Origin of the sequence: Kluyvera sp. NPDC087067 (genome assembly GCF_044745165.1) — a bacterium.
In the GTDB taxonomy this organism is placed as follows: domain Bacteria; phylum Pseudomonadota; class Gammaproteobacteria; order Enterobacterales; family Enterobacteriaceae; genus Kluyvera.
In genome coordinates, this window is record NZ_JBIUZS010000009.1 from 1 (window position 1) to 109,589 (window position 109,589).

92 protein-coding genes are annotated in these 109,589 nt (G+C 53.2%); 53 read left to right on the forward strand and 39 right to left on the reverse strand.

Annotated elements, in window-relative coordinates; all coding sequences use genetic code 11:
* Positions 1-196: 196 nt before the first annotated feature.
* The gene (gene aroP, locus ACIPDS_RS19320) at positions 197-1,567 is read right to left on the reverse strand and encodes an aromatic amino acid transporter AroP (protein WP_400739303.1); all 1,371 of its coding nucleotides are present in this window, start codon (positions 1,565-1,567) and stop codon (positions 197-199) included.
* A 538-nt stretch (positions 1,568-2,105) separates the two neighbouring features.
* Here aroP and pdhR point away from each other — a divergent pair.
* The 4 genes from pdhR (at position 2,106) to lpdA (ending at position 9,355) form a co-directional block, all read left to right on the forward strand.
* On the forward strand, positions 2,106-2,870 hold the full coding sequence (gene pdhR, locus ACIPDS_RS19325; protein WP_062772005.1) for a pyruvate dehydrogenase complex transcriptional repressor PdhR: 765 nt from the start codon (positions 2,106-2,108) through the stop codon (positions 2,868-2,870).
* 284 nt (positions 2,871-3,154) lie between these two features.
* A complete protein-coding gene (gene aceE / locus ACIPDS_RS19330; RefSeq protein WP_166516311.1) occupies positions 3,155-5,818 on the forward strand; it encodes a pyruvate dehydrogenase (acetyl-transferring), homodimeric type in 2,664 nt (887 codons plus the stop codon).
* 14 nt (positions 5,819-5,832) lie between these two features.
* Positions 5,833-7,725, forward strand: coding sequence for a pyruvate dehydrogenase complex dihydrolipoyllysine-residue acetyltransferase (gene aceF / locus ACIPDS_RS19335; RefSeq protein ID WP_400739308.1), 1,893 nt, complete (start codon positions 5,833-5,835; stop codon positions 7,723-7,725).
* Positions 7,726-7,930: 205 nt separating this feature from the next.
* Positions 7,931-9,355 (forward strand): dihydrolipoyl dehydrogenase, encoded by a 1,425-nt coding sequence (gene lpdA, locus ACIPDS_RS19340; protein ID WP_166516499.1) that lies wholly within the window; start codon positions 7,931-7,933, stop codon positions 9,353-9,355.
* A gap of 213 nt (positions 9,356-9,568) precedes the next feature.
* Here lpdA and ACIPDS_RS19345 read toward each other — a convergent pair whose 3' ends face one another.
* Together ACIPDS_RS19345 and ACIPDS_RS19350 are read right to left on the reverse strand one after the other, a co-directional pair.
* Positions 9,569-10,390 carry a DUF2950 family protein gene (locus tag ACIPDS_RS19345; protein WP_400739311.1) on the reverse strand — a complete coding sequence of 274 codons (822 nt, stop codon included), beginning with the start codon at positions 10,388-10,390 and terminating at the stop codon, positions 9,569-9,571.
* Between the two features lie 11 nt (positions 10,391-10,401).
* A complete protein-coding gene (locus ACIPDS_RS19350; protein ID WP_400739314.1) occupies positions 10,402-12,171 on the reverse strand; it encodes a DUF3300 domain-containing protein in 1,770 nt (589 codons plus the stop codon).
* Between the two features lie 459 nt (positions 12,172-12,630).
* On the opposite strand from ACIPDS_RS19350, the gene acnB reads away from it, so the two are divergent.
* On the forward strand, positions 12,631-15,228 hold the full coding sequence (gene acnB, locus ACIPDS_RS19355) for a bifunctional aconitate hydratase 2/2-methylisocitrate dehydratase (RefSeq protein ID WP_400739317.1): 2,598 nt from the start codon (positions 12,631-12,633) through the stop codon (positions 15,226-15,228).
* Positions 15,229-15,799: 571 nt separating this feature from the next.
* Entirely contained in the window at positions 15,800-16,162 is a 363-nt protein-coding gene (yacL, locus tag ACIPDS_RS19360; RefSeq protein ID WP_400739320.1) for a protein YacL, read from the forward strand.
* A 33-nt stretch (positions 16,163-16,195) separates the two neighbouring features.
* On the opposite strand, the gene ACIPDS_RS19365 is transcribed toward yacL, so the two are convergent.
* Positions 16,196-16,543, reverse strand: a complete 348-nt coding sequence (locus ACIPDS_RS19365; protein WP_166516305.1) for a YacC family pilotin-like protein — start codon at positions 16,541-16,543, stop codon at positions 16,196-16,198.
* A gap of 144 nt (positions 16,544-16,687) precedes the next feature.
* Between ACIPDS_RS19365 and cueO the strand changes: the two genes are divergently transcribed.
* Positions 16,688-18,253 carry a multicopper oxidase CueO gene (gene cueO / locus ACIPDS_RS19370; RefSeq protein WP_400739324.1) on the forward strand — a complete coding sequence of 522 codons (1,566 nt, stop codon included), beginning with the start codon at positions 16,688-16,690 and terminating at the stop codon, positions 18,251-18,253.
* A gap of 196 nt (positions 18,254-18,449) precedes the next feature.
* The gene (locus ACIPDS_RS19375; RefSeq protein WP_400739327.1) at positions 18,450-18,899 is read left to right on the forward strand and encodes a hypothetical protein; all 450 of its coding nucleotides are present in this window, start codon (positions 18,450-18,452) and stop codon (positions 18,897-18,899) included.
* Between the two features lie 125 nt (positions 18,900-19,024).
* Here ACIPDS_RS19375 and ACIPDS_RS19380 read toward each other — a convergent pair whose 3' ends face one another.
* On the reverse strand, positions 19,025-21,409 hold the full coding sequence (locus tag ACIPDS_RS19380) for a glucose/quinate/shikimate family membrane-bound PQQ-dependent dehydrogenase (protein ID WP_400739330.1): 2,385 nt from the start codon (positions 21,407-21,409) through the stop codon (positions 19,025-19,027).
* A gap of 206 nt (positions 21,410-21,615) precedes the next feature.
* Here ACIPDS_RS19380 and hpt point away from each other — a divergent pair, with 206 nt between their 5' ends.
* Positions 21,616-22,152, forward strand: coding sequence for a hypoxanthine phosphoribosyltransferase (gene hpt / locus ACIPDS_RS19385; RefSeq protein WP_400739333.1), 537 nt, complete (start codon positions 21,616-21,618; stop codon positions 22,150-22,152).
* Positions 22,153-22,279: 127 nt separating this feature from the next.
* On the opposite strand, the gene can is transcribed toward hpt, so the two are convergent.
* Positions 22,280-22,942: a carbonate dehydratase gene (gene can / locus ACIPDS_RS19390; protein ID WP_166516300.1), complete on the reverse strand. Its 663-nt coding sequence runs from the start codon at positions 22,940-22,942 to the stop codon at positions 22,280-22,282.
* A 226-nt stretch (positions 22,943-23,168) separates the two neighbouring features.
* On the opposite strand from can, the gene ACIPDS_RS19395 reads away from it, so the two are divergent.
* The 4 genes from ACIPDS_RS19395 to ACIPDS_RS19410 all read left to right on the forward strand — a co-directional run bounded on the left by ACIPDS_RS19395 (position 23,169) and on the right by ACIPDS_RS19410 (position 26,704).
* Positions 23,169-24,095 carry an ABC transporter ATP-binding protein gene (locus ACIPDS_RS19395; RefSeq protein ID WP_400739337.1) on the forward strand — a complete coding sequence of 309 codons (927 nt, stop codon included), beginning with the start codon at positions 23,169-23,171 and terminating at the stop codon, positions 24,093-24,095.
* Entirely contained in the window at positions 24,092-24,862 is a 771-nt protein-coding gene (locus ACIPDS_RS19400) for an ABC transporter permease (protein WP_400739340.1), read from the forward strand. Before ACIPDS_RS19395 ends, ACIPDS_RS19400 begins: the two co-directional genes overlap by 4 nt.
* Positions 24,863-24,973: 111 nt before the next feature.
* Positions 24,974-25,414: a PTS sugar transporter subunit IIA gene (locus ACIPDS_RS19405; RefSeq protein WP_166516296.1), complete on the forward strand. Its 441-nt coding sequence runs from the start codon at positions 24,974-24,976 to the stop codon at positions 25,412-25,414.
* Positions 25,415-25,477: 63 nt separating this feature from the next.
* On the forward strand, positions 25,478-26,704 hold the full coding sequence (locus ACIPDS_RS19410; RefSeq protein ID WP_400739344.1) for a polysaccharide deacetylase family protein: 1,227 nt from the start codon (positions 25,478-25,480) through the stop codon (positions 26,702-26,704).
* Between the two features lie 36 nt (positions 26,705-26,740).
* Here ACIPDS_RS19410 and panD read toward each other — a convergent pair whose 3' ends face one another.
* The 16 genes from panD to thpR all read right to left on the reverse strand — a co-directional run bounded on the left by panD (position 26,741) and on the right by thpR (position 41,839).
* Positions 26,741-27,121, reverse strand: a complete 381-nt coding sequence (panD, locus tag ACIPDS_RS19415; protein WP_052282994.1) for an aspartate 1-decarboxylase — start codon at positions 27,119-27,121, stop codon at positions 26,741-26,743.
* A gap of 263 nt (positions 27,122-27,384) precedes the next feature.
* Entirely contained in the window at positions 27,385-28,233 is an 849-nt protein-coding gene (panC, locus tag ACIPDS_RS19420; RefSeq protein WP_400739347.1) for a pantoate--beta-alanine ligase, read from the reverse strand.
* A 139-nt stretch (positions 28,234-28,372) separates the two neighbouring features.
* Positions 28,373-29,164, reverse strand: coding sequence for a 3-methyl-2-oxobutanoate hydroxymethyltransferase (gene panB / locus ACIPDS_RS19425; RefSeq protein ID WP_400739350.1), 792 nt, complete (start codon positions 29,162-29,164; stop codon positions 28,373-28,375).
* A 112-nt stretch (positions 29,165-29,276) separates the two neighbouring features.
* Positions 29,277-30,548, reverse strand: coding sequence for a fimbrial protein (locus tag ACIPDS_RS19430; RefSeq protein ID WP_400739353.1), 1,272 nt, complete (start codon positions 30,546-30,548; stop codon positions 29,277-29,279).
* A 74-nt stretch (positions 30,549-30,622) separates the two neighbouring features.
* Complete coding sequence (locus ACIPDS_RS19435) at positions 30,623-31,201, reverse strand: fimbrial-like protein (RefSeq protein WP_400739356.1); 579 nt, start codon at positions 31,199-31,201, stop codon at positions 30,623-30,625.
* A 4-nt stretch (positions 31,202-31,205) separates the two neighbouring features.
* Positions 31,206-31,805: a fimbrial protein gene (locus ACIPDS_RS19440; protein ID WP_400739359.1), complete on the reverse strand. Its 600-nt coding sequence runs from the start codon at positions 31,803-31,805 to the stop codon at positions 31,206-31,208.
* A 14-nt stretch (positions 31,806-31,819) separates the two neighbouring features.
* Positions 31,820-32,380 (reverse strand): fimbrial protein, encoded by a 561-nt coding sequence (locus ACIPDS_RS19445; protein ID WP_400739362.1) that lies wholly within the window; start codon positions 32,378-32,380, stop codon positions 31,820-31,822.
* Between the two features lie 13 nt (positions 32,381-32,393).
* The gene (locus ACIPDS_RS19450) at positions 32,394-34,997 is read right to left on the reverse strand and encodes an outer membrane usher protein (protein WP_400739365.1); all 2,604 of its coding nucleotides are present in this window, start codon (positions 34,995-34,997) and stop codon (positions 32,394-32,396) included.
* Positions 34,998-35,024: 27 nt separating this feature from the next.
* Positions 35,025-35,768 carry a fimbrial chaperone gene (locus ACIPDS_RS19455; protein ID WP_400739368.1) on the reverse strand — a complete coding sequence of 248 codons (744 nt, stop codon included), beginning with the start codon at positions 35,766-35,768 and terminating at the stop codon, positions 35,025-35,027.
* Positions 35,769-35,895: 127 nt separating this feature from the next.
* The gene (locus ACIPDS_RS19460; protein ID WP_400739371.1) at positions 35,896-36,480 is read right to left on the reverse strand and encodes a fimbrial protein; all 585 of its coding nucleotides are present in this window, start codon (positions 36,478-36,480) and stop codon (positions 35,896-35,898) included.
* A gap of 585 nt (positions 36,481-37,065) precedes the next feature.
* Positions 37,066-37,545, reverse strand: coding sequence for a 2-amino-4-hydroxy-6-hydroxymethyldihydropteridine diphosphokinase (gene folK / locus ACIPDS_RS19465; protein WP_400739373.1), 480 nt, complete (start codon positions 37,543-37,545; stop codon positions 37,066-37,068).
* The gene (gene pcnB / locus ACIPDS_RS19470) at positions 37,542-38,939 is read right to left on the reverse strand and encodes a polynucleotide adenylyltransferase PcnB (RefSeq protein ID WP_400739491.1); all 1,398 of its coding nucleotides are present in this window, start codon (positions 38,937-38,939) and stop codon (positions 37,542-37,544) included. The genes folK and pcnB overlap by 4 nt, the downstream gene beginning before the upstream one ends.
* Before the next feature lie 55 nt (positions 38,940-38,994).
* Positions 38,995-39,891: a tRNA glutamyl-Q(34) synthetase GluQRS gene (gluQRS, locus tag ACIPDS_RS19475; RefSeq protein ID WP_400739376.1), complete on the reverse strand. Its 897-nt coding sequence runs from the start codon at positions 39,889-39,891 to the stop codon at positions 38,995-38,997.
* A gap of 69 nt (positions 39,892-39,960) precedes the next feature.
* Positions 39,961-40,416: an RNA polymerase-binding protein DksA gene (gene dksA, locus ACIPDS_RS19480; RefSeq protein WP_035891939.1), complete on the reverse strand. Its 456-nt coding sequence runs from the start codon at positions 40,414-40,416 to the stop codon at positions 39,961-39,963.
* A gap of 156 nt (positions 40,417-40,572) precedes the next feature.
* Positions 40,573-41,295 carry a DNA/RNA nuclease SfsA gene (gene sfsA / locus ACIPDS_RS19485; protein WP_400739380.1) on the reverse strand — a complete coding sequence of 241 codons (723 nt, stop codon included), beginning with the start codon at positions 41,293-41,295 and terminating at the stop codon, positions 40,573-40,575.
* Positions 41,296-41,308: 13 nt separating this feature from the next.
* A complete protein-coding gene (thpR, locus tag ACIPDS_RS19490) occupies positions 41,309-41,839 on the reverse strand; it encodes an RNA 2',3'-cyclic phosphodiesterase (protein ID WP_400739383.1) in 531 nt (176 codons plus the stop codon).
* A 72-nt stretch (positions 41,840-41,911) separates the two neighbouring features.
* On the opposite strand from thpR, the gene hrpB reads away from it, so the two are divergent.
* The 6 genes from hrpB to fhuB all read left to right on the forward strand — a co-directional run bounded on the left by hrpB (position 41,912) and on the right by fhuB (position 53,547).
* Positions 41,912-44,341, forward strand: a complete 2,430-nt coding sequence (gene hrpB / locus ACIPDS_RS19495) for an ATP-dependent helicase HrpB (RefSeq protein WP_400739386.1) — start codon at positions 41,912-41,914, stop codon at positions 44,339-44,341.
* Between the two features lie 395 nt (positions 44,342-44,736).
* Positions 44,737-47,268, forward strand: a complete 2,532-nt coding sequence (mrcB, locus tag ACIPDS_RS19500; protein WP_400739389.1) for a bifunctional glycosyl transferase/transpeptidase — start codon at positions 44,737-44,739, stop codon at positions 47,266-47,268.
* 359 nt (positions 47,269-47,627) lie between these two features.
* On the forward strand, positions 47,628-49,832 hold the full coding sequence (gene fhuA / locus ACIPDS_RS19505) for a ferrichrome porin FhuA (protein ID WP_400739392.1): 2,205 nt from the start codon (positions 47,628-47,630) through the stop codon (positions 49,830-49,832).
* Positions 49,833-49,880: 48 nt separating this feature from the next.
* On the forward strand, positions 49,881-50,678 hold the full coding sequence (gene fhuC / locus ACIPDS_RS19510; protein WP_400739395.1) for a Fe3+-hydroxamate ABC transporter ATP-binding protein FhuC: 798 nt from the start codon (positions 49,881-49,883) through the stop codon (positions 50,676-50,678).
* On the forward strand, positions 50,678-51,568 hold the full coding sequence (fhuD, locus tag ACIPDS_RS19515) for a Fe(3+)-hydroxamate ABC transporter substrate-binding protein FhuD (RefSeq protein WP_400739398.1): 891 nt from the start codon (positions 50,678-50,680) through the stop codon (positions 51,566-51,568). Before fhuC ends, fhuD begins: the two co-directional genes overlap by 1 nt.
* Positions 51,565-53,547, forward strand: a complete 1,983-nt coding sequence (gene fhuB / locus ACIPDS_RS19520; protein WP_400739401.1) for a Fe(3+)-hydroxamate ABC transporter permease FhuB — start codon at positions 51,565-51,567, stop codon at positions 53,545-53,547. Before fhuD ends, fhuB begins: the two co-directional genes overlap by 4 nt.
* 91 nt (positions 53,548-53,638) lie before the next feature.
* Here fhuB and hemL read toward each other — a convergent pair whose 3' ends face one another.
* Together hemL and ACIPDS_RS19530 are read right to left on the reverse strand one after the other, a co-directional pair.
* On the reverse strand, positions 53,639-54,919 hold the full coding sequence (hemL, locus tag ACIPDS_RS19525; RefSeq protein ID WP_166516274.1) for a glutamate-1-semialdehyde 2,1-aminomutase: 1,281 nt from the start codon (positions 54,917-54,919) through the stop codon (positions 53,639-53,641).
* Positions 54,920-55,084: 165 nt separating this feature from the next.
* A complete protein-coding gene (locus ACIPDS_RS19530) occupies positions 55,085-55,819 on the reverse strand; it encodes a GntR family transcriptional regulator (RefSeq protein WP_166516273.1) in 735 nt (244 codons plus the stop codon).
* A 432-nt stretch (positions 55,820-56,251) separates the two neighbouring features.
* On the opposite strand from ACIPDS_RS19530, the gene tkt reads away from it, so the two are divergent.
* The 6 genes from tkt (at position 56,252) to erpA (ending at position 62,902) form a co-directional block, all read left to right on the forward strand.
* Positions 56,252-58,243 carry a transketolase gene (gene tkt / locus ACIPDS_RS19535; RefSeq protein ID WP_400739406.1) on the forward strand — a complete coding sequence of 664 codons (1,992 nt, stop codon included), beginning with the start codon at positions 56,252-56,254 and terminating at the stop codon, positions 58,241-58,243.
* A gap of 38 nt (positions 58,244-58,281) precedes the next feature.
* Positions 58,282-58,746 (forward strand): PTS sugar transporter subunit IIA, encoded by a 465-nt coding sequence (locus ACIPDS_RS19540; protein WP_400739409.1) that lies wholly within the window; start codon positions 58,282-58,284, stop codon positions 58,744-58,746.
* A gap of 33 nt (positions 58,747-58,779) precedes the next feature.
* Entirely contained in the window at positions 58,780-59,052 is a 273-nt protein-coding gene (locus ACIPDS_RS19545) for a PTS sugar transporter subunit IIB (protein WP_400739412.1), read from the forward strand.
* Between the two features lie 40 nt (positions 59,053-59,092).
* On the forward strand, positions 59,093-60,457 hold the full coding sequence (locus tag ACIPDS_RS19550; protein ID WP_400739415.1) for a PTS ascorbate transporter subunit IIC: 1,365 nt from the start codon (positions 59,093-59,095) through the stop codon (positions 60,455-60,457).
* Positions 60,458-61,056: 599 nt separating this feature from the next.
* Entirely contained in the window at positions 61,057-62,475 is a 1,419-nt protein-coding gene (gene clcA, locus ACIPDS_RS19555; RefSeq protein ID WP_400739418.1) for a H(+)/Cl(-) exchange transporter ClcA, read from the forward strand.
* 82 nt (positions 62,476-62,557) lie between these two features.
* Entirely contained in the window at positions 62,558-62,902 is a 345-nt protein-coding gene (gene erpA, locus ACIPDS_RS19560) for an iron-sulfur cluster insertion protein ErpA (RefSeq protein WP_166516267.1), read from the forward strand.
* A 196-nt stretch (positions 62,903-63,098) separates the two neighbouring features.
* Here the strand turns inward: erpA and ACIPDS_RS19565 are convergent, their stop codons facing one another.
* From ACIPDS_RS19565 to mtnN, 3 genes are read right to left on the reverse strand one after another with little or no spacing between them, the layout of a single operon-like run.
* The gene (locus tag ACIPDS_RS19565; RefSeq protein WP_166516266.1) at positions 63,099-63,722 is read right to left on the reverse strand and encodes a TRIC cation channel family protein; all 624 of its coding nucleotides are present in this window, start codon (positions 63,720-63,722) and stop codon (positions 63,099-63,101) included.
* A 14-nt stretch (positions 63,723-63,736) separates the two neighbouring features.
* Positions 63,737-64,537 (reverse strand): vitamin B12 ABC transporter substrate-binding protein BtuF, encoded by an 801-nt coding sequence (gene btuF / locus ACIPDS_RS19570; RefSeq protein WP_400739423.1) that lies wholly within the window; start codon positions 64,535-64,537, stop codon positions 63,737-63,739.
* Positions 64,530-65,228 (reverse strand): 5'-methylthioadenosine/S-adenosylhomocysteine nucleosidase, encoded by a 699-nt coding sequence (gene mtnN, locus ACIPDS_RS19575; protein WP_400739426.1) that lies wholly within the window; start codon positions 65,226-65,228, stop codon positions 64,530-64,532. Before mtnN ends, btuF begins: the two co-directional genes overlap by 8 nt.
* A gap of 83 nt (positions 65,229-65,311) precedes the next feature.
* Between mtnN and dgt the strand changes: the two genes are divergently transcribed.
* The 3 genes from dgt (at position 65,312) to cdaR (ending at position 69,722) form a co-directional block, all read left to right on the forward strand.
* Entirely contained in the window at positions 65,312-66,826 is a 1,515-nt protein-coding gene (gene dgt / locus ACIPDS_RS19580) for a dGTPase (RefSeq protein WP_166516263.1), read from the forward strand.
* A 136-nt stretch (positions 66,827-66,962) separates the two neighbouring features.
* Complete coding sequence (gene degP, locus ACIPDS_RS19585) at positions 66,963-68,405, forward strand: serine endoprotease DegP (RefSeq protein ID WP_166516262.1); 1,443 nt, start codon at positions 66,963-66,965, stop codon at positions 68,403-68,405.
* Positions 68,406-68,564: 159 nt separating this feature from the next.
* On the forward strand, positions 68,565-69,722 hold the full coding sequence (gene cdaR, locus ACIPDS_RS19590) for a DNA-binding transcriptional regulator CdaR (protein WP_166516261.1): 1,158 nt from the start codon (positions 68,565-68,567) through the stop codon (positions 69,720-69,722).
* A gap of 96 nt (positions 69,723-69,818) precedes the next feature.
* Here the strand turns inward: cdaR and ACIPDS_RS19595 are convergent, their stop codons facing one another.
* From ACIPDS_RS19595 to map, 4 genes are all read right to left on the reverse strand, one after another.
* Complete coding sequence (locus ACIPDS_RS19595; RefSeq protein ID WP_062772148.1) at positions 69,819-70,208, reverse strand: DUF3461 family protein; 390 nt, start codon at positions 70,206-70,208, stop codon at positions 69,819-69,821.
* A 107-nt stretch (positions 70,209-70,315) separates the two neighbouring features.
* A complete protein-coding gene (gene dapD / locus ACIPDS_RS19600; RefSeq protein WP_400739433.1) occupies positions 70,316-71,140 on the reverse strand; it encodes a 2,3,4,5-tetrahydropyridine-2,6-dicarboxylate N-succinyltransferase in 825 nt (274 codons plus the stop codon).
* A gap of 33 nt (positions 71,141-71,173) precedes the next feature.
* On the reverse strand, positions 71,174-73,846 hold the full coding sequence (gene glnD, locus ACIPDS_RS19605; RefSeq protein ID WP_400739436.1) for a bifunctional uridylyltransferase/uridylyl-removing protein GlnD: 2,673 nt from the start codon (positions 73,844-73,846) through the stop codon (positions 71,174-71,176).
* A gap of 58 nt (positions 73,847-73,904) precedes the next feature.
* On the reverse strand, positions 73,905-74,699 hold the full coding sequence (gene map / locus ACIPDS_RS19610; protein WP_062772157.1) for a type I methionyl aminopeptidase: 795 nt from the start codon (positions 74,697-74,699) through the stop codon (positions 73,905-73,907).
* 330 nt (positions 74,700-75,029) lie between these two features.
* Between map and rpsB the strand changes: the two genes are divergently transcribed.
* From rpsB to tilS, 21 genes are all read left to right on the forward strand, one after another.
* Positions 75,030-75,755 carry a 30S ribosomal protein S2 gene (gene rpsB / locus ACIPDS_RS19615; protein ID WP_166516258.1) on the forward strand — a complete coding sequence of 242 codons (726 nt, stop codon included), beginning with the start codon at positions 75,030-75,032 and terminating at the stop codon, positions 75,753-75,755.
* A 134-nt stretch (positions 75,756-75,889) separates the two neighbouring features.
* Positions 75,890-76,741, forward strand: coding sequence for a translation elongation factor Ts (tsf, locus tag ACIPDS_RS19620; protein ID WP_166516257.1), 852 nt, complete (start codon positions 75,890-75,892; stop codon positions 76,739-76,741).
* Positions 76,742-76,903: 162 nt separating this feature from the next.
* Entirely contained in the window at positions 76,904-77,629 is a 726-nt protein-coding gene (gene pyrH, locus ACIPDS_RS19625) for a UMP kinase (protein ID WP_062772166.1), read from the forward strand.
* A gap of 211 nt (positions 77,630-77,840) precedes the next feature.
* On the forward strand, positions 77,841-78,398 hold the full coding sequence (frr, locus tag ACIPDS_RS19630; protein ID WP_062772169.1) for a ribosome recycling factor: 558 nt from the start codon (positions 77,841-77,843) through the stop codon (positions 78,396-78,398).
* A gap of 162 nt (positions 78,399-78,560) precedes the next feature.
* Positions 78,561-79,757: a 1-deoxy-D-xylulose-5-phosphate reductoisomerase gene (ispC, locus tag ACIPDS_RS19635; protein WP_400739442.1), complete on the forward strand. Its 1,197-nt coding sequence runs from the start codon at positions 78,561-78,563 to the stop codon at positions 79,755-79,757.
* A 236-nt stretch (positions 79,758-79,993) separates the two neighbouring features.
* A complete protein-coding gene (gene ispU, locus ACIPDS_RS19640) occupies positions 79,994-80,752 on the forward strand; it encodes a (2E,6E)-farnesyl-diphosphate-specific ditrans,polycis-undecaprenyl-diphosphate synthase (protein ID WP_166516255.1) in 759 nt (252 codons plus the stop codon).
* Between the two features lie 12 nt (positions 80,753-80,764).
* Positions 80,765-81,622, forward strand: a complete 858-nt coding sequence (gene cdsA / locus ACIPDS_RS19645; RefSeq protein ID WP_166516254.1) for a phosphatidate cytidylyltransferase — start codon at positions 80,765-80,767, stop codon at positions 81,620-81,622.
* An 11-nt stretch (positions 81,623-81,633) separates the two neighbouring features.
* Positions 81,634-82,986 carry a sigma E protease regulator RseP gene (gene rseP / locus ACIPDS_RS19650; RefSeq protein ID WP_166516253.1) on the forward strand — a complete coding sequence of 451 codons (1,353 nt, stop codon included), beginning with the start codon at positions 81,634-81,636 and terminating at the stop codon, positions 82,984-82,986.
* A 29-nt stretch (positions 82,987-83,015) separates the two neighbouring features.
* The gene (bamA, locus tag ACIPDS_RS19655; RefSeq protein WP_166516252.1) at positions 83,016-85,427 is read left to right on the forward strand and encodes an outer membrane protein assembly factor BamA; all 2,412 of its coding nucleotides are present in this window, start codon (positions 83,016-83,018) and stop codon (positions 85,425-85,427) included.
* Positions 85,428-85,553: 126 nt separating this feature from the next.
* Positions 85,554-86,039, forward strand: a complete 486-nt coding sequence (skp, locus tag ACIPDS_RS19660; RefSeq protein ID WP_166516251.1) for a molecular chaperone Skp — start codon at positions 85,554-85,556, stop codon at positions 86,037-86,039.
* Between the two features lie 3 nt (positions 86,040-86,042).
* Positions 86,043-87,068 carry a UDP-3-O-(3-hydroxymyristoyl)glucosamine N-acyltransferase gene (gene lpxD / locus ACIPDS_RS19665; RefSeq protein WP_166516250.1) on the forward strand — a complete coding sequence of 342 codons (1,026 nt, stop codon included), beginning with the start codon at positions 86,043-86,045 and terminating at the stop codon, positions 87,066-87,068.
* A 101-nt stretch (positions 87,069-87,169) separates the two neighbouring features.
* Positions 87,170-87,625, forward strand: coding sequence for a 3-hydroxyacyl-ACP dehydratase FabZ (gene fabZ / locus ACIPDS_RS19670; protein ID WP_062772193.1), 456 nt, complete (start codon positions 87,170-87,172; stop codon positions 87,623-87,625).
* A 3-nt stretch (positions 87,626-87,628) separates the two neighbouring features.
* Positions 87,629-88,417 carry an acyl-ACP--UDP-N-acetylglucosamine O-acyltransferase gene (gene lpxA, locus ACIPDS_RS19675; RefSeq protein ID WP_166516249.1) on the forward strand — a complete coding sequence of 263 codons (789 nt, stop codon included), beginning with the start codon at positions 87,629-87,631 and terminating at the stop codon, positions 88,415-88,417.
* Positions 88,417-89,565 (forward strand): lipid-A-disaccharide synthase, encoded by a 1,149-nt coding sequence (lpxB, locus tag ACIPDS_RS19680; protein ID WP_400739451.1) that lies wholly within the window; start codon positions 88,417-88,419, stop codon positions 89,563-89,565. The genes lpxA and lpxB overlap by 1 nt, the downstream gene beginning before the upstream one ends.
* Entirely contained in the window at positions 89,562-90,158 is a 597-nt protein-coding gene (gene rnhB / locus ACIPDS_RS19685) for a ribonuclease HII (protein ID WP_400739454.1), read from the forward strand. The genes lpxB and rnhB overlap by 4 nt, the downstream gene beginning before the upstream one ends.
* Before the next feature lie 35 nt (positions 90,159-90,193).
* On the forward strand, positions 90,194-93,676 hold the full coding sequence (gene dnaE / locus ACIPDS_RS19690; RefSeq protein ID WP_400739457.1) for a DNA polymerase III subunit alpha: 3,483 nt from the start codon (positions 90,194-90,196) through the stop codon (positions 93,674-93,676).
* Between the two features lie 12 nt (positions 93,677-93,688).
* On the forward strand, positions 93,689-94,648 hold the full coding sequence (gene accA / locus ACIPDS_RS19695) for an acetyl-CoA carboxylase carboxyl transferase subunit alpha (RefSeq protein ID WP_166516245.1): 960 nt from the start codon (positions 93,689-93,691) through the stop codon (positions 94,646-94,648).
* 177 nt (positions 94,649-94,825) lie between these two features.
* Positions 94,826-96,613, forward strand: coding sequence for a glycoside hydrolase family 19 protein (locus ACIPDS_RS19700; protein ID WP_400739461.1), 1,788 nt, complete (start codon positions 94,826-94,828; stop codon positions 96,611-96,613).
* A 76-nt stretch (positions 96,614-96,689) separates the two neighbouring features.
* Positions 96,690-98,840 carry a lysine decarboxylase LdcC gene (locus ACIPDS_RS19705; RefSeq protein WP_400739464.1) on the forward strand — a complete coding sequence of 717 codons (2,151 nt, stop codon included), beginning with the start codon at positions 96,690-96,692 and terminating at the stop codon, positions 98,838-98,840.
* A gap of 50 nt (positions 98,841-98,890) precedes the next feature.
* Entirely contained in the window at positions 98,891-99,280 is a 390-nt protein-coding gene (locus tag ACIPDS_RS19710; RefSeq protein ID WP_166516242.1) for a VOC family protein, read from the forward strand.
* Between the two features lie 62 nt (positions 99,281-99,342).
* Positions 99,343-100,644: a tRNA lysidine(34) synthetase TilS gene (tilS, locus tag ACIPDS_RS19715; RefSeq protein ID WP_400739468.1), complete on the forward strand. Its 1,302-nt coding sequence runs from the start codon at positions 99,343-99,345 to the stop codon at positions 100,642-100,644.
* A 16-nt stretch (positions 100,645-100,660) separates the two neighbouring features.
* On the opposite strand, the gene rof is transcribed toward tilS, so the two are convergent.
* Both rof and ACIPDS_RS19725 read right to left on the reverse strand, forming a co-directional pair.
* Positions 100,661-100,921, reverse strand: a complete 261-nt coding sequence (rof, locus tag ACIPDS_RS19720) for a Rho-binding antiterminator (protein WP_166516240.1) — start codon at positions 100,919-100,921, stop codon at positions 100,661-100,663.
* Complete coding sequence (locus tag ACIPDS_RS19725) at positions 100,908-101,108, reverse strand: YaeP family protein (RefSeq protein ID WP_166516239.1); 201 nt, start codon at positions 101,106-101,108, stop codon at positions 100,908-100,910. Before ACIPDS_RS19725 ends, rof begins: the two co-directional genes overlap by 14 nt.
* Positions 101,109-101,284: 176 nt before the next feature.
* Between ACIPDS_RS19725 and ACIPDS_RS19730 the strand changes: the two genes are divergently transcribed.
* The 3 genes from ACIPDS_RS19730 to nlpE are packed head-to-tail and all read left to right on the forward strand — an operon-like array spanning position 101,285 to position 102,978.
* Positions 101,285-101,830, forward strand: a complete 546-nt coding sequence (locus ACIPDS_RS19730) for a YaeQ family protein (RefSeq protein ID WP_166516238.1) — start codon at positions 101,285-101,287, stop codon at positions 101,828-101,830.
* Positions 101,827-102,240 (forward strand): alternative ribosome rescue aminoacyl-tRNA hydrolase ArfB, encoded by a 414-nt coding sequence (arfB, locus tag ACIPDS_RS19735; protein WP_400739473.1) that lies wholly within the window; start codon positions 101,827-101,829, stop codon positions 102,238-102,240. Before ACIPDS_RS19730 ends, arfB begins: the two co-directional genes overlap by 4 nt.
* A 36-nt stretch (positions 102,241-102,276) precedes the next feature.
* A complete protein-coding gene (gene nlpE / locus ACIPDS_RS19740) occupies positions 102,277-102,978 on the forward strand; it encodes an envelope stress response activation lipoprotein NlpE (RefSeq protein ID WP_400739476.1) in 702 nt (233 codons plus the stop codon).
* Between the two features lie 109 nt (positions 102,979-103,087).
* On the opposite strand, the gene proS is transcribed toward nlpE, so the two are convergent.
* The 6 genes from proS to metN form a co-directional block, all read right to left on the reverse strand.
* Positions 103,088-104,806 (reverse strand): proline--tRNA ligase, encoded by a 1,719-nt coding sequence (gene proS / locus ACIPDS_RS19745; RefSeq protein WP_400739479.1) that lies wholly within the window; start codon positions 104,804-104,806, stop codon positions 103,088-103,090.
* Between the two features lie 112 nt (positions 104,807-104,918).
* Positions 104,919-105,626, reverse strand: a complete 708-nt coding sequence (gene tsaA / locus ACIPDS_RS19750; protein WP_400739482.1) for a tRNA (N6-threonylcarbamoyladenosine(37)-N6)-methyltransferase TrmO — start codon at positions 105,624-105,626, stop codon at positions 104,919-104,921.
* Positions 105,623-106,027, reverse strand: a complete 405-nt coding sequence (gene rcsF, locus ACIPDS_RS19755) for an Rcs stress response system protein RcsF (protein WP_166516233.1) — start codon at positions 106,025-106,027, stop codon at positions 105,623-105,625. The genes tsaA and rcsF overlap by 4 nt, the downstream gene beginning before the upstream one ends.
* A gap of 112 nt (positions 106,028-106,139) precedes the next feature.
* The gene (gene metQ / locus ACIPDS_RS19760; protein ID WP_166516232.1) at positions 106,140-106,955 is read right to left on the reverse strand and encodes a methionine ABC transporter substrate-binding lipoprotein MetQ; all 816 of its coding nucleotides are present in this window, start codon (positions 106,953-106,955) and stop codon (positions 106,140-106,142) included.
* Positions 106,956-106,995: 40 nt separating this feature from the next.
* Positions 106,996-107,649, reverse strand: a complete 654-nt coding sequence (locus ACIPDS_RS19765) for a methionine ABC transporter permease MetI (protein ID WP_166516231.1) — start codon at positions 107,647-107,649, stop codon at positions 106,996-106,998.
* Positions 107,642-108,673 carry a methionine ABC transporter ATP-binding protein MetN gene (gene metN / locus ACIPDS_RS19770; protein WP_400739486.1) on the reverse strand — a complete coding sequence of 344 codons (1,032 nt, stop codon included), beginning with the start codon at positions 108,671-108,673 and terminating at the stop codon, positions 107,642-107,644. The genes ACIPDS_RS19765 and metN overlap by 8 nt, the downstream gene beginning before the upstream one ends.
* A 188-nt stretch (positions 108,674-108,861) precedes the next feature.
* On the opposite strand from metN, the gene gmhB reads away from it, so the two are divergent.
* Entirely contained in the window at positions 108,862-109,425 is a 564-nt protein-coding gene (gene gmhB, locus ACIPDS_RS19775) for a D-glycero-beta-D-manno-heptose 1,7-bisphosphate 7-phosphatase (protein WP_166516229.1), read from the forward strand.
* Positions 109,426-109,589: the final 164 nt, after the last annotated feature.

Consider the following 109,589-nt stretch of genomic DNA (forward strand, 5'->3'; position numbering starts at 1 on the left):
AAGAAAAACAGCGCCAGACGGCGCTGTGGGTGGTCGTGCCTGCAATCCGTGACTGCGGGAAATAAAAATGCTTGCAGGCGATAACAGTATCTACAACTCAAAGCTAGTAGGCCGGATAAGGCAAAGCCGCCATCCGGCATTGTGCGCGGTTGTGCCTGATGGCGCATAGCTCACAATAACCACCCGCTAAGCCGTATTAATGTGCTTTTGCGGTTTTGGCCGTTTTCTGTTTAAACATAAAGCCGATGCCCAGAATGACGATCCACACCGGAATCAGCCACACCGAGATCGCCATACCCGGTGTCATCACCATGATGACCAGTACCGCCGCCATAAATAACAGGCAGATCCAGTTACCCAGCGGGTAGAGCAGTGCAGGGAAGCGTGTAGTTACCCCTTGCTGCTGCTTGGCTTTGCGGAACTTCAGGTGCGCGAGGCTTATCATCGCCCAGTTGATCACCAGTGCGGAGACCACCAGCGCCATCAGCAGACCGAAAGCAGACTCCGGTGCCAGGTAGTTAATCAGTACGCACAGCGCGGTGACCACGGCAGAAACCAGAATGGTCGTTACCGGTACGCCACGTTTGTCGACGTTGAGCAGCGCTTTCGGCGCATTGCCTTGCTGCGCTAGGCCGAACAGCATACGGCTATTACAGTATACGCAGCTGTTGTAAACGGACAGCGCCGCGGTCAGTACCACGATGTTCAGGGCGTTAGCCACAAACGAGTCGCCCAGTTCATGGAAGATCAGGACGAACGGGCTGGTGTCGGCGGTGACGCGCGTCCACGGCATTAAGGAGAGCAGAATTGACAGTGAGCCAACATAGAAAATCAGGATACGGTAGATAACCTGGTTGGTGGCTTTAGGAATGCTCTGCTCAGGGTTATCGGCTTCCGCCGCCGTGATCCCAACCAGCTCCAGGCCGCCGAAGGAGAACATAATGATTGCCATCATCATCACCAGACCAGTCCAGCCATGAGGCAGGAAGCCGCCCTGTTCCCACAGGTTGCGTACGGTCGCCTGTGGGCCTGCGGTGTCGCTGAACAGCAACCACGCACCGAACAGGATCATGGCGATAACGGCAATGACTTTGATTATCGCAAACCAGAACTCCATCTCACCGAACACTTTCACGTTGGTCAGGTTGATGGCGTTAATGGCAATAAAGAAGACAGCCGCTGAAACCCAGGTTGGAATCTCAGGCCACCAGAATTGAATGTACTTTCCGACCGCCGTGAGCTCAGCCATGGCAACTAAAACATACAGTACCCAGTAGTTCCAGCCGGAGGCGAAGCCTGCAAAATTGCCCCAGTATTTATAGGCGAAGTGGCTAAAGGAGCCAGCAACCGGCTCCTCTACGACCATTTCACCCAGCTGGCGCATGATCAAAAAGGCGATAAAACCGGCGATGGCGTAGCCGAGAATAATTCCCGGGCCTGCCGATTGAATGACGGAGGCGCTGCCGAGAAACAGACCTGTGCCGATAGCGCCGCCCAGAGCGATAAGCTGTATATGGCGGTTCTTAAGGCCGCGCTTAAGCTGGGAGCCTTGCTGTTGACCTTCCATTGTGAAACCTCGTGTGTGGTTATTATCGTGACGCTGTTGTGCGTATGTACTTAAGAAATTCCGTTTTCTGTATTGTTTTGTTTACAAAATGCATTTCTTAAAAAGAGGTAAGGCTCTTTCGTCATGAGCAGAATAGTGGTAAGCGCGGCGGAATGCACCTGCTTTATGCAGGGATGAAGCGGGGTTGGATAAAAAGCGGACAATTGTCACGCGCTGGAACAAATTTAACATCGCTATAAAAATGAATATTTAGGCAAATAAATGAAAATATATTCATCTATGGCGATATTGAAACGGTTCAGTTTGCTTAAATTTGTTTTTATTACGTTAATTGTACTTCTTTATAGGTAAATCTATTTTTTGTGCAAGGTTACAATTCTGAAACATCATTTCTGTAATGTTGTTAAAAAGTGCCCGGTTTACTGATTTCAATCAAAACCTGTATGGACAGAAGGTGAATACTTTGTTACTTTAGCGTCAAGAACATGAAATTGGTAAGACCAATTGACTCCGGGCAAATGGCTTAAGACAGGAAATCATGGCCTACAGCAAAATTCGCCAACCAAAACTCTCCGATGTGATTGAGCAGCAGCTGGAGTTTTTAATCCTTGAGGGCACATTACGCCCTGGAGAAAAACTTCCCCCGGAACGCGAACTGGCAAAACAGTTTGACGTCTCCCGCCCCTCCTTACGCGAGGCGATTCAACGTCTTGAAGCGAAGGGGTTACTGCTGCGTCGTCAGGGTGGTGGCACTTTTGTTCAGAGCAGCCTGTGGCAGAGTTTTAGCGATCCACTGGTAGAACTGCTCTCCGACCATCCTGAATCCCAGTTTGACCTGCTTGAAACGCGCCATGCGTTGGAAGGTATTGCCGCTTATTACGCGGCATTACGTAGCACGGATGAAGACAAAACGCGTATCCGTGAACTCCACCATGCCATCGAGCTTGCTCAACAGTCCGGCGACCTTGACGGCGAGTCTGATGCGGTTCTCCAGTATCAAATCGCGGTCACTGAAGCGGCGCATAACGTGGTGTTGCTCCATTTACTACGCTGTATGGAGCCGATGCTGGCGCAAAACGTCCGTCAGAACTTTGAATTGTTGTACGCGCGTCGCGAGATGCTGCCGTTAGTCAGCAGTCACCGAAGCCGTATTTTTGAAGCGATTGTCGCCGGCAAGCCGGAGGAGGCGCGTGAAGCGTCCCATCGTCACCTGGCGTTTATCGAAGAAATTCTCCTGGACCGAAGCCGTGAGGAAAGCCGTCGTGAACGCGCCTTACGCCGCCTGGAGCAACGCAAGAATTAATGATTTTTCTGGCAGCAAGTTAACCAGAAGATGTTGTAAATAAAGCGCTATTTAACGCGCGGCAACTAAACGCAGAACCTGTCTTATTGTGCTCTTAGTTGTTCAAAATAATTTGGGTTGTATCGCGGCGGCAAGCGCGCGAGTCGCCAGGAGCATAGTGAACTATGTGACTGGTGCGAGTAGTGCGCAGCCAACAAAGAGACAGCCCGAATTATGAAGAACAAAGAACACAATGGGACAGGTTCCAGATAACTCAACGTATTAGATAGATAAGGAATACCCCCATGTCAGAACGTTTACAAAATGACGTGGATCCGATCGAAACTCGCGACTGGCTACAGGCGATCGAATCGGTCATCCGTGAAGAAGGTGTTGAGCGTGCTCAGTATCTGGTCGACCAACTGCTTTCTGAAGCACGCAAAGGCGGCGTTCAGGTAGCTGCTGGTGCAGGGGCGAGCGGTTACGTCAACACTATTGCCGTTGAAGATGAACCGGAATACCCGGGCAATCTGGAGCTGGAGCGTCGTATTCGTTCTGCTATCCGCTGGAATGCCATCATGACCGTGCTGCGTGCGTCTAAAAAAGACCTCGAGCTGGGCGGCCACATGGCTTCATTCCAGTCTTCAGCGACTTTCTATGAAGTGTGTTTCAACCACTTCTTCCGCGCTCGCAACGAACAAGATGGCGGCGATCTGGTGTACTTCCAGGGTCACATCTCCCCGGGCGTATACGCACGTGCATTCCTGGAAGGCCGTCTGACCGAAGAGCAGATGAACAACTTCCGTCAGGAAGTTCACGGTAAAGGTCTGTCTTCTTACCCGCACCCGAAACTGATGCCAACCTTCTGGCAGTTCCCGACCGTTTCTATGGGTCTGGGCCCAATCGGTGCAATCTACCAGGCTAAATTCCTGAAATATCTGGAACACCGTGGCCTGAAAGATACCTCTAAGCAAACCGTTTACGCCTTCCTGGGCGACGGCGAGATGGATGAGCCAGAATCTAAAGGTGCGATTACCATCGCTACCCGTGAAAAACTGGACAACCTGGTCTTCGTCATCAACTGTAACCTGCAGCGCCTTGATGGCCCGGTTACCGGTAATGGCAAAATCATTAACGAACTGGAAGGTATCTTTAGCGGTGCTGGCTGGAACGTTATCAAGGTTATCTGGGGCGGTCGTTGGGATGAGCTGCTGCGTAAAGACACCAGCGGTAAACTGATCCAGCTGATGGAAGAAACCGTTGACGGTGACTACCAGACCTTCAAATCCAAAGATGGCGCTTACGTACGTGAGCACTTCTTCGGTAAATATCCAGAAACCGCAGCGCTGGTTGCTGACTGGACTGACGAGCAGATCTGGGCCCTGAACCGTGGTGGTCACGATCCGAAGAAAGTCTATGCTGCACTGAAAAAAGCACAGGAAACCAAAGGCAAAGCCACCGTAATCCTCGCCCATACCATCAAAGGTTACGGCATGGGTGACACCGCTGAAGGTAAAAACATCGCTCACCAGGTTAAGAAAATGAACATGGACGGCGTGCGCTACATTCGCGACCGTTTCAACGTTCCAGTGACCGATGAGCAGGTTGAAAACCTGTCTTACCTGACCTTCCCGGAAGGTTCGGAAGAACATACCTATCTGCACGCCCAGCGTGAAAAACTGCACGGCTACCTGCCGAGCCGTCAGCCTAACTTCGATGAGAAGCTTGAGCTGCCGACTCTGGAAGATTTCGGCCCGCTGCTGGAAGAGCAGAACAAAGAAATTTCTACCACTATCGCGTTCGTTCGTGCTCTGAACGTGATGCTGAAGAACAAATCCATCAAAGACCGCCTCGTGCCGATCATCGCCGATGAAGCGCGTACCTTTGGTATGGAAGGTCTGTTCCGTCAGATTGGTATCTACAGCCCGAACGGTCAGCAGTACACCCCGCAGGACCGCGAGCAGGTTGCCTACTACAAAGAAGACGAGAAAGGCCAGATTCTGCAGGAAGGTATCAACGAACTGGGTGCTGGCGCATCCTGGCTGGCGGCTGCGACTTCTTACAGCACCAACAACCTGCCGATGATTCCGTTCTACATTTATTACTCAATGTTCGGTTTCCAGCGTATCGGTGACCTGTGCTGGCAGGCTGGCGACCAACAGGCTCGTGGCTTCCTGGTCGGTGGTACTTCCGGTCGTACAACGCTTAACGGCGAAGGTCTGCAGCACGAAGATGGCCACAGCCATATTCAGTCTCTGACTATCCCGAACTGTATCTCTTACGATCCGTCTTACGCGTACGAAGTTGCGGTCATCATGCATGATGGTCTGGAACGTATGTACGGTGAGAAACAAGAGAACGTTTACTACTACATCACCACCCTGAACGAAAACTATCACATGCCGGCAATGCCAGCAGGTGCCGAGGAAGGTATCCGTAAAGGTATCTACAAACTCGAAACCCTCGAAGGTAGCAAAGGTAAAGTTCAGCTGCTGGGTTCAGGCTCTATCCTGCGTCACGTCCGTGAAGCAGCGCAGATCCTGGCGAAAGACTACGGCGTAGGTTCTGACGTTTATAGCGTGACTTCCTTCACCGAACTGGCGCGTGATGGCCAGGATTGTGAGCGCTGGAACATGCTGCACCCAATGGATACTCCGCGCGTTCCGTACATTGCTCAGGTGATGAACGACGCTCCAGCGGTAGCTTCCACTGACTATATGAAACTGTTTGCTGAGCAGGTTCGTACTTATGTACCGGCTGATGACTACCGCGTACTGGGTACCGACGGCTTTGGCCGCTCTGACAGCCGTGAAAATCTGCGTCACCACTTCGAAGTTGATGCTTCTTACGTGGTTGTAGCGGCACTGGGCGAACTGGCTAAACGTGGCGAAATCGATAAGAAAGTGGTTGCTGATGCCATCACTAAATTCAACATCGATGCAGAAAAAGTTAACCCGCGTCTGGCGTAAGAGGTAAAAGAAACATGGCTATCGAAATCAATGTACCGGACATCGGGGCTGATGAAGTTGAAATCACCGAGATCCTGGTCAAAGTAGGCGACAAGGTTGAAGCTGAACAGTCGCTGATCACCGTAGAAGGCGATAAAGCCTCTATGGAAGTCCCGTCTCCACAGGCTGGCGTCGTTAAAGAGATCAAAGTCTCTGTTGGCGACAAAACCGAGACCGGTGCACTTATCATGATTTTCGATTCCGCCGACGGTGCAGCTGATGCTGCACCTGCCAAGGCAGAAGAGAAGAAAGAAGCCGCTCCGGCAGCTGCACCAGCAGCAGCCGCGGCAGCGAAAGAAGTTAACGTGCCTGATATCGGCGGTGACGAAGTTGAAGTCACTGAGATTCTGGTCAAGGTTGGCGACACCGTTACCGCTGAGCAGTCGCTTATCACCGTAGAAGGCGACAAAGCCTCTATGGAAGTTCCGGCTCCGTTCGCGGGTACCGTGAAAGAGATCAAAATCAACACCGGCGACAAAGTGTCTACCGGCTCGCTGATTATGATCTTTGAAGTCGCAGCTAGCGCGCCAGCGGCGGCACCAGCTCAGGCTGCTGCACCGGCAGCCGCAGCGGCTCCGGCAGCATCTGGTTCCAAAGAAGTGAACGTACCGGATATCGGCGGTGACGAAGTTGAAGTTACTGAAGTGATGGTGAAAGTGGGCGATAAAATTGCCGCTGAGCAGTCACTTATCACCGTAGAAGGCGACAAAGCCTCTATGGAAGTTCCGGCACCGTTCGCGGGCACCGTGAAAGAGATCAAAATCAACACCGGCGACAAAGTGTCAACCGGCTCCCTGATTATGATCTTCGAAGTTGAAGGCGCAGCACCTGCGGCCGCTCCGGCTAAACAGGAAGCGGCGGCACCGGCTCCTGCGGCGAAAGCTGAGAAGCCAGCAGCGCCAGCTGCAAAAGCGGAAGGTAAATCTGACTTCGCAGAAAACGACGCTTATGTTCACGCGACTCCGCTGATTCGTCGCCTGGCGCGCGAATTCGGTGTGAACCTGGCGAAAGTGAAAGGGACTGGCCGTAAAGGTCGTATCCTGCGCGAAGACGTTCAGGCTTACGTGAAAGAAGCGGTTAAGCGCGCGGAATCTGCACCGACAGCTGCGGCTGGCGGCGGTATTCCGGGCATGCTGCCTTGGCCGAAAGTTGACTTCAGCAAGTTTGGTGAAATCGAAGAAGTGGAACTGGGTCGTATCCAGAAAATCTCCGGTGCGAACCTGAGCCGTAACTGGGTGATGATCCCGCACGTTACGCACTTCGACAAAACCGATATCACCGATCTGGAAGCGTTCCGTAAACAGCAGAACGCCGAAGCTGAGAAGCGTAAACTGGACGTGAAATTCACCCCAGTGGTCTTCATCATGAAAGCCGTTGCTGCCGCTCTGGAACAGATGCCACGCTTCAACAGTTCTCTGTCCGAAGACGGTCAGCGCCTGACGCTGAAGAAATACATCAACATCGGTGTGGCGGTTGATACCCCGAATGGTCTGGTTGTTCCGGTCTTTAAAGACGTGAACAAGAAGAGCATCACCGAGCTGTCTCGTGAACTGACGACGATCTCTAAGAAAGCGCGTGATGGTAAGCTGACGGCTGGCGAAATGCAGGGCGGTTGCTTCACTATCTCCAGCATCGGCGGCCTGGGTACTACCCACTTCGCTCCGATTGTTAACGCGCCTGAAGTGGCTATCCTCGGCGTTTCTAAATCCGCCATTGAGCCGGTGTGGAATGGTAAAGAGTTTACTCCGCGTCTGATGATGCCGATTTCTCTGTCCTTCGACCACCGCGTGATTGACGGTGCTGATGGTGCTCGTTTCATTACCATCATCAACAACACGCTGTCTGACATTCGCCGTCTGGTGATGTAAGTGAAAAAGCCGGCCCGACGGCCGGCTTTTTTCTGGTAATCTCATGAAGTTAATGAGGTTATCGTGCTAAAGACAAATCGGTTGCCGTTTGTTGTTTCAAAATTGTTAACAATTTTGTAAAATACTTGCGGATAGAACGACCCGGTGGAAGATGGGCGTCATAACAATAACGTCAGACCGCCGGATACAAATGATAGAGGTCATGATGAGCACTGAAATTAAAACTCAGGTCGTGGTACTTGGGGCGGGCCCGGCAGGCTATTCTGCTGCCTTCCGTTGCGCGGATTTAGGTCTGGAGACCGTCATTGTAGAACGTTACAGCACCCTGGGCGGTGTTTGTCTGAACGTTGGCTGTATCCCTTCTAAAGCACTGCTGCACGTAGCAAAAGTTATCGAAGAAGCCAAATCACTGGCTGACCACGGTATCGTCTTCGGCGAGCCGAAAACCGATATCGACAAAATTCGTACCTGGAAAGAGAAAGTTATCACTCAACTGACCGGCGGTCTGGCTGGTATGGCGAAAGGCCGTAAAGTGAAAGTGGTAAACGGTCTGGGTAAATTCACCGGGGCAAACACCCTGGAAGTGGAAGGTGAGAACGGTAAAACCGTGATCAACTTCGACAACGCGATCATCGCGGCGGGTTCCCGTCCGATCGAACTGCCATTTATTCCACACGAAGATCCACGCGTATGGGACTCCACTGACGCGCTGGAACTGAAAGAAGTACCAAAACGCCTGCTGGTTATGGGCGGCGGTATTATCGGTCTGGAAATGGGTACCGTGTACCATGCGCTGGGTTCAGAGATTGACGTGGTTGAAATGTTCGACCAGGTTATCCCGGCTGCTGACAAAGATATCGTTAAAGTCTTCACCAAACGCATCAGCAAGAAATTCAACCTGATGCTGGAAACCAAAGTGACCGCCGTTGAAGCAAAAGAAGACGGTATCTACGTTTCCATGGAAGGCAAAAAAGCACCTGCAGAAGCACAGCGTTATGACGCCGTACTGGTGGCTATCGGTCGCGTACCGAACGGTAAAAACCTCGACGCAGGCAAAGCTGGCGTAGAAGTTGACGACCGTGGCTTCATTCGCGTCGACAAACAGCTGCGTACCAACGTACCGCACATCTTTGCCATCGGCGATATCGTCGGTCAGCCAATGCTGGCGCACAAAGGTGTTCACGAAGGCCACGTTGCTGCTGAAGTTATCGCAGGTCAGAAACACTACTTCGATCCGAAAGTGATTCCTTCGATTGCGTATACCGATCCGGAAGTTGCCTGGGTTGGTCTGACTGAGAAAGAAGCGAAAGAGAAAGGTATCAGCTATGAAACCGCCACCTTCCCGTGGGCTGCTTCTGGCCGTGCTATCGCTTCCGACTGCGCAGACGGCGTGACCAAACTGATCTTCGACAAAGAATCTCACCGTGTTATCGGTGGTGCGATTGTCGGTACCAACGGCGGCGAGCTGCTGGGTGAAATCGGTCTGGCTATCGAAATGGGTTGTGATGCTGAAGATATCGCGCTGACTATCCACGCGCACCCGACTCTGCATGAGTCCGTGGGCCTGGCAGCAGAAATCTTTGAAGGTAGCATTACCGACCTGCCAAACGCGAAAGCGAAGAAGAAGTAATCTTCTGACTCGTCGCCCGGCCGAGCATAGCGACGCCGGGTAACGCACGGTCATCCCGGCGTCGGCTAGCGCCTCGTCTGGGTTTCCATAAAAAAGCGGCTTAATGGCCGCTTTTTTTATGCTGATATTTCATGGGTTTGCCTATCTGTAGCGAAGATTGTCGCGAGATTGGCAGGCTAAAAGGGTACCGGCGTACCCGTAAGCGTAATCATATTATGGATGATGAGAGGGCTCTGCTGACACTTTCCAGCCCGCGCTGGAATCAGGTGAGAGTGAATCTATCGCTAAGGCTTTTTGCTCAGTCTCCGCCCCCAAATCCGCTTCATAAACCCGATCGTCCTGACTCACCGTAAAGCTCATTATGCCGGTCTCACCCCATTTAACCGGCCAGGCCAGCAGGGCCACATCCCCTTTATCGCCGGTGCTAATAATGCGGAAACGGTATCCGTGGTAGCCTTCGCCCGGCACTGAGGGACTAAAGTTCGGCCCGAGAGGGCTCGGTACTTCTCCCGGCGTGATAGGCCAGTAAAGCCCATCTTTCTTGCCTTCGGTGCTGATGATTTTTTTCGCCCAGGTGTGGTTTAACCGGTAATAATCCTGCTGCGCATCGACATAGGCGTGCATAGCCTGAATGGCCGAAAGCTCATTACGGCCAATGGCACGGGTCTGAATCTCGTCTTCTCCGGCGGCGATATTAAACATCCAGCCTTGATCGTTTTTTTCCATTGGGATAGGAAGGCGCCAGCCGTCGTTGCCGACGTCCAGCCAGGCGGTATTGGCGCTGATAACAACGTGGTGGTTAAGTTTCCAGTCACGCAGGAAACGGTCTACCGCCTCCGGGTCAACGCCATCCGGCGGTAAAAACTGCTGCCAGTCATCGCCGAGCAGTTGACCTAATGCCGCATGATCTTTGTTCTTCACCGCATTCACCAACGCGCTGGCTGCCAGGTCGGGGCTGCTAAAACTCTGTTGAGCAAAGCTCATCAGGGGGGACATGGCAAGCGCCAGCAAGGCTATTTTAATCTGCTTTTTCATCACATTATCCTCTAGCGTCGGTGGAACTCTCGGTGCCCGGAAAGCCCGCCGCCATTTCGTTCGCTGCCTACGCTGGATGCACGATTACCCTGAAATTCTCGAGTCTGGCGTTCTCGACTGAGACCGGAAGCCTGACGGCTTTGTAGGCCGCGGGACTGCTGTGCTTGCCAGTTTGGCGCCCGGCTTTCGTTGCCGCTAAGGGCGCTGCTGCGTCGTCCTTCACTGCGTAGCGGCGTTGTGTTGCGCTGTTCCGTTCTAAAACGGGACGCGTCATTGTTAGCGCGGCGCTGGGGAGCATTCAGATTCGACTGCTGCATGCGCTGCGCCGCAGCACGAGGCGGTGTGTTATGCGCCTGTGATGGACGATTTTGTGGCGTCAGGCGCTGAGCGCGGTTAACCGGCGCGTCATAGCCACGGAAATTATCCCGCTGTACCTTCTGGCTTAACTGCTGGGATGCGGCGCGGCGCTGGGCATCACGTGTAGGCGACACTGGGGCAAAATTATCGTTCCGGGTGCGCTGCTGCAATTGTGACATTGCTGCCTGTCGCTGGTTGTCCCGGTTAGGGTAACTCAGGCCGCCGGACGCATTCGTTGCACGAGGGAGTACTGCACCCGTGGAGCTTAACCCACCCGGTACGTTAGTCTGATGAAAGCGCTGCGCGACGTTATTGTTTGGGTAAGGCACATTGCCGCGATAAGCGGAATTGTGCTGCCAGGCGAAATTCTGCCCTCTGTGGTTTTCCCCTGAGATCCGGTTGAAATTATTGACGTTAATATTGATGTTATCGCCATTGTGCTGATAGCCCCGGCCATCGCCATGGTAGCCATCATCGTGATGGTGATCGTCATGGTGATGATGATCGTCATCGTCCCAATCGATACTGCTGAAAATAGCGTAGGTAGTGGCGACGCCGAGGCTATAACCAAAACCGCGAACAAAGCTGTCGGCAAACTGCTGCCCTGGAGGGGGCGGCAGATAAACCGGCGGCGCGGAAGAATAAGGCCAGTTGCTACCGTAAACCACCGTTGGATTGTAGTTCGGCACGTAAACCACTTCGGGGTTCGCGGACTCAATGCGGATCACCGTGGGCTCGCTGCTGACTGAGGTGGTCGGCGCAGCTACCGAGCTGGTGCTTGAGCTGACGGTGGCGGCCGGCGCTGGTGCACGACTGGTTGTGACCGTTTGCTGATAGCTGGATTTGAGCGACCCGGTTTGCTGGGCCAGCTTGCGTAAACTCTGCACGGCATCCATGACGTCCTGCGGTTGCGCGAGGAAGGCGTTACCCAGATTTTCGACCCATTCAGGGTTTTCGCCCATCATGCCGGTGAGCTGCGGGAAGGCGACCAGGGATTTCACGCTGGCATCCCAGGGTTGCCCGGCAACCGCCTGGATGGCGGCATCACCCTGCATCGTAGGATTATCCTTCGACCACTGAACTGCCTGGACAACGCTTGCCGGATAGGTTGACGCCATCAGCACCTGTGACAACAGCGAGTCAGGGTAGAGCGCGATGGGGGCCACCCATTGGGTGATCTGCGCTTTGGTATAAGGTTGGGCGTTAGTGGACGTCGCCGCAACCGTCGGCGGCGCAACCGGCGTGGGTAACGGTGCGGCAGGCGCTGCAACCGGTGGCGCAACCGGTGCTTCCACGGTAACGGCAGGGGGTGCATCAGGCGTCACGTTCTCGCGGCTTTTAAGGTAAAGCGTGGCGGCGACGGCGAGTATCCCGCCGCAGCATATCAGCGCGATACTTGAGTAGGACTTAGTGGGCAAATTCATGGTGGTTCTCCAGAGAACTACGCTGTCCGTATCAGAGTCGGATATGCCGCGAGTATAATGAGGCTATTGTTTATTTTTTGATTAAAGCAGGGATTTTTACCATTGGTAGGAATCCAGACTGTGTAAAAATAAATCCAGGATGCGGGCCTTGGGTCAAAAGCGACGACAACGCGGCACATTTATTCCTGCTTATCTGTAATAACGTCGTAACAAAACGATGAATCTCCCGGGAAGAATGGGTTTTTTTCATCGTAAAAAGGCTTTTTATAATCTGTTATATCAACATTAACGATTCAGCAAATATTTAATGTTGCTTTTTTGTAAACGGATTAACACCCTTCAGAATTCCTGCTATGCTGGCCCTCGCGGTATCGGGCTTTTACCCTACAAACTGCTGTCTCACAGGAGCGTGAAGAGATCGCCGACCGCATATGACAATGAGAGCGAGGAGATACCGTCGTGCTAAAAGAATACCGTGAGCACGTAGCTGAACGTGCCGCCCAAGGGATTGTTGCCAAACCCTTAGATGCAACCCAAATGGCCGGCCTGGTTGAGCTACTGAAGAATCCGCCTGCTGGCGAAGAAGAATTCCTGCTAGACCTGTTAATCAATCGTGTACCGCCGGGCGTGGATGAAGCCGCCTATGTTAAAGCGGGCTTCCTCGCAGCCATCGCGAAAGGCGAAGCCACCTCCCCATTAGTGACTCCTGAAAAAGCCGTCGAACTGCTGGGCACCATGCAGGGTGGTTACAACATTCATCCGCTGATTGACGCGCTCGACGATGCCAAGCTGGCACCGATTGCTGCGAAAGCGCTGTCTCAGACGCTGCTGATGTTCGATAACTTCTACGACGTAGAAGAGAAAGCGAAAGCGGGCAATACCTTCGCCAAACAGGTTATTCAGTCCTGGGCCGATGCCGAATGGTTCCTGAACCGTCCACAGCTTGCTGATAAAATTACCGTTACCGTGTTCAAAGTGACCGGTGAAACCAACACCGATGACCTGTCTCCGGCCCCGGATGCATGGTCTCGCCCGGATATCCCTCTGCACGCGCTGGCGATGCTGAAAAACGCCCGTGAAGGCATTAGCCCGGATGAACCAGGCGTTGTGGGCCCTATCAAGCAAATCGAATTGTTGCAGAAAAAAGGCTTCCCGCTGGCGTATGTTGGCGACGTTGTCGGCACCGGTTCTTCGCGTAAATCAGCAACTAACTCCGTATTGTGGTTCATGGGCGACGATATTCCGCACGTGCCAAACAAGCGCGGTGGCGGTCTGGTGCTGGGCAGCAAAATTGCGCCAATCTTCTTTAACACCATGGAAGATGCGGGCGCGCTGCCAATCGAAGTTGACGTGAATAAGCTGAACATGGGCGACGTGATTGACGTTTACCCATTCAAAGGCGAAGTGCGTAATCACGAAACCGACGAACTGCTGGCGACATTCGAACTGAAAACCGACGTGCTGATTGACGAAGTGCGTGCGGGCGGTCGTATCCCACTGATTATCGGTCGTGGCCTGACCACTAAAGCGCGTGAAGCGCTGGGCCTGCCGCACAGTGACGTGTTCCGTATCGCTAAACCGGTTGAGGCTAGCAACAAAGGCTTCTCTCTGGCACAGAAAATGGTTGGCCGCGCCTGCGGCGTGACCGGTATTCGCCCGGGCGAATATTGCGAACCGAAAATGACCTCGGTAGGCTCTCAGGACACCACCGGCCCAATGACCCGTGATGAGCTGAAAGACCTGGCCTGTCTGGGCTTCTCCGCCGATCTGGTTATGCAGTCTTTCTGTCACACTGCGGCCTATCCGAAGCCGGTTGACGTGACGACGCACCACACGCTGCCTGACTTTATTATGAACCGTGGCGGTGTTTCTCTGCGTCCGGGCGACGGCATTATCCACTCGTGGCTGAACCGTATGCTGCTGCCGGATACCGTCGGCACCGGCGGGGACTCCCATACCCGTTTCCCGGTGGGGATTTCCTTCCCGGCAGGCTCCGGTCTGGTTGCGTTTGCGGCAGCGACCGGCGTGATGCCGCTGGACATGCCAGAATCTGTGCTGGTGCGCTTTAAAGGCAAAATGCAGCCGGGCATTACCCTGCGCGATCTGGTGCACGCGATTCCGCTGTACGCCATCCGCGAAGGCCTGCTGACCGTTGAGAAAAAAGGGAAGAAAAACATCTTCTCTGGTCGCATCCTGGAAATCGAAGGCTTGCCTGAACTGAAAGTTGAGCAGGCATTTGAGCTGGCGGATGCTTCGGCTGAGCGTTCTGCGGCGGGCTGTACCATTAAGCTCGATAAAGCGCCGATTACTGAATACCTGACCTCTAACATCGTCCTGCTGAAGTGGATGATCGCGGAAGGTTACGGCGATCGCCGTACGCTGGAACGTCGCGTTCAGGGAATGGAAAAATGGCTGGCGGATCCGCAACTGCTGGAAGCGGATGCTGACGCAGAATATGCGGCGGTGATCGAGATCGATCTGGCTGACATCAAAGAACCTATCCTATGTGCGCCAAACGATCCTGACGATGCGCGTCTGCTGTCTGATGTGCAGGGCGAGAAGATCGACGAAGTGTTTATCGGCTCCTGCATGACCAACATCGGTCACTTCCGTGCTGCCGGTAAGCTGCTGGATACCCATAAAGGCCAGCTGCCAACCCGTCTGTGGGTGGCTCCGCCAACCCGTATGGATGCGGCACAGCTGACCGAAGAAGGTTACTACAGCGTGTTTGGTAAGAGCGGTGCGCGTATTGAAATCCCTGGCTGTTCCCTGTGTATGGGTAACCAGGCGCGCGTAGCTGACGGTGCGACGGTGGTTTCTACCTCAACCCGTAACTTCCCGAACCGTTTAGGTACCGGCGCTAACGTCTTCCTGGCTTCGGCAGAGCTGGCGGCCGTCGCGGCGCTTATCGGTAAGCTGCCAACGCCGGATGAGTACCAGACCTATGTGGCGCAGGTCGATAAGACGGCGGTGGATACCTACCGTTATCTGAACTTCGACCAGCTTTCCGAGTACACCGAAAAAGCTGACGGTGTGATTTTCCAGACCGCGGTTTAAACCGTAGCCCGGACGAGGTGCGCAAGCACCCACTCCGGGGGGCTTCCCGGCTGCGCTTGGCCGGGCTACAAGGGTGAGGGTTTCGACTCTCGCCCTTTTTTATTCTTTGGCTCGGTTTACCGTAGCCCGGACGAGGTGCGTAAGCACCGACTCCGGGGCTTCCCGGCGGCGCTGCGCTTGGCCGGGCTACAGGGTGAGGGTTTCGGCCCTCACCCTTTTTTATTCTCAGGCTCGGTCTAAACCGTAGCCCGGACGAGGTGCGTAAGCACCGACTCCGGGGGCTTCCCGGCGGCGCTGCGCTTGGCCGGGCTACAGGGTGAGGGTTTCGGCTGTCGCCCTTTTTTATTCTCAGGCTCGGTCTAAACCGTAGCCCGGACGAGGTGTGCAAGCACCGACTCCGGGGCTTCCCGGCGGCGCTGCGCTTGGCCGGGCTACAGGGACAGGGGGTTGCCTTTTACGCTTTTTATTTTGCATTAGCCGCCCGCTACGCTTTTTTTATTCCCCCAGACTGCGATAATTACCTATAGGTACAATGCAGCGGTGACGCATTGCCTTTGTAGAGGAAGAGATCATGGAATACGAATTTCTGCGTGACGTTACCGGAGGGGTAAAAGTACGTATGTCGATGGGCCACGAGGTGGTCGGTCACTGGTTTAATGAAGAGGTCAAAGATAACCTCTCGCTGCTGGATGAAGTCGAGCAGGCCGCGCGTACGGTAAAAGGCAGCGAACGTTCATGGCAGCGCACCGGACATGAATACACTCTGTGGTTGGACGGCGAGGAAGTGATGGTTCGCGCCAATCAGCTGGAGTTTTCGGGCGACGAGATGGAAGACGGGATGAATTACTACGACGAAGAAAGCCTGTCTCTTTGCGGCGTAGAGGATTTCCTGCAGGTGGTTGCGGCGTACCGCGAGTTTGTCCAGCAACGTTAATTCATGCGGAGCCTAAGGGCTCCGCCACGCGTCTTACTTCACGTAGGCCAACAGGCTTAACGAATCACGCGCCAGCGCTTTACACTTCTTCGCCGTAGGAATGCCAATCCCGCTAAGATCGCGGTAGCTGTCTTCACCAAGCGCCTTCATGTTAAACGTATCGTAGTTAGTAAGATCCCACTGGTTTTGCTGGGCGAAAAAAACCAGGGCGCGACGAATTTGCGTGTTGGGGAGATTCTGATACCCGCAGTCGTTTTTCAGGAACACAAACACAGCCGTGAGATCGGCCATATCTTCTGCTTCAGACTCGCTTAATGCATAACTGGAGCTGGACATCGCCAGCAGCGATCCGAGCAGTACAGTGCGGAAAAACGTCTTCATTTCTTCTACCTTACATCGTCGATATTCCACGTTAACATACTTCCCAAGCGGACGGGGAGCATTATTCACCGCTTTATGCTTGACCTTCCTGCAGGGGGAGGGTTTAAGCTCAAATAACCACCAGCAGCCGAAAAGGATGTACCGATGCATCGTCGTGATTTTATCAAATTGGGTGCCGCTATTAGCGTCGCCAGCGCCTTGCCTCTGTGGAGTCGAGCGGTCTTTGCCGCCGAGAGAACCCCGCTGCCTATTCCTTCCTTGCTTACCGCTGACGCCAATAATCAGATCCTGCTGAATGTACAGTCCGGGAAGAGCGTATTTGCCGGTAAAGCGGCCACCACCTGGGGCTATAACGGCGACCTATTAGGGCCCGCTATCAAGCTTAAGCAGGGCAAAGCCATTACGGTCAATATCCGTAACCATCTCCCGGAGGAGACCACCGTGCACTGGCATGGTCTGGAAGTGCCGGGAGACGTCGACGGTGGGCCGCAGGGAGTAATTAAACCGGGCGCTAGCCGTACGGTCACCTTTACCCCGACCCAACGCGCCGCGACCTGTTGGTTCCACCCGCATCAGCACGGTAAAACCGGCCATCAGGTCGCCATGGGACTGGCGGGGCTGGTGCTCATTGAAGACGATATCAGTCAGATGCAGTTGCTGCCCAAACAGTGGGGAATCGATGATATTCCGGTGATCATGCAGGATAAAAAATTCACGCCTGCCGGAGAGATAGACTACCAGCTGGATATCATGAGCGCCGCGGTGGGCTGGTTTGGCGATACGCTGTTGACTAACGGTGTCCAGTATCCGCAGCACGCGCCGCCGCGCGGTTGGCTGCGTCTACGGTTACTTAATGGCTGTAATGCGCGCTCACTGACGCTTGCCGCCAGCGACAAACGTCCGCTGTACGTTGTCGCCAGCGACGGCGGCTTTTTGCCGGAACCGGTGCAGGTCAGTGAGCTGCCCATGTTGATGGGCGAACGTTTTGAGGTGCTGGTGGATGCGCGTGACGGTAAGCCGTTCGATCTCGTCACGCTGCCGGTTAGCCAGATGGGAATGGCGATTGCGCCATTTGATAACGCGCTGCCGGTACTGCGCATTCAACCGGTAGGCATTCCGGGTTCCGGCAAATTGCCTGATTCACTGGTCCCTATGCCCGCCATCCCGTCCCTTGATGGTCTGACTGAGCGTAAGCTTCAGCTCTCCATGGACCCGATGCTCGACATGATGGGCATGCAGGCGCTGATGAAAAAATACGGCAAGCAGGCCAGGGGCGGCATGGACCACGGCAATATGATGGGCCACGGCGGCATGAAAATGGATCACGGCAGCATGGGCAACATGCATCACGGCGGCGGTGGGTTTGATTTCCACAATGCCAATCGGATCAACGGCAAAGCGTTTGATATGAACGTGCCGATGTTTGCCGCCGCCAAAGGTCAATACGAGCGCTGGGTCATTTCCGGCGAGGGCGACATGATGCTGCATCCGTTCCATATTCACGGTACTCAGTTCCGAATCCTGCGTGAAAACGGCCAGGCACCTGCCGCGCATCGTGCAGGCTGGAAAGATACGGTGAGAGTGGAGGGCGGGGTCAGCGAAGTGCTGGTGAAGTTTGATCATGAGGCATCGAAAGAACAGGCGTACATGGCGCACTGTCACTTACTGGAGCATGAAGATACCGGCATGATGCTCGGGTTTACGGTGTAATAAAAACGCGGATGGTGTCACGCCATCCGCGTTTACGATTGTTCTGAAATAGATTAACGCGCAATTTTTAATAAAAGATGCCGATATACTCTCATGGTGAACAAATAATCATGAGGTAAAAATGGGTATTTTTAATAAGGTACTTGCCGCATCTTTTGTGATGATGGTAGCAGTTTCGGCCCATGCCGAAATAAAAATGGAACGCAAAAATATTCCACAGCTGAAATTAAGTCTTGAAATTCCCCAAACGCTGACGCCTATGTCTGATGAAATGGCGAAAATCAAATACCCTTCCGAAAATCGTCCACAGGTCATTTACGGCGATGAACGCGGTAAAGCCTCTTTAGGGATTAGCGCCGGGCGTCACGCATTACCCGCCTCACAGATTGATATGGCAAAAGAGGCGACGGTGAAAATGCTGGCAAACTTTAAACCGCAGGCGGAAGCCGTGACGGTGGACGGGCATAAAGCCTGGCTGATTACCTTCCGCTCCCAGGCCCCGGATACTGAAATTCTGAATATGATGCTGATGACATCGCAAAACGATAAAGCGGTGCAGGTGGCATTTAATATGACAAAGGATTTGGAGGCGCAATATCAGGATGCTGCTAAGGCAACGCTGATGTCGCTTAAGTTCGACAAGTAACAGTGATATTAAAACCGCCCGCAGGATAGCGGGCGGTTGGGTATTTACGGTGTTGCTCTCTTACAGGCCGGATAAGGCATTATGCCGCCATCCGGCACTTGCCTGATGGCGCGCAGCGTTGAGGGCTACTCGTCAGGCAAGGCGTAGGCCACGATATAATCGCCCATTTTGGTGCCAAATGAACCGTGACCGCCTGCGGAAATGACCACGTACTGCTTGCCATTCACCTCATAGGTCATCGGCGTTGCCTGGCCACCTGCTGGCAGACGTCCCTGCCACAGTTTCTCACCGTTGCTCATGTTGAACGCGCGCAGATAGTTATCCGCAGTACCCGCGATAAACAGCACGTTACCGGCCGTTGAAATTGGGCCGCCCAGCATCGGCATCCCCAGATTAAACGGCAGTTGAACCGGCATTGGGAACGGCAGGCTATCCTGCGGCGTGCCCAGACGTTTTTTCCACACCACCTGGTTAGTTTTCAGATCCAGCGCAGAAATATAACCCCAAGCAGGCTGTTTACACGGCAGACCAAACGGTGACAGGAAGGCGTTCAGGGTGACGCCAAACGGTACGCCGTACTGTGGCTGAATACCCGATTCGGTACCGCTGGATTTCGCATCTTTCGGCGGCTCCATCGGGTTACCCGGGCCGCGTGGGATAAGCTTCGATACAAACGGCAGGGCCATTGGGTTAGCAATCGCCACCTGACGGTTTGGATCGACCGAGATACCGCCCCATTCAAACATCCCCAGGTTACCCGGGAACACCAGCGTGCCCTGCTCGGACGGTGGGGTGAAGATGCCTTCATAACGCATCTGATGGAACATCACGCGGCACACCAGTTGGTCAAACATGGTGGCGCCCCACATGTCTGCGCCGGTCAGATCTTTCTTCGGACGGAAGCTTAAATCAGAGAAAGGCTGGGTTTTGGTGACGTAGTCGCCTTTCGCCGCACCTTGTGGAACCGGTTTTTCAGGGGCCGGAACCACCAGCTCGCCGTTACGACGATCCAGCACGAAGATGTTGCCGGTTTTGGCTGGCGCATAAACCACGGGCACGGTTTTACCGTCCACGGTGATATCCGCAAGCGTCGGCTGCGACGGCATATCCATATCCCACAGATCGTGGTGTACGGTCTGGTAACTCCATACCAGCTTACCGGTCGTGGCATTCAGCGCCACAATTGAACTGGCGTAACGTTCCTGCTCCGGCGTACGGTTACCGCCCCAGATATCCGGCGTGGTCACGCCCATTGGCAGATAAACCAAATCCAGTTTTTTATCATAGGCCGCGGGTGCCCATGAGTTTGGCGAGTTCAGAGAATAATGGTGTTCATCACCCGGAATAACATTCGGATCTTTGGCACCCGGATCGAACGCCCACAGCAGCTTACCGCTGTTGATGTCAAAACCGCGGATAACGCCAGACGGTTCGCGGGTGGAGAAGTTATCGGTTACCGCGCCGGCAATCACAATCACTTTATCGGTGACGATTGGCGGTGAGGTTGGCTCGTACATGCCCGGCGTGGTGACCGGCATGTTGGTTTGCAGATTGAGAATACCTTTATTGGCAAAGGACTCGCACGGCTTACCGGTTTCGGCATTCAGCGCAAACAGACGACCATCGTTTACCGGCAGAATAATGCGGCGCGGACAATCGGCGACCACGTCAGGAGACGCGTTGTCGGCTGTCGCTTCATGGTAGGACACGCCGCGGCAGGTCACGTGCTGGAAGCTTGGGTCAGTACCCAGCTGCGGGTCAAAGTGCCACTTCTCTTTACCGGTGGCCGCGTCGAGCGCGAACACGCGCTGGTGGGCTGTACACAGGTAGAGCATATTACCGACTTTAATCGGCGTGACCTCGTTGGTGATTTCACCCGGGTCGTTAGGCTGCTTCAGATCGCCGGTGCGGAACACCCAGGCTTCTTTCAGCTTGTGCACGTTCTCAGCGTTTATCTGCTTGAGCGGAGAGAAACGCTGGCCTTCCTGATTACGTCCGTAAGCGGGCCAGTCCTGGTCGGCAACCGGTGAGATTGGCTCAGCAGGCGTTGCGTCAGCGCTCAGCGTACCGTTAACCTCTTGTGGGTCATTAAAGCCCGCCCAGGTGAGGATACCGGCGCTAATCAACAGCGCGACGACCAGCGCCGCCACAGCACCGCTGGAAGGCACAAAGAGTCGACGCCAGACAAACGGCAAAATCAGCCACACGCCGAAAATCACCAGCACGTCGCTACGCGGCGTCAGCGCCCAGAAATCGAAGCCGACTTCCCACACGCCCCAAATCATGGTGACGAGTAAAAGTGCTGCGTACAACCACAGCGCTGAGCGTTTCGCGCGCCATAACAGGGCGGTAATCCCCAGCATCACCAGACCGGCGATAGGGTAGTACCAGGAGCCGCCGATGGCGACCAGCCAGATACCGCCGATTAACAGATACAGCCCGCAGAATGCGGCGAAGAGGGCCGTTAGCCTCACGAGTAATCGTGATTGTTGATATTTCGTTTCTGCCATAGAAGAGTGTCCATCTGTTTTGTTAATTTTTTGCTTTCATTTCATTATAGGATTTAACAAGTGTGACCGGAATCACAAATTGAGCTTTATTATCGAATTAGCCGCCCGATCCGTTTTGCTGGTATACTTTCCCGCTTGCTGATCAACCTTGTTGCTCTGGGCTAACAGGTTGAGCGATGTACATTTAAAATCATGTGGTTAGTTAAATGAAACATACTGTTGAAGTGATGATCCCGGAAGCGGAGATCAAAGCGCGTATCGCCGAATTAGGTCGTCTGATTAACGAGCGCTATAAAGATAGCGGCAGCGAAATGGTGCTGGTGGGTCTGCTGCGTGGCTCGTTCATGTTCATGGCCGACCTGTGCCGTGAAGTACAGGTTCCACACGAAGTCGACTTTATGACGGCATCGAGCTATGGCAGCGGTATGTCTACCACCCGCGATGTGAAAATCCTCAAAGATCTCGACGAAGATATTCGTGGCAAAGATGTGCTGATCGTTGAAGACATTATCGACTCGGGCAACACCCTGTCTAAAGTGCGTGAGATTCTGGAGCTGCGCGAGCCGAAGTCGCTGGCGATTTGTACGCTGCTGGATAAGCCGTCGCGCCGCGAAGTGGAAGTACCGGTTGAGTTTGTCGGCTTTGCCATCCCGGACGAGTTCGTGGTCGGTTACGGTATTGACTATGCACAGCGCTATCGCCATCTGCCGTATGTCGGCAAAGTAGTGATGCTGGACGAGTAAGTTTGTCGCGGTGCCTGATGGCGCTGACGGTGGTGTAGCCCGGCCGAGCATGGCGACGCCGGGATATGCACCGAACTGCCCCGGAGTCGGCGTTCCGCCTCGTCCGGGCTACAAGGGGTTATTGCCCCTATTTGTGATTGATGTGCTTGAGCTTGATGTTGGAAATCCCGTGGCGATAACGCTGTTCCAGGGTTTCGCGGCTGGTGGCCGTCACGTCGAGGTCGCGCAGCAGGCCGTCATGAATCCCGTATGCCCAGCCGTGAATCATCACTTTCTGGCCACGCTTCCATGCTGATTGCATGATGGTGGAGTGTCCCAGGTTATACACCTGTTCCATGACGTTTAGCTCACAAAGCGTATCAAGGCGACGTTCCGGCGGCATCTCACCGAGCAATGAGCTATGTTTGAACCAGATATCGCGGATGTGCAGCAGCCAGTTGTCGATTAACCCCAGTTCCGGGTTTTCGACCGCTGCCTGGACGCCACCGCAGCCGTAGTGCCCACAGATAATAATGTGTTCAACTTCCAGCACATCAACGGCATACTGCACCACGGAAAGACAATTAAGATCGGTGTGGATGACAAGGTTTGCCACATTGCGGTGAACAAACAGTTCGCCCGGTTCGAGCCCGGTCAGCCGTTCGGCGGGAACGCGACTGTCTGAGCATCCAATCCATAGAAAGCGCGGTTTTTGCGCTTGCGACAGTTTCTCAAAAAATCCGGGATCCTCTTCTATCAGCATCTTTGACCATAGTGCATTGTTGCTGATGAGTGTATCTATGTCGTTCATGGAGGCTGTAACCCAGTAATTTGCGTGGGGGTAATATAGGGCAACTCCTGATTGATTAACACAAAATACTCGTCGTACTTTACGTTGCAGCCGCGTTGGCTTTCCTCGCTCACCCCAGTCACTTACGAGTGTACGCTGCCGGGGATTCGCTGCGTCGCCGCCTTGCCGCAACTTAAATGACGTAGAGTAAATATCAAGTATCAGAATGTAAGGTAAGCAAAAATCTATGACCATTGCACTGGAACTAGAGCAACTGACAAAAACCTATCCTGGCGGCTTACAGGCGCTGCGTGGGATAGATTTAAAAGTCGAAGCCGGTGATTTTTACGCGCTTCTGGGGCCGAACGGCGCAGGTAAATCAACAACCATCGGCATTATCAGTTCGCTGGTGAATAAAACCTCCGGGCGCGTCAGCGTCTTTGGCTACGACCTGGAAAAGGACGTGGTGAACGCCAAGCGCCAGCTAGGACTGGTGCCGCAGGAATTTAACTTCAACCCCTTTGAAACCGTGCAGCAAATCGTGGTGAATCAGGCGGGCTATTACGGCGTAGAACATAAAGAAGCGGTCATTCGCAGCGAAAAATACCTCAAACAGCTTGATTTATGGGATAAACGTAACGAACGTGCGCGGATGCTCTCCGGCGGGATGAAACGTCGCCTGATGATTGCCCGTGCGTTAATGCATGAGCCTAAACTGCTGATCCTTGATGAACCCACGGCGGGGGTCGACATCGAACTGCGCCGCTCCATGTGGGGATTCTTAAAAGATCTCAATGACAAAGGCACCACCATTATTCTCACCACCCACTATCTGGAAGAAGCTGAAATGCTGTGCCGTAATATCGGCATTATCCAGCGCGGCGAGCTGGTGGAAAATACTTCCATGAAGAATCTGCTCTCCAAGCTGAAATCAGAGACCTTCATTCTCGACCTCGCGCCGAAAAGCCCGCTGCCGAAGCTTGATGGCTACCAGTACAAACTGGTCGATACCTCGACGCTGGAAGTGGAAGTGCTGCGTGAGCAGGGGATTAACAGCGTTTTCGCGCAGCTAAGCGCGCAGGGCGTTCAGGTGTTGAGTATGCGTAATAAAGCCAACCGACTCGAAGAACTGTTCGTGTCGCTGGTTCATGACAAACAAGGAGATCGCGCATGATGCACCTTTATTGGGTCGCGCTGAAAAGCATCTGGGCGAAAGAGATCCACCGCTTTATGCGTATCTGGATCCAGACGCTGGTGCCGCCCGTCATTACCATGACGCTCTACTTTATTATCTTTGGTAATCTGATTGGTTCGCGGATTGGTGAAATGCATGGCTTTACCTACATGCAGTTTATCGTGCCGGGCCTCATCATGATGGCGGTGATCACCAACGCCTACGCTAACGTGGCCTCATCATTCTTTAGCGCCAAGTTCCAGCGCAACATTGAAGAATTGCTGGTAGCACCAGTGCCGACGCATGTCATTATTGCCGGTTTTGTCGGCGGCGGTGTGGCACGTGGGCTGTGCGTGGGGATTCTGGTGACGGCGATTTCCCTGTTCTTCGTTCCATTCCAGGTTCACTCGTGGGTATTCGTCGCGCTGACGCTGGTGTTGACCGCGATTTTGTTCTCGCTGGCCGGGCTGCTGAATGCGGTATTTGCTAAGACCTTCGACGATATCAGCCTGATCCCGACCTTCGTGCTGACGCCGCTGACCTACCTGGGCGGGGTATTCTATTCGCTGACGCTGCTGCCGCCGTTCTGGCAGGCGCTGTCACACCTAAACCCGATCGTCTACATGATTAGCGGTTTCCGCTACGGTTTCCTCGGTATTAACGACGTGCCGCTGGTGACCACCGTGGCGGTGCTGGTGGTGTTTATCGCCGTCTTTTACCTGCTGTGCTGGTATTTGATCCAGCGCGGACGCGGTCTGCGTAGCTAAATCTGCTGTATTTCCCGGCAGGCGAGCCCTGCCGGGAAGCGTTCTTTGACAGTCATCACTCCTCTTTATCGATTGCTCCGCTAAACTACTTGCCTGCTAAGGAGGCAAATTATGTTGGGTTGGGTGATTTCCTGCCATGACGATAGAGCACAGGAACTGCTTGAACGTCTGGAAAAAACGTACGGGCCGTTGCCGCAGTGCCGGGCCGTCAATTACTGGCGCGGACTGAGCGCTAATATGCTCAGTCGCATGATGTGTGAAGCGCTGTATCAAACTGATTCTGGCGACGGGGTTATTTTTTTAACGGATAACGCCGGGGCCGCGCCGTATCGCGTTGCGTCGTTAATGAGTCATAAGCACAGCGGCTGCGAAGTGATTGCCGGTATCCACTATACATTGCTTGAACAAATGGTTCCTCTGCGAGAGTCGATGAGCAGTAGCGCTTTTCGTCAGCGTATCGTGGAGCTGGGAACGCCGGGTGTCACGAGCTTATGGCATCAGCAGCAGAAAAACCCACCTTTCGTTTTACTTCATGACCTGTATAAGCCTTAAACATTGGTATTGATGTAGCTTTTGTTACAATAAGCAAGTCGGCTCCCGCTTCGGTTATTGCTCATGGCTATACGTATTATTGTTTTTCTGATGCTTTTCTCCGGCAGCGTCGCTGCCGCCTTGCCTGCCCGCTATATGCAAACGACCGAGGATGCGACGATTTGGGCGCAGATTGGCAACAAGACGATGACGGTAGGAAACCTGCGTGCCGGGCAAATCATCGCCATTGAGCCGGGCGCTGAAGATTACTACAGCTTCAGTTTTGGCTTCGGCAAAGGCTTTGTCGACAAAGGTCATCTGGAACCGGTGCAGGGGCGTCAGCGGGTGCAGGATGGGCTGGGCGATTTAAACAAACCGCTGAGCAACCAAAACCTGCTGACCTGGAAAGATACCCCGGTCTATAACGCGCCGGATGTGGGCAGCGCGCCGTTCGGGATGCTGGCTGAGAATCTCCGTTATCCGGTGATTAACCGGCTGAAAGACCGGCTTAATCAAACCTGGTATCAAATTCGTCTTGGCGAACGTCTGGCTTATATCAGCGCCTTAGATGCCCAGCTTGATAACGGCATCCCCGTGCTGACCTACCATCATATTCTGCGCGATGAAGAGAACACTCGCTTTCGCCACACTTCAACCACCACTTCTGTCCGTGCTTTCAGCAATCAGATGACCTGGCTGCGTGATATGGGCTACACCACGTTGACGATGTATCAACTGGACGATTACCTGCATAACCGGACTAACCTGCCGGCGCGCGCGGTGGTGATTACCTTTGACGATGGGCTGAAGTCGGTGAGCCGCTATGCCTACCCGTTGTTAAAGCAGTATGGAATGAAAGCGACGGCGTTTATTGTCTCATCGCGTATTAAGCGCCACCCGCAAAAATGGGCGCCGAAGTCGTTACAGTTTATGAGTATTTCGGAGCTAGAAGAGATAAAAGACGTATTCGATTTCCAGTCGCATACCCATTTCCTGCATCGCGTTGACGGTTATCGCAGGCCCGTTTTGCTAAGCCGCAGCTATCACAATATTCTTTTTGATTTTGAGCATTCGCGGCGCGCGCTGGCGCAGTTTAATCCGCATGTCCTGTATCTCTCCTATCCGTTCGGCGGCTATAACGCCACGGCGGTGAAGGCGGCGAACGACGCGGGTTTTCACATGGCGGTGACGACGGTAAAGGGGAAGGTAAAACCGGGGGATAATCCGATGCTGCTGAAGCGGCTGTATATCCTGAGGACGGATTCGCTGGAGACAATGTCGCGGCTGATTAGCAACCAGCCGCAGGGATAAGCTGGCGCCCGGCAAAACGCCGCGCGCCGGTGAGCGTCAGGCAACCTGTACCGGAATCGCTTTAGCCGTACGCTTCATTTCGTTGTCACCTTCAAAATAGGCAACGTTCGGACGCCAGGTCCGCGCTTCTTCGTCAGACATGGTGACGAAGCTTGCGATAATCACGATATCGCCAACGTCAGCATTGTGCGCCGCAGCGCCATTAACGGAGATGATTTTAGACCCACGCTCTGCCGCAATGGCGTAGGTAGAGAAACGCTTGCCGTTGTTCACATTCCAGATATCAATGGCTTCGTTTTCCAGAATTCCAGCGGCGTCGAGGAAGTCCTGATCGATGGCGCAGGAGCCTTCATAGTGCAGATCAGACTGCGTAACCTTTACGCGGTGGAGTTTGCCCTGCAGCATAGTGCGAATCATAGCGTCTACCTTTAATTCTTAACGGAAACAAAGCAGTTCTCGACTGCCTTGAGAAATTTCGCAAGCAGTATTGCCCCATTTAAACCAGGTGTCTAGATGCGATTAAGCTTGCTTACGATAAATTGCGTATCGACACGCATCGCACGCTGCAAACGATATCGTTTTGCACAATTACGCACATTCACGTAGCCCGGCCAAGCGAAGCGCCGCCGGGGGAGACTCGGTGCCAATCCCGGCGGCGCTTCGCTTGGCCGGGCTACGGTTTAGAGTTCTACGCTTTGGTTATCGATAAGCCGCGCTTTGCCCAACCAGGCCGCCATTAAAATCACGGCGCGCTGACTGTTTTCGGTGAGGCTCTGCAGGGTGTCGGCATCGCGAATCTGAATATCGTCGGCGCGGAAGCCTTTTTCGTTAAGCTCCTGCTCGGCGATGGCGATGATCTCATCGAGTTCACGCTCACCGGCCTTCAACTTCGCGGCAACGTTACTCAGCACCTTATACAGGCCCGGTGCGATTTTACGCTGCTCTGCGGTCAGATAACCGTTACGTGAGCTTAACGCCAGCCCGTCTTTGGCACGGATAATCGGGACGCCGACGATCTCAATGTCGTAGCCCATATCGGCGACCATCTTGCGCAAGAGCGCCAGCTGCTGGAAATCTTTCTCACCGAAACAGGCGATATCCGGCTGAATTAAATTAAATAACTTACTGACAATGGTGGAAACCCCGCGGAAATGCCCAGGGCGGCTGGCACCTTCAAGCATTGTGGAGAGACCTGGAACATCCACGAAAGTCTGATTTTCCAGGCCCTGCGGGTAAATTTCAGCCACGGCGGGAGCAAAGACATAATCCACTTTACGCTTGTTCAGCTTCTCGCAATCTTCCTGGAGCGTGCGCGGGTAGTTAGCCAGATCCTCGGCACGGTCAAATTGCATCGGGTTGACGAAGATACTGACCACCACGACGTCGGCGCGCGTTTTTGCCTCTTCAACTAACGTCATATGACCGTCGTGCAGGTTGCCCATGGTGGGCACCAGCGCAACGCGTTTGCCTTCCTGACGAAGACGGCGGATATGCTGACGCAGCAGCGGCAGGGTTTCAATAATCAACACAACATAACTCCTTGAATTTCGCGATGACCAGTAGGCCGGATAAAACGCGTTACGCGTCGCCATCCGGCAATGCGCGCGGGGTTGCCTGATGGCGGCTTCACCTTATCAGGCCTACGTCAGGTTACCCCAGAGCGAAAAATTAATGGAAACTGTGTTCTTCGCCCGGATAAATGCCGGACTCGACTTCAGCCATATATTGCTCTACCGCGGCACGCATGTCGCCTGCCGTGCTAAGGAAGTTTTTCGCAAATTTAGGGATATGGCCGCCGGTGATACCAAAGGCATCATGCATCACCAGAATCTGTCCGTCGGTGACATTACCGGCACCGATGCCAATAACCGGAATAGACAGGGCTTCAGTCACCCGTTTTGCCAGTTCAACCGGGACGCATTCCAGCACCATGAGCTGTGCGCCCGCCGCTTCCAGCGCCAGGGCATCATCCAGCAAAACCTGTCCGGCATCACCGCGACCCTGCACTTTATAGCCGCCAAAGATATTCACCGATTGCGGCGTCAAGCCCAGGTGTCCGCAAACCGGCACCGCGCGGTCGGTCAGCATTTTGACGGTATCCACCAGCCACGCGCCGCCTTCGATTTTGACCATATTGGCACCCGCGCGCATCACTGCTGCGGAATTTTCAAAAGCCTGCTCCGGTGTGGCGTAAGCCATAAACGGCAGGTCGGACAGCAGCAGGCAGTTTGGCGCGCCGCGGCGTACCGCGCGGGTATGATAAGCGATGTCTTCAACGGTGACCGGCAGAGTGGTGTCGTGCCCTTGTACGGTCATGCCCAGAGAATCGCCGACCAGCATGACCTCAATGCCCGCGTCAGCAAACAGTTTGGCAAAGCTGAAATCGTAAGCCGTAATGGTTGCGAAGCGCTTTTTCTCCGCTTTGTATTTTTGTAAGGATGAGATAGTTGTTGGTTTCATCTTAACCTCTGTCGCCTTAAAAATCGGTAATGGGCGCATTGTAGGGGAAGATGAACGGATTTGTTAATCCTTTATGGGCATTACCGGTAGCCGTTAAGCTACCGGAATTACCTTAAGGGTAAGTAATAGAGAATACCCCGGAGGCTTTGAATTGGCCGGGCATAATGGTTTGCGAACTATCCTGTTTGAGCGTCGCTAAAAAGTGAAGCGTCTGGCTGGTAGCAGAACCTTCCGCACCACCGCCAAAAATGCCGTTAGAGGTGTCGGTTTCATCTTCATAGTCTTTATATATAGACGCGGAATCATTAGGTTTTAGCACCATTTTACTGCTTTTCGTGGTTTGCTCACCTTGAATCTGGACAGAAACGCCGCTTGCAGCGGTGTTCCCGGTCAGGGTGTTGCCTAATAACGTGACATCCTTGCCGAGTTTGTTGGTCTTTAATTTAACCTCAATATTTTTCACACGAATACAGTTTTGTAGTTCAATAGCGAAAGGTACATCGGCGGCGCCATCTTTTATCGATTGAGGGCTATAGCTGCCTAATTGAACTTCATTGCCATTCACCACTGTAGTACCACTTAAAACAGAGGTAAAGCAGGTCGGGTTGGTGATGGTAACGCTGGCTAAACTAAATTTAATATAGATTGCAGTTGTGACTACCTTTGAACCCGCGCCGCCCGTGTGGTATTTAAGTAAATAGCTTGGGTCGCTGGTTAATAATTCCACGGTTGAACCATTGGAAGGTGAGAAAGTATTATCAGTAAAAAACTCAATCTCCATATTAGAGACAATGCCGCCATAGGATTGATACGTTGGCGATGATATTGCACGCCCTGTTTCATCATCACATCGATTATATGTATCGGTAAACGTCAGTGGCACACTGGTAACATCACCGATGTATGTTGTTTGTGCGGGGAGTGAAATGGCAGCACCATCGGTATGCGGGCTACTGATAGTAATGTTGTAATATAAACCCGTTATATTGGTCTTAAACAAGTTATGTCCGCCATACGCTTTATTGGCTGCAACCATAGCATTAGTCAATTGCATCAGTACGCCACTGGCATTGTTATGATAGGTGCAATAAACAAATCCCGTGCCACCGACACCGTATCCGGTATCAATATTTGGGTATTTAAGCTTGACGTTTGCCGGTATCGGGGTTGCAGAAGTGGTTTTATAAAAGACCAGAGAACTCCCATTTCCTAGGGCGTATGTCAGGCTGGCGGAACCGTCGCCACTCGGGCCTTTATCGTTACCTATACCTCTATCATTTCCCGCAACAAACGTTTTTGAACCCGCGAAAGCTGTGTTTATCAACAAGCCGCTAAAGATGATGATAAAAAGAGCCTGGTACCATTTCCCTTTTAAATGATGCATGTCATTTCCTTTTTTATGGATGACTAATGAGATATTCCCTGTGCCATAATCTGGCCGTCACCTCATTAGAACGTTTATTCATAGTAGGCTGATACCCACACCGAGACATTAACTGCGCCAGCGGTTACCGATGCTGCGTCACTCTCTTTTTGCAATCGTGTGTAAAAGGTATAGTTTTTATTAATAAGATCCTGACTCGTCACTGGAAAAATACTTTTTGGCGTGCCATCTGTTTTCAGGACATTAAAGTGATTAGCCGGATCCTGCGCGGAAAAAATAACAACCCCCACATTTTGGGCTCCTGACAGATTTGCGTTAGCAAAAATCTGGTTTGAGTACGTGGAGAGTTTTCCCGACACCGGTGTGAAACTCAGCGTTAATTGGGTCGGGGTTTTCCCCTCTATGCCGTTACAGTTTTTAACCGTGATATCAAATTTTTTTCCGCCGGGATAATCATCTTCTGGCGTAATATTGGAGGCAAAATAACTCGTCGTCACCGTGCCTAAATCGATATTTTGATTATTGTTGAGCGATATTTCGCAGCTAGCGGCGATAATATTCGCTTTAACCTCAACATCCGTATCGGCAAAGGCATAGACAGGTACTGAAGCAAGGATGAATAGCGCTAATGTCCGCTGAAAGTGATTCATCATGGAATTACTCATACTGAATGGTAAAGGTGGCCAGGGTTGAAAACGCGCCGGGGCCAATGTCATCGGATGTTTTATCCTGGGCAGTCACTATTCTGGCGCTGAGCGGCCAGTAGACCGAGGTGGCGCCACTCTGTGCTTTGAGATCAACAGTACTGACCGGCGGATTGACGCAGCTGAGTTGAATACCGGAGCCTGAACTATTACCTGCGGCGGTTTCCGTCCAGATTTCAGCTGAAACCCCAGTGGCGTTATCCGCTCCGATAAGCGCATTTCGGTATCCTGCACCATTGTTGGCATCGCCATCGCAGCCGGTCTTTTTTTCCAACCGGATGGTGGCGGTGTTTTTCAACAGCCCCTCGCATTGAGAAAAGCGGATCATGAAGGGTTTAAATTTGGTTTTGTTAACCACGTCATTGATATTCACATCACCAATGTCGACAGCGGTAATTAAGGTATCACTGGCGTTAACCAGCGTGGCTTCACAAGTGCTGGGTTGTAGCGTTGTCGTCACCGTCAGTTCAAGCGTACTGGTTCCCGCCCGGGTAATCGGAACGTTTAAAAAAACGAGCATCAGCAGGTAAAAAATTCTGTTTTGATAATTCATACCGAGCGTCCTTGCTAGTAGTAGTTAAAGGTAAAAATAACCTTTGCTTTGAATTTCCCTGCGGTTACCGCGTCGGATGACCCCGTTTTACGGATGGCGGCGGTCAGATCAAGACCGCTCGTCCTTTCTTGCTGACTCCAGGCAATCGGGGTCGAACCGTCGAAACTCAAAAGCGTACTTGACCCCATCCGTTTCAATGCCAGCCCCACGTTCTGGGCGCCACTGGTTTCGTCATTGGCAATCAGGGTGGTGCTGTTATTGACCAGATTTCCGGTCATGGTCATGGTTAATCCCCTCAGAGTGTTATCGCACTTTGTGGGAAGCAGCTTGAAATGACCTTCTGACTCAGCGCTTTCATTCACGACAGCACTTATCCCCATCGACGGCAGCGTCATTTCATATTGGTTCGTGCTGGCGTTGGCAATGGACGTCCCACTTATCCCGGCTAACGACATCTGACAGGTGGTTTCTTGTACCGTGGCGGTAAAATCAACGCTGAGATCCTGAGCATACAGGCTGCTGCAAGGAATGGCGGCTCCCACGAAGAGAGAAGCTAATAAGGTATATTTTTTCATATACGGCCCTTAATTATTGCAGCAACTGACATGGGAGATCGTCCAGCAAAATGGATTTGCCCAGAGTTTTTGGCGCATCCGGGATTTGATAATGCACGCGGCAGCTTTGGGTTTTTGCATTTTCGACCCATTCGATACGCAGCTCACCGCTATCGTCGATCCCGCGAACAAACACCTGGCCTCCCTGACCAACCGTTCCCAATACTTTGCCGCTGGCGTCATAAATACTGGAAGCGAAAGGTAATGGCTTGTTGTCGCTACGGATAATATGCGCAATAGCAGAACGGCCCTGGTCGGTTTCAAAGTGGCTTACGACCACGGCGCCCAGCCGAGGAATGGAGGTGGCGCTGGTGCTTTTCAGCTCGGTATCGTTATCCATTTGGCTGATGTCGAGGATAATGTTGTTTTCCCGATATGGTGATAATGCCGTGGTGACACCCTGGCCAAAACGGTCGATAGTACTGTTGCCATAGTTAATACGCGCGCCTTTAGCACCAGGTGCATCGACAATACTCAACGTATCCGCAGAACTGAAACTGTCGTTACTGAACGTTAATCCCTGGCGATGCAGGACAAAGCCACCGTCGGTATTTAAAGAATACTGGCGTGAATTATTACTGCTGGCAGATGCCGAACCAGAAACGGTGCCCCACGGAGATTCGTAGCTCACAAACGTACCGACATTTGACAGGTCTTTATCCTCTTTGACCATGTTGTAGCCGGTATTTACGCTATAGCTCCAGCGGTTATCCATGCTATTACCATTGGCGCTGGCCGTGGTCTGGTGGTTACCGTTAAAGTCGCTGCTGGCATTCATATTCAGGGTACGGAAACCGCTGCTATCACGCTGTCCGCCTAATAAATTTTCAAGCGGAATACTGAGACTCAGATAGATGGAGTCATCTTTACGGTTATCTTCATCGTAGCTTCGTTGCACGCCAATGCTATAACTGGCCCAGGAAAAACTATTACTGTAGCCAAAGGAGTAATCACTTTGGGTATTGTTTGTCACCCAGTAATCGCTCCACGTCCCGGTCATATAAAACGAGCCATAGTCATTATCATCGCTTTGTAAGGATTGATTGAGACTAATCGAGAACTGATTTTTTAAACGACTAAAATTATTAATTCCGCGATTTTGATCATTTTCGTCAGGGTGTTTAGCATCATCAATTAATGCCAATGCATCATTAAGCCCTAAATAGCTTTTAGTTGAGTACCGATACGCCGCCAGGTTGAGCGAGGTGTTCGTTGGAGAATAATATTTATTCCAGGAAATACGATAGCTTTGCCCCTGATAGTTTTTATCGTCAGGAATATCGGTAGAGGAGTGCGTAACGTCAAAAGAGAACGCGCCCAGATAGGTGTTCATACCCAGGCCAGCCAGTCCGGCATAATAACCGTTATCGGTTACCTGTAGCCCGGTGTAGCCCGTAAAGGTATTGTTCAGGCCGTAATAGAATGTTCCCTGAACCAGGCCCGGTTTTTCACGCAGATTGTCGTCGTTGACCTCGCCCATGCCGACATCCCAACGCCCCACGCCAGGGCGAAGCATTTGTGTCACCGATGAAAATGGCTGCGAGAAGGTACGCTTCGAACCGTCAGCTTCTTCTATGGTGACGATTAAATCGGCGCCATAGCTCGATGGTGTAATGTCATCGATGGTGAAGGGGCCGGGCGGAACCGTCGATTCATAGATTTTATAATTGTTTTGCGTGACGGTGACTTTGGCGTTTGAATTCGCCACACCACGAATAACCGGCGCATAGCTTGCCAGTACCGGGGGCAGCATACGGTCTTCGCTATAAAGTCGAACCCCTCTCAGGCTGACGGAGTCGAATGTTTCACCTGTGGTGTAGGTTTCGCCGATGATCAGTTGGGAGCGTAGGGAAGCGATATCGCGCTGGACATAGCGGTTTTGATACTGAAAATCGCTTGCTCCCTGTTTTGACCAGGAATAGTTACCCTGCGAACGAAAATGCCAGTTGCCTAAATTGAAGCCCGCCATCATCCCCGCGTAGAAACTGTCATTATCATAGCCCTGATTTTCGCTATGCCAGCCGTTAAGGTTATAGGAGAATAACGCGGCATTGACGCCATCTTCCCATAATGAAGGGGAAACATAGTTGCTATATTTTTTAATGATACTTTCTTGCGGTACGGTAATATCCAGCCGCTGATCGCCGTTATCGAAACGCAACGATGATTGAGGGATTAAGGTTTGAAGATTCAGGCAGTCTTTAGCTGCACTTTCTTTTTTTAATAATATATCAGCATCCGTGATTGTATCGGGCGCTTTGATATGTAATTGCGATAGCGTCAGGCTTGAAATACAAGGGACGGCGGTTTGCTGTTTCTTTATTTCAAAAAAATCGAGTTCCAGATTATTAGCTTGCGCACCATTTAAGTAAACCACCACCTTATAGTGGCCCGGCAGCGTGATGTTACCCTGGCTATAACGCTCTAAATCAATATTGGTGTTTTTTTGTCCCATTAAAAAGGAGGGGTCGAAATCCATGGGTTCTTCCGCCCATAACGGTGCGCCATAGGCTAGCAGGCAGCAGCTTATTGCCCGCCACAGAGTTTTTTTCCTGAACTGCCCCAAAAAATGATGCATAATAATCCCAATATTATAATTGTTAGTTTATAGAGATGACTTTCCTGAAATAGCGCCGCCGAAATCATTGATTGCCGAATACTCTAAGGTGCCTTTGCTGATTTGCTTCATGCCCACAACGACAAAATCACTGTAGCTTTTCGGCGCGACCATACTGGCCTGTACGGTATATTTCTTGTCGGCAGTTTTTAAAGACGCTGAGCTAAATGAAACATAATAAGGGGACGAATTTGTGGCGCGTAATACCACCTGATTTTTATCAGTGCGCAAATCCCATTTTATCTGCTCAGGCGCATCGCTTGGGCGCCCCGGCAGACCTTCAGGACGATAAAAGAGTTTTATCCGTGTACGAAACGCCAGCTGAAGAAGGTTTTTACCATTTGTCTCTTCATTTTTGGCTTTGCCAGGAATCTCCAGCGTGTTAAACCAATACACAGATTCTTTATCGGTCGGCAATGTGGTTGCAGCACCGGAATACATGATTTTTACCGTCTGGCCACGTGCCGGTTCGATTCTTGAAATAGGGGGCGTCGCGGTAAAGGGGACTGAAATAGTACTCGGATCGGCATTATCGTCCCCGGTATCTAACCATGTCTGGACTAATAGCGGATGGGTGCCCCGATTTTCCATACGGATAGTGGTTTCATCGCTCCCTGCTTTATAGATGATGCGCGTACCGGATAATACGATGTCCGCATTACAGGCTGCGCTGAATAATCCACTAAGAGCTAGCGATAACAATACGGTGATTGAATGTTTTTTTAGCGGCATTTTGTCATTCCATGGACAAAGAAGATGAACGGGTTGGGGGATTAGTTATCTCAACCCGCTAGTTTTACTTTTGATAACGTAAACAGTAATTAATCGGCGATGGCTTTATTGCCAGCACAACGTTTAATTAGTTGTAGGTTACTGTATAAGCAGCGTTTGTTTTGACAAAGCCGCCGCCAACAGGCGTGACGCTGTCAGATTTCACATAAGAAGCGGTAAAGTTATAAACTGCGACGTTTTCCGTGAATGCTTTGGTATGAATATCCGTTGGATTGTTGATTAGGACCTGCTTATAAGTGCCGGTATCGCTCACTTCGTGAATAGCAACGGTCGTACCTGTTGCAGGTGTATCAACCGAAGTATCGTTGTTTAAGGTGCCTTTGCTATTGCTGAAGAAGACAGAGCTCATGGTCAGCGCTGAGTTAGTTTTAGCTGGCGTACCACCTGCTGCAGAGCAATCTACGGTGATGCTGAACGGTTCTGCCTTAGCACCAACCGCGGTTGCACTCACTTCACCCGCGGTGGTCACTTCAGAAACGGTTGCGGTTTTCAGTGAAATTAAACCATCGCGTGCGCCACCATTAACGCGCAGATCGCAAGTTTCATCTGACACCAGCCCTGAAATATTTAACTGACCACCATCGGCTGCAAAAGCGGATGCTGAAGTAATAGCCGAAGCCGTTAATGCTAAAACAATGAGTTTCTTATTCATTAATGAATTTTCCATATATATTAATGTTTAAATTTTATTTGTTCTACGTTTGCGTCAGGTATAATATTTATACCGTTGGGAACGTCAGACGCGGTGATTTATACTCTTGCAAAGCACTAATGTAAAATATAAAAAAATGATTTTGTTTGTTATATTATTTGCTTGGTGAATAATATTATTCTTTTTTCAATATATAGTGTCATTTAGTTGTGGGTTGAATTATATATAATTTAGATGTATTGGCCTTCTTTTCATATTCTTGATATTTGTTTGTCGTCAGTATAAGCGAAAATACGTAGTGGCAATGCAAAAGTAAACAATTGAACTCATATATAATATTTATTGAATTATGGAATTAATGATGTTTTTTATTTGTTTTGTTGTTTGGCATTACTTTCATGAATGTGATGGTTCATTTTCGGAATTGATTATTGAATCTATTTTATTAATGGATTAAGTAAAGAAAAATCAGGGTGCGAGTGAATAACACACGATGAATCGCAATAAGATACAAACTCATCATGCCGTATCTTATTGGACGAGGAATGAAATAAAATGAATACTGGGGGAACAATCAGGTAAGAATTACCAGCGGGAAGGACAATCTGGAAAATGGTTATGCAGATAAGTTTGTAGACGCTCGTTATCTGGGAAATTTATTTCCGGGGCAATTTCAAATAACGGCCACAGCATAAAACCGCGATTTTTCATATCATAATGAGGGATGGTGAGGCGCTCCGTATGGATCACTTCCTGACCAAATAACATGATATCTAAATCAAGCGTACGTGGCCCCCAACGCTCGGCTTTGCGCACGCGACCCTGCTGGAGTTCAATGCGTTGAGTGTGATTAAGCAGCGCTTCGGGCGTGAGCGTGGTTTCCAGCGCGACGGCGGCATTCAGGTAATCAGGCTGATCCTGCGGGCCGAGCGGCGGCGTGCGGTAAAAAGAGGAAACGGCCACCACGCGGCTGTCAGGAATGTCCCTGATGGCCGCAACGGCAGCATTCACCTGCTCCAGCGGAGAGGCGAGGTTGCTGCCGAGTGCGATATACGCAAGCGTCACGCGCTACCCTCACGGCGCGGCGCGCGTTTACGCGGACGACGATGGCGGCGGCGGGTATCGGGCTCATCACCCAGATCGTTTAGCATATCTTTCTGTGCCGGAGGAGCAACCACCTGGAACTCGCTCCACCACTGGGTTAAACGCTGCAGTTCGTGATTGTTTTCCGCTTCGGCACGCAGCGCTAGCAGGTCGTAAGCGGCGCGGAATTTTGGATGCTCCATCAGCTTCCACGCGCGCTTGCCCTGACGACGAGACATACGCAGCTGTAGCTGCCAGATGTCGCGTACCAGCGCGGTAATGCGTTTTGGAATCGCCAGAGAACGGCAGGCTTCGTCCAGCACATCATTCATCGCCAGCGCGAAGGCATCGTGATAGACCAAGCCGCTTTCCTGAGCGATTTTCTGCGCCATTTCCAGCAGCGGATACCAGAACATGGCGGCAAACAGGAAGGCCGGGTTGACGCGCATATCGTTGTGGATACGGTTGTCGGTATTCTTCAGCACCTGCGCAATAATGCGCTCCATCGGGCTATCACCATCTTCGGTGAAGTAGCGGGTGATGGTCGGGAACAGCGGCTGGAACAGATTGTATTCACGCAGCAGCTTATAGGTTTCATAACCATAGCCAGCTTGCAGCAGCTTGAGCGCTTCTTCGAACAGACGTGCTGGCGGGACATCGTGCATCAACGTCGCCAGACGCGAGATAGGCTCGGCCGTTTCCGGGCTGATACGCATAGAGAGCTTGGCGGCAAAACGGACCGCGCGCAGCATGCGTACTGGATCTTCACGGTAGCGGGTTTCTGGATCGCCAATCAGGCGAATCACACCGTCAGACAAGTCCTGCATACCGCCAACGTAGTCGCGAACGGTAAAGTCGGCCACGCTGTAGTAAAGGCTGTTGATGGTGAAGTCGCGACGCTGGGCATCATCTTCGATGGAGCCGAAGATATTGTCACGTAGCAGCATGCCGTTTTGCCCACGCTGAGAGGTAGTTCGGTCAGACTGGCCGTCTTCATGGTGACCACGGAAGGTGGCAACCTCGATAATCTCCGGGCCAAACATGACGTGTGCCAGGCGGAAACGGCGTCCTACCAGACGACAGTTACGGAACAGTTTTCGTACCTGTTCCGGGGTGGCGCTGGTGGTGACATCGAAATCTTTTGGTTTTTTGCCTAAAAGCAGGTCGCGGACACCGCCGCCAACGAGATAAGCCTCGTAGCCTGATTTGTTCAGACGATAAAGAACCTTGAGGGCGTTCTCGCTAATATCTTTGCGGGAAATAGCGTGCTGCTCGCGCGGAATGACAGTCATAGCAGGTTTAGCAACGGCGTTCTCAGCCTCGCTCTCCTCACGGCTTAGCACCTTGCGGCAGAAATTAGCGACTCGGGTAAAAATGGTGCACCTCGGTAATATCAGTATCCAGGACAAAAAAATAGCGGCTAATCATAGCTCAGCCTAACGCATTTGAGAATGGCGGATTGATCTTCGCTGTCTCGGGCACCGCGGTGAGCGACCAGTGAAGGACGGCATTTTGTAATAATTGCGCCGTCGTTAAATCCTGCCATTGCGCTGGTATCGCCTGCCCCAGAAAGCGCAACGCCTCGATAAGAACAGGACGCGGATCGCCAGTGGGTAAAGCAGGTGCATGATTTTGCTTGGAAAGTTTAGCACCTTCTTCATTCAATGCCAGCGGCAGATGAATATAATCAGGCACCGGCCAGCCAAACAGCTGATAGAGCGAAATCTGCCGCACGGTGGGTTCAATTAAATCTGCGCCACGGACGATTTCAGTCACGCCCTGGAAATGATCGTCGACCACTACCGCCAGGTTGTAGGCAAAAAGTCCATCACGGCGATGAATAATAAAATCTTCGCGCGCCAGTCGCTCGTCAGCCTGGAGCGTTCCGCGCAGCCTGTCGTTGAACGCCATCACCGGATGAACCTGGCGCAAACGTAGGGCGGCGTTTTCCGGCCCAAAGCCCCGCTTGCGGCAGTGGCCGTCATAGGTTCCGCCCACGCTCTGAATACGCGCTCGCGTACAGGTGCAGAAATAGCACAGGTCCTGATTTTTTAACCAGGCCAGCGCTTCGCGGTAAGCATCGTGTCGCTGAGACTGCCACAGAACGTCGCCGTCCCAGTGCAGGCCGTAATGTTCCAGCTGATGCAAAATCGTCGTTGCAGCACCGGGAACTTCACGAGGGGGATCGATATCTTCTATACGAACTCGCCAGACGCCTTGTTGGGCGCGAGCCTGTAGATAGCTGCCAAGCGCCGCAATAAGCGAGCCGAAATGCAGTTCACCGGAAGGTGAGGGGGCGAAACGCCCGATATAGGGTTTTGATAACATGTTTATAGCAGTAATAAATGACAAGGCGGGAAGTGATTCCCGCCTTGAAGATAGAGTATTCGCGAGCGATTAACCTGCCATCTGCTTTTCGCGGATTTCTGCCAGCGTTTTGCAGTCAATACACAGGTCGGCCGTTGGACGTGCTTCCAGACGACGAATGCCAATTTCAACACCGCAGGATTCGCAGTAGCCGAAATCTTCATCTTCGACTTTCTTCAACGTTTTCTCGATCTTTTTGATAAGTTTACGTTCACGATCGCGGTTACGCAGTTCGAGGCTGAATTCTTCTTCCTGCGCGGCACGGTCTACCGGATCCGGGAAGTTTGCAGCTTCGTCCTGCATGTGAGTAACGGTGCGATCGACTTCATCCCTAAGTTGATTACGCCATGCTTCAAGAATACGTCGGAAGTGCGCTAGCTGGGCTTCGTTCATATACTCTTCGCCCGGTTTAACCTGGTATGGTTCTACCCCTGCGATGGACAGAATACTCAGGGACGATGTTTTACGGTTTTGCCCTTCTTGCATGTTGTTTCTCCTTAACACGCACTATCGATCCCCGTGTTCGGGGGAAAAATCAGGCCGCTATAAATAACAGATGCTTTTCCCGATGGCAATTATCTAAACGTAACACTTGACAATGCTGTGAGGAAAAGCGTATTTGCGCCGCAGCCCGAACACTTTCTATGCAAATTCACCCGTGGTTAACGAGACGGGTAACGGCGATATCAGAGTGATATTGTCGGCAGAAAGTTCCGCTTTATAAGCCAAAATCTCTACCCCCTTTTTGTGCGCCTCATTTAATAGCTTTGCATATTGAGCATCAATATGGTGTGCCGGAGAGAAATATTCAATGGCTGAGTGCAAGATTGCAAACAGTAAAACGGCGCGCTCTCCGTTCGCCACAACGCCCATCAGTTCGCGTAAATGCTTCTGACCCCGCACGGTGACTGCATCGGGGAAGTAGCCATACTCCTGTTCTGCCAGCGTCACTGACTTCACTTCAATATAGCAGCAAGGACGATCATCCGCCTGTAACATGATATCGATACGGCTGCCTTCCGTGCCGTATTTCACTTCACTTTTCAGCGCGTTGTAGCCAGTAAGTTCAGGTATTTTCCCAAGCGTTATCGCTTCTTTTGCTAATGTATTTGCCCGGAGTGTATTGACGCATATAAAAGCCCCATTTTGTGTCTGAGTTAATTCCCAAGTGTGCGGATACTTACGCTTAGTATTTTCTGATGTGGAATACCACACGGTATCGCCCGGCGTTGCACAACCGGTCATTGCTCCGGTATTGGGGCAGTGCAAGGTGAAAATTTCACCCGTGGGGGTTATCACATCTGCAAGAAAGCGCTTATAGCGTTTGATGAGCGTGGCGGACTGGAGCGGCGGCATAAACTGCATCGGATTTCCTTAATTATTCGCTGAGCGTCCAGCGCTGCAATGGCTTGTATCGGGTACGGCCTGCGGAAAAGCGCGATTCGTAGAGTACAAACTCGGTGACGGGAAAATCCCAGTGAAAACCGGGAGCGGGGATAGGCACCGCTTGTCCGGCATGGCGCAACAGCGTGAGGTGGGGATGATACGGCTGCGGGCTTTGATAGCAGCCGCTACGTGCCGCCTGTGCGCGAAGCATATTCGCAAGCTGCAACAGGCCGCGCGGCGGCTGGCGCGTACCGAGCCACACTACGCGCGAACGCAGCCACTGCCCGGCGTCGTCAAGATGTAGCGTAAACCCCGGCTGGCGAATACGTCCGGCAAGTATCGCCAGCGCCCGCTGTTTTTCCGCACTGACGTCGCCGAGAAATGCCAGCGTGATATGCATGTTGGCGGCGGTGACCGGCACACCGGCGTCGGGCGGAAAATGATCCGCTCGCCACTGCACCAGTTGCTTTTGAATTTTCGCTGGGATCTCTATGGCGAAAAACAGTCTTTTAGACTCAGACATCGTCGGGACTCGGTTATGAATTGACGCGATGCTACAATGTCCGCCGTTTAATGTTAACCCCTGGAGCCATTCGTGTCCCTGTTGCCGGTCGCAAACATCCTCCCAGAACTGCTCATCGCCTTACGACAATCCCCGCAGGTGCTTCTTAATGCGCCGACGGGAGCGGGTAAATCGACCTGGCTGCCGCTGCAAATTTTACGCGATGGTGGGATTGAAGGGCGCATATTACTGCTGGAGCCACGCCGGCTGGCGGCGCGTAACGTCGCGCAACGTCTAGCGGAACTGCTGGGGGAAAAGCCGGGGGAAACGGTAGGCTATCGGATGCGCGCCGAAACCTGTGTGAGTGCGAAAACCCGGCTTGAGGTGGTGACGGAGGGGATCATGACGCGCATGATCCAACAAGATCCCGAACTGTCAGGCGTGGGGCTTGTGATCCTCGATGAATTTCACGAGCGCAGCCTCCAGGCGGATCTCGCGCTGGCGCTGCTGCTCGACGTCCAGCAGGGGCTGCGTGACGATCTCAAGCTGCTCATCATGTCGGCCACGCTCGATAACGACAAACTCCAGCAGTTGCTACCCGAAGCGCCGACGGTTATTTCCGAGGGGCGCGCGTTTCCCGTTGAGCGCCGCTACCTGTCATTACCCTCACACCAGCGCTTTGATGAAGCGGTTGCCATCGCTACGGCTGAGCTTTTACGCAATGAAAGCGGCTCGCTGCTGCTATTTTTACCTGGCGTAGGGGAAATTCAGCGCGTACAAAACCAGCTTGCCGAGCGCGTGGCGAATGATGTGTTGCTCTGTCCTTTATATGGTGCGCTTTCGCTTGCCGAACAGCGGCAGGCGATTCTTCCCGCACCGGCAGGCAAGCGCAAGGTGGTTCTGGCGACCAACATCGCCGAAACCAGTTTGACGATAGAGGGCATTCGCCTGGTGGTGGACAGCGCGCAGGAGCGTGTTGCCCGTTTTGATGTGCGCAGCGGCCTGACGCGCCTGCTGACTCAGCGGATAAGCCAGGCCTCAATGACCCAGCGCGCCGGACGTGCCGGGCGACTGGAACCTGGCGTATGCGTGCATTTGCTGGCGAAAGAGCAGGCCGAGCGCGCGGCAGCGCAAAGCGATGCGGAAATCTTACAAAGCGATCTCTCCTCACTGTTGCTCGAGTTGTTGCAGTGGGGATGTACGGATCCGGCCCAGCTAAGCTGGCTGGATCAACCGCCGGCCACTAATCTTGCGGCGGCGAGGCGCTTGTTAACGCAGCTTGGCGCGCTGTCGGAGGGGCGGTTAACCGCGAAGGGCCAGAAAATGGCCGCTTTAGGTAACGATCCCCGTCTGGCAGCGATGCTGGTGGCAGCAAAAAATGATGATGAGGTCGCCACGGCGGCGCGGCTGGCCGCTATCCTCGAAGAACCGCCGCGCGGAAGCAATCATGATTTGCTCCAGGCATTTTCCCGGCCGCAGGGTCAATGGCAACAGCGTAGCCAGCAGCTTTGCAAACGGCTTAATTGCCGCGCGGGCCAGGTGGATAGCGACGCCATTCCGGCCCTGCTGGCCCAGGGTTTTCCCGACAGAATTGCACGTCGACGCGGGCAGGAAGGGCGCTACCAGTTGGCAAACGGCATGGGGGCGATGCTCGACGCCGATGATGCGTTAAATCGCCACGAATGGCTGATTGCGCCGTTGTTGTTGCAAGGTAGTGCTTCACCGGACGCGCGAATTTTGCAGGCCTGCGCGCTGGATATCGACGCTTTAATCGCCCGTTGCCCTGAATTGCTTCAACAATCAGACACGGTCGAGTGGGATGATACCCAGGGCACGCTCAAAGCGCTGCGTCGTAGCCAGATTGGTCAATTAACGCTCAGCGTGCGCCCGCTGGCAAAACCGTCCGAGAACGAACTTCATCAGGCGATGCTGACCGGAATTCGCGAGAAAGGGCTAAGCGTGCTTAACTGGACGAGCGAGGCCGAACAGCTGCGCTTGCGATTACAGTGTGCGGCACGCTGGCTGCCGGAAGAGGCGTGGCCTGCGGTGGACGATGAGGCGTTGCTGGAATCGCTTGAGGATTGGCTGCTCCCGCACATGACCGGCGTGCATTCTCTGCATGGGCTGAATTCAGTGGATATTAGCCAGGCGCTTTACGCCTGGTTGCCCTGGTCATTACGACAACGTCTGGTGAGTTCGCTGCCAACTCATTACACTGTGCCAACGGGAAGTCGAATCGCGATTCGCTACGATGCGGATAATCCACCGGCATTGGCCGTGCGGATGCAGGAGATGTTTGGTGAAGCCAGCACCCCGACCATCGCCGAAGGGCGAGTGGCGCTGGTGTTAGAGCTGCTTTCACCCGCCCAGCGCCCATTGCAGATTACGCGTGATTTAAGCGCGTTCTGGCAAGGGTCGTACCGCGAGGTGCAAAAAGAGATGAAGGGGCGCTATCCGAAACATGTCTGGCCGGACGATCCGGCAAATACCGCTCCCACGCGGCGGACAAAAAAGTATTCGTGATGGCGCCGTTCCCGGCGTCGCATTCGCTCGGCCGGGCTACGAATGCGATGCCGGTGAATACAGCGGGAGTAGGCCGGATAAGGCAAAGCCGCCATCCGGCAACCAGCACCGCCTGATGGCGCTATGCTTATCAGGCCTACATGTTGCAGTACCTGTGCCGGATGAATGCGACGCCGGGGAATACAGCGGGTGTAGGCCGGATAAGGCAAAGCCGCCATCCGGCAACCTGCACCGCCTGATGGCGCTGCGCTTATCAGGCCTACATGTTGCAGTATCTTTGCCGGGTGCATGCGATGCCGGGGAATACAGCATAAATTTGAGAGATATCTTCTTCTTTCAAACGACAGAAGAATTGAGAATCAGGCCTTTATGCCTGAATGTTGCGGAGAGAGAGCATGGCGGGGAATGACCGCGAGCCAATTGGACGTAAAGGAAAACCTGCACGTCCGGCAAAACAAAAGGTAAGCCGTCGTCAGCAATATGATGACGATTATGACGATGATGGTTACGAAGAAGAAAAACCACGCTCGCGTAAAGGTGGCGGCAAGGGAGGCAAGCCACGCGGTAAACATCGCTGGTTCTGGTTCCTGGTCAAATTGGGTATCGTATTTGCGGTACTGGTCGCGATTTATGGCGTCTATCTTGACCAAAAAATCCGTAGCCGTATTGATGGTAAAGTCTGGCAGCTTCCGGCGGCGGTCTATGGCCGCATGGTCAACCTTGAGCCGGATATGTCCATCAGTAAAAAAGAGATGGTGCAGCTGCTGACGGCAACACAGTACCGCCAGGTGACGGCGATGACGCGTCCTGGTGAATTTACCGTGCAGGCCAACAGCATCGAGATGATCCGTCGCCCGTTCGATTTCCCGGACAGTAAAGAAGGGCAGGTGCGTGCGCGTCTGACCTTCGACGGAGATCGTCTGGACACCATCGAGAATATGGACAGCAACCGCCAGTTTGGTTTCTTCCGACTCGATCCGCGGCTTATCACCATGATGTCCTCGCCAAACGGCGAGCAGCGTCTGTTCGTGCCGCGCAGCGGTTTCCCGGATCTGCTGGTGGATACGCTTATCGCCACCGAAGACCGTCATTTCTACGAGCATGACGGCATCAGCTTCTACTCGATTGGCCGTGCGATGCTGGCCAACCTGACCGCCGGACGCACGGTGCAAGGGGCGAGTACGCTGACGCAGCAGTTGGTGAAGAACCTGTTCCTTTCCAGCGAGCGTTCATACTGGCGTAAGGCCAACGAAGCCTACATGGCGCTGATTATGGATGCGCGCTACAGCAAAGACCGTATCCTTGAGCTGTATATGAACGAGGTATACCTCGGTCAAAGCGGCGACAACGAAATTCGCGGCTTCCCGCTGGCGAGCCTTTACTACTTTGGCCGCCCGGTAGAAGAGCTGAGCCTTGATCAGCAGGCGCTGCTGGTGGGGATGGTGAAAGGGGCGTCGATCTACAACCCGTGGCGTAACCCGAAACTGTCGCTCGAACGTCGTAACCTGGTGTTGCGCTTGCTGCAACAGCAGAAAGTGATTGACCAGGAACTCTACGACATGCTGAGCGCGCGTCCGCTGGGCGTGCAGCCGCGCGGCGGGGTGATTTCACCGCAGCCTGCGTTTATGCAGATGGTACGTCAGGAGCTGCAGGCAAAACTGGGCGATAAGGTCAAAGATCTGTCCGGCGTGAAAATCTTCACCACCTTTGACTCGGTGGCGCAGGATGCGGCAGAAAAAGCCGCGACCGACGGTATCCCGGCACTGAAGAAACAGCGCAAACTGAGCGATCTGGAAACCGCGATGGTGGTGGTTGACCGCTTCAGCGGTGAAGTGCGCGCGATGGTCGGTGGCGCAGAGCCGCAGTTTGCCGGTTACAACCGTGCGATGCAGGCGCGTCGTTCGATTGGTTCTCTGGCAAAACCTGCGACCTATCTGACGGCACTTAGCCAGCCGAATCAGTATCGCCTGAATACCTGGATTGCCGATGCACCGATTGCCCTGCGCCAGCCAAATGGTCAGGTGTGGTCACCGCAAAACGACGATCGTCGCTACAGCGAGAGCGGTAGAGTGATGCTGGTGGATGCGTTAACCCGCTCCATGAACGTGCCGACGGTTAACCTGGGGATGGCGCTGGGTCTGCCTGCGGTCACCGATACCTGGCTGAAGCTGGGCGTGCCGAAAGACCAGCTGCATCCGGTTCCAGCGATGCTACTGGGGGCGCTGAACCTGACGCCGATTGAAGTGGCCCAGGCGTTCCAGACTATCGCCAGCGGCGGTAACCGTGCGCCGCTTTCGGCGCTGCGTTCGGTGATTGCGGAAGATGGCACCGTGCTGTATCAGAGCTTCCCGCAGGCAGAACGTGCCGTACCGGCGCAGGCAGCGTACATGACGCTGTGGACGATGCAGCAGGTTGTGCAGCGTGGTACGGGTCGTCAGTTGGGGGCTAAATACCCGAACCTGCATCTAGCGGGGAAAACCGGGACCACTAACAACAACGTCGATACCTGGTTTGCCGGGATTGATGGCCGTGAAGTGGTGATTACCTGGGTGGGTCGCGATAACAACCAGCCAACCAAGCTGTACGGTGCCAGCGGTGCTATGTCGATTTATCAACGCTATCTGACTAACCAATCGCCTATCGCGCTGAATCTCACCGCGCCAGAAGATGTGGTTAATATGGGCGTTGATGACAATGGCTACTTCATTTGCGGCGGCGGAGGCATGCGGATGCTGCCGGTTTGGACAGCCGACCCGGATGCGCTCTGCCAGCAGAGCCAGCAGGCGATTGAACAGCAGCAGTCAGCAAATCCGTTTGATTCGTCTTCTTCTCAACCGCAACAGCAGCAACAGCAGCCGCCAGCGCAAGAGAAGAAAGACAGCGATGGCGTCGCAGGCTGGATTAAGGATATGTTCGGCGGTAACTAGTCGATAGTGCCAACACCTGCGCCGGTTGCTGGATGGCGGCTACGCCTTATCCGGCCTACACCAATCGGTAGCTCGGGTGAAGCGTTCCGCAGACCCCGGTGCTATACCGTAGCCCGGGCGAGGCGTTCACGCCGACCCCGGGGCCGCAGGCCACCCATCAACACCGAGCCTCTGTTAACCGCAGAGGCTTTTTTTTATCCTTTTCTTAACGCCATTTTTTCATCTGTTTATTTCTTAACCCCTTAATTCTGGTAGGGACTTATAACGCTTGCTATGCGTCTACCCGCTGTCCTATTATGCTTCCGGTTATAATAATAATTCTCGTTTACGTTATCATTCACTTCATCAGAGATATACCAATGGCGCGTCTTAAAACTGCTCAGCCAACCCACTCGCTGCGTAAACTCGCAGTCGTAGTCGCCACAGCGGTTAGCGGCATGTCTGTTTACGCACAGGCTGCAGATAAACCGAAAGAAGAAACCATCACCGTTACTGCCGCACCTGTTTCTCAGGAAAACGCTTGGGGGCCAGCCGCCACGATTGCTGCTAAGCACACGGCAACGGCCACCAAAACGGATACCCCGATTGAGAAGACCCCGCAGTCTGTCTCGGTGATCACCCGTCAGGAAATGGACATTCGTCAGCCGACAACCGTCAAAGATGCCATGGCTTATACGCCAAGCGTATTCTCGACTCGCGGCAGCTCATCAACGTACGACGTTGTTTCTATTCGTGGTTTTACTGCACCGACCACCGTTAACACCAACCAGTATCTGGATGGCATGAAGCTTCAGGGTAATAACTACTCTGAAATTTCGATGGACCCGTATTTCCTGGAACGCGTTGAAGTGATGCGTGGGCCAACGTCCGTGCTGTACGGCAACAGCAACCCGGGCGGTATCGTCAGCATGGTCAGCAAGCGCCCGACCACCGAACCGCTGCGTGAAATTCAGTTCAAAATGGGCACAGATAACCTCTGGCAGACCGGTTTTGACTTCAGTGATGCAATTGATGACGATGGTGTATGGTCCTATCGTCTGACCGGTTTAGGCCGAAGCCAGGATACGCAGCAGGATATGGCGAAATCGAATCGCTATGCCATTGCCCCATCCTTTAGCTGGCGCCCGGATGATAAAACCGACTTCACCTTCCTGAGCAACTTCCAGAGCGACCCGAATGCGGGTTACTACGGTTGGTTGCCGCGCGAAGGTACGGTTGTGCCTTATTACGATGCTAACGGTAATGCGCACAAGCTGCCGACCGATTTCAACGAAGGTGAGCGTGATAACAAGATGCAGCGCCGCCAGCAGATGGTGGGCTACAGCTTCTCGCACGAATTTAACGACACCTTCACCGTGCGCCAGAACCTGCGTTACGATCAGGTGAAAACCCTGTACCGTTCCGTTTACGGTTATGGCTACATCGCGCCAGGTAAAATTAATCGTCAGTACGTTCGCTCTGATGAAGACCTCAATACTTTCACCGTTGATAACCAACTGCAGTCTAACTTCGCGACCGGCGACGTCGCGCATACGCTGCTAACCGGCGTGGATTATTCACGCATGCGTAACGATATCGACGCTCAGTATGGTTCAGCCAGCCCGCTGGATATGAACAACCCGCAGTACGGTAATCCGAATGTCTCCGTTAATTTCCCATATGCGGTACTAAACCGTATGGAACAAACGGGCCTGTACGCGCAAGATCAAATGGAATGGGACAAATGGGTGCTGACGCTGGGTGGTCGCTATGACTACGCGATGGCCTCAACGCTGACCCGCTCCAGCAACTCTCTGGCGCAGAACCACGACCAGCAATTCACCTGGCGCGGTGGCCTGAACTACCTGTTTGATAATGGGATCTCCCCATACTTCAGCTATAGCGAATCTTTTGAACCGACCTCTGGCTCAACGAAAGAGGGCAAACCGTTCGATCCGTCTCGCGGCAAGCAGTACGAAGCTGGCGTGAAGTACGTACCGAAAGATATGCCGGTAGTCCTGACCGCGGCGATTTACCAGCTGACTAAAGACAAAAACCTGACATCTGACCCGAACGACTCAACGGGGCTGTATAGCGTGCAGGCGGGCGAGATTCGTTCCCGCGGTCTTGAGCTGGAAGCGAAAGCGGCGGTTAACGAAAATATCAACGTGACTGCAGCCTATAGCTATAACGATGCTGAATATACCGAAGACACCATCTTTAAAGGCAAACGCCCGGCTGAGGTGCCACGTAATCAAGCGTCTCTGTGGACTGATTACACCTTCTATGACACGGCGCTTAGCGGCCTGACCTTCGGTGCTGGTGTGCGCTATACCGGTTCGACGGTGAGCTACTACAAAAATGACGCTGCGAAGAAAAACGATTCGTTCAACGTTGGTGGCTACACCGTTGCTGACGCCATGGTGAAATACGATCTGGCGCGTTTCGGCCTGCCGGGCTCCTCCGTTGCCGTTAACGTCAATAACCTGTTCGACCGTGAATACGTCTCCAGCTGCTATAGCGAATATGCATGCTACTGGGGCGCTGAGCGTCAGGTTGTTGCCACCGCAACGTTCCGTTTCTAACCACCTCCAGGGCGCGGAATTTCCGCGCCCTTTAACATGTTGACGGTTATGCAGGACAACACAACTCATTCCGACACCACCTTCTCTTTGGACGAGGTGGCTTTCCGCGTGCCTGGTCGCACCCTGTTACATCCACTCTCCTTAACCTTCCCTGCGGGCAAAGTGACCGGACTTATCGGCCACAACGGCTCGGGCAAATCCACCTTACTGAAAATGCTAGGCCGCCATCAGCCGCCGTCTGAAGGAGAGATCCTGCTGGACGCTCAGCCGCTGGCGAGCTGGAACAGCAAAGCGTTTGCCCGCAAGGTTGCCTATCTGCCGCAGCAACTGCCGCCCGCAGAAGGGATGACGGTGCGTGAACTGGTGGCGATTGGTCGCTACCCGTGGCACGGCGCGTTAGGGCGATTTGGCGTGGCTGACCGTGAAAAAGTGGATGAAGCGATTGCGCTGGTAGGGCTGAAAGCGCTGGCGCAGCGTCTGGTTGATAGCCTCTCCGGCGGCGAACGCCAGCGTGCGTGGATTGCCATGCTGGTGGCGCAGGATAGCCGCTGTCTGCTGCTGGACGAACCGACCTCCGCGCTGGATATTGCCCATCAGGTGGACGTGCTGGCGCTGATACATCGCTTGAGCGAACAGCGTGGACTGACGGTGGTTGCCGTGCTGCACGACATCAACATGGCGGCCCGCTACTGTGACTATCTGGTCGCGCTGCGTGGGGGCGAAATGATTGCCCAGGGCACGCCTGATGAACTGATGCGCAGCGAGACGCTGGAAAAAATTTACGGTATTCCGATGGGGATACTGCCTCACCCAGCCGGTGCCGCACCGGTAAGTTTTGTCTACTGATGACTGCCTCAAACCTGATTAGCCGCCGCCGTTTGCTGACGGCGATGGCGCTCTCACCCCTCATATTGCAGATGCAAAAGGCGCAGGCCGCGCCGATTAGCGCCGAGCGAATCGTGGCGCTGGAATGGCTGCCCGTTGAACTGATGCTGGCGCTGGGCGTCACCCCTTATGGCGTGGCGGATATCCCCAACTACCGCATGTGGGTTAACGAACCTGCGCTGCCGGACTCGGTGATTGACGTGGGTCTGCGCACCGAACCTAATCTCGAACTGTTGACGCAGATGAAGCCCTCGATGCTGGTCTGGTCGGCGGGTTATGGCCCTTCGCCGGAGATCCTCGCCAGAATCGCGCCTGGGCGCAGTTTTGCCTTCAGCGACGGTAAAAAACCGCTGGCGCAGGCACAGCGTTCGTTGCTGGAAATGGCGGATATGCTCGACAAGCAGGCGGTGGCGCAGCGCCATCTGGCTGAGTTCGACGCGTTTATCGACCGCCTGAAGCCGCGCTTTACGCAGCGTGGCGATCGCCCGTTATTAATGATGTCGCTGCTCGATCCGCGCCATATGCTGGTCTTTGGCCCCAACTGTCTGTTCCAGGAAGTGCTCGACCGCTTAGGCGTCAAAAACGCCTGGCAGGAAGAAACCAATTTCTGGGGCAGCACGGCGGTGGGAATCGACCGTCTGGCGGCCTACAAAGACGTCGACGTTCTGTGTTTCGATCACGGTAACGCCGCTGAAATGCGTCAGCTCACCGCCACCCCGCTGTGGCAGGCGATGCCGTTCGTTCGTGCCAACCGGATGCAGGTGGTTCCGGCGGTATGGTTCTACGGGGCTACGCTGTCGGCGATGCACTTTGCTCGCATTCTGGATAACGCATTGGGAGGCAAAGCGTGAACGCAAAATTCTCACCGTTTGCCGCCATCTTATTGCTGACGCTGTTTATCGCGGCGCTGGGACTCACCTGGTTTAACTTCAATATTGCGCTGCCTTACGCGCAGTGGTTTAAGGCTGCACGCCTGCCGGATATCGACGCCATCGACCAGATGCTGTTCCACTACAGTTTGCTGCCGCGGCTGGTGATTTCGCTGCTGGTGGGCGCAGGATTGGGGCTGGTTGGCGTCCTGTTCCAGCAAGTGCTGCGTAACCCGCTGGCCGAGCCGACGACGCTCGGCGTGGCGACCGGCGCGCAGCTTGGCATGACCGTCACCACGCTGTGGGCGGTGCCGGGCGTATTGACGTCGCAGTTTGCCGCGCTCGCGGGCGCCTGCATCGTTGGGGCGCTGGTGTTTGGCGTGGCGTGGGGCAAACGCCTCTCGCCGGTGACGCTGATTTTGGCGGGGCTGGTAGTGAGCCTCTACTGTGGGGCCATTAACCAGCTGATGGTACTGTTCCATCATGACCAATTACAGAGCATGTTCCTGTGGAGCACCGGTACGCTGACGCAAACCGACTGGAGCGTGGTGCAGCGCCTGTGGCCGCAGCTGCTGGGCGGCGTGATGCTGACCTTGCTGCTGCTGCGTCCGCTGACCTTAATGGGGCTGGACGATGGCGTGGCGCGTAACCTGGGGCTGGCGCTGTCATTGGCGCGTCTGGGAGCGTTAACGCTGGCGATTGTGATCAGTGCTTTCCTCGTTAACGCGGTGGGGATTATCGGTTTTATCGGCCTGTTTGCGCCGCTGCTGGCGAAGATGCTCGGCGCTCGGCGTCTGCTCTCGCGTCTACTGCTGGCCCCGCTGATTGGTGCGCTGATTCTTTGGCTTTCTGACCAGTTAATTTTGTGGCTGACCCGCGTGTGGATGGAAGTCTCCACCGGTTCGGTAACGGCGCTGATTGGCGCGCCGCTGCTGCTATGGCTGCTGCCACGGCTGCGTAGCATGAGCGCGCCGTCGATGAACGCGAGCGATAGCGTGGCCAGCGAACGTCATCATGTGCAGTGGTTTGCGCTGGGCGGGGCGGTGATTTTACTGCTGGCGGTGTTTGTCGCGCTGTCGCTGGGGCGTGATGCGACTAGCTGGCACTGGGCCAGCGGTGAGCTGCTCGACCAGCTGATGCAGTGGCGCTGGCCGCGTATTGCTTCCGCGCTGATTGCCGGGGTGATGCTGGCGGTGGCGGGCTGTATTATCCAGCGCCTGACCGGCAACCCGATGGCCAGTCCCGAAGTTCTGGGAATAAGCTCCGGTGCGGCATTTGGCGTGGTATTGATGCTGTTTTTGGTGCCGGGAAACGCATTCGGCTGGCTGCTGCCAGCGGGAAGCCTGGGGGCGGCGGTCACGCTGCTGGTTATCCTTATTGCCGCCGGACGCGGTGGCTTCTCTCCACACCGTATGCTGCTGGCGGGGATGGCGCTGAGTACGGCGTTTACCATGTTGCTGATGATGTTGCAGGCCAGCGGCGATCCGCGAATGGCGCAAATTCTGACGTGGATCTCCGGCTCAACCTATAACGCGACCGGTAAGCAGGTCGTGCAGTCGGCAATCGCGATGATCGTGTTGCTGATGCTGGTTCCGCTGTGCCGTCGTTGGCTGACGATTTTACCGCTCGGCGGCGAAACGGCGCGGTCAATTGGGATGGCGCTGACGCCTGCGCGCGTTGGCCTGCTGCTGCTAGCAGCGTGCCTGACGGCGGCGGCTACGCTGACGATTGGCCCGCTAAGCTTTGTGGGGCTGATGGCACCGCATATTGCGCGCATGATGGGATTCCGACGCACGATGCCGCACATTGTGATTTCGGCCCTGATCGGTGGCTTGCTGTTGGTGTTTGCTGACTGGTGCGGAAGGATGCTGATGTTCCCGTATCAAATACCGGCGGGGCTGCTGTCGACCTTTATTGGTGCGCCGTACTTTATCTATTTGCTGAGAAAGCAGAGTCGTTAAAAAGCCGGATGGCGCTTACGCTTATCCGGCCTACATGCAGGTTTCGTTTGTAGGCCGGGTAAGGCGAAGCCGCCCCCCGGCAATCACGACCTTACAGCTTCGCAAACACCCGACGCGCCGCGTCAATCGTGTTATTGATATCGTCTTCACTGTGGGCAATAGACATAAAGCCCGCTTCAAACGCAGATGGCGCCAGATACACGCCTTCTTCCAGCATCAGATGGAAGAAGTGCTTAAAGCGCTCAACGTCGCACTTCAGCACGTCCTGATAGCAGGTCACTTCTTTGGCGTCGGTGAAGAAAATCCCGAACATGCCGCCGACGTTATTTACCACCAGTGGGATCCCCGTTTCGCGTGCCGCATCCAGCAGGCCCTGCGCCAGCTGGTTGGTCAGTTCGGTCAGGGTTTCGTGTACGCCCGGCTGCGCGACCTCGGTCAGGCAGGCAAAGCCCGCCGCCATGGCGATAGGGTTACCGGACAACGTCCCCGCTTGATAGACCGGGCCGGTTGGTGCCAGCGCGTCCATCACATCACGACGACCGCCAAATGCGCCCACCGGCATCCCGCCGCCGATGATTTTGCCAAGACAGGTCAGGTCAGGAACGACACCGTAGTAATCCTGCGCGCCCGCGAGCGCGACGCGGAAACCGGTCATCACTTCGTCAATAATTAACAGCGCGCCAAACTCGTCGCACAGCGCGCGCAGGCCCGGCAGGAAATCAGGCTGCGGTGGAATGCAGTTCATGTTGCCCGCGACCGGCTCAACGATGATACAGGCGACTTCCTGCGGGAACTGCTCAAATGCGGCGCGAACGGAGGCCAGATCGTTGTAGGTGCAGGTGAGGGTGTGCTTGGCGAAATCTGCCGGCACGCCCGGCGAGTTTGGCTGGCCCAGCGTCAACGCGCCGGAACCCGCTTTCACTAGCAGGCAGTCGGCGTGGCCGTGGTAGCAGCCTTCGAATTTGATGATTTTGTCACGACCGGTGAAGCCGCGCGCCAGGCGAATGGCGCTCATAGTCGCTTCCGTACCTGAGTTCACCATGCGCACCATGTCCATGGTTGGCACCAAATCAGTGACCAGCTTCGCCATGGTCACTTCCATTTCGGTAGGTGCGCCAAAGCTCAGGCCGCGTTCTGCCGCTTCAATCACCGCGTTGCGGATAGCCGGATGATTGTGGCCCAGCACCATCGGCCCCCAGGAACCGACATAATCGATATAGGCTTTGCCATCTACGTCGTACAGATAGGCACCGTCCGCACGCTCGATAAACAGCGGTGTACCGCCCACGCCGGTAAAGGCCCGAACCGGCGAGTTCACCCCGCCCGGGATAAGTTCACGCGCAGCGCTATACAGATTTTCAGATTTGCTCATTGCCAGGATCCTGGTTTGTGAAGAAGGTGTTGCCCGTTATTCTAAATTATTCCGCGAAGGTTATGAAATTTTTGGCCGTTTTGCATGAAAGCAGGCAGGGTTTATCCGCTTTACGGTTTTACGGCCAGAGGGAGCACTGTGAGAGTTGACGGTTTGAGCGCCGTTTTACGAGCGGCTCGAATTTTGTCGTAGTGGGAAAATACGCGTATTAATGATGGCGATATTGACCTCGCAAGGCGTTCCATCATCCAGATAAACCGTTTCATCGAGTTCCATCACGGCATCATGCTCTTTAAGATTCAGCAGATTGATAATGTCCTCGTCCTGAAGATTAAGGGCCGTTAAGTTCTGATCGCGGCGCTGGACTTTTTTGCCGGTGATGCTTTCGATATAGCTGTATTTTGATATCTCCAGCTGACTTAATTCCATGCTGGTAAACATATTGACCGGCAGATGGATATGCTCAAGTGCGACCGGAATATCGTCAAAACACATCAGACGTAAAATTTTATAAATCTGATCGCTATTTTTAATGCGTAATGCCTGCGCCATTTCCGGCGTTGGCACTTTCATTATGCTGAATTTAATCACTTTTCTGACGCCTTTGTGGCCGCTTTTTTGGGCCTGGAAATCAAAAGGCGAAAGGGCGTGGAAGCGTCCTGACTGATTACTTTTACCGATAGAACCGACGAATAAACCGGAACCCTTAACCCGATAAATTCGCTGTTGCTCGATAAGCAGACGCGTGGCTTCCCGCACCGTAGCGCGCGTGATGCCGATATTTTTGGCAATCGCAATCTCGGTATCCAGTTTATCCCCGGGTAAAAGGTTGTCGGTCTTTATTTTCCTGAGAATGTAATCGACTACCTCTTTTTGCTTCTCTGTGATGCCATCAACCATCGACTTTGTTCCTAACCAAGGTGAGCTGAGTCCTGCCTACATGTATGCCTGACTTTGTTTTCTATCGACCAGACCGTTCACGTCAGATTGTGAGCAACTTAACGAATTTGGATCAACAAACAGCGCATCGCGGTAAAAACCGTTTTTGCATATTGTATCTGGACACGTCTGTGTGCATCATCAAGATGACTAGACAAGTAAAACATGTATAGACTTATTTTGTCGAGCGTAAGAATGCAGTAAAAATGGAAAGAATATAAGCAATTAATTGTATTTTAATGTTTATTTTTCCCATTGTTCCGGCGCTTTCATAAGCCATCACTTACCATCATAAAAACAACGGTTTCTGATGAGGTGTCTGTTCATGTCGTTTTAGGGTAATCCCATAAAACGTGATTTTTGAACGTAAAATCCAGGCAAAGAGAGAGATGTATGAGCAACAGAAAGTTAGCGAATGCCATCAGGATCCTGAGTATCGATGCGGTTCAGAAAGCCAACTCCGGCCACCCGGGCGCACCAATGGGAATGGCCGATATTGCCGAAGTGGTTTGGCGTCGCCACCTTCGCCATAACCCGAAAAATCCGCAGTGGTTTAACCGCGATCGCTATGTTCAGTCCAACGGTCATGGCTCTATGCTGATTTACGCTCTGTTGCACCTTACCGGCTATGACCTGAGCATGAACGACATTCGTGATTTCCGTCAGCTCCATTCTCGTACGCCGGGCCATCCTGAATATGGCTATACGCCGGGCGTTGAAACCACCACCGGCCCGCTGGGGCAGGGGGTTGCCAATGCGGTCGGCATGGCGATTGCCGAAAAAGCGCTGGCCGCTGAATTCAATAAACCTGGGTTTGATATTGTCGATCACCACACCTGGCTGTTCCTGGGCGATGGCTGCTTGATGGAAGGCATTTCTCATGAGGCCTGTAGCCTGGCGGGCACGCTGGGGCTGGGTAACCTGATTGCCGTCTGGGATGACAACGGCATCTCTATTGACGGTCATGTAGAAGGGTGGTTTGCCGACGATACGGCGGCACGTTTTCGCGCCTACGGCTGGCATGTGATTGAAGGCGTTGACGGCCACGATTCAGAAGCCATTGACGCCGCCGTTCGCGAAGCCAAAAAAGTCACCGACAAGCCAAGCCTGTTATGTTGCAAAACGATTATCGGTTTCGGTTCACCGAATAAAGCCGACAGCCATGAGTGCCACGGTTCGGCGCTGGGCGCCGATGAAGTTGCGCGGGTACGCGAGCAATTGCAGTGGCCGCATCCGGCTTTTGAAATTCCTGCGGAGATTTATGCCGCCTGGGATGCAAAGCAAAAAGGGGCGCAGGATCAGCAAGCGTGGGATGAACTGTTTGCTGCCTATGCCCAACGCTGGCCTGAACTGGCCGCCGAATTTACCCGCCGCATGAACGGCGAGTTGCCCGGCGAATGGGCTGAGAACATCCAGCAGTATGTTCATGCGCTTCAGGCCAATCCCGCAGCGCTGGCAACGCGTCAGGTCAGCCAGAACTGCTTGAATTTCCTTGCGGACATGCTGCCGGAACTGATGGGCGGTTCGGCGGATCTTTCGCCATCAAACCTTACCCGACATCAGAAGTCCGTCGACTTTACCGCTGACAATCCTGCCGGAAACTATATCTCGTATGGCGTTCGTGAATTTGGCATGTCGGCCATCATGAATGGTCTGGCGCTGCACGGCGGCTTTATCCCCTACGGCGGTACCTTCCTGATGTTTATGGAATATGCCCGCAACGCGCTGCGCATGGCGGCGTTGATGAAGATCCGCTCGGTGTTTGTCTATACCCATGACACGATTGGCCTTGGTGAAGATGGCCCAACGCACCAGCCGGTAGAACAACTTGCCTCACTGCGTTTAACGCCGAATATGGAAACCTGGCGCGGTTGCGATCAGGTTGAGGTTGCCGTTTCGTGGCAGCAGGCGATTGAGCGAAAAGATGGGCCGTCGGCGCTGGTGCTGACCCGCCAGCCGCTTGCACAACAGTCCCGTTGCGAAGAGCAATTAAAGGCCATTTCACGTGGCGGATATGTGCTGGTTGACTGCGACGGTGAGCCGGAGTTGATATTGATCTCTGCGGGATCCGAAATTGAACTGGCGGTTGCTGCCGCTCGCACCTTGCAGCAGGAAGGTCGCCGCATCCGTGTGGTCTCAATGCCCTGCACCGAGCGTTTTGATAAACAAGATGAGCAGTATAAAGAAACGGTTCTGCCCAAGCATATCCGTCGTCGTCTGGCCGTTGAAGCCAGTATTGAAGGATTCTGGGAGCGCTACGTGGGCCTTGATGGAAAAGTGATAGGCATGAGCTCATTTGGTGAGTCTGCACCGGCCAGCGTGCTCTTTAAGTACTTTGGTTTCACGACCGCAAATGTGACTGAAACGGCTCGTAGCATGCTTTAGCCACTCTTTTTTACTTTGACGAATGATAGGTAATATCCATGCCAACATTATCTAACTGGCTGAATAAAGACAAAGTTCAGTATGTTGAGTCCGTCGCGGACTGGAAAGAAGCGATTCAGATTGCAGGTCGTCCACTGCTGGAGGAAGGGGCGATTTCCCCGGCCTATATCGATTCAATTATCAAACAGAAAGAAGAGATCGGCCCCTACTTTGTGATTGCACCGCGTATTGCCATGCCGCACACGCGGCCGGAGCACGGAGCGATGGCGCTCGGATTATCGATTGTTAAATTGGGCCAGGCCGTGGAATTCCAGTCTGAAGAAAACGATCCGGTTGATGCGATTTTTATGTTCTCGGCACCTGATAGCAATAGCCATATTGAAATGATTTCGCAGCTTGCCGAAGTGCTTTCGGATGACGAGGTCATGCAGCAAATTTTTGATAGCAAAAGTTCAGCGCAGTTGCAGGCGATTTTACTCGGTGAAGCGCCAGCGACTTGTTAAATATACCTTAAGCGAAAATAAACGAGGTCTACTATGAAAATCATGGCGGTATGTGGCTCCGGTCTGGGCAGCAGCTTTATGATGGAAATGAACATCAAGAAAGTGCTCAAGAAAATTAACGTGACGGCTGACGTTGACCATTCTGATTTGGGTTCTGTTACCCCGGATCTGGCGGACGTTTTTGTGATGGCAAAAGATATTGCGTTCAGCGCCAACCTTCCTGCGGAAAAAGTCATTATTATCAATAATATTATTGACTTAAACGAAGTTGAACAAAAAATAAAAGACTACTTTGAAAAGCAATAATTAAGTCGGGCAAGAAAAATACCCTGCTACAGAGGTTAATATGTTTGTTCAAAACGTAGTACAACTTATTGTCGATATTCTGAAGGTGCCATCCATCCTTGTTGGGTTGGTCGCGTTGTTTGGTTTGGTTGCCCAAAAAAAATCCTTCCCTGATGTGATTAAAGGTACCGTTAAAACGATACTGGGTTTTTTGGTGTTATCCGGCGGGGCGATGGTCCTGGTAGGCTCGCTAACGCCACTCGGTGATATTTTTAAACAAGCCTTTGATGTACAGGGTATTATTCCCAACAACGAAGCAATGGTCTCCATTGCGCTGGAGAAATATGGTGCGCCAACCACGCTGATTATGGCGTTTGGGATGGTCGCCAACATCGTTGTCGCTCGCTTTACCCGCTTAAAATATATCTACCTTTCCGGGCATGTGACCTTCTACATGGCCTGTATGGTGGCAATTATTCTTTCTGTTGCCGGTTTTGAAGGCGTACAGCTTATTTATACCGGTTCGCTGGCGCTCGGTATGCTGATGGGCTTTTTCCCGGCGATTGCGCAACCTTACATGCGGAAAATTATCGGTAGCGATCAGGTCGCCCTGGCGCACACCGGTACGATTGGCTACGTGCTTTCGGGATGGATTGGCTCTGTTGTCGGTAAGGGGTCTAAATCCACCGAAGAGATGAATATGCCTAAGAATCTGAGCTTCTTACGCGATAGCACAATTTCAATCTCGCTGACCATGATGATTATTTATCTGGTGCTGTCTATTTCAGCCGGTAAAGAGTACGTCGAAAGTCATTTCAGCAATGGTCAGAACTATCTGGTGTATTCGTTTATTCAGGCGATTACGTTTGCGGCTGGCGTGTTTATTATCCTGCAAGGGGTGCGTTTAATTCTGGCTGAGATCGTGCCAGCGTTTACCGGTTTCTCTGAGCGACTGGTGCCGAATGCACGTCCTGCACTGGATTGCCCGATTGTTTTCCCGTATGCCCCTAATGCGGTGTTGGTCGGCTTTATTTCGAGCTTCGTCGGCGGGCTGGTTGGGCTGTTTATTCTGGGTCAGTTGAAGTGGGTGCTTATTCTTCCAGGCGTTGTTCCTCACTTCTTCTGCGGGGCGACTGCGGGGGTATTTGGTAATGCGACCGGCGGGAAACGCGGTGCCATTATCGGGGCATTTGCTCACGGTATTCTCATTACGTTCTTACCCGTGGCGCTTATTCCGGTGCTTGGCGCACTTGGCTTAACCAATACCACGTTCTCTGATACCGATTTCGGTGTCGTCGGGATTATCCTTGGCAACATGGCGCGCTTTATGACGCCAGGCACGATTACCATGACGATTACCGGTATTTTTGCTCTACTGGTTATTTATAACTTTGTCGGCAAAAAGAAGGTTGTTGTTGAAGAGTAAGGTATTGGTTTGAATGGCAAGTGCCTTCCTTGTGGGGCGCGTTTGTCAGTTAAGCGTGGGGTTCCGTTCACGTTAGGTCAGGCAGAATATGAACTGGCATCACCCGTGAACGGGCCAAGGGGGACAACCGCGTCCCCCTTGGCAATCCCCGCGGCCCCGCAAGGAAATCGGTGCTTCGCACTACGCTCGCCTCCGAACTCCAGCCTTCGGCACGGCGAAACTCGACGTCCTGTCTCGCTTCGCCTCAGTCCGCCATCCATGGCGTCCTGACCTTGTCTTCCATTCTCCGACTCGCCGATTTCAGCGGGGACTCATCGGTTTCAGAGCGATAGGTTTTAGCTTTTAGCTTAAAGGGAGCGCAATAGGGGGATAAATCCAAACATACCGCCCCTTAACCGACAGGCATTACTCCTTGCGGGAGGCATTTTCGATTTTAAAGACTTCAGCATTCTTATTTGGGCCCACGCTAACCGGTGATGAACTAAAATTTTACCCCAGCGTAACAAAGCATTCGTGGCGCAATTTTTTCGCGACGTAACGCACATGTCTGGGTAAAATGCCTTCCCTTCCCATTTGTATTACCAATTAGTGATGACGGTATGAAAGCTGAGATAACCCCTTTAGAGGCACAACGGATTGTTGGTCTGCGTCGCCGCGATGTGGTGCGTAAACTGCTGAACCGCGATAAAACGCCGCTGATGGTGCTCCTGTCGGCCGCAGTTGTCGGTACCCTGGTTGGGTTAGTGGGCGTTGCATTTGAACATGCGGTGAACTGGGTGCAAAACATGCGCATCGCGACGCTGGCGCAGGTTGCGGATCGTTGGTTCATCGTCTGGCCGCTGGCCTTTATTTTATCGGCTCTATTAGCGATGCTCGGCTACTGGCTGGTACGCCGCTTTGCGCCGGAGGCCGGAGGTTCGGGGATTCCCGAAATTGAAGGGGCGCTGGAAGAACTGCGTCCCGTGCGCTGGTGGCGCGTGTTGCCGGTGAAATTCGTCGGTGGTATGGGCACGCTGGGGGCCGGTATGGTGCTGGGGCGCGAAGGGCCAACGGTGCAAATCGGTGGCAATATCGGGCGTATGGTGGGGGACATTTTCCGCCAGCGCGGCGAAGAGTCACGTCATACGCTGCTGGCGACCGGTGCGGCGGCGGGGCTGTCGGCGGCCTTTAACGCGCCGCTGGCAGGCATCTTGTTTATCATCGAAGAGATGCGCCCACAGTTTCGCTACAGCCTGATTTCGATAAAAGCGGTGTTCGTTGGCGTCATTATGTCGAGCGTCGTGTTCCGTATTTTCAACGGTGAAACGCCGGTCATTGAGGTCGGCAAGCTGACCAATGCGCCGGTTAACACGCTGTGGCTGTACCTGGTGCTGGGCATTATCTTTGGCTGCGTCGGCCCGCTGTTTAACACGCTGGTGCTGAAAACTCAGGATATGTTCTTCCGCATTCACGGCGGCAATATTAAAAAATGGGTGCTGATCGGCGGTCTGATTGGCGGCGGCTGTGGCGTGCTTGGATTGTTCCAGCCAGCAGCCTCAGGGGGCGGGTTTAACCTGATCCCGATTGCCGCAGCGGGTAACTATACCGTCGGTGCGCTGCTGTTCTTATTTGTCGCCCGCGTATTAACCACCTTGCTGTGTTTCTCTTCCGGCGCGCCCGGCGGGATCTTTGCGCCCATGCTGGCATTGGGTACGCTGCTGGGGACGGCGTTTGGCTTAGCGGCAATGAATCTGTTCCCGGCTTACCATCTGGACGCGGGCACCTTTGCGATTGCCGGAATGGGGGCGCTACTGGCGGCCTCGGTGCGTGCGCCGCTCACAGGGATCGTGCTGGTACTGGAGATGACGGATAATTATCAGCTCATTTTGCCAATGATTATTACCGGGCTCGGTGCCACGCTATTAGCGCAGTTCCTCGGCGGACAGCCGCTCTACGCCACGATCCTGGCGCGAACCCTGGCGAAGCAAGAAGCCGAGCAAGAGGCGAAAGCCCGGCAGTCGGCCCCGGAGAATACTTGAACGATTTACTCGGGTATTAGATAATGACACAAAGAGTCGGGTGAATATTAACCTGAACCTGCAGTATTAATGGGAGCAAAAAATGAGTGAAGACGTAGTGCTGCCGCTGGAGTTTACCGACGCCGCAGCCAAAAAAGTGAAATTCCTGATCGCGGATGAAGAAAATCCAAACCTCAAACTGCGCGTGTACATCACGGGCGGCGGTTGCAGCGGCTTCCAGTATGGTTTTACTTTCGATGATCAGGTCAACGACGGCGACATGACCATCGAAAAAGAGGGCGTAGGCCTGGTGGTTGACCCGATGAGCCTGCAATACCTGGTGGGTGGATCCGTGGATTACACCGAAGGTCTGGAAGGTTCACGCTTTATCGTGACCAACCCGAATGCGACCAGCACCTGCGGCTGTGGATCGTCGTTCAGCATCTGATGCACTGAGTGCTCTTACGCTGTGAATTTCAATTGCCCGCCATTTGGCGGGCAATTTTGTTTACGGGGAAAATGTAGCCCGGCCAAGCGAAGCGCCGCCGGGATTCGCGCCGAGCGTGCCCCGGCACAGGATTTCAACAGGCCGGATAAGGCAACGCCGACATCCGGCACCAGGCTGCGAAGCAACAAAATAACGGTTAGCGTCCGTTATCATCCAGCGCAAAGGTGGGCAGCTTCAGGTGCCAGCGGATCGCCGCCAGGCGAATAGCCAGCGTCACCACCATCCCCATCATACTGGCGTTTTCCAGCGGAATGTTGAAGGTGTAATAGGCCGTGGCGTGAACGATACCGCCCACAATACAGGCGGTGGCGTAGATTTCCGTACGTAGGATCATCGGTATTTCACGCGCCAGCACGTCACGGATAATCCCACCGCCGACGCCGGTCACCACACCCATACAGATTGCCACCAGTGGCCCTGAATGGGCGATAAACGCTTTATTGACGCCAATACCGACGAAAACCGCCAGGCCTACGGCATCCAGAACCGGCAGCACCCATTTGGGTAAACGACGCGGTTGACGCACCAGCACGATGGTCAACATGCAGGTCACCATAGCGACCACCAGGTCGGTCGGATCTTTAACCCAGAATACCGGGCCGTTCGCTAACGCCATATCACGGATAGTCCCGCCGCCCACGGCGGTGACCACGCCCAGCACCAGCACGCCAAACGGATCCATGCGTAACTTTCCCGCCAGCAATACGCCCGAGATGGCGAAAACAATGGTGCCTACAATATCCAGCCAGTAAACCAGCATGACCAATTATCCCGTTAATGAACCTGCTCTAACGCAGTACAGAGTTGTTTTGCGGCGAGGATAATACGTGGGCTTGCTCGTTCAAACCAGTCACTATTGAGGGGAATAATGGGGATTGTGAGCTGGCTTGCCCAGTAATGCTGGATTTTCGGAATTTGACTCTCATCCCCTGCGGCAATAATAGCCTGCGGTTGACGCATTAATACCTGTTCACGGCTCACCTGCGGCCATGCAACGCGGCTGTCGGCAAAGATGTTTTCACCGCCGCAAATCTCCAGCACCTGGTTTTGAATGGCACTTTTATTGCTGGTGAAAATAGGATTGAAACCAAACTGCATAAACACGCGTTTCTTCGGCGCGTCCGCGTACTGCGTTTTGAGCTGCGCATAGTCGCGTAACAATGTGGTGGCCGCCTGCTCGGCTTTCTCAGGCGTTGGGCTCCATTTCGCCAACTGGCGTAATGAAGTGGCAATGTCCTCAATACGATGGTTATCAACCCATAATACGGCGATCCCCAGCGCTTGCAGCTGATTCACCTGGCGTTCGGCGTTGCCTTCTTTCCACGCCAGCACCAGATCGGGATGCAACGCGACAATGCGCTCCAGATTAATGCCCTGCCAGGAAGCAACCTGCTCAATGGCTTTAGCTTCGTCAGGATAGTCAGACCAGGCGCTGACGCCAACGGGGGTGATGCCAGCGGCAAAGGCCAGCTCGGTGTTGGCAGGGGAGAGGGAGATAACCCGCGGCGCGGCGAACAGCCACGCCGGAGCGCTCAACAGCAGGGCCAGCAGCCCTTTGATAAACCGCTTAGCCACGCGCCAGTTTCTGCACCAGCGCTTCAACCATCAGCGTTGACTGCTTCGCGGCCACCGCCAGGAACTCGTCAAAGCTCAAGTGGGACTGCTGATCGGCCACGTCTGAGATCGCGCGAACGACCACAAACGGCACGCCAAAGCTGTGGCACACATGCGCAATCGCCGTGGCTTCCATTTCTACTGCAATCGCCTGTGGGAAGTTATGGCGAATTTTCGCCAGCCCCACGGAACCGTTGATGAAGGCGTCGCCGCTGACGATAAGGCCACGAACGGCGTTCAGGTCGAGCGATTTAATGCACTCTTGCGCCGCGGCAATCAGCTTGTCGTCCGCTTTAAAGCCTGCTGGGCAGCCGGCCATTTGACCGATTTCGTAGCCAAATGCGGTGACATCGGCATCGTGGTAGCGCGCTTCGTCAGAGACCACGATGTCACCCACTTTCAGAGTTGGCGCAAGGCCGCCTGCGGAGCCGGTATTAATGATAACGTCCGGCTGGCAGCGTTCCAGCAGCAGCGTCGCGCCCATTGCGGCGGCAACCTTACCAATGCCGGATTTCAGTAACGCGACGTCAACGCCGTTCAACTGCCCGGTATAGATTTCGCTCCCGCCCACGGTGATGGTCTGACGATTTTCGATTTTGTCACGCAGCAGCGTAACTTCTTCTTCCATTGCGCCAATAATGCCGATTTTCATAGATTTACTCGCGATATACCATGTTTAAAGGCATAGTCTATCATGCGGTTCAGGGGAAGCGCATTTCTCGCGACGGAGAGGTTATGGTGAAGATTGATTTCCGTAATAAAATTAACTGGCGTCGGCGCTATCGTTCACCTCAGGGCGTAAGCTCAGAACATGAAATTCTGCGCATTTTTGAAAGCGATCGTGGGCGCATTATTAACTCACCTGCCATTCGCCGTTTACAGCAAAAAACGCAGGTTTTCCCACTCGAGCGTAATGCCGCGGTACGAACGCGTTTGACGCACTCGATGGAAGTGCAGCAGGTGGGGCGCTATATCGCCAAAGAGATCCTGAGCCGTCTGAAAGAGAAAAAACTGCTCGCCACCTACGGGCTGGATGAGCTGACCGGGCCGTTTGAAAGCGTCGTCGAAATGGCGTGCCTGATGCATGACATTGGCAATCCCCCTTTCGGTCACTTTGGCGAAGCGGCGATTAACGACTGGTTCAGCCAGCGCCTCGCGCCAAAAGATGCGCTGCAGCAGCCGCAAAGCCATGACCGCTGCGAGGTTGCCGCTCTCAAGCTGCATGAAGGGGAAGAGGCGCTAAACGTGCTGCGTAGCAAAGTGCGGCAAGACCTGTGCCATTTCGAAGGCAATGCGCAGGGCATCCGTTTGGTGCATACCTTGATGCGCATGAATCTGACCTGGGCGCAGGTAGGGTGTATTTTAAAATATACGCGTCCCGCCTGGTGGGCGAATGACGTGCCGAAAACGCATAGCTACTTAATGAAAAAGCCCGGTTATTACCTGGCCGAAGAAGAGTATATTGCGCGCTTACGTAAAGAACTGGCGCTAGCGCCTTACAATCGCTTTCCATTAACCTGGATTATGGAAGCTGCGGATGATATTTCATATTGTGTTGCTGACCTTGAAGATGCTGTAGAAAAAAGAATCTTTAGCGTTGAGCAGCTCTACCAGCATTTATACGATGCCTGGCCCGATCATGAAAAAGGTTCATTGTTTGCACAGGTGGTTGAGAATGCCTGGGATAAATCTCGCGCAAATTCATTAAGTCGAAGCACAGAAGATCAGTTCTTTATGTATTTGCGGGTAAATACATTAAATAAACTGGTGCCATACGCGGCACAGCGTTTTATCGATAATCTGCCGCAGATTTTTGAGGGTGACTTTAACCACGCGCTGCTTGAAGATGAAAGCAGCTACAGTGAATTGCTGGCATTATATAAAAATGTAGCGATAAAACATGTCTTTAGCCATCCAGATGTCGAGCAGCTTGAATTGCAGGGATATCGAGTGATTGGCGGTTTACTTGATATTTATGCGCCGCTGTTAAAATTATCGTTAAATGAATTTAGTGAGCTGGTTAAACATGAGCGTTTACGCCATCTGCCTATCGAATCACGGCTTTTTTGCAAGCTCTCAACGCGCCATCGTTTAGCTTACGTTGAGGCTGTAAATAAAATATCGCGTGATGCTGTGGAATTTCCGGTGATGGAATATTATTATCGCTGCCGCCTGCTTCAGGATTATATCAGCGGAATGACTGACCTCTACGCGTGGGATGAATATCGACGGTTGATGGCGGTAGAATAATCATAAGTTTTGTAAAGACGCTCAATAAATTTTTACTTTTCCCACGTGTAGTTGCAGGGAACTTAGTGCCATAAAGTGAATCTGATTAGTCACGAACATCGTAACTTTGCGTAATCTGAAATTGAGATTGAAACACATGAAAAAAACCACGTTAGCAATGAGTGCACTGGCTCTTAGTTTAAGTCTGGCTCTGTCTCCGTTGTCCGCTAGCGCGGCCGAGACGGCATCTTCTACCGCGTCTGCCGCGCAGCCAATGCCAAGCCTGGCGCCGATGCTGGAAAAAGTGATGCCGTCAGTCGTCAGCATTAATGTTGAAGGCAGCACAACGGTAAATACGCCGCGCATGGGGCGTAACTTCCAGCAATTCTTTGGCGACAATTCGCCTTTCTGCCAGGACGGTTCGCCGTTCCAGAGCTCTCCATTCTGTCAGGGCGGTGGCCCGCAGGGGGGCAACGGTGGCGGTAACCCACAGCAGCAGAAATTTATGGCCCTCGGTTCTGGGGTAGTGATTGACGCGGCGAAAGGCTATGTCGTCACCAACAACCACGTAGTGGATAACGCCAACGTTATTAAAGTGCAACTGAGCGATGGGCGTAAATTTGACGCCAAAGTGGTGGGTAAAGACCCGCGCTCTGATATTGCGCTGATTCAGATTCAGGATCCGAAAAACCTGACGGCGATTAAGCTGGCTGATTCTGACGCACTGCGCGTCGGTGATTACACCGTGGCTATCGGTAACCCGTTTGGTCTGGGTGAAACCGTGACGTCCGGTATTGTTTCTGCGCTGGGCCGTAGCGGCCTGAACGTCGAAAACTACGAAAACTTTATCCAGACCGATGCGGCAATTAACCGCGGTAACTCCGGCGGCGCGCTGGTTAACCTGAACGGCGAGCTTATCGGGATTAACACCGCGATCCTCGCGCCTGACGGCGGCAACATCGGTATCGGTTTCGCCATTCCAAGCAACATGGTGAAAAACCTGACTGACCAGATGGTGAAATTTGGTCAGGTTAAGCGCGGTGAACTGGGCATTATGGGTACCGAGCTGAACTCTGAGCTGGCGAAAGCCATGAAGGTGGATGCACAGCGCGGCGCGTTCGTAAGCCAGGTAATGCCGAACTCTTCAGCGGCAAAAGCGGGTATTAAAGCGGGTGACGTGATCACCGCCCTGAACGGTAAGCCTATCAGCAGCTTTGCAGCACTGCGTGCGCAGGTGGGTACGATGCCAATCGGCAGCAAAATTAGCCTCGGCCTGCAGCGTGACGGTAAGCCGTTAACCGTTCAAATTGAATTGCAGCAGAGCAGCCAGAATCAGGTTGATTCCAGCTCCATCTTCAGCGGTATTGAAGGCGCTGAGATGAGCAACAAAGGCCAGGACAAAGGTGTGGTCGTAAGCTCCGTGAAAGCGGGTACGCCAGCGGCGCAAATTGGCCTGAAGAAAGGTGACGTGATTATCGGCGCGAACCAGCAAGCGGTGAAAAATATCGCTGAGCTGCGCAAAATCCTCGACGGTAAACCTTCTGTACTGGCGCTGAATATCCAGCGTGGCGACACCTCTATCTACCTGTTGATGCAGTAATCGACAATCCAACCCTTTCCCCTTTTTGGGGAAAGGGTTTCTCCCGCCGTAATGTGAAGCTTCCCACAACTCCATAGATCCCAACCCTGCTTTGTGCAATTGCACAGTGCGAGCCTTTATCTTCTTTCTTATCATGTAACCTGCTCACAGGAGGGGTTCATGGCTAGCTGGCATCTCGATACTAAAATGGCGCAGGATATTGTGGCGCGCACCATGCGCATTATCGATACCAATATCAACGTAATGGATGCCCGTGGGCGCATTATTGGCAGCGGCGATCGCGAGCGTATTGGTGAATTGCACGAAGGGGCATTACTGGTGCTGTCGCAGGGGCGGGTGGTTGATATTGATGACGCTGTCGCTCGACATCTGCATGGGGTACGTCAGGGGATTAACCTGCCGCTGCGACTGGAAGGGGAAATTGTTGGCGTTATCGGCCTGACCGGCGAGCCGGAGACGCTGCGTAAGTACGGTGAACTGGTGTGTATGACGGCGGAGATGATGTTAGAGCAGTCGCGCCTGATGCACCTTTTAGCCCAGGACAGCCGTCTGCGCGAAGAGCTGGTGATGAACCTTATCCAGGCCGAAGAGAATACCCCGGCGCTGACCGAATGGGCGCAGCGACTGGGCATTGACCTTAACCAGCCGCGCGTGGCGGCGGTGGTGGAGGTCGATAGCGGTCAGCTAGGCGTGGACAGCGCAATGGCAGAGCTTCAGCAATTGCAAAACGCGCTGACGACGCCTGAGCGAAATAACCTGATTGCGATTGTATCGTTGACCGAAATGGTGGTGCTGAAACCGGCGCTGAACCCGTTTGGGCGCTGGGACGCTGAAGATCATCAGAAACGGGTTGAACAGCTTATTTCACGGATGAAAGAGAACGGGCACCTGCGTTTTCGCGTAGCGCTCGGCAACTACTTCACCGGCCCCGGCAGCATCGCCCGTTCCTACCGTACGGCGCGCACCACTATGATGGTCGGCAAGCAGCGAATGCCCGAAAGCCGCAGCTATTTTTATCAGGATCTGATGCTGCCGGTGCTGCTCGACAGCCTGCGCGGTGGTTGGCAAGCCAACGAGCTTTCTCGGCCGTTAATGCGCCTGAAAGCGATGGATAACAACGGTCTGCTGCGCCGTACGCTGGCCGCCTGGTTCCGCCATAACGTTCAGCCATTGGCAACCTCGAAGGCGCTGTTTATTCACCGTAATACGCTGGAGTATCGGCTTAATCGAATTTCGGAACTGACCGGACTGGATTTGGGGAATTTTGACGATCGTTTGCTGCTGTATATTGCATTGCAGCTTGACGAGCAACGGTGATTTAACCCGGCGGCGCTGCGCTTGGCCGGGCTACATTCTTGTCTATTTGTCGCCCGGCGAAGCGCAGCGCCGGCGGGGAACAAACGACATCACCCTTTACTTGTTACGCGTTAGTTTTTCCAGATCTGCTTCAATTTCGCTGATCTTGTTAGTCACGACGCTTTCAAGATGACGCAGATCGTCCAGGATCTTACGCTTGAGATCGACTTCAGTGCGATCGCGTTGGCAAATCTGATCTAACTCATCGATGATGTAGCGCAGGTTAGGGCTGATTTCCTGTACTTCTTTAAAACCCTGACCAATGCCATCGGCAGCCACGGTTTTACGCTGGCGCGGATATTTAAACTTCACGCTCTTGGCGAAAAATTCACCTTTATCCTTCTGGAAATAGATTTTCAGGATATCGTTGTTGGCTTCCTGCCGGAGGCTGTAACGATCGATTTCATCAGGATTGGTAATGCCCAAGCTTTTCAGATTATCGTACATAGCGGTACCCTTGATCTAAATTAACTATTGAATAATTAACGAAAAAATCATTTTCCGCCAGCGTGAAGATAAAAAAAGCGGGGTGGCCCCCGCTTTTTAATATCTTATTAATCGATAGTACGCAGCAGTTCGTTAATGCCCACTTTGCCGCGAGTTTTCGCGTCGACTTTCTTCACGATAACCGCGCAGTACAGGCTGTACTTGCCGTCTTTCGATGGCAGGTTGCCGGAAACGACAACTGAGCCTGCCGGTACGCGGCCGTAGAACACTTCACCGGTTTCACGGTCGTAGATTTTGGTGCTCTGACCTAAATAGACGCCCATGGAAATCACGGAACCTTCTTCCACGATCACGCCTTCAACGACTTCAGAGCGCGCGCCGATGAAGCAGTTATCTTCGATGATGGTTGGATTGGCCTGCAGTGGTTCCAGTACGCCACCGATGCCGACGCCGCCGGAGAGGTGAACGTTTTTACCGATCTGCGCACAGGAGCCGACGGTAGCCCAGGTATCGACCATAGAGCCTTCATCAACGTAAGCGCCGATGTTCACGTAGGACGGCATCAGGACGGTGTTACGGGCAATATAAGCACCCTGACGAACCGCTGCCGGTGGCACTACGCGGAAACCTTCTTTCTGGAAACGGGCTTCATCGTAGTCGGCAAACTTCATCGGCACCTTATCGAAGTAGCGGCTTTCCGCACCGTCGATAACCTTGTTATCGTTAATACGGAAAGAGAGCAGAACCGCTTTCTTCAGCCACTGGTGAGTGACCCACTGACCGTCAATTTTTTCAGCGACACGCAGCGCGCCGGAATCCAGCAGCGAAATAACCTGGTTGACCGCTTCGCGGGTTACGGTATCCACATTTGCCGGCGTGATGTCGGCGCGACGCTCAAAGGCGGACTCAATAACGTTCTGTAATTGCTGCATTGTTTACTCTTTCCATTTACTAATAAAAAATCGTTACCCTTTATCGTTTGGATTGAGGGCTGCTGTCAACCGTTGTTGTACTTCTTGTTGCAGCTCATTATTAAGGGCACGCCGGTTGGCGGTGGCGATTATAAATAAATCTTCTACTCGTTCACCAATTGTCGTAATTCTGGCCCCGTGGAGCGAAATTCCGAGGTCGGCAAACACCTGGCCGACGCGGGCGAGGAGCCCTGGCTGGTCGAGTGCGATCAGTTCAAGGAATGAACGACGGTCGGTATGGGTGGGCAGGAAATTCACTTCCGTATCGACGGAAAAATGACGTAGTTTTGCCGCCTGACGACGCGGCTGTGGCGGCTGCCAACTGTGCTGCGTGATGGCCTGCTCGAGTCCTGAACGAATTGTCTCATGACGATCGCCGGAGAGCGGGCTGCCATCGGGTTCAAGGACAATGAACGAGTCCATCGCCATGCCGTCGCGGGTGGTAAAGATTTGTGCGTCATGGACGCTGAGATTGCGTCGGTCGAGCTCGGCGCAAACGGCAGCGAACAGATACGGTCTGTCCGGGCTCCAGATAAAGATTTCCGTGCCGCCACGGGTGGCCTGTGGGCTTAGCAGGATCATCGGCTGCGTTAAATCATGCTTGAGCAGATGACGGGCATGCCAGGCTAATTGGTTTGGCGTGTGGCGCACAAAGTAGTTGGCGCGACAGCGGTTCCAGATCTGATGTAGCGCCTCTTCATTGATGTTATCCATGCGCAGCAGCGCCAGCGCCTGCATCTGATGATGACGCACGCGTTCGCGCATATCCGGGGTGTTTTGCATGCCGCGACGGAGTTGTTTTTCGGTGGCGAAATAGAGCTCGCGCAACAGGCTTTGCTTCCAGCTGTTCCACAGCGTTTCGTTAGTGGCGCAGATATCGGCCACCGTCAGGCACACCAAAAAGCGCAGGCGATGCTCGGTCTGCACCTCTTCGGCAAACTGTTTGATCACTTCTGGATCCTGAATATCACGACGCTGAGCAGTAACGGACATCAACAAATGCTGGCGAACCAGCCAGGCGACGAGCTGCGTTTCACGTGAATTCAGCCCGTGCAGTTCGGCGAATTTCAGCACGTCCTGCGCGCCGAGCACCGAATGGTCACCCCCACGCCCTTTGGCGATATCGTGAAACAGCGCGGCAATCAGAATCAGTTCTGGATGGTTTAGCCGGGGCCACAGATCAACGCATAGCGGATGCATCGGGCGCGTTTCTTCATTGGCGAAACTTTCCAGCTTCAGCAGCACGCGAATCGTATGTTCATCGACGGTATAGGCATGGAACAGGTCAAACTGCATCTGACCGACAATGTAAGACCACTGCGGCATATAGGCCCACAGCACGCTGTGACGATGCATCGGTAACAGGCCACGCTTCACAGCACCTGGGTGGCGTAACATATTCAGAAATAGCGAGCGCGCCTCTGGGATATAGCACAGCGGCTCGGTCAGATGGCGTCGAGCATGGCGCAGATGGCGCAGGGTGGTGGAATAGATCCCCGTGATGTTGCTGTTGCGCACCATCATGTAGAACATACGCAGAATAGCCTGCGGTTCACGGATAAACAGCGTGTCGTCGCGCAGGTCGATAAGCGTGCCGCGTAGCTGGAAATCATCGTCAATGGCGCGAGGTTTTTCATCTTCGGTCAGAGCAAGGATGGCTTCATCAAACAGCTGTAATAGCATGTGATTAAGCTCGCTCACCCGGCGGGTGACGCGATAGAAATCCTTCATCATATGCTCGATAGGCTGATTGCCTTCGCCTTCATATTTCAGTCGGCGCGCCACGCTGAGTTGGCGATCGAACAGGAGTCGGTTGTCGTAGCGAGTCAGTTCCAGGTGCAGCGCAAAACGAATGCGCCAAAGCAGGTGGAGACATTCGTTGAGTTCATTGCGCTCGGCTTCCGTCAGAAAGCCAAAACGAACCATCTCATCGAACGAGGTCGCGCCAAAGTGACGGCGCGCTACCCACTGAAGGGTCTGGATATCACGCAGGCCGCCGGGGCTACTTTTAATGTCGGGCTCCAGGTTGTAGCTGGTGCCGTGGTAACGCTGGTGGCGCGCTTCTTGCTCGGCAACCTTTGCCGGGAAGAAGTGTTCTGAAGGCCAGAAACCTTCGCTGAAGATATTTTTTTGCAGCTCAAGGAACAGCGCGACATCGCCGATGAGCAGTCGGGATTCAATAAGGTTTGTGGCGACGGTTAAATCTGACAGCCCTTCCAGCAGGCACTCTTCCAGCGTGCGCACGCTGTGGCCCACCTCCAGCTTGAGATCCCACAGCAGCGTGAGTAATTCACCAATCTTCTGGGCTCTATCGTCTGCGAGTTTGCTCCGGCTAAGGATCAGCAAGTCCACATCAGACAGCGGGTGCAGTTCACCGCGGCCATACCCGCCGACGGCGACCAGGGCGGCGTCGTCAAGATCGCCAAAGCCGTAGAGTAGCCACAAGCGTTGTAGCAGCTGGTCGATAAATTCGGTACGGGCTTCGATAAGCTGTTCGGCCGATGCGCCGTTGTCAAAGGCTTCGCCCAGCCAATGCTGAAAATCATCGAGGCGGGTTTTGATTTCAGCGCAGATCAGACTCTCTTCTGACCAGGTGACCGGATACTCAGGCTGGCCGGGGAGGGGGGGGAGAATTGTGCAGGCCAGTTCAGGTAAAAGATTCGTCATTACGCCACCCATAAGAAAAAGCGATTACCAAAAAAAACCGGCTTTCGCCGGCTTCTTATTATTCGTCGTGCGAGATTATCGCCGGGATGGTGTCATCCTTGCGTAATGTCAGTATTTCGCAGCCGTTGTCTGTCACCACAATAGTATGCTCGTACTGCGCAGACAAGCTCCGGTCTTTGGTTTTTACCGTCCAGCCGTCCTTCATGGTGCGAATTTCTTTTTTACCGGCGTTGACCATCGGTTCAATGGTGAAGGTCATGCCCTGCTTTAATACCACATCGGTTTCACGAGAGTCATAGTGCAGCACCTGCGGTTCTTCGTGGAAACCACGACCGATACCGTGGCCGCAGTATTCGCGAACAACGGAGAAACCTTCGGCTTCAACAAATTTCTGAATCGCCGCGCCGATTTCACGCAGGTTCACGCCAGGTTTTACCATTCTCAGCGCAACGTACAGGCTCTCTTTGGTGACGCGACACAGACGCTCACCCAGAATGGTCGGTTTGCCGACGATAAACATTTTGGACGTATCGCCGTGGAATTCGTCTTTAATGACCGTGACGTCGATGTTGACGATATCGCCATCTTTCAGGTGCTTTTCGTCATCCGGGATACCGTGACACACCACTTCGTTAATGGAGATGCAGACGGATTTTGGGAAGCCGTGGTAGTTCAGGCACGCCGAAATCGCTTTTTGTTCGTTAACGATATAATCGTTACAGATGCGATCCAGTTCACCGGTGGTGACGCCAGGTTTTACATGCGGTTCGATCATTTCGAGCACTTCGGCAGCCAGACGACCGGCAACGCGCATTTTTTCAATATCTTCAGGGGTTTTAATAGAGATTGCCATGGAATATGTCCATCAGTGTCGAATGTTTCGACAATAATTGAGTATTAGTGATGTCAATGTTAACAGCCAGGAGTACCCCCTGCCAAATTGAGAATCATTCTGAACTTCGCCTTTCGTGCCCTGCGCGGGTGATAACAACTGTTGGTGTCTTCGTCTATTTTATGGTATAAAGCGCGCCGAACTTCCGCTCAATGTTTTGGCTGGAAGCGACAAATCTCACTTTGTGTAATAACACACACGTATCGACACATATTCCGGGGTGCCCTTAGGGGTCGGTAATATGGGATACGTGGAGGCTTAACCCCAACTTTATCTATAGAGGTTTTTACCATGGCAACTGTTTCCATGCGCGACATGCTCAAGGCTGGTGTACACTTTGGTCACCAGACCCGTTACTGGAACCCGAAAATGAAGCCTTTCATCTTCGGCGCACGTAACAAAGTTCACATCATCAACCTTGAGAAAACTGTACCAATGTTCAACGAAGCTCTGGCTGAACTGAACAAGATCTCTGCTCGCAAAGGCAAAATCCTTTTCGTTGGTACTAAGCGCGCTGCAAGCGAAGCTGTGAAAGAAGCTGCTAACAGCTGCGACCAGTTCTTCGTGAACCATCGCTGGTTGGGCGGCATGCTGACCAACTGGAAAACCGTTCGTCAGTCAATCAAACGCCTGAAAGATCTGGAAACTCAGTCTCAAGACGGTACTTTCGACAAGCTGACCAAAAAAGAAGCGCTGATGCGCACTCGTGAACTGGGCAAGCTGGAAAACAGCCTGGGCGGTATCAAAGACATGGGCGGCCTGCCGGACGCACTGTTCGTAATCGATGCTGACCATGAACACATTGCTATCAAAGAAGCGAACAACCTGGGTATCCCAGTATTCTCTATCGTTGATACCAACTCTGATCCAGATGGCGTTGATTTCGTTATCCCTGGTAACGACGATGCAATCCGTGCTGTGACCCTGTACCTGAGCGCTGTTGCTGCTACCGTTCGTGAAGGCCGTTCCCAGGATCTGGCTTCCCAAGCGGAAGAAAGCTTCGTAGAAGCTGAGTAATAAGGCACGCTCGTTAGAGCCCTTATAGACCAGGTAGTACACGTTTGGTTAGGGGGCCTGTCTATGGCCCCCTTTTTTACTTTTATATCTGTACGGTTTAGGCCGGGCAGATCAAATCTTTCGAGGATTTTAGAATGGCTGAAATTACCGCATCCCTGGTAAAAGAGCTGCGTGAGCGTACCGGCGCAGGCATGATGGATTGCAAAAAAGCACTGACTGAAGCTAACGGCGACATCGAGCTGGCAATCGAAAACATGCGTAAATCCGGTGCTATCAAAGCAGCGAAAAAAGCAGGCAACGTTGCTGCTGACGGCGTGATCAAAACTAAAATCAATGGCAACATCGGCTTCATTCTGGAAGTTAACTGCCAGACTGACTTCGTTGCTAAAGATACTGGTTTCCAGGCTTTCGCTGACAAAGTACTGGACGCAGCAGTTGCTGGTAACATCACTGATGTTGAAGTTCTGAAAGCACAGTTCGAAGAAGAACGTGTTGCTCTGGTTGCTAAAATCGGTGAGAACATCAACATCCGTCGTGTAGCTTCCCTGGAAGGCGAAGTTCTGGGTAACTACCAGCACGGTGCTCGCATCGGCGTTCTGGTTGCTGCAACTGGCGCTGACGAAGAACTGGCTAAACATCTGGCAATGCACGTTGCTGCAAGCAAGCCAGAATTCGTTAAGCCAGAAGACGTGTCTGCAGACGTGGTAGAAAAAGAATACCAGGTTCAGCTCGACATCGCGATGCAGTCCGGTAAGCCAAAAGAAATCGCAGAGAAAATGGTTGAAGGCCGCATGAAGAAATTCACCGGCGAAGTTTCTCTGACCGGTCAGCCGTTCGTTATGGATCCAAGCAAAAACGTTGGCCAGCTGCTGAAAGAGCACAACGCTGACGTGACTGGCTTCATCCGCTTTGAAGTGGGCGAAGGCATCGAGAAAGTTGAGACTGACTTCGCAGCAGAAGTTGCTGCAATGTCCAAGCAGTCTTAATTGCTGTAAAGGAGCCGCCTGAGGGCGGCTCTCTTTTATGTTGTAAAGTAACGAAAATCGTCATGTGGAAATCAGCCAGCTCCTATAGGGGCTTACCGGCAAGGATCGCATGATGTCACCTGAATTTTTACCATCCCATTCGTGACACTCTCAGGAAAGAAAATGGCTACCAACGCAAAACCTGTCTACAAACGTATTCTGCTTAAGCTTAGCGGTGAAGCATTGCAGGGCACTGAAGGCTTCGGGATTGACGCAAGTATTCTTGACCGCATGGCGCAAGAAATTAAAGAACTTGTTGAGCTGGGCATTCAGGTGGGTGTCGTCATTGGTGGTGGCAACCTATTCCGTGGCGCAGGTCTGGCAAAAGCGGGTATGAACCGCGTTGTGGGCGACCACATGGGCATGCTGGCAACGGTCATGAACGGCCTGGCAATGCGTGACGCACTGCATCGCGCCTATGTGAACGCTCGCTTGATGTCAGCTATTCCGCTGAACGGCGTATGCGACAACTACAGCTGGGCAGAGGCTATCAGCCTGCTGCGTAACAACCGCGTCGTGATTCTGTCCGCCGGTACCGGTAACCCATTCTTTACCACCGATTCCGCTGCTTGCCTGCGCGGTATCGAAATTGAAGCTGACGTTGTTCTGAAAGCCACAAAAGTTGACGGTGTATTCACCGCCGATCCGGCAAAAGATCCGTCTGCAACCATGTACGATCAGCTGAGCTACAGCGACGTGCTGGAACAAGAACTGAAGGTTATGGATCTGGCCGCCTTTACGCTTGCCCGTGACCACAAATTGCCAATTCGCGTATTCAACATGAACAAGCCTGGCGCATTGCGTCGCGTCGTCATGGGCGAAAAAGAAGGCACATTAATTACGGAATAATTTCCGTTACGGCCATTTCCGGGTAAGATTCACCTTTACCTGGCATAATTGATTCACTCTATGGATTTTCAGCTGCGGGAAAAACGTATCCGCAGCTTGAAAGTCGACGAGTATATTCTGTGGCCTGATTTAAACGAGACTATACTTAGCGCATTCTTTGCAATGTGTCATTGTCTGGTCTGACTGAGACTAGTTTTCAAGGATTCGTAACGTGATTAACGACATCAGAAAAGATGCTGAAGTACGCATGGAAAAATGCGTAGAAGCATTCAAAAACCAAATCAGCAAAATTCGCACAGGTCGTGCTTCTCCTAGCCTGCTGGACGGCATTGTCGTTGAGTATTACGGCACCCCAACTCCGCTTCGCCAGCTGGCAAGCGTGACGGTAGAAGATTCCCGTACGCTGAAAATCAACGTATTTGACCGCTCTTTAAGTCAGGCCGTTGAAAAAGCGATTATGGCATCTGACCTCGGTCTGAACCCAAGCTCTGCGGGCACCGACATTCGTGTGCCACTGCCAGCGCTGACCGAAGAACGTCGTAAAGACCTGACCAAAATCGTTCGCGGTGAAGCAGAACAGGCGCGCGTTTCCGTGCGTAACGTTCGTCGCGATGCTAACGACAAAGTGAAGGCGCTGCTGAAAGATAAAGAGATCAGCGAAGACGACGATCGCCGTTCACAAGAAGACGTGCAGAAAATGACGGATGCTGCTATCAAGAAAGTTGAAGCGGCGCTGGCAGAGAAAGAAGCGGAACTGATGCAGTTCTAAGCTATCTGCAAGCTGTGTGATAAACGCCGTACAGGAAGCGTCATTGCTTCGCTGGCGGCGTTTTGCTTTTTGCTCGTCGTCTTTCAAGCCGAAGGGGCGCTGACTTGCCGCCGCTCTTGTGCTTGAAATCCAGCGAGTATATCTACCTATTGCGGATCTCTCATGAAGCGATTAACTGTTCTGGGCTCTACAGGCTCGATTGGCTGCAATACGCTGGACGTAGTGCGCCACAATCCCGAAAGTTTTACGGTGACGGCGCTAGTGGCTGGCCAAAACGTCGATCGAATGGTCGAACAGTGCCTGGAGTTTTCTCCGCGCTATGCGGTGATGGATGATGCGCGTAGCGCCGAGTCTGTGATGCTGGCGTTGCGCGAACACGGTAGCAAGACTGAAGTCCTGAGCGGTCAGCAGGCGGCTTGTGATGTCGCCGCGCTGGATGAGGTGGACCAGGTTATGGCGGCGATTGTGGGTGCGGCTGGTCTGCTGCCAACGCTTGCAGCTATCCGCGCGGGCAAAGTTATCCTGCTCGCGAATAAAGAGTCGTTGGTCACCTGCGGGCGACTGTTCCTGGAAGCGGTAAAACAGCATAACGCCCAGCTTCTGCCGGTCGACAGTGAACATAACGCTATCTTTCAGAGTTTGCCGCAAAGTTTTCAGCGCGACTTAGGGTACGCTGACCTCGCGCAGCATGGAGTCTCTTCCATTCTGCTGACCGGGTCTGGTGGCCCGTTCCGGGAAACGCCTATCGCTGAGCTGGATGCAATGACGCCGGACCAGGCGTGTCGTCACCCGAACTGGTCGATGGGACGTAAAATTTCCGTCGACTCGGCCACCATGATGAATAAAGGTCTGGAATACATCGAAGCCCGCTGGCTGTTTAATGCTTCAGCGCAGCAGATGGAAGTACTGATTCATCCTCAGTCGGTGATTCACTCAATGGTGCGTTATCAGGACGGAAGCGTGCTGGCACAGCTGGGTGAACCCGATATGCGAACGCCGATTGCCAACACCATGGCCTGGCCGCATCGCGTGGTATCCGGTGCTAAACCGCTGGATTTCTGCAAAATGAGCGCCTTGAGCTTTAGTGAGCCGGATTATGCCCGTTATCCTTGCCTGAAGCTGGCGATGGAAGCCTTTGAACAAGGGCAGGCTGCTACCACCGCGCTGAATGCGGCAAACGAGATTGCGGTAGCCGCTTTTCTCGACGGTCACATTCGCTTTACGGATATTGCGGCGGTTAATCTGGCCGTGCTCGAAAACCTCGACCTTTGCGAGCCGCAGAGCGTAGAGGCGGTGCTGGCGATTGATGTCAGAGCGCGCGAAGAAGCGGCTGCCCAGGCGAAGCATTTCGTCCGGTAATGAGAGGCGAATCAGCATTCAAACCATCACGGCATTTGTTAGCATCTGGCTTCAGTGATATAGTCTGCGCCACCCAATCGCCCTGCATTTTGGCTGTGAGGTTGGGAGAGCCGTGATTTAGCACGGCTTTTTTGCGAGACAAAGATACGTAAAATCCTTCGGGCTTACCGGAGGATAAAATGTATAGCTGTATTCCGGGGTACCGCTCATCCCTTTTCATGGATTAATAACGCGTTATGTTGTCTGCTAATCAACCAATCAGTGAGAACCCGCCAGTCCACGGTTGCCGTCATGTGGCGATCATCATGGATGGCAACGGTCGCTGGGCGAAGAAGCAAGGTAAGATTCGCGCCTTTGGGCATAAAGCCGGGGCGAAATCCGTACGTCGTGCTGTCGCTTACGCCGCAAATCATGGTATTGAGGCACTGACGCTCTACGCATTCAGCAGTGAAAACTGGAATCGCCCGGAACAAGAGGTGAGTGCGTTAATGGAGCTGTTTGTTTGGGCTCTGGACAGCGAAGTGAAAAGCCTGCACCGCCATAACGTTCGGTTGCGGATAATTGGCGATACCCGTCGGTTTAATTCGCGTCTGCAAGAGCGGATCCGTAAAGCGCAAGCGCTCACGGAAAATAATACGGGGTTAACATTGAACATTGCTGCCAACTACGGCGGCCGATGGGATATTATTCAGGGAGTTCAGCGCTTAGCCGAACAGGTTCAGGAAGGGCTACTCCGCCCCGATCAAATCAGTGAAGAGTTGCTCAATGAGCAAATCTGCATGCATGAACTGGCTCCCGTTGATTTAGTGATTAGGACCGGGGGAGAACATCGGATCAGTAATTTTCTCATCTGGCAAATTGCCTATGCTGAACTTTACTTTACAGATGTGCTTTGGCCCGATTTCGATGAACAAGACTTTGAGGGTGCGCTGTATGCTTTTGCTAATCGAGAGCGACGTTTCGGCGGTACCGAGCCTGGTGGCGACAAAGCCTGATGGGGGTAGCTTTTGCTGAAGTATCGCCTGATTTCTGCATTGATTTTAATACCGGTTGTTATCGCAGCCCTGTTCTTGCTGCCGCCCGGTGGCTTTGCCATTGTTACGCTGGTGGTGTGTATGCTGGCGGCATGGGAATGGGGGCAATTTAGCGGTTTCACCTCGCGCACTCAGCGCGTGTGGCTAGCGGTATTGTGCGGCCTGTTGCTGGCGGTGATGCTATTTTTGATTCCAGAATATCACCACAATATTCATCAACCTGTGGTTGAGGGATCGCTGTGGGCTTCCCTTATCTGGTGGGTGGTTGCGCTGGTGCTTGTCTTAAGCTATCCCGCTTCCGCTGCATTCTGGCGTCGCTCAAAAACGCTGCGTTTGATTTTCGGTATTGTCACGATTGTTCCCTTCTTCTGGGGCATGCTGGCGCTCCGTTCCTGGCATTATGACGAAAACCACTACAGCGGCGCGCTGTGGCTGCTCTACGTGATGATTCTGGTGTGGGGGGCCGACTCAGGCGCCTATATGTTTGGCAAATTGTTTGGCAAGCATAAGCTGGCTCCGAAGGTCTCTCCGGGGAAAACCTGGCAGGGCTTTATCGGCGGTCTTATCACGGCGGCGGTTATCTCCTGGGCCTATGGCGTATGGGCAAATCTGGACGTTGCACCATCCATCCTGTTAACCTGTTCCATCGTTGCTGCGTTAGCTTCGGTATTGGGCGATCTCACTGAGAGTATGTTCAAACGTGAAGCGGGTATTAAAGACAGCGGCAATTTGATTCCCGGTCACGGTGGGATTCTTGACCGAATTGACAGCCTGACGGCGGCCGTTCCGGTCTTTGCCTGTCTGTTGCTGCTGGTTTTCAGGACGATTTAACGGATGGACTTATGCTGAGTATTCTCTGGAACCTGGCCGCTTTTATTATCGCGCTAGGGGTATTGATCACCGTACATGAATTTGGTCATTTCTGGGTTGCTCGTCGCTGTGGTATCCGTGTAGAGCGCTTTTCCATCGGTTTTGGTAAAGCGCTCTGGCGCCGCGTGGATAAACGCGGTACCGAATTTGTTATTGCCCTCATCCCTCTGGGCGGCTATGTCAAAATGCTCGACGAGCGCGTTGACGCCGTTGCCCCAGAGATGCGCCATATGGCGTTCAATAATAAAACGGTCGGCCAACGTGCTGCCGTGATTGCTGCCGGCCCCATCGCTAACTTCCTTTTTGCCATTTTCGCCTATTGGCTGGTGTTCATCATCGGTGTCCCTGGTGTTCGTCCGGTTGTTGGTGAAATAACCGCCAATTCGATCGCAGCACAAGCACAAATTGCACCAGGCACGGAACTAAAAGCGGTAGATGGTATCGAAACGCCTGATTGGGATGCAGTTCGCATGGCGTTGGTGGCAAAAATTGGTGACGAAAGCACCACCTTGACGGTCGCCCCTTTCGGCAGCAACCAACGGCAGGATAAAATCCTCAATCTCCGCCACTGGGCGTTTGAGCCGGATAAAGAAGATCCGGTGACCTCGCTGGGGATTCAACCTCGCGGCGCGCAAATTGAACCTGTGCTTTCAGAGGTCCAATCTGCTTCTGCGGCGCGTAAAGCGGGTTTACAAGTAGGGGATCGGATCGTTACAGTCAACGGTCAACCGCTGACACAATGGCTGACGTTTGTTACGCTGGTGCGTGACAACCCAGGCAAAGCGTTACAGCTGGGGATCGAAAGACAAGGGAGTCTCTTGTCTTTGACTCTGATACCGGATACAAAACACGGTAGCGGAAAAGCGGAAGGGTTCGCAGGGGTAGTGCCAAAAATTATCCCGCTGCCTGAGGAATACAAAACAGTGCGCCAGTATGGGCCGTTCAACGCAGTCGTCGAAGCCACGGAGAAGACCGGGCAGTTGATGAAGTTGACGGTCAGTATGCTGGGAAAATTGATCACCGGTGACGTCAAACTGAACAACCTCAGTGGGCCGATTTCTATCGCCCAGGGGGCTGGGATGTCTGCGGAGTTTGGGTTGATTTACTATCTGATGTTTCTTGCACTCATCAGCGTGAATCTTGGCATAATCAACCTGTTCCCGCTTCCCGTCTTAGATGGGGGACATTTGCTGTTTTTGGCGATAGAGAAGCTGAAAGGCGGCCCGGTATCCGAGCGAGTTCAAGACTTTAGTTATCGCATCGGCTCGATATTGCTGATGATGTTAATGGGGCTTGCACTTTTCAATGATTTCTCTCGGTTGTAAGAGAGTGTTAGGAAGAACGCATAATAACGATGGCGATGAAAAAGTTGCTTATAGCGACGCTGCTTTTTAGCAGCGCGACCGTATACGGTGCTGAAGGGTTCGTGGTGAAGGACATTCATTTCGAAGGCTTGCAGCGAGTCGCTGTTGGTGCGGCCCTTCTCAGTATGCCAGTACGTCCTGGCGATACCGTCAATGACGACGATATCAGTAATACCATCCGTGCCCTGTTTGCGACGGGCAACTTTGAGGACGTTCGCGTTCTGAGAGATGGCGATGTGTTACTGGTACAGGTCAAAGAACGCCCAACAATTGCTAGCATTACCTTCTCCGGCAACAAGTCGGTGAAAGATGACATGCTTAAGCAAAACCTCGAAGCCTCTGGCGTCCGCGTTGGTGAATCTCTCGACCGTACTACGCTGTCTGACATTGAGAAGGGGTTGGAAGACTTCTACTACAGCGTCGGTAAGTACAGTGCGAGCGTGAAAGCGGTCGTAACGCCGCTGCCACGTAACCGTGTTGACCTGAAACTGGTCTTCCAGGAAGGGGTTTCCGCGAAGATCCAGCAGATTAACATCGTGGGTAACCATGCGTTCAGCACGGAAGATCTGATTTCTACATTCCAGCTGCGTGATGAAGTGCCGTGGTGGAACGTGGTCGGCGATCGTAAATACCAGAAACAGAAGCTGTCGGGTGACCTTGAAACCCTGCGCAGCTACTACCTGGATCGCGGGTACGCCCGTTTCAACATCGATTCCACGCAGGTGAGCCTGACGCCGGATAAAAAAGGCATCTACATCACCGTCAACATCACCGAAGGCGACCAGTACAAACTGTCTGGTGTGCAGGTGACGGGGAACCTGGCCGGGCACTCAGCGGAAATTGAGAGCCTGACTAAGATTGAACCGGGTGAGCTGTATAACGGCACCAAAGTGACCAAAATGGAAGATAACATTAAGAAACTTCTTGGTCGCTACGGCTATGCGTACCCACGCGTGCAGTCTCAGCCTGAAATCAACGATGCGGATAAAACCGTAAAACTGCATATCAACGTGGATGCGGGTAACCGTTTCTACGTGCGTAACATTCGCTTTGAAGGCAACGACACCTCCAAAGATTCCGTTCTGCGTCGCGAAATGCGCCAGATGGAAGGCGCGTGGCTGGGCGGTGATTTAGTTGACCAGGGTAAAGATCGTCTGAACCGTCTGGGCTACTTCGAAACCGTCGACACCGACACTCAGCGCGTACCGGGCAGCCCGGATCAGGTTGACGTGGTGTACAAGGTGAAAGAACGTAACACCGGTAGCTTCAACTTCGGTGTGGGCTACGGTACGGAAAGCGGCGTGAGCTTCCAGGCGGGCGTTCAGCAGGATAACTGGTTAGGTACCGGTTACTCTGTGGGTATCAACGGTACCAAGAACGACTACCAGACCTACACAGAGCTTTCTGTGACCAACCCATACTTTACGGTTGATGGCGTTAGCCTTGGCGGTCGCGTCTTCTACAATGACTTTAAAGCAGACGATGCTGACCTGTCTTCCTATACCAATAAAAGTTATGGTGTAGACGGCACGTTAGGCTTCCCGATTAACGAATATAACTCCCTGCGCGCGGGTCTGGGCTACGTCCACAACGACCTGTCCAATATGGAACCGCAGGTGGCGATGTGGCGTTATCTGGACTCTATCGGCCAGACGGCAGGTAAAACCAGCGACGACAACGGTTTCTCGGCAAATGACTTCACCTTCAACTACGGTTGGACATACAACAAACTCGACCGCGGTTACTTCCCGACGGACGGTTCGCGTGTCAACCTGAACGGTAAAGTGACCATTCCGGGCTCCGATAACGAGTTCTATAAAGTGACCATGGATACGGCATCCTACTTCCCAATTGATGACGATCATCAGTGGGTGGTTCTGGGTCGTACCAAGTGGGGTTACGGTGATGGGATCGGCAGCAAAGAGATGCCGTTCTATGAAAACTTCTATGCCGGTGGTTCCAGCACCGTACGTGGTTTCCAGTCCAACACCATTGGTCCGAAAGCGGTTTATTACGGCGCATCCGGTCTGGATAACTGTAACCAGTCCGGTGGTTACTGTAAGTCTGATGATGCGGTCGGCGGTAACGCCATGGCGGTCGCCAGTCTGGAGCTGATTGTTCCGACGCCGTTTATCAGCGATAAATACGCCAACTCCGTGCGTACGTCGTTCTTCTGGGATGCGGGTACCGTTTGGGATACCAACTGGCAGAACACGGCAGATATGAAAAATGCGGGCGTACCGGACTATAGCGATCCAGGCAATATCCGTATGTCCGCAGGTATCGCATTACAATGGATGTCTCCATTGGGGCCGTTGGTCTTCTCCTACGCCCAGCCGTATAAGAAATACACTGGAGATAAATCCGAGCAGTTCCAGTTTAACATTGGTAAAACCTGGTAATTGCTCATTGCAAAGGAATGCGTGTTCAGTGCAGTTTTGCTGACATTAGGCATAGCGTCAGGTGGCCTCCGGGCCACCAAAAGAACAGTACCTTCGGGTACATATGGGATGGTAAGGAGTATTATTGTGAAAAAGTGGTTAGTCGCAGCGGGTCTGGGTTTAGCAATGGCCGCATCTGCTCAGGCAGCAGATAAAATTGCAATTGTTAATATGGGCAGCCTGTTCCAGCAAGTTGCACAGAAAACCGGCGTTTCCAACACCCTGGAAAACGAATTCAAAGGCCGTGCTAGCGAACTCCAGCGTATGGAAGGCGACCTGCAGTCTAAAATGCAGCGTCTGCAGTCTATGAAAGCGGGTAGCGATCGTACCAAGCTGGAAAAAGACATTGCCGCTCAGCGTCAGACTTTCTCTCAGAAAGCACAGGCTTTTGAACAGGATCGTCAGCGTCGTACCAACGATGAACGTGGCAAACTGGTTACCCGTATCCAGACTGCTGTGAAATCCGTTGCTGCAAGTCAGAGTATTGACCTGGTGGTTGACGCTAACGCCGTTGCATTCAACAGCAGCGATGTAAAAGATATCACCGCTGATGTACTGAAACAGGTTAAATAAGTAATGCCTTCAATTCGACTGGCTGATTTAGCTCAGCAGTTGGATGCGGAATTACACGGTGATGGCGATCTCGTCATCACCGCTGTCGCGTCCATGCAATCCGCTAAGGCGGGTCATATCACGTTCCTGGTCAATCCCAAGTATCGTGATCATCTGTCCGCTTGCGAAGCGTCGGCGATTGTTCTGACGCAAGACTTACTGCCTTTTGCCAAAGGCGCTGCGCTGGTAGTGAAGAATCCCTACCTGACTTACGCACGTATGGCTCAAATTTTAGATACCACGCCACAACCGGCGCAGGATATCGCTCCGAGCGCGGTGGTCAGTCCGACCGCAACGCTTGGTAACAACGTTTCAATCGGCGCGAACGCCGTGATTGAATCTGACGTTGTGCTTGGCGATAACGTTGTGATTGGGGCGGGGTGTTTCGTTGGTAAGAAAACAAAAATTGGTGCCGGTTCACGCTTGTGGGCGAACGTTACCATTTACCACGAAGTCGAGATCGGTGAGAATTGCCTGATCCAATCCAGCACCGTTATTGGTTCTGATGGTTTTGGCTACGCCAACGATCGTGGCAACTGGGTGAAGATCCCTCAGCTTGGCCGCGTGATCATTGGCGACCGCGTGGAGATCGGTGCATGCACCACGATCGACCGTGGCGCACTCGACGATACGCAGATCGGTAACGGTGTTATCATTGATAACCAATGCCAGATTGCGCACAACGTGGTGATTGGCGACAATACCGCCGTTGCTGGTGGTGTTATCATGGCCGGTAGCCTGAAAATTGGTCGTTACTGCATGATTGGCGGTGCCAGCGTGATTAACGGTCATATGGAAATTTGCGACAAAGTGACAGTGACCGGTATGGGGATGGTGATGCGTCCTATTACCGAACCGGGCGTTTACTCGTCAGGTATCCCGCTGCAGCCGAATAAGGCCTGGCGTAAAACTGCTGCACTCGTGATGAATATTGGTGAAATGAGCAAGCGTTTGAAAGCAGTTGAACGCAAACTTGATAATCAAGACTAATCATCATTTTCGAGCATTTCATTTCCGGCCTGTCGGTATTCTTGTAATCCGGCAGGCCGTGTTATTATTGCCCCTTAGTATATTTTGACAGGAAGAGTATTTTGACTACTGACACTCATACTCTGCACATTGAAGAGATTTTAGAACTTCTGCCGCACCGTTTCCCATTCTTACTGGTAGACCGTGTGCTGGATTTTGAAGAAGGTCGTTTTCTGCGCGCAGTGAAAAATGTTTCCGTAAATGAGCCGTTTTTCCAGGGGCACTTCCCTGGTAAGCCGATTTTACCGGGCGTGCTGATTCTGGAAGCGATGGCACAGGCAACAGGAATCCTGGCGTTTAAAAGCGTCGGTAAACTGGAGCCAGGCGAGCTGTATTACTTTGCGGGTATCGATGAAGCGCGCTTTAAGCGTCCAGTCGTGCCAGGCGATCAAATGATTATGGAAGTTACCTTCGAGAAAACCCGCCGTGGCCTGACTCGCTTTAAAGGCGTTGCGCTGGTTGATGGTAAAGTGGTTTGCGAAGCAACGATGATGTGCGCGCGTAGCCGGGAGTCCTAATCCATGATTGATAAAACCGCCTTTATCCATCCAACCGCCATTGTGGAAGACGGTGCCGTTATCGGTGCTAACGCCCACGTTGGCCCGTTTTGTATTGTGGGACCTCACGTCGAAATTGGCGAAGGTACCGTACTGAAGTCTCATGTTGTTGTTAACGGTCATACCAAAATTGGCCGTGATAACGAGATCTATCAGTTCGCCTCTATTGGGGAAGTTAACCAGGATCTTAAGTATGCTGGCGAACCGACCCGCGTGGAAATTGGCGATCGCAACCGCATCCGCGAAAGCGTCACCATTCACCGTGGCACAGAACAGGGCGGTGGATTGACGAAGGTGGGCAGCGATAACCTGCTGATGATCAACGCCCACGTGGCGCATGATTGCACTGTAGGTGACCGCTGTATCCTGGCCAATAACGCTACCCTCGCGGGTCACGTTTCGCTTGATGATTTCGTTATCATCGGTGGCATGACCGCTGTGCACCAGTTCTGTATTATTGGTTCACACGTGATGGTAGGCGGCTGTTCGGGCGTAGCTCAGGACGTTCCGCCGTACGTTATTGCTCAGGGCAACCATGCGACACCATTTGGCGTCAACATTGAAGGCCTGAAGCGTCGCGGCTTCAGCCGTGAGGCTATCACCGCGATCCGCAATGCTTATAAAGCGTTGTACCGCAGCGGCAAAACACTGGACGAAGCAAAACCGGAAATCGCCGAACTGGCGAAGCAACACCCGGAAGTTCAGCCATTTAGCGATTTCTTTGCCCGCTCTACGCGTGGCCTGATTCGTTAATGACTTCGCAGCGTCCTTTAACGATTGCCCTGGTCGCCGGAGAAACCTCCGGCGATATTCTTGGTGCAGGCCTTATCCGCGCCCTTAAAGCGCGGGTGCCCAACGCACGCTTTGTCGGCGTTGCAGGCCCGCTGATGCAGGCCGAAGGCTGCGAAGCCTGGTACGAAATGGAAGAACTGGCGGTGATGGGGATTGTTGAAGTGCTGGGACGACTGCGTCGTTTACTGCATATTCGCGCCGACCTGACCCGACGTTTCACCGATCTCAAGCCCGACGTCTTTGTCGGCATTGATGCCCCCGATTTCAATATCACGCTTGAGGGTAACCTTAAGGCGCAGGGGATCAAAACCATCCATTATGTCAGCCCGTCCGTCTGGGCCTGGCGTCAGAAACGCGTCTTCAAAATTGGCAGATCCACCAATATGGTGCTGGCTTTTATGCCTTTTGAAAAAGCGTTTTACGACAAATTTAACGTCCCTTGCCGTTTTATCGGTCATACCATGGCGGATGCCATGCCGTTGGACCCAGATAAAAATGCGGCGAGAGATACGCTGGGTATTGCCCACGATGTCCACTGCCTGGCGATGCTGCCCGGCAGCCGTGGTGCCGAAGTGGAAATGCTCAGCGCTGACTTTTTAAAAACCGCGCAGCTGTTACGCCAGCAATATCCTGACCTCGAAGTCGTGGTTCCGCTGGTGAATGCAAAACGTCGCGAACAGTTTGAACGTATCAAAGCCGAAGTGGCACCTGAACTGCCGGTGCATATGCTGGACGGCATGGCGCGTGAAGCGATGATCGCAAGCGATGCGGCGCTGCTTGCCTCCGGTACGGCGGCGCTGGAATGCATGCTGGCGAAATGCCCAATGGTTGTCGGCTATCGCATGAAGCCTTTTACCTTCTGGTTGGCAAAACGTCTGGTCAAGACCGACTACGTTTCTCTGCCGAATCTGCTGGCCGGTCGCGAACTGGTCAAAGAGCTGTTGCAGGACGAGTGTCAGCCACAGCTGCTTGCCGAGGCGCTACAGCCGCTGTTGGCGAACGGTAAAACCAGCCATGCGATGCATGACACGTTCCGCGAGCTGCACCTGCAAATTCGCTGCAACGCCGATGAACAGGCTGCTGACGCGGTGCTGGAGCTAGCACAATGATTGAATTTGTTTATCCCCATACCCATTTAGTCGCCGGTGTCGATGAAGTTGGACGTGGCCCTCTGGTGGGTGCCGTCGTCACGGCGGCGGTGATTCTCGATCCGGCGCGCCCGATTATCGGGCTGAATGACTCAAAAAAGTTGAGTGAAAAACGCCGCCTGGCGCTGTTCGACGAAATCAAGGACAAAGCGTTATGCTGGAGCCTTGGTCGCGCAGAGCCGCATGAAATCGATGAACTGAATATTTTGCACGCCACCATGCTGGCGATGCAGCGCGCCGTCGCGGGACTGTCGATTGCGCCGGAATATGTGCTTATCGACGGCAACCGCTGCCCGGCGTTGCCCATGCCGTCAATGGCGGTCGTTAAGGGAGATAGCCGTGTCGCCGAAATCAGCGCCGCGTCGATTCTCGCTAAAGTCACGCGTGATGCCGAAATGGCTGAGCTAGACAGCGTGCTTCCGCAATATGGCTTTGCCAAACATAAAGGCTACCCGACCGCTTTCCATCTTGACGCGCTGGCGCAATATGGCGCTACCGAGCATCATCGACGCAGTTTTGCTCCCGTCAAACGCGTACTGGGACTGATGTCCTGATATTCGTACCGAGATAAGTAAACCGGAATTTAAAAATGGCTGAACCACGTTTCGTGCACCTGCGGGTGCACAGCGACTACTCCATGATCGATGGGCTGGCGAAAACCGGGCCGCTGGTAAAAAAGGCGGCCGCGTTAGGCATGCCTGCGCTGGCGATCACCGATTTTACCAACCTCTGCGGCCTGGTGAAGTTCTACGGAGCGGGGCATGGTGCCGGGATTAAACCGATTGTTGGTGCCGACTTTCACGTCCAGAGCGAACTGTTCGGTGATGAACTCACCCAGTTAACGGTGCTGGCGGCGAACAACGTTGGCTATCAGAATCTGACGTTGCTCATCTCGAAAGCCTACCAGCGCGGTTACGGCGCTGCGGGGCCAATCATCGACCGTGACTGGTTGATTGAATTAAAAGAAGGGCTGATTTTGCTCTCCGGCGCGCGGATGGGCGACGTGGGCCGCGCATTAATTCGTGGCAACATGGCGCTGGTTGAACAATGCGCTGAGTTTTACGAAGAGCACTTCCCAAACGCCTACTTCCTTGAGCTTATTCGAACCGGTCGCCAGGACGAAGAGAATTACCTGCATGCGGCGGTACGGCTTGCGCAAGCGCGTGGCCTGCCGGTGGTGGCGACTAACGATGTCCGCTTCCTTGAACCGGGTGATTTCGACGCCCATGAAATTCGCGTCGCCATCCATGATGGTTTCACCCTCGACGATCCTAAACGCCCGCGCAACTACTCCTCGCAACAATACATGCGTAGCGAAGACGAGATGTGCGAGCTGTTCTCCGACATCCCGGAAGCGCTGGAAAACAGCGTTGAGATTGCCAAGCGTTGTAACGTCACGGTGCGCTTAGGCGAATACTTCCTGCCGCAGTTCCCGACCGGTGATATGACTACCGAGGATTTCCTCGTGGTCAAATCGCGCGAAGGTCTGGAGGAACGCCTGGAATTCCTGTTCCCCGACCCGGCAGTACGCGCCGAGAAGCGTCCGCCATACGACGAGCGTCTGGAGACTGAACTTAAAGTTATCAACCAGATGGGGTTCCCGGGGTACTTCCTGATCGTGATGGAATTTATCCAGTGGTCGAAGGATAACGGCGTGCCGGTAGGGCCGGGACGTGGTTCCGGTGCGGGCTCGCTTGTCGCCTATGCGCTGAAAATTACCGACCTCGATCCGCTGGAATTCGACCTGCTGTTCGAACGCTTCCTGAACCCGGAACGTGTTTCGATGCCCGACTTTGACGTTGACTTCTGTATGGAGAAACGCGATCAGGTTATCGATCACGTAGCAGAAATGTACGGTCGCGATGCGGTATCACAGATTATTACCTTCGGTACCATGGCGGCGAAAGCGGTTATCCGTGACGTGGGCCGTGTACTGGGACATCCGTACGGGTTTGTCGATAGAATCTCCAAACTGGTGCCGCCCGACCCGGGCATGACGCTGGCGAAAGCCTTTGAAGCCGAACCGCAGCTGCCGGAAATTTACGAGGCGGATGAAGAGGTTCGCGCGCTGATCGATATGGCGCGTAAGCTGGAAGGCGTTACCCGAAACGCCGGTAAACACGCCGGTGGCGTGGTTATCGCACCGACCAAAATCACCGATTTCGCGCCGCTGTACTGTGATGAACAGGGGCTGCACCCGGTCACTCAGTTTGATAAAAACGACGTGGAATACGCGGGGCTGGTGAAGTTCGACTTCCTCGGTCTGCGAACGCTCACCATCATTAACTGGGCGCTCGAGATGATAAACGCCCGTCGTGAGCGCAACGGCGAGCCACCGCTTGATATCGCCGCTATCCCGCTGGACGATAAGAAAAGCTTCGACATGCTGCAACGCTCGGAAACCACCGCGGTCTTCCAGCTTGAATCGCGCGGCATGAAAGATCTGATTAAACGTCTGCAGCCTGACTGCTTCGAAGATATGATAGCCCTGGTGGCGCTGTTCCGCCCGGGCCCGCTACAGTCGGGGATGGTAGATAACTTTATCGACCGTAAGCACGGGCGTGAAGAGATCTCTTACCCGGATGTCCAGTGGCAGCATGAGTGTTTGAAGCCGGTGCTGGAGCCAACCTATGGCATTATCCTGTACCAGGAACAGGTTATGCAGATTGCCCAGGAGCTTTCTGGTTATACTCTTGGCGGCGCGGATATGTTGCGTCGTGCGATGGGTAAGAAAAAGCCCGAAGAGATGGCCAAGCAGCGCGGAACCTTTGAAGAAGGTGCTAAGAGCCGCGGTGTAGACGGCGAGCTGGCGATGAAAATCTTTGACCTGGTGGAAAAATTCGCCGGTTACGGGTTTAACAAATCTCACTCCGCAGCCTACGCGCTGGTGTCTTACCAGACGCTGTGGCTGAAAGCGCACTATCCGGCTGAGTTTATGGCGGCGGTAATGACCGCTGATATGGACAACACCGAGAAGGTGGTGGGGCTAGTCGATGAGTGCTGGCGGATGGGGCTGAAAATATTGCCGCCAGATATCAATTCCGGTTTATATCATTTCCACGTGAATCAGGACGGGGAAATCGTGTATGGTATCGGCGCGATTAAAGGCGTCGGTGAAGGCCCGATTGAAGCCATCATTGAAGCGCGTAATAACGGCGGCTACTTCCGCGAGTTGTTTGACCTTTGCGCGCGTACCGACACCAAAAAGCTTAACCGCCGGGTGCTCGAAAAGCTGATTATGTCTGGCGCCTTCGACAGGCTTGGGCCGCACCGTGCGGCGCTGATGAATTCACTGGGCGATGCGTTAAAAGCCGCCGACCAGCATGCGAAAGCGGAAGCCATCGGCCAGGCGGATATGTTCGGCGTGTTAGCCGAAGAACCAGAGCAGATAGAGCAGTCTTATGCTAACTGTATGCCCTGGCCTGAACACACGGTACTGGAAGGTGAGCGGGAAACGTTAGGGTTATACTTAACGGGTCACCCGATTAACCAGTACCTGAAAGAAATTGAGCGCTATGTCGGAGGCTATCGCCTAAAAGACATGCATCCGACAGAACGTGGTAAAGTGACCACGGCTGCGGGGCTCGTGATTGCCTCAAGGGTTATGGTCACCAAGCGAGGCAATCGTATCGGCATCTGTACGTTGGATGATCGATCCGGACGGCTAGAGGTGATGCTATTCACCGAAGCCCTGGAAAAATACCAGCATCTGCTGGAAAACGACCGCATACTTATCGTCAGCGGACAAGTCAGCTTTGATGACTTCAGCGGCGGCCTGAAAATGATGGCCCGCGAAGTGATGGACATTGACGAAGCCCGGGAAAAATACGCTCGCGGGCTTGCTATCTCGCTGACGGACAGGCAAATTGATGACCAGCTTTTAAACCGACTCCGTCAGTCTCTGGAACCCCATCGTTCGGGAACCATTCCAGTACATCTCTACTATCAGAGGGCGGATGCACGTGCGCGGTTGCGTTTCGGTGCAACCTGGCGTGTCTCTCCGAGCGATCGTTTACTCAACGATTTGCGTGGCCTCATCGGTTCGGAGCAGGTGGAACTGGAGTTTGACTAATACAGGAATACTATGAGTCTGAATTTCCTTGATTTTGAACAGCCGATTGCAGAGCTGGAAGCAAAAATCGATTCTTTGACTGCGGTTAGCCGTCAGGATGAGAAACTGGATATTAATATCGACGAAGAAGTGCATCGTCTGCGCGAAAAAAGCGTAGAACTGACGCGTAAAATCTTTGCCGATCTCGGCGCATGGCAGGTAGCCCAGCTGGCACGCCATCCACAGCGCCCGTACACCCTGGATTATGTCCGTCTGGCGTTTGATGAATTTGACGAACTGGCGGGCGATCGCGCTTATGCTGACGATAAAGCTATCGTCGGTGGTATCGCACGTCTGGATGGTCGTCCGGTGATGATTATTGGTCACCAGAAAGGTCGTGAAACCAAAGAGAAAATCCGTCGCAACTTCGGCATGCCGGCACCGGAAGGTTACCGTAAAGCCCTGCGTCTGATGGAAATGGCCGAGCGCTTCAACATGCCTATCGTGACCTTCATCGACACCCCGGGCGCATACCCTGGCGTCGGTGCGGAAGAACGCGGTCAGTCTGAAGCTATCGCCCGTAACCTGCGTGAAATGTCACGTCTGAGCGTTCCGGTTATCTGCACCGTTATCGGTGAAGGTGGTTCCGGCGGCGCGCTGGCGATTGGCGTGGGCGATAAAGTGAATATGCTGCAATACAGCACCTATTCCGTTATCTCTCCAGAAGGCTGTGCGTCCATTCTTTGGAAAAGCGCGGACAAAGCGCCGTTGGCGGCTGAAGCTATGGGTATCATCGCTCCACGTTTGAAAGAACTGAAGCTAATCGATTCCATCATTCCAGAACCGCTGGGTGGTGCGCACCGTAACCCGGAAGCTATCGCGGCATCGCTGAAAGCGCAGATTCTGGCCGACCTGGCCGATCTCGATGTGTTGAGCAAAGAAGACCTGCTCAACCGCCGTTATCAGCGCCTGATGAGCTACGGCTACGCCTGATTTATCACATCATTTTAATGCTAAGGGCCGGATTTTCCGGCCCTTTTTTATGTGATATTTGGTGAGACACGAATGAGGGAAAGTGATTAGCCAATGATGTTGTTCTCCAGCAACCTGCAACCACTGCCGGGCATTAAGCCAGTACAGGCAGCCAACAAGGAGATAAGGAGAATAACTATGGCATCATCTAAAATTATTTCATTAAGCGCCGTGGCCGCAGGGATCATGTTAAGTCTTGGGGCTGCTCATGCGGCACCGCTGCTGGGTGCAACCGAGCCGACCACCATCAAGGCGAGCGATCTCGCGGCAAAAGAAAAAGCGCTGACCGATTTCCCACTCATGAATTCGGTTAAGTCTTCCATTCAAACGCTGCCTAACAGCGAAGTTGAGAAGATTGAAGCGGGGCGCGCGGCTAACCCGGCAAACGTCAAACGCGTTGAAAGCGTGTTAAGCGAGCAGGATTGGGAATACCTGTTCCCAATGCGCGCACCGGAATACACCTATTCCAATTTCCTGAAAGCGATTGGCAAATTCCCGGCCGTTTGCGGCACCTATACCGATGGTCGTGATAGCGATGCCATTTGCCGTAAATCTCTGGCAACCATGTTTGCGCACTTTGCCCAGGAAACCGGCGGACATGAGAGCTGGCGTGATATTCCAGAATGGCGTCAGGCGCTGGTCTATCTGCGCGAAGTGGGTTGGGTTGAAGGGCAGAAGGGCGGCTATAACGGCGAATGTAACCCGGACATCTGGCAGGGGCAGACCTGGCCTTGCGGTAAAGATAAAGACGGTGACTATCTGAGCTACTTTGGCCGTGGGGCAAAACAGCTCTCCTATAACTACAACTATGGCCCATTCTCTGATGCCATGTATGACGGTGACGTTCGTCCACTGCTGGATAAACCGGAGCTGGTGGCGGATACCTGGATGAACCTGGCCAGCGCCGTCTTCTTCTTTGTTTATCCGCAGCCGCCGAAGCCATCTATGCTGCACGTTATTGATGGCACCTGGCAGCCAAACGATCACGATAAAGCCAATGGTCTGGTCGACGGTTTTGGCGTCACTATCCAGATTATCAACGGCGGCGTGGAGTGCGGTGGCGCTGATGAAAACGCGCAGTCGCTCAACCGTATCGCTTACTACAAAGAGTTTGCTAACTATCTGAAAGTCCCAATTGCTGATGATGAAGTTCTCGGTTGTAAGAACATGAAGCAGTTTGATGAAGGCGGCGCGGGCGCTCTGCCAATCTACTGGGAAATGGACTGGGGATGGAGCGCTGAGACCGCTGACGGTAAAACCAACGCCTGTCAGTTAGTCGGCTACCAGACGCCTTATAGCGCGTTCAAAGAGGGCGATTATGCGAAGTGTGTTCAGAAACACTTCAACGTGACGGTGGTTGATGATAATGGTACTGCGGAGACGCCGGCGGACACGACCGAAGATACTACGCCAGCCCCAGCCGTGAACGTGGCGCCTGTGGCGCAGATTGCCGGCCCGGTCGGTGCAGTTGAAGCGGGAAGTCAGGTTTCCCTGAGTGCCGCAGGTTCTACCGATGCCAATGGCGATAAACTGACCTACACCTGGATGTCGCAGGATGGGCAAACGCTGAGCGGTCAGGATAAATCTGTCATCACCTTCGCCGCACCTGAAAGCGATAAAGATGCGCAGTATGTCGTAAGCCTGACGGTTAGCGATGGCTCATTATCCAGTATCACCACCTATACCTTGAATGTGAAGGCTAAAGCGGCGGCAACGGATGAAGCCAAAGGTGGAGACGAAGGCGGTACAGTCAGCTATCCATCCTGGAGCGCAAGCCAGACCTGGAATGCGGGTGATATCGTGAATAACCACGGTGCGCTATACCAGTGTAAGCCGTTACCGGAAGGTGCGTGGTGCAACGATGCGCCAACCTACTATGAACCAGGTGCCGGTATTGCCTGGGGAGATGCCTGGAAGGCGATGTAAGATCCAGAATCATGCCAGTGCGATGCACTGGCATGATTGCTATTATGCTTTCATCAGGATTATCCAGGAGGGAAGCATGAATATTATCGCCATTATGGGGCCACACGGCGTTTACTATAAAGATGAGCCGATAAAAGAGCTTGAGACCGCGCTGTTAGCGCAGGGTTTTAAAATCATCTGGCCACAAAATAGCGCTGACCTGCTGAAATTAATTGAGCACAACCCGCGCATTAGCGGCGTTATTTTTGATTGGGATGAATACAGTGTCGATCTCTGCGGCGAAATAAACCAGCTTAACGAATTCCTGCCGCTTTACGCCTTTATTAATGCTCACTCGACGATGGATGTGAGCGCCAATGACATGCGTATGGCGCTGTGGTTCTTTGAATATGCGCTGGGCCAGGCCGAAGATATTGCGGCGCGCATCCGTCAGTATAATGACGAGTACCTCGATAACATCACCCCTCCTTTTACCAAAGCGCTGTTTACCTACGTCAACGAAGGCAAATACACCTTCTGTACGCCCGGCCATATGGCGGGCACGGCTTATCAGAAAAGCCCGGTAGGCTGTCTGTTTTACGATTTCTTTGGTGCCAATACGCTTAAAGCCGATGTCTCTATCTCGGTAACAGAACTGGGTTCGCTGCTTGATCATACCGGGCCGCATCTTGAGGCCGAGGAATATATTGCTCGCACCTTTGGCGCAGAGCAGAGCTATATGGTCACCAATGGCACGTCGACCTCAAATAAAATTGTTGGCATGTATGCCGCGCCGAGCGGCAGTACGCTGCTGATTGACCGTAACTGCCATAAATCACTGGCGCATTTGCTGATGATGAGCGACGTGGTGCCGCTGTGGCTTAAGCCAACGCGCAATGCGCTGGGCATTTTGGGCGGTATACCGAAGCGAGAATTTACCCGCGAAAGCCTACAGCAAAAGGTTGATAGCACCGAGAACGCGCAGTGGCCGGTACATGCGGTGATCACCAACTCCACCTACGATGGCCTGCTGTACAACACCAACTGGATAAAGCAAACCCTTGATGTGCCATCGATTCACTTCGACTCTGCCTGGGTGCCGTACACCCATTTCCACCCAATCTATCAGGGGAAAAGTGGAATGAGCGGGGAGCGCGTGGCGGGGAAGGTTATCTATGAAACGCAGTCCACGCATAAGATGCTGGCCGCGTTATCACAGGCGTCGCTTATCCATATTAAAGGTGATTACGACGAAGACACCTTTAACGAAGCCTTTATGATGCACACTTCAACCTCGCCAAGTTACCCGATTGTCGCCTCAATAGAGACGGCGGCGGCAATGCTGCGTGGCAATGCAGGAAAGCGGTTGATCAACCGGTCGGTGGAGCGCGCGCTGCATTTTCGCAAAGAAGTGCAGCGTTTGCGGGAGGAGTCCGATAGCTGGTTCTTCGATATCTGGCAGCCGGAGGAAATTGATGAGGCGGAGTGCTGGCCGGTATCGCCGGGTGAAGACTGGCATGGTTTTACGGATGCCGACGCCGAGCATATGTTCCTCGACCCGGTAAAAGTTACGATTCTGACCCCGGGGATGGATGAACAAGGCAACATGAGCGAGGAGGGGATCCCGGCGGCGCTGGTGGCGAAATACCTCGACGAGCACGGCGTGGTTGTCGAGAAGACCGGCCCGTACAACCTGTTGTTCCTGTTTAGCATTGGCATTGATAAAACGCGGGCGATGGGGCTGCTGCGCGGGTTAACTGAATTTAAACGCGCTTATGATCTCAATCTGCGGGTGAAGAATATGTTGCCGGATCTCTATGCGGAAGATCCTGATTTTTATCGCAATATGCGTATCCAGGAGCTGGCGCAAGGGATCCACCGGTTGATCCGTCAACACGATCTGCCCAGCCTGATGCTGCGGGCATTCGACGTCTTGCCGGAAATGAAACTCACGCCGCACCGTGCCTGGCAAAAGCAGATCAAAGGCGAGGTGGAAACCATCGCGCTGGAAGATCTCGTCGGACGCATTTCGGCAAATATGATCCTGCCTTATCCGCCCGGCGTGCCGCTGTTGATGCCGGGGGAAATGATCACCGCAGAGAGCCGCTCAGTGCTCGATTTTCTGCTGATGCTCTGCTCCATCGGGCGACATTATCCGGGTTTTGAAACTGACATTCACGGTGCGAAACGCGATGAAAACGGCGTCTATCGCGTGCGAGTCCTAAAAACCCCGGAAGGAGTTGCGTGATAGCGGTCTGCGCGGTTAACGTGCTGGTACAAGGTTAACGGAGAACATTCATGCTGGGATTAAAACAGATTCATCATATCGCTATTATCGCGACCGATTACGCCGTCAGTAAGGCCTTTTACTGCGACATCCTCGGGTTTACGTTGCAAAGTGAGGTGTACCGGGAAGCCCGTGATTCATGGAAGGGTGATCTGGCGTTAAACGGTCAGTATGTGATTGAGCTGTTCTCGTTCCCTTTTCCTCCCGCGCGCCCGAGCCGCCCCGAGGCCTGCGGTCTGCGACATCTGGCGTTCAGCGTTGACGACATCGACGCCGCCGTTGCGCACCTGAAAAACCACGGTGTAGCCTGTGAAGAGATTCGCGTTGATCCGTATACCGATAAGCGTTTTACTTTCTTCAACGATCCTGATGGCCTGCCGCTGGAGCTTTATCAGCAGTAAGGCTTGTCAGTTTCAGCCCGGGCGGGTAACTTGCCGGGCAATACCTCTTTTATGATGCGACGATGACTCAACCTTCACTTGTGCAACGACTCTCCCCGCACCGTCAGTTTCTGGTGGCATTTAGCGGCGGCCTGGATTCCACGGTGCTCCTGCATCAACTGGTCTGCTGGCGGCAACAGGACCCTTCCGTTGTGCTACGGGCAATTCATATCCACCACGGTATCAGCGCCAATGCCGATAGCTGGGTAACACATTGCCAGCAGGTATGTGAAAAATGGCAGGTGCCGCTGGTGGTTGAAAGAGTCCAGCTTGCGCAAAGTGGGGCGGGGCTTGAAGCTGAAGCCCGGCAGGCGCGTTATCAGGCTTTCCGCGAGACGTTGCAGGCCGGGGAAGTATTGCTGACTGCCCAGCATCAAGACGATCAAAGTGAAACCTTGCTACTGGCCCTCAAGCGCGGCAGCGGCCCGGCGGGATTATCGGCGATGCCGTTCGATGCGCCGTTTGCCCATACGCGGCTGATACGTCCTTTGCTGCATGACTCGCGCGAGTCGCTGCTTAGCTGGGCGCAAAAATATGCGTTGACGTGGATTGAGGATGAGAGCAATCAGGACGACACCTACGACCGTAACTTCCTGCGCTTACGCGTTTTGCCCCAGCTCAATGCTCGCTGGCCGCATTTTGCTCATGCCGTGGCGCGTAGTGCGGCGCTGTGCGGTGAGCAGGAGCAGTTACTGGATGAGCTGCTGGCAGATGAACTTTCGCGGTTGCAGTCAGACGAAGGGGCGCTGGCCATTGCACCGATGGTAACGATGAGCGCACCGAAGCGTGCCGCTATCCTGAGACGCTGGCTGTCGTTACATCATGCGCCAATGCCGTCGCGTGAAATGCTGACGCGAATTTGGCATGAAGTGGCGCTAGCGCGGGAAGATGCAACGCCGTGCGTGCATTCCGGTGGCTTTGAGGTGCGGCGCTTTCAGCAGCAGTTGTGGTGCGTAAAAGCGCTACCCGGGCAAACGGATACGGTATTGGCCTGGCCTGATACCACAGCCTCTCTTTCTCTACCCGATAGCCTCGGTGAATTATCGCTGGTGGCGGGGGGCGATATCCGCGCTCCGCACCAGGATGAAGCGGTCACGGTGCGTTTTAACGCTACGGGGAAACTGCATATCGTTGGTCGCAACGGTGGGCGCAAGCTAAAGAAGATCTGGCAGGAACACGGCGTACCGCCCTGGCTGCGCGACACCACGCCATTGCTATTTTATGGGGAAACATTAATCGCCGCTGCGGGGTACTTCGTCACGCATGATGGAGTTTGTGAAGACGGGAACGGCGTGGCGCTGCGATGGGAAAAAACGGGCGGCTAAGCCACCCGTTGTTCAATTATGATTCGCTGACCACCACGGTGCCGATTTGCGGGTGGCTAAAGCTGGTTATACGGTCAAGCCGCAGTTCGCGGAGTTCGCCCGCGCTATCGACGACCAGATACTCGACGTTCTTTCGAGAGAGCAGGTCGCGTGCTTTAGCTTGCAGCACTTCACCATCTTTCAGTTCCAGTGCCAGAACAAGGTGGTGCTGGCAGGCAAGCTCGAGATTGTCATAGTCATCGCAATTGATGGGTTGATAAGTATCATTCATCGACATAATCGCTCACCAGTAAGTTTGCCGCTGCATAAGCAGCTTTATCCCTGACTGACGCGCTAAGGGCGTCATCTGCCGCAACGTCGTTCAAAACTTTAAGCACACAGCCCAGCGCATCCGGGATATACCCTAAGTCACCGCTGGCAATTTCCGCATAGCGTTGACGAATTAAATCACAATAATTGTCCACATGCCCTCCTGTCAGCGCTTCAATTAAGCCTATGAAGATAATCTCTGTTTAGCAAGGTGACTATATCATACTCATTTAAGCATTATCAGCGAGATGAGCGTCGGCTAATGCAATTGGGGACAGCCTTTTGCCCTTGATTTCGCTACAATGGCTGCCATTTTTCGCAGGAGTTTCCCATGGCGCTGAAAGCAACGATTTATAAAGCGGTGGTCAATGTGGCGGATATCGACCGTAACCAGTTTCTGGACGCGTCTTTAACGCTGGCTCGCCACCCTTCCGAAACCCAGGAGCGCATGATGCTGCGCCTGTTGGCGTGGATTAAGTATGCAGATGAGCGTCTGCAGTTTACCCGTGGCCTGTCGTCTGAAGATGAGCCGGAAGTCTGGCTGCGCAACGATCATCTGGGCATCGATTTGTGGATTGAGCTGGGTCTGCCGGACGAACGTCGCATCAAGAAAGCCTGTAGCCAGGCGCAGGATGTGGCGCTGTTTACCTACAATAGCCGTTCAGCGGAAATCTGGTGGCAGCAGAACCAAAGCAAGCTGGCGGGCTTTAAGAATCTAAGTATCTGGTATCTGGATGATGAGCAGTTGGCCAAACTCAGCGCCTTCGCCGAGCGCACGATGACGTTACAAGCTACACTTCAGGAAGGCGCTATCTGGTTATCAGACGCTCAGAATAATCTGGAAATTCATTTTACCGCGTGGCAGACGCCTGCATGATTACGCTTTCCGGGCAGGTCAGTATTTCGGATGATGAGTTGACCCTCACGGCCATCCGGGCGCAGGGCGCGGGCGGTCAGCATGTGAATAAGACCTCCACGGCGATTCATTTGCGTTTTGACATCCGAGCTTCCAGCCTGCCAGAGTATTATAAAGAGCGCCTGCTTGCCGCCAGCCACCACTTAATTTCTGCTGACGGTGTGATTATCATTAAGGCGCAGGAGTATCGTAGCCAGGAGATGAACCGCGAAGCGGCAATTGCTCGCCTGGTTGCGCTTTTTCAAACGTTAACAACCGAACAGAAGAGTCGTCGCCCTACGCGCCCAACCCGGGCGTCGAAGGAGCGGCGATTGACCTCAAAAGCGCAAAAATCTTCGGTGAAATCAATGCGCGGGAAAGTTCGCTATTAAGCTGAACGTGGATGTCATAAGAATAAGGAATTGAGGGTGAAAAAAGCGATATTAGCCATTGCGGCTACGGGGATGTTATTTGGGCTTTTCGGCTGTAATAACGCGGATATGGCGGCATCAAAACCGACACAGGCGGCCGAATTAACGCCAATGCAGCAGAGCTGGCGCGGTGTGATTCCGTGTGCCGACTGCGAAGGAATCGAAACCTCGCTGTTCCTTGATAAGGACGGCACCTGGGTCATGAATGAACATTATCAGGGCGTAGATCGTGAACCGTCCTCATTTGCATCTTACGGCAAGTGGGCGCGTACCGCCGATAAGCTGGTGCTGACCGATAGCGAGGGTGAGAAATCTTTCTATCGCGCGAAGGGCGATAAGCTTGAGATGCTCGACCGCGAAGGCAATCCCATTGAATCTAAGCTGAACTATACGCTTGAGCCGGTGAAAGCCAGCCTGCCGAAGACGCCAATGGCGATGCGCGGGATGTACTTCTATATGGCGGATGCCGCTACCTTTACCGACTGTGCCACCGGTCAGCGCGTCGCGGTAGCCAACAACGCGCAGCTGGAGCGTGACTACGCTGCCGCTCAGGGTAGCGATAGCAAACCGGTGTTGTTAGTGGTGGAAGGGCACTTTACTCTTGAACCCAATCCCGATACCGGTGCGATGGTGAAAACCCTGGCGACCGATAAAGCTGGGAAGTTTGCCTCCGATAAAGACTGTTCCAGCCCAAGATAACCGCATTGTTCGACCAACATGAATGCCAATAAAAAGCCTCGCAAATGCGAGGCTTTTTTTGTCGCCCGGACGAGGCGTTAACGCCGACTCCGGGAAGGCACCGAGCTGATTAGCCCTTAATGGCTTTAACCAGGTAATCGACGATGTCGCCGGTTTTAATCAGCTGTTTGTCACCGTTACGACGGTATTTGTATTCGATGTCGTCGTTGTCGAGGTTACGGTCACCCAGCACGATGGTGTGCGGAATACCGATAAGCTCCATATCAGCGAACATCACGCCTGGACGCTCTTTACGATCGTCCATGAGCACTTCGATACCCAGACCACGCAGTTCAGCGTAGAGCTTCTTAGCGAGTTCCTGCACACGGTAAGACTTGTGCATATTCATTGGCAGAATAGCGACCTGGAATGGCGCAATCGCGTCCGGCCACAGGATACCGCGATCGTCAAAGTTCTGCTCGATAGCTGCGGCAACCACGCGAGTTACCCCGATCCCGTAGCAGCCCATGGTCAGAGTCTGATTACGACCGTCTTCACCCTGCACGGAAGCTTTCATCGCTTCAGAGTATTTGGTGCCCAGCTGGAAAATGTGGCCGACTTCGATACCACGTTTAATCAGCAAGGTGCCTTTACCGTCCGGGCTTGGATCGCCTGCGACAACGTTGCGGATATCAGCAACTTCTGGCGTAGCGACGTCGCGGTCCCAGTTAATGCCGAAGTAGTGTTTGCCATCGATGTTGGCGCCCGCCGCGAAATCACTCATCACCGCAACGGTGCGGTCGATAACGACTGGAATCGGCAGGTTAACCGGGCCAAGAGAACCTGGGCCTGCTTTGACTAACGCACGGATTTCTTCTTCAGTCGCAAAGGTCAGCGGACTCGCAACCTGCGCCAGTTTCTCGGCTTTCACTTCGTTCAACTCATGATCGCCACGCACCAGCAGGGCAACCAGCGGAGATTTGCTGCCTTCTACCGCTTTCACCAGCAGGGTTTTCACGGTTTTCTCGATTGGCAGATTGAACTGTTCTACCAGCTCGGCGATGGTTTTCGCATTCGGCGTATCAATCAGGGTCATTTCCTGAGTCGCTGCTGCGCGAGGTTCTTTAGGCGCAACCGCTTCAGCGAATTCGATGTTGGCGGCGTAGTCAGAAGAATCAGAGAAGATCACATCATCTTCGCCGCTTTGTGCCAGCACCTGGAATTCATGGGAAGCGCTGCCGCCGATTGAGCCGGTATCAGCCTGTACCGCACGGAAATCCAGCCCCATACGGCTGAAGATTTTGCTGTAAGCCGCATACATCGCGTCGTAGGTTTCCTGCAGGGATTCCTGAGAAGTATGGAAAGAGTAGGCATCTTTCATCAGGAATTCACGGGAGCGCATGACGCCGAAACGTGGGCGCACTTCGTCACGGAATTTGGTCTGGATCTGGTAGAAGTTCAGCGGCAGCTGTTTGTAAGAGCTCAGCTCATTACGAATCAGGTCGGTGATGACTTCTTCATGCGTTGGGCCGAGGACAAACGGACGATCGCCACGGTCAGCAATACGCAGCAGTTCCGGCCCATACTGTTCCCAGCGACCGCTCTCTTGCCATAGTTCAGAGGGCTGAACTACCGGCATTAACACCTCGATAGCACCGGCGTTGTTCATCTCTTCACGCACGATGTTTTCGACTTTTTTCAGGACGCGCACGCCGGTGGGCAACCAGGTGTATAACCCGGAGGCCAGCTTGCGGATCATCCCGGCGCGCAGCATCAGCTGGTGGCTGATAACCTCGGCGTCGGCAGGTGTCTCCTTCAGGGTGGAGAGCAGGTATTTGCTAGTACGCATGTTGTTACGGTTCCAGTTGGACGACAGAACAGGCTCAAAATGAGCCTGATATAAAAACAAAGTGATTCAGTGTACCAGTGAGAAAGGGATGTCAAAAGAGAGCGTAGAGAAATTACCGGTTTTCCAGGGCAAAGACTTCAAATCCCGATGATGTCACGCGCCAGCGAACGTTAAAATCGAGTAGCCAGACGGCGTAGGTTTTCCCCTCTTCCTCGTTTTTACGATAGGCCGGACGGGGGTCTTGCGCCAGTACTTCGGCAATAAACTGACGAAGGTGCGGATAACGTTTCTCAAGCCCGATAAGCACCGGGGTTAACTCGGCACTGAAGGTGACATCTACACCGGCATTTGGTGCATCCTGAGCATAGCTGGCCCGCGCTTCAGGCAACGACTCGGCGAAGGGAAGATACGGCTTGATATCGACGACCGGCGTACCGTCAACCAAATCCAGCCCACCGAGCTCCAGTATAACCTGCTCTTTGTGGCAGCGAATATTGCGCAATTCCACAAGGGACATGCCAATCGGATTGGGGCGGAAGGTTGAGCGCGTAGCAAAGACGCCCATCCGCGCATTGCCGCCAAGACGGGGAGGGCGCACGGTCGGGCGCCAGCCGCCTTCCATCGTTTGATGAAAGACAAACAGCACCCAAAGGTGGCTAAAGCCCTCCAGGCCGCGTACGGCGTCGGCCTGGTTATAGGGAGGCACAAGATGCAGCTCTCCGCTGCAACTTTTGACCAGTCCAGGCTGACGGGGTACGGCAAACTTCTCTTTATAAGGAGAGCGGATAACGCCTATTTGCTCAAATGAGAAATTGCTCATTTAGCGCTAACGTTAAGGGCTGTTCCTAAGCATACCGCCTGACGATAGCAACCCGGCGTACCGCTGGTAATTTCACAGCTGTGTAGCAACACGGCGTTCGCTTTCATTTTGGAGGCATTAATCTGCATGCGTTTGCGGGCAGTTGGAATATTCGGCGGCGAATCCTGGTTTGTTGCCTGGCATGAGTCACCGGACACATCGCCCAGTTCACGGAAAGGCTTACCAACCAAATCTTCGGCATTGGTTATGATTCTAACGGGGGCAGCACGGGGTGCTTTAGGTTTTGCGGTCTCCGTCTTGACGGGGGTCGCAGTGCTTTTAGGAGGTTCAACGGGAGATCTGTTTAGCATGGAACAGCCACCTAACAGGAGTGCTAATAAACAGACCGGTAAAGCACGCATAATAATTCCTCTATAAAGGGTAGACCTGGTGGGCTATTGAATCAGGTGCTTGCATAAATGACAAGACGGGCATGCGCCCGTCTTTATAAGAAATTATTTATGGGTAATAAAATTACCAGCCTTTAACAGCGCCGCCGTTAAAGATTTTGTTTGCCGCTTCGTACACTTCGTCTGACTGGTAGGCCTGAACGAATTTCTTCACGTTTTCAGCGTCTTTGTTATCTTCACGTGTCACGATCATGTTCACGTAAGGAGAGTCTTTACCTTCAACAAAGATACCGTCTTTCGCTGGCGTCAGGTTGATCTGGCTGGCGTAAGTGGTGTTGATGACCGCCAGCGCAATCTGTGCATCGTCCAGAGAACGTGGCAGCTGTGGTGCTTCCAGTTCAACAATCTTCAGGTTTTTCGGGTTCTCAACGATATCCAGTGAGGTTGGCAGCAGGCCCACGCCATCTTTCAGTTTGATTAAACCCTGAGCCTGCAGCAGCAGCAGAGTACGGCCGAGGTTAGTTGGGTCGTTAGGAACCGCAATCTGGGAGCCCGGCTGCAGTTCGTCCAGAGATTTGATTTTTTTGGAATAGCCAGCAATCGGGTACACGAAGGTGTTACCGACGGAAACCAGTTTGTAGCCACGATCTTTAATCTGCTGATCCAGGTATGGTTTGTGCTGGAAGGCGTTCGCGTCGATATCACCTTTGCTCAGCGCTTCGTTCGGCAGAACGTAATCGTTGAACGTGACCAGTTCGACATCCAGGCCATATTTTTCTTTCGCCACTTTCTGTGCGACTTCAGCAACCTGCTGTTCTGCACCGACAATCACGCCGACTTTAATATGATTTGGATCTTTTTCATCTTGACCGCAACCAACAAGTGCCAGAGAACCAATCAGAGCACCCACTGCCGCAAAGGTTTTAAAATTGAACGCCATGCTTATTTCCTTAAACTTTTGAGTTGTGTTGTGTGTAACGCTATTTATGAGTCACTGACCGAACGATACGATCGCCAGATAATTGAATTAAATAAACCAGAACAACAAGCAATACCAGCACTGTATTCATCACGGTCGCATTATAGCCAATGTAACCGTATTGATAACCAATCTGCCCCAGACCACCGGCACCGACGGCGCCACCCATGGCGGAGTAACCGACCAGCGTAATCAGGGTAATCGTCGCGGCGTTCACCAGACCCGGCAGGGCTTCAGGCAGCAGCACTTTACAGATGATCTGCATTGGCGTTGCTCCCATTGCACGAGAAGCTTCAATAAGGCCACCGGGAATTTCCAGCAGGGCGTTTTCGACCATACGGGCGATGAACGGTGCTGCACCCACGGTCAGTGGCACAATGGCCGCCTGAAGACCGATAGACGTTCCCACAATCACCCGAGTGAACGGAATCATCCACACTAGTAAAATAATGAATGGGATGGAGCGGAAGATATTCACCAGCGCGGAAAGCACGCGATAAAGTTTGCCGTTCTCGATGATTTGCCCTGGACGCGTAACATATAAAAGCACGCCAACCGGCAGACCAATCACGAAGCCGAAAAAGCCCGACACGAATGTCATCGCCAGCGTTTCCCAGACGCCACGCGCCAGTAACCACATCATGGCCTCAGACATAACCCAATACCTCTACTTTTACATGGTGTTGCTGCAACCAGGCGATAGCTGCTTGCGTATCTTCAGGGGTGCCGTGCATTTCGGTAAGCATAATGCCGAACTTCACGCCGCCCGCGTAATCCATCTGCGCGCTAATAATGTTGTTATTGACGTTGAAACGACGCGCTGTTTCCGACAGCAGCGGGGCATCGACCGAATGACCGGTAAATTCCATACGCAGCATTGGCACGCTATCGGCAGTTTGCTGTTCTTTCAGGCGAGCCTGATAGTCTTCTGGAATATCCAGATGCAGCGTGGCCTGAATAAACTGTTGCGCCAGCGGCGTTTTCGGATGGGAGAACATTTCGCTCACCGTATCCTGTTCAATCAGTTCACCGTTGCTGATGACGGCGACGCAGTCGCAGATGCGCTTTACGACATCCATTTCATGGGTAATGAGCAAAATGGTCAAACCCAGACGACGGTTAATGTCTTTCAGTAGTTCAAGAATAGAGCGAGTTGTTGCCGGGTCGAGCGCGCTGGTGGCTTCATCGCACAGCAATACCTTTGGATTGCTCGCCAGTGCACGCGCAATGGCGACGCGCTGTTTCTGCCCACCGGACAGGTTCGCCGGGTAGCTATCGTGTTTATCAGCCAGACCGACGAGATCCAGCAGCTCGGTGACACGACGTTTGATTTCATCTTTTGGCGTGTTATCAAGTTCCAGAGGAAGCGCGACGTTACCAAAAACGGTCCGTGAAGAGAGCAGGTTAAAGTGCTGGAAAATCATGCCGATCTGACGACGTGCTTTGGTCAATGCCGCTTCAGATAAGGCAGTCAGTTCCTGGCCGCCGACTTCTACGCTACCTTCGGTAGGGCGCTCAAGCAGGTTGACGCAGCGAATCAGCGTACTTTTACCCGCACCAGATGCGCCAATGACGCCATAAATTTGTCCGGCGGGCACATGCAGGCTGACGTTATTCAGCGCCTGTATTGTACGGTGGCCCTGCTGGAACACTTTTGTAATATTCGAAAGTTTAATCATTAGATTATTTATTATCGGTTAGGTGTTATCCACGGCATATTGTTCTGCCAGAGACGGGCGATGACCGTCAACAAAACGGATGTTAAGGCATCTAGACGGCTAAATCAATCTTCTTTATGCGATCGGCAGTTTCTTGCCTGGCGAAACATGCGATAATAAAGGCACATGCATTTTTCAGGAGTGACACGGTGGCAAAGTCCGTACCCGCAATTTTTCTCGATCGTGATGGCACAATTAATGTCGATCACGGCTATGTCCATGAGATCGATAATTTCGAATTTATCGATGGCGTCATCGATGCGATGCGTGAACTCAAAGAGATGGGCTATGCCCTGGTGCTGGTCACCAACCAGTCTGGTATCGCTCGCGGGAAATTTACCGAAGCGCAGTTCGAGACGCTGACGGAATGGATGGATTGGTCATTGGCCGACCGTGGTGTTGATCTTGATGGTATCTATTTCTGTCCGCACCACCCGCAGGGGAGTGTAGAAGAGTACCGCCAGGTGTGTGACTGCCGTAAACCGCACCCGGGCATGTTGAAGTCAGCGCAGGAGTATCTGGGCATCGATATGGCTTCTTCTTATATGGTAGGCGATAAAATTGAAGACATGCAGGCGGCGGCTGCGGCGAACGTTGGCATGAAAGTGCTGGTACGTACTGGCAAACCTGTCACTGAAGAGGCTGAAAAAGCCGCCGACTGGGTGATTAACAGCCTGGCAGACCTGCCTGCGGCAATCAAAAAGCAGAAATAAGCGGCAAAAAGGCGAAAAGGTGAGCGGTTGAAAGAAAAATGCATTTTTCCTCTTGTCAGCCTGAATTAACTCCCTATAATGCGGCCCCACTGAGACGGAACAACGGCAAACAAGCCGCCGGGTCAGCGGGGTTCTTAAGAGAACGCCGGCAGAGAAAAGCGAAA

Excerpts from the sequence above, each read along its gene's own strand:
- lpdA (WP_166516499.1), top strand. The coding sequence starts at position 7,931 with ATGAGCACTGAAATTAAAACTCAGGTCGTGGTACTTGGGGCGGGCCCG.
- ACIPDS_RS19705 (WP_400739464.1), top strand. The coding sequence starts at position 96,690 with ATGAATATTATCGCCATTATGGGGCCACACGGCGTTTACTATAAAGAT.
- ACIPDS_RS19350 (WP_400739314.1), bottom strand. The coding sequence starts at position 12,171 with ATGAATTTGCCCACTAAGTCCTACTCAAGTATCGCGCTGATATGCTGC.
- yacL (WP_400739320.1), top strand. The coding sequence starts at position 15,800 with ATGGAATACGAATTTCTGCGTGACGTTACCGGAGGGGTAAAAGTACGT.
- ispC (WP_400739442.1), top strand. The coding sequence starts at position 78,561 with ATGAAGCGATTAACTGTTCTGGGCTCTACAGGCTCGATTGGCTGCAAT.
- degP (WP_166516262.1), top strand. The coding sequence starts at position 66,963 with ATGAAAAAAACCACGTTAGCAATGAGTGCACTGGCTCTTAGTTTAAGT.
- thpR (WP_400739383.1), bottom strand. The coding sequence starts at position 41,839 with ATGTCTGAGTCTAAAAGACTGTTTTTCGCCATAGAGATCCCAGCGAAA.
- dapD (WP_400739433.1), bottom strand. The coding sequence starts at position 71,140 with ATGCAGCAATTACAGAACGTTATTGAGTCCGCCTTTGAGCGTCGCGCC.
- ACIPDS_RS19375 (WP_400739327.1), top strand. The coding sequence starts at position 18,450 with ATGGAACGCAAAAATATTCCACAGCTGAAATTAAGTCTTGAAATTCCC.
- ACIPDS_RS19440 (WP_400739359.1), bottom strand. The coding sequence starts at position 31,805 with ATGAATTATCAAAACAGAATTTTTTACCTGCTGATGCTCGTTTTTTTA.
- rseP (WP_166516253.1), top strand. The coding sequence starts at position 81,634 with ATGCTGAGTATTCTCTGGAACCTGGCCGCTTTTATTATCGCGCTAGGG.
- tkt (WP_400739406.1), top strand. The coding sequence starts at position 56,252 with ATGAGCAACAGAAAGTTAGCGAATGCCATCAGGATCCTGAGTATCGAT.
- mrcB (WP_400739389.1), top strand. The coding sequence starts at position 44,737 with ATGGCGGGGAATGACCGCGAGCCAATTGGACGTAAAGGAAAACCTGCA.
- fhuD (WP_400739398.1), top strand. The coding sequence starts at position 50,678 with ATGACTGCCTCAAACCTGATTAGCCGCCGCCGTTTGCTGACGGCGATG.
- lpxD (WP_166516250.1), top strand. The coding sequence starts at position 86,043 with ATGCCTTCAATTCGACTGGCTGATTTAGCTCAGCAGTTGGATGCGGAA.
- dksA (WP_035891939.1), bottom strand. The coding sequence starts at position 40,416 with ATGCAAGAAGGGCAAAACCGTAAAACATCGTCCCTGAGTATTCTGTCC.
- aceE (WP_166516311.1), top strand. The coding sequence starts at position 3,155 with ATGTCAGAACGTTTACAAAATGACGTGGATCCGATCGAAACTCGCGAC.
- ACIPDS_RS19730 (WP_166516238.1), top strand. The coding sequence starts at position 101,285 with ATGGCGCTGAAAGCAACGATTTATAAAGCGGTGGTCAATGTGGCGGAT.
- rnhB (WP_400739454.1), top strand. The coding sequence starts at position 89,562 with ATGATTGAATTTGTTTATCCCCATACCCATTTAGTCGCCGGTGTCGAT.
- proS (WP_400739479.1), bottom strand. The coding sequence starts at position 104,806 with ATGCGTACTAGCAAATACCTGCTCTCCACCCTGAAGGAGACACCTGCC.
- rof (WP_166516240.1), bottom strand. The coding sequence starts at position 100,921 with ATGTCGATGAATGATACTTATCAACCCATCAATTGCGATGACTATGAC.
- can (WP_166516300.1), bottom strand. The coding sequence starts at position 22,942 with ATGAACGACATAGATACACTCATCAGCAACAATGCACTATGGTCAAAG.
- gluQRS (WP_400739376.1), bottom strand. The coding sequence starts at position 39,891 with ATGTTATCAAAACCCTATATCGGGCGTTTCGCCCCCTCACCTTCCGGT.
- arfB (WP_400739473.1), top strand. The coding sequence starts at position 101,827 with ATGATTACGCTTTCCGGGCAGGTCAGTATTTCGGATGATGAGTTGACC.
- ACIPDS_RS19550 (WP_400739415.1), top strand. The coding sequence starts at position 59,093 with ATGTTTGTTCAAAACGTAGTACAACTTATTGTCGATATTCTGAAGGTG.
- metQ (WP_166516232.1), bottom strand. The coding sequence starts at position 106,955 with ATGGCGTTCAATTTTAAAACCTTTGCGGCAGTGGGTGCTCTGATTGGT.
- ACIPDS_RS19410 (WP_400739344.1), top strand. The coding sequence starts at position 25,478 with ATGGCTATACGTATTATTGTTTTTCTGATGCTTTTCTCCGGCAGCGTC.
- tsaA (WP_400739482.1), bottom strand. The coding sequence starts at position 105,626 with ATGAGCAATTTCTCATTTGAGCAAATAGGCGTTATCCGCTCTCCTTAT.
- rpsB (WP_166516258.1), top strand. The coding sequence starts at position 75,030 with ATGGCAACTGTTTCCATGCGCGACATGCTCAAGGCTGGTGTACACTTT.
- bamA (WP_166516252.1), top strand. The coding sequence starts at position 83,016 with ATGGCGATGAAAAAGTTGCTTATAGCGACGCTGCTTTTTAGCAGCGCG.
- dnaE (WP_400739457.1), top strand. The coding sequence starts at position 90,194 with ATGGCTGAACCACGTTTCGTGCACCTGCGGGTGCACAGCGACTACTCC.
- ACIPDS_RS19400 (WP_400739340.1), top strand. The coding sequence starts at position 24,092 with ATGATGCACCTTTATTGGGTCGCGCTGAAAAGCATCTGGGCGAAAGAG.
- fhuC (WP_400739395.1), top strand. The coding sequence starts at position 49,881 with ATGCAGGACAACACAACTCATTCCGACACCACCTTCTCTTTGGACGAG.
- cdaR (WP_166516261.1), top strand. The coding sequence starts at position 68,565 with ATGGCTAGCTGGCATCTCGATACTAAAATGGCGCAGGATATTGTGGCG.
- ACIPDS_RS19435 (WP_400739356.1), bottom strand. The coding sequence starts at position 31,201 with ATGATGAATCACTTTCAGCGGACATTAGCGCTATTCATCCTTGCTTCA.
- accA (WP_166516245.1), top strand. The coding sequence starts at position 93,689 with ATGAGTCTGAATTTCCTTGATTTTGAACAGCCGATTGCAGAGCTGGAA.
- ACIPDS_RS19450 (WP_400739365.1), bottom strand. The coding sequence starts at position 34,997 with ATGCATCATTTTTTGGGGCAGTTCAGGAAAAAAACTCTGTGGCGGGCA.
- ACIPDS_RS19460 (WP_400739371.1), bottom strand. The coding sequence starts at position 36,480 with ATGAATAAGAAACTCATTGTTTTAGCATTAACGGCTTCGGCTATTACT.
- panD (WP_052282994.1), bottom strand. The coding sequence starts at position 27,121 with ATGATTCGCACTATGCTGCAGGGCAAACTCCACCGCGTAAAGGTTACG.
- mtnN (WP_400739426.1), bottom strand. The coding sequence starts at position 65,228 with ATGAAAATCGGCATTATTGGCGCAATGGAAGAAGAAGTTACGCTGCTG.
- metN (WP_400739486.1), bottom strand. The coding sequence starts at position 108,673 with ATGATTAAACTTTCGAATATTACAAAAGTGTTCCAGCAGGGCCACCGT.
- ACIPDS_RS19700 (WP_400739461.1), top strand. The coding sequence starts at position 94,826 with ATGGCATCATCTAAAATTATTTCATTAAGCGCCGTGGCCGCAGGGATC.
- pyrH (WP_062772166.1), top strand. The coding sequence starts at position 76,904 with ATGGCTACCAACGCAAAACCTGTCTACAAACGTATTCTGCTTAAGCTT.
- dgt (WP_166516263.1), top strand. The coding sequence starts at position 65,312 with ATGGTGAAGATTGATTTCCGTAATAAAATTAACTGGCGTCGGCGCTAT.
- ACIPDS_RS19765 (WP_166516231.1), bottom strand. The coding sequence starts at position 107,649 with ATGTCTGAGGCCATGATGTGGTTACTGGCGCGTGGCGTCTGGGAAACG.
- erpA (WP_166516267.1), top strand. The coding sequence starts at position 62,558 with ATGAGTGAAGACGTAGTGCTGCCGCTGGAGTTTACCGACGCCGCAGCC.
- ACIPDS_RS19405 (WP_166516296.1), top strand. The coding sequence starts at position 24,974 with ATGTTGGGTTGGGTGATTTCCTGCCATGACGATAGAGCACAGGAACTG.
- ACIPDS_RS19455 (WP_400739368.1), bottom strand. The coding sequence starts at position 35,768 with ATGCCGCTAAAAAAACATTCAATCACCGTATTGTTATCGCTAGCTCTT.
- map (WP_062772157.1), bottom strand. The coding sequence starts at position 74,699 with ATGGCAATCTCTATTAAAACCCCTGAAGATATTGAAAAAATGCGCGTT.
- aceF (WP_400739308.1), top strand. The coding sequence starts at position 5,833 with ATGGCTATCGAAATCAATGTACCGGACATCGGGGCTGATGAAGTTGAA.
- tsf (WP_166516257.1), top strand. The coding sequence starts at position 75,890 with ATGGCTGAAATTACCGCATCCCTGGTAAAAGAGCTGCGTGAGCGTACC.
- ACIPDS_RS19395 (WP_400739337.1), top strand. The coding sequence starts at position 23,169 with ATGACCATTGCACTGGAACTAGAGCAACTGACAAAAACCTATCCTGGC.
- ACIPDS_RS19365 (WP_166516305.1), bottom strand. The coding sequence starts at position 16,543 with ATGAAGACGTTTTTCCGCACTGTACTGCTCGGATCGCTGCTGGCGATG.
- hemL (WP_166516274.1), bottom strand. The coding sequence starts at position 54,919 with ATGAGCAAATCTGAAAATCTGTATAGCGCTGCGCGTGAACTTATCCCG.
- ACIPDS_RS19565 (WP_166516266.1), bottom strand. The coding sequence starts at position 63,722 with ATGCTGGTTTACTGGCTGGATATTGTAGGCACCATTGTTTTCGCCATC.
- ACIPDS_RS19595 (WP_062772148.1), bottom strand. The coding sequence starts at position 70,208 with ATGTACGATAATCTGAAAAGCTTGGGCATTACCAATCCTGATGAAATC.
- ACIPDS_RS19540 (WP_400739409.1), top strand. The coding sequence starts at position 58,282 with ATGCCAACATTATCTAACTGGCTGAATAAAGACAAAGTTCAGTATGTT.
- ACIPDS_RS19530 (WP_166516273.1), bottom strand. The coding sequence starts at position 55,819 with ATGGTTGATGGCATCACAGAGAAGCAAAAAGAGGTAGTCGATTACATT.
- lpxB (WP_400739451.1), top strand. The coding sequence starts at position 88,417 with ATGACTTCGCAGCGTCCTTTAACGATTGCCCTGGTCGCCGGAGAAACC.
- ACIPDS_RS19345 (WP_400739311.1), bottom strand. The coding sequence starts at position 10,390 with ATGAAAAAGCAGATTAAAATAGCCTTGCTGGCGCTTGCCATGTCCCCC.
- clcA (WP_400739418.1), top strand. The coding sequence starts at position 61,057 with ATGAAAGCTGAGATAACCCCTTTAGAGGCACAACGGATTGTTGGTCTG.
- ACIPDS_RS19380 (WP_400739330.1), bottom strand. The coding sequence starts at position 21,409 with ATGGCAGAAACGAAATATCAACAATCACGATTACTCGTGAGGCTAACG.
- ACIPDS_RS19430 (WP_400739353.1), bottom strand. The coding sequence starts at position 30,548 with ATGCATCATTTAAAAGGGAAATGGTACCAGGCTCTTTTTATCATCATC.
- aroP (WP_400739303.1), bottom strand. The coding sequence starts at position 1,567 with ATGGAAGGTCAACAGCAAGGCTCCCAGCTTAAGCGCGGCCTTAAGAAC.
- panB (WP_400739350.1), bottom strand. The coding sequence starts at position 29,164 with ATGAAACCAACAACTATCTCATCCTTACAAAAATACAAAGCGGAGAAA.
- lpxA (WP_166516249.1), top strand. The coding sequence starts at position 87,629 with ATGATTGATAAAACCGCCTTTATCCATCCAACCGCCATTGTGGAAGAC.
- tilS (WP_400739468.1), top strand. The coding sequence starts at position 99,343 with ATGACTCAACCTTCACTTGTGCAACGACTCTCCCCGCACCGTCAGTTT.
- glnD (WP_400739436.1), bottom strand. The coding sequence starts at position 73,846 with ATGACGAATCTTTTACCTGAACTGGCCTGCACAATTCTCCCCCCCCTC.
- pdhR (WP_062772005.1), top strand. The coding sequence starts at position 2,106 with ATGGCCTACAGCAAAATTCGCCAACCAAAACTCTCCGATGTGATTGAG.
- rcsF (WP_166516233.1), bottom strand. The coding sequence starts at position 106,027 with ATGCGTGCTTTACCGGTCTGTTTATTAGCACTCCTGTTAGGTGGCTGT.
- sfsA (WP_400739380.1), bottom strand. The coding sequence starts at position 41,295 with ATGCAGTTTATGCCGCCGCTCCAGTCCGCCACGCTCATCAAACGCTAT.
- hpt (WP_400739333.1), top strand. The coding sequence starts at position 21,616 with ATGAAACATACTGTTGAAGTGATGATCCCGGAAGCGGAGATCAAAGCG.
- ACIPDS_RS19445 (WP_400739362.1), bottom strand. The coding sequence starts at position 32,380 with ATGAAAAAATATACCTTATTAGCTTCTCTCTTCGTGGGAGCCGCCATT.
- cueO (WP_400739324.1), top strand. The coding sequence starts at position 16,688 with ATGCATCGTCGTGATTTTATCAAATTGGGTGCCGCTATTAGCGTCGCC.
- ACIPDS_RS19545 (WP_400739412.1), top strand. The coding sequence starts at position 58,780 with ATGAAAATCATGGCGGTATGTGGCTCCGGTCTGGGCAGCAGCTTTATG.
- ACIPDS_RS19710 (WP_166516242.1), top strand. The coding sequence starts at position 98,891 with ATGCTGGGATTAAAACAGATTCATCATATCGCTATTATCGCGACCGAT.
- ispU (WP_166516255.1), top strand. The coding sequence starts at position 79,994 with ATGTTGTCTGCTAATCAACCAATCAGTGAGAACCCGCCAGTCCACGGT.
- fhuA (WP_400739392.1), top strand. The coding sequence starts at position 47,628 with ATGGCGCGTCTTAAAACTGCTCAGCCAACCCACTCGCTGCGTAAACTC.